Source organism: Methyloversatilis sp. RAC08 (assembly GCF_001713355.1).
GTDB lineage: Bacteria > Pseudomonadota > Gammaproteobacteria > Burkholderiales > Rhodocyclaceae > Methyloversatilis.
This window is the reverse complement of record NZ_CP016448.1, coordinates 2,033,930-2,149,272: the sequence shown is the minus strand read 5'-3', so window position 1 is coordinate 2,149,272 and position 115,343 is coordinate 2,033,930. Positions and strand designations below refer to the sequence as shown.

Genomic DNA, 115,343 nt, shown 5'->3' with positions numbered 1-115,343 from the left:
TGCCGGCCTGCGCCAGCCAGGCCAGACCGTCCATCACGCGCAGCACGTGTTCGGTCGCGTGGCTGCGCCGGTTGCCCACGATGAGCCCCGCTATATATATGGCGAGAAAACCGCTGCCGTTGAGCAGGTTGGTGGCGGCGAAGATCAGCAGACCGCCGGACAGGATGAGCAGGGCATACAGGCCTTCGGCCAGCTTGAGCCGGCGCAGCAGGCGCGCCAGCACCCAGCCGCCGGCGAGACCGGCCAGCGCACCCAGCCCCATCTGGCTGACGAGCATCAGCGCGAAGCGCAGCGGGCTCGACTGTTCCGGGTGCAGCAGCATTTCGACCAGCATGGTCACCATCAGGATGGCCATCGGATCATTGGCGCCGGATTCGATCTCCAGCGTGGCCTTCACCCGCTGATTCAGGCGCACCCCGCTGTTGCGCAGCAGCGCGAACACGGCTGCGGCGTCGGTCGAGCCGACGATGGCGGCCAGCAACATGCCGAGCCGCCAGTCCACATCGAGCAGCCAGGTGGCGAACAGCCCGAGCGGCAGCGCAGTGGCCACCACGCCCCAGCTGGCCAGCACGGCCGCCGGGCGCAGCGCCACGCGGAAGGTTTCGGTGCGGGTGCGCAGACCGCCGTCGAGCAGGATGACGGCGAGCGCGAGCTGGCCGACCAGCGTCGCGGTCGTGAAGTCGCTGAACAGGATGCCGCCGGGCCCGTCCTCGCCGGCCAGCATGCCGACAACGAGAAACAGCAGCAGCAGCGGTAGCCCGAGCCGGGTGGACACGGTGCTGCCGAGCACACTGGCAAACAGCAGCAGGCCGGCCAGCAGAAGATATCCGTTGATTGCGACCATGCGCCGAAACTACCATGGGATGACGGGTTTGCCGCACCGGACCTTGATCCGACCGGCGTTGGCACCCGCGCGCCCAGGTCTCGCTGCGGCTGGCGCCGCATAAGCTTGCCGTAAGGTAAGCACCCTAGTATCCGGCACGCAGCAGTAAAGGGCGCCCGGAACTGCGGTCAGAAAAGCCCCGGCACAACAGCCGCGGAGCCGGGTAGTTCAAAAACATTGGAGGAGAAACACCCATGGAAAAAGGTAACAGTGGCTACTGGCAAGCCACATTGGGCCTGCTCACCAAGATCCTGATCGTCTGGTTCGTGGTGTCGTTCGGCGCCGGCATCCTGTTCGCGGACGCACTCAACGGCATCAAGCTGGGCGGCTACCCGCTCGGATTCTGGTTTGCACAGCAAGGCTCGATCTACGTCTTCATCGCGCTGATCTTCTATTACGCCAAGAAGATGGGCGACATTGACCGTCAGTTCGACGTACACGAGGATTGATGCCATGGATCTGCAAACAACCATCTACATCGGTGTCGGCCTGAGCTTCGCGCTCTACATCGGCATCGCCATCTGGGCTCGTGCAGGATCGACGAGCGAGTTCTACGCTGCCGGCGGCAGCGTGCACCCGGTCACCAACGGCATGGCGACTGCGGCTGACTGGATGTCGGCCGCATCCTTCATTTCGATGGCCGGCCTGATTTCCAACATGGGTTACGGCGGCGGCCTGTTCCTGATGGGTTGGACCGGCGGTTACGTGTTGCTGGCCATGCTGCTGGCACCGTACCTGCGCAAGTTCGGCAAGTTCACGGTGCCGCAGTTCATCGGCGACCGCTTCTACTCGAAGTCGGCCTCTATGGTTGCGGTGATCTGCCTGCTGACCGCATCGATCACCTACATCATCGGCCAGATGACCGGCGTGGGCGTGGCATTCTCGCGCTTCCTCGGCGTGTCGTCCGAGGTGGGCATCTATGTCGGCATGGGCATCGTGTTCCTGTACGCCGTGTTCGGCGGCATGAAGGGCATCACCTACACGCAGGTCGCGCAGTACATCGTGCTGATCCTGGCCTACACGGTGCCGGCCATCTTCATTTCGCTGCAGCTTACCGGCATGCCGATTCCGCAGCTGGGCCTGGGTTCGAACATGGTGGGTACCGACGTGTCGCTGCTGAGCAAGCTCGACATGGTCGTGACCGATCTGGGCTTCGGCCAATACACCACGACCACGGCGGGCTCGACGCTCAACATGTTCGTGTACACGCTGTCGCTGATGATCGGTACCGCCGGTCTGCCGCACGTGATCATGCGATTCTTCACCGTTCCGACGGTCAAGGACGCACGCAGCTCGGCCGGCTGGGCACTGGTGTTCATCGCCATTCTCTACACGACCGCTCCGGCTGTCGCGGCGATGGCCAAGCTCAACCTGCACGGCACGGTCAATACGGCCGTCGTGAAGGGCGGTGACCTGTACGCCGAAGAGTCGAGCATCAAGGCCGATGATCGTCCGGACTGGATGAAGCGCTGGGAGAAGACCGGCCTGCTGAAGTTCGAGGACAAGAACGGCGACGGTCGCATCCAGTACTACAACGACAAGCCGAAGAGCGAAGAAGCTGCGGCGAAGGCCGAAGCGGCCGGCTGGAAGGGCAACGAGCTGACGGTGAATGCCGACATCATCGTGCTGGCCAACCCGGAAATCGCGCTGCTACCCAACTGGGTCATCGCGCTGGTGGCTGCGGGTGGTCTGGCTGCGGCACTGTCGACCGCTGCCGGTCTGCTGATGGCCATTTCGTCTGCCGTGTCGCACGACCTGATCAAGAACGTCTTCGTTCCTGACATCAGCGAGAAGAACGAGCTGCTGGCCGGCAAGATCGCCATGGCGGTGGCCATCGTGATTTCGGGCTGGCTCGGTCTGAACCCACCTGGCTTCGCAGCCGGTACGGTGGCACTGGCCTTCGGTATCGCGGCATCGTCGCTGTTCCCGGCCATCATGATGGGCATCTTCTCGAAGAAGATGAACAAGGAAGGCGCCATCGCCGGCATGCTTTCCGGCCTCGCCATCACGCTGTTCTACGTGTTCGCGCACAAGGGCATCTTCTTCGTGAAGGGCACCGAGTACGTCGACATGATCGGCGGCGCGAACAGCTTCTTCGGCATCACGCCGGAAGCCTTCGGTGCCATCGGCGCGCTGGTCAACTTCATCGTTGCGTTCGCGGTGGACAAGGTGACCAAGGAGCCGCCGGAGCACATCCAGCACATGGTCGAAGCCGTGCGCATCCCGCGCGGTTCCAAGGCGGTGGATGGCGCGCACTGAGCACGCGGTTCATGCTGACCGGACCATCGGCCCGCCAGGCGGACTGATGGTTTAATGTGAGGCCCCGCCGGTCCTGCCGGCGGGGCCTTTTTTCTCCCGCATCCGCCGCGCAGACCTGTCGGCGGAGCAGGTCAGGAGCCCGACATGGTTTTCGACATCAGCGTCGCAATGACGTGGATATTGTTTCTCGCGCTGTTCCCGATGGCCTTCTTCTGGCTGCGTCGCGCCTGGCGCATCATGGTGAAGCGCGACTTCTCGGAAGTGGCGATCAAGCGCGGCGAGCCGCCGGCCGACGCCGCGCGCTGGGCACCCTATGAAATGACGATCAATCTGGTGGCCGGCATCGTGGTGGTGTTCGTCATCCTCGGCGTGGTCAGCGGTTCGCTGTCGTATGAAGTGTGGTCGGCCATCGCCGGTTCGACCATCTGGTGCAAGTTCTTCGCCAGCTTTGCGCTGAGCCGGCACGCCCACCTGCAGACCGGCAAGAAGACGGCCTGAGGCGGGAGACGTCCGTGACGGTCGCGCTTCGCACCCAGCGTCTTCTGGCCCTGTTCGCCGCAGCGCTGCTGCTGTTCAACTTCCCGCTGCTCGCGCTGTGGGACCGTGACGCGACGCTGCTCGGCCTGCCGTTGTTCCCGGCCGCGCTGTTCGTCGTGTGGGGCACGCTGATTGCGCTGCTCGGCTGGATCATCGAACGTCCGGAGCGCTGACCGTGCTGTCCGCCCCGCTGCTCGTCGGTACCTCATTCGCCTATCTGCTGCTGCTGTTCGCCATCGCCTGGTACGGCGACCATCGGGCTCAGCAGGGGCGCTCGGTGATCGGCAACGCCTGGATGTACGCCCTGTCGATGGCCGTGTATTGCACTGCCTGGACCTACTTCGGCAGCGTCGGGCGCGCCTCGACATCGGGTGTGTGGTTCCTGCCCATCTACCTCGGGCCGACGCTGGCGATGGTGCTGGCGTGGATGGTGGTGCGCAAGATGATCCGCATCGCCCGCACCTACCGCATCACCTCGATCGCCGACTTCGTTGCCAGCCGCTACGGCAAGAGCCCGTTGCTGGCCGGGCTGGTGACGCTGATCACCGTGGTCGGCATCGTTCCCTACATAGCGCTGCAACTCAAGGCGGTCTCCAGCGGCTACGCGGTGCTCACCGCAGTGCCGGGCGAAGCGGCGGCCGCGGCGGCGCAATGGTGGCGCGACAGCACGCTGTACGTCGCCCTCGCGCTGGCCGGCTTCACCATGGTGTTCGGCACGCGTCACCTCGACACCACCGAGCGGCACGAAGGCATGGTGGCGGCGATCGCCTTCGAGTCGGTGGTGAAGCTGCTCGCCTTCGTCGCCGTCGGCCTGTTCGTCAGCTACTGGGTGTTCGATGGGCTCGGCGACCTGTTCGGCCGCGCCCTCGCCCACCCCGACCTGCGCCCGCTGCTCGGTCTCGAACAGGGCCGCCCGTTCGCCTACGAACAATGGTTCGCGATGACCGTGCTGTCGATGCTTTCGGTCATCTTCCTGCCACGCCAGTTCCAGGTGATGGTGGTCGAGAACGTGGACGAGCGCCATCTGCGGCGGGCCGTCTGGGTTTTTCCGCTTTACCTGCTGTTGATCAATCTGTTCGTGCTCCCTATCGCGCTCGGCGGCCTGCTTTACTTCGGCCCCGGCGTGCGCGATGCGGAAACCTTCGTGCTGTCCATCCCGCTCGCCCACGGCCAGCACACGCTGGCGCTGGTCGCCTTCATTGGGGGGCTGTCGGCGGCGACCGGCATGGTGATCGTCGAAACCATCGCGGTATCGACCATGGTGTGCAACGACCTGGTGATGCCGCTGCTGCTGCGTACCCGTCGCTTCGGCGCACGCGCCGCCGGCGATCTGACTGGCTTGCTGCTGCGCATCCGTCGGGCCGCCATCCTCAGCGTGATGCTGCTGGGTTACGTCTATTTCCATGTCGCCGGCGAGGCCTATGCGCTGGTGAGCATCGGCCTCATCAGCTTCGCCGCCGTCGCGCAGTTCGCGCCGGCCGTGCTCGGCGGCATGTACTGGAAAGGTGGCACGCAGGGCGGCGCGATGGCCGGGCTGAGCGCCGGCTTCGCTGCCTGGGCGTGGACGCTGATGCTGCCGTCCATCGCCAAATCGGGCTGGATGGACGCCAGCTTCCTCGAGCACGGACCGTGGGGCATCGAGCTGCTCAAGCCCGAACAGCTGCTCGGCCTGGCCGGGCTCGACAACCTGACGCACTCGCTGTTCTGGAGCCTGCTGTTCAATATCGGCGCCTACGTGGGGGTTTCGCTGTGGCGCATCCCGTCGGCCAGCGAAACCAGCCAGGCGCTGCTGTTCGTCGACGTATTCGAGCGCACCGCCAGCAGTGGGCCGGTGTTCTGGCGCGGCCGCGCCGAAGTGGCCGAACTGCAGCCGCTGATCGCCCGCTTTCTCGGCGCCGCCCGCGCGCAGCAACTGTTCGAGGACTATGCGGCGCGCGTCGGCGTGACCCGGGTCGACCAGATCAAGCCGGACGCCCGACTGGTGCAGTTCGTCGAAACCCAGCTCGCCGGCGCCATCGGCAGCGCCTCGGCGCGGGTGATGGTCGCCTCGGTGGTCGAGGAAGAAGCGCTCGGGCTCGACGACGTGATGCGCATCCTCGACGAAGCTTCGCAGCTGCGTGCCTATTCGCACGCGCTGGAAGACAAGTCGCGCTCGCTCGAACGCGCCACCGCCGAACTGCGCGCCGCCAACGACCAGCTGAAGAGCCTGGACCGGCTGAAGGATGACTTCATGTCCTCGGTCACGCACGAACTGCGCACACCGCTGACCTCGATCCGCGCACTGTCGGAACTGATGGTCGACGACCCGGAGATGGGCGTCGAGCAGCGTCAGCATTTCCTCGGCATCATCGTCGCCGAGACCGAGCGCCTGACCCGTCTCGTCAACCAGGTGCTCGACATGGCAAAGATCGAGTCGGGCCATGCCGAATGGCACAACACCGACGTCGACCTGCGCGCACTGGTCGAACAGGCCATCGAAACGACGCACGAGGTGTTCCGCGAGCGCGGTTCGACCGTCGTGCTGCATGCCCCGGCGCATGTGCGCACGCTGCGCGCCGACCCGGACCGACTGACCCAGGTCGTGCTCAATCTGCTGTCGAACGCCGCCAAGTTCGTGCCGCGCGGCAGCGGCCGGGTCGACGTGCGCATTCGCACCGACGGCCGCGGCATCACGGTCGACGTGCATGACAACGGGCCGGGCGTGCCGCCCGACCAGCAGAAGCTGGTATTCGAGAAGTTTCATCAGGGTGGCGACGGCATCACGCGGCCTCAGGGCACCGGCCTGGGGCTGCCGATCAGCCGGCAGATCGTCGAACATTTCGGCGGACACATGTGGCTGGAAGCTGATCCAGGGCAAGGCACCTGTGTCAGCTTCCATCTACCTTGGAATACACAGGAAAGTCCGCCGGCATGATGGACCGACGCGGAACAGGAGGAGGAGGAAGACTGCCGTGACACACAAGATACTGATCGCTGACGACGAGCCGAACATACTGATTTCGCTCGAGTTCCTGATGAAGCGCGAAGGCTACGAGGTGAGCGTCGCGCGCGACGGCATCGAAGCGCTGGCCGCCATTGCCGCCACCCGCCCCGACCTGGTGCTGCTCGACGTGATGATGCCCGGCAAGACCGGCTTCGAGGTCTGTCAGGAGGTGCGCGCGCAGGACGCGCTCAAGGACATCCGTATCCTGATGCTCACCGCAAAGGGGCGCGATACCGACGTCGCGAAGGGGCTGGCGCTGGGTGCAGACGCCTACGTGACCAAACCGTTCTCGACGCGCGAGCTGGTGCAGAAGGTGCGCTCGATGCTGGAGCCGGCGACGTGAACCCGCGGCTGCGCCCGGACCGGCGCGTGCTGCTGGCGCTCGCGGCACTGGCGCTGGTGATGCTCGGCTGGGCAGTGGTCAGCGGCGTGCTGCTGATGTCCACGCTGGAACCGGCCGAGCGCGATACGGTGGTCGCGCTGATCGGCAGCCGGCTGCCGCTGGCTGGCGTCACGCTGGTGTTCGCGCTGCTGATCGCCGCCATCGGGCTCAATGCGCTGTACCGGCATTACATCGTCGCGCCGGCGCGACTGCTCGACGAGGCGCGCATCCTGCTCGGCACCGACGTCCAGCGCACGCTGACGCCGCAGGGCGCAGCGGAGAACCGGGCGCTGGCCGACGTCATTTCCGGCTTCGCCGAACAGCGGGCCGGGCTGCGCGCTGACGTCGAGCAGCAGGTGCGCGAAGCCAGCCGCAGCGTCGAACAGGAGCGCAGCCGGCTGGCGGCGCTGATGTCCGAGCTGACGCAGAGCGTCGTCGTGTGCAATCTCGACGGCCGCATCCTGCTCTACAACAACCGGGCCCGCCTGCAGTTCCGCGCACTGTCCGACGCGCCGGCGGTCGCTTCGGGCGCCGAACTGATCGGCCTCGGCCGCTCGATCTACACGGTGTTCGACCGCAAGCTGGTGGCGCACGCGCTGGAGAACATCCAGCAGCGCATGCAGCGCGGCGTGGCCAGCCCTTCGGCGCAGTTCGTCACCACCACGCGCGCCGGCCAGCTGCTGCGGGCGCAGATGACGCCGGTGCGTGCCGGCGGCGAGGGCGACGACAAGGCCATCGGCGGCTTCGTGCTGATGCTCGACAACATCACCCGCGACTTCGAGGAGGAGTCGGCGCGCGACCGGCTGCTGCTCGGTCTGACCGAAGGCAGCCGCGCCTCGCTCGCCAACATGCAGGCGGCCATCGACATGCTCGACTTCCCCGATCTCGACACGGCGATGCGCGAGCGCTTCCACGGCGTCATCCGCGACGAGGTCGGCGCCATGAGCGCACGCGTGAGCAAACTGGCCGACGAATCCACGCGCGGCATCAAGGCGCGCTGGCCGCTGGAAGACATGCTGGGCGCCGACCTCGTGTCGGCCGCGCTGCGGCGCATCGAATCGCTGGACGCGCCGCGCGCCGCGGCCGACGAGGTCGACGGCGCGCTGTGGCTAAAGGTGGACAGCTTTTCGCTGCTGCAGGCGCTCGCCTGCCTGGCGTACCGGCTGGCGGACGAATACGACGTCCGCAGCGTGCAGTTGCGCCTCGGCGCGGCACCGCAGGGCGCGCGCGCGCACCTCGACCTGATCTGGCAGGGCCAGACCATGAGCACCGAAACGGTGATGAACTGGCAGATGGACGGCATGACCACGGGCAGCGAGCGATCGCCGCTGTCGGTGCGTGACGTGGTCGAGCGCCACGGCGGCGAGTTCTGGCTCGAGCGCGAACGCGTTCGCCACCGCGCCTTCTTCCGCTTCCTGCTGCCGCTGGCGAGCGAACGCGAACAGCTCGATACCGCCACCTTCGTGCCGCAGGGCAGCCGCCCCGAGTATTACGACTTCGACCTGTTCCGCTCGACCGAATCGAGCCGTACGCTCGCCGACCGTCCGTTGACCGAGCTGACCTACACGGTTTTCGACACCGAAACGACCGGGCTGAATCCGAGCGAAGGCGACGAAATCATCCAGATTGGCGCCGCGCGCATCGTCAATGGCAAGCTGCTGAGGCAGGAAAGTTTCGAACAGCTGGTCGATCCACAGCGGAAGATTCCTGCCGCATCGATCCCGATCCATGGCATCACGCAGGCCCAGGTGGACGGTCAGCCGACCATCGCCACCGTGCTGCCGGCCTTCCATGCGTTCGCGCAGGACACCGTACTGGTCGCCCACAACGCGGCCTTCGACATGCGCTTCCTGCAGTTGAAGGAGGCGGCCACCGGCCTGCGCTTCGAACAGCCGGTGCTGGACACGCTGCTGCTGTCTGCGCTGGTGCACCCGAATCAGGAATCGCACAGGCTCGAAGCCATCGCCGAGCGCTTCAACATCACCGTCATCGGCCGCCACACGGCGCTCGGAGACGCCATCGTCACCGCCGAAGTGTTCCTGCGGCTGATTCCGCTGCTCGCCGAGAAAGGCATCCATACGCTGGGCGACGCGCGCGAAGCAGCCCAGCAGACGTATTACGCGCGGTTGAAGTACTAGGGTCTGTTGGCATTGGATCGCGAACCGCGTGCAGTCAGCACGCGCGATCAATGTCAGACCCTAGAAACGCCCCGCCTGGTAACGCTGCCCCAGGACGCTCTGCAAGGTCTGAACCACGCCGAAGGCATCCTTGAGCTGGCTGCGTTCGAAGTTCGACAGTTCGTCCGGTTTGACGAAGTTGTCCGCTTTCTGCCCGGCCGCAATCTGACAGGCCTGATGCCGGATGCGTATCCGGGCAATGAATTCCAGCGTTTCACGCAGGTCGCGCGCACTTTGCCCGCTGATTTCGCCACCCGTAGCCGCCACATCCAGCCGGTCAAACGTATTGATGGCTTCGTGCCCGCCCGCCAGCGCATAGACGCGGGCGAGATCGACCACCGGAACGATGCCGCTGTGCTTGAAGTCGATGGTGCCGCGGTGCTCGCCGGAGCGTATCGTCGAAATCGCGCGGAACAGCCCCAGAGGTGGCGTATGAGTCAGCGCATTGCCGACCATATGGGCCAGGAACATGCGCTTGCCCTGCGTCATCGACAGCATTTCGCGCCGCAGTTCATCGAGCAGCGACGCCTTGCCGTAAATCGCCCTGAGGTCGAAGAACACGCAGGTGAGCATCAGCGCCCTGGGCTCGGGTTGGTCCGTCCACTTGCGGAAGTAATGCAGCCAGCGCGATTTCGGCTGCCGCCACAGATCCGTCATCGCCATCATTTCGCCCGGGCAGTGGAGGTATCCGCAGGCCGCCAGGCCGTCGCACACGAAACCGGACAGCGCATTGAAGTACTCGCCGTGACGCGCGCGATCGAAGGCATCGTCGATGACCATGCAGTTGTCCTGGTCGGACCGGGCCGTCTGCTCGCTGCGCGCCTGCGATCCGGCTGCCACCCAGACGTAATCAATCGGGGGCGGCCCGAGTTTCGCCTCGGCCAGCTGCAGCAGCCGGCACGTGATGGCGTCGGTAATGGCCGTGATCATGCGCCCGCTGCTGTATGCCGACGCGCCCGACGCGGCGAGATTCTGCTGCAGCAGTCCCACCCTTGCAGCGGCAGCGGCGAGGCCTTCGAGCGTTTGCTGCTTGTAGATTTCGCCCGCCAGAAAGACCGGAGACGTGCTGTGATGCACGTTCAGGTCAGTCGCCGTGATCACGCCAACCAGTGCATCGCCGTCCGTGATGGGCACGTGATGAATGTTGTGGCGCGTCATCAGCAACAGGGCCTCGAAGGCCGGGTCCCTCACGTCCATCGTCAGCGGCTGCGGCGTGGCAATGTCGCTGAGCGGGCGCGACGTATCGGTGCCCTGTGCAATCACGCGATTGCGCAGGTCGCGATCCGTCACCACGCCCGACAGGCGGCCTTGCGACACGATCAGTACGGACGACACGCGTTGCTCGGACATCAGCTTCGCGGCATCGCGGATCGAGGTATCGGGCGGCAGCGTGATGGGGCTGCGCTTGATCAGCGCGCGCACCGACGTGGGCAGCAGATTCAGGCCCGGCTGGGCCTGATGCGCGTCCGCGACCACGGTCGGCTCAGGTGCGATGAAGCATTGCAGCGACGGCTGCGCCGCGCACAGCGCATCGACATCGGTGCTTGCAACGCGCGCCAGCAACGCGTCTTCCGACACCCTGGCCGACCAGGCACCCGCAGCGCTCGCCGGCGTGCCGTAACCGAACAACTCCCCCGGGCGCAACGCAACCTCGGTTCGACGGTCGGCATTGATCAGCTGCACTTCCCCGCGGATGATCAGATAGAGCCCGTCGATATCATCCTGCAAGTCATCGGCGGAGAACGCCTTCACGTGCATCACCGACGCGATGCCGGCAAGCGTCTCGGGATCCAGCGCCCCGAACGCTCGCTGCCCGCGCAGCGCTGCGAGCAACGCCTGACCGGTAGTGCCTTGCCTGCTCATGCCACCTCCAGCGCTAGGTAAGCGTCAAACGGCAGGTGAAAGACCAGTGCTGCCGCCAACTCACCAATGCCGACAGTCTCCGCCAGCGCGACGGTTCCTGACAACGTCTGTGCAGATCGCGCGCAGTGCCGCCGAGACTGCGACCCGTGACGCATCGGCCGGATTCAACGGCATCGCATGCCGCGGCTCGAAGCCGGCGGCGCACAACCGACTGGTGCCGTGCCTGCGGTCGTCCCTCACGGCGTGCTGCGTGCAAAGCCTGCTGGCGCGTCAGCCACCTGATAACCCCGACTCAGCGCATCGACCAGCCCGCGTACCGCCGGCAGCAGCCCACGGCGTGACGGAAACACCACGTGCGCGATGCCGCTGCGCGGCGCCCAGCGCGGCAGCACGTCGATCAGGCGGCCCGCTTCGATATCGTCGCGCACCATCATGGTCGGCAGCTGCGCGACGCCGACACCATGCAGCGCTGCGCTGCGCAGTGCCGACAGGTCGTCAGTGATCAGCCGCGGCGTGTGCGCTACCTGGGCGCTGGCACCGTCCGGTCCCTGCAGATTCCAGCGGTGTTCGCGCTGCGCCGGCCCCCAGGCGACGCTGGGCAGCGCCGACAGATCGGCCGGTACGCACTGGCCGGCCAGCGGCTCGACCAGCCGCGGATGCGCAACCAGCCGCTGGTGGCTGTCGCCGAGCACCTTCATGACGAGGTCGGTGTCTTCCAGCGGCGGAAAGCGCACCCGGATCGCCAGGTCGAAGCCTTCGCGGATCACGTCCACGCGGCGGTTCGTGCTTTCGACGTGGATCTGCACACGCGGGCACTCGGCCATGTAGCGCGACAGGATGTCCGCCACCTGGTATTCGAGCAGCGCGGTTGGGCAGGCCAGGCGCACGATGCCCTGCGGCTCGGCGCGCGTGCGCTCGACCGCCTCCTGCGCCGCCTCGGCTTCGATACGCATCGCCACGCAGTGCCCGTAATAGGCCTGACCGATCTCGGTCACCGCGAAGCGCCGTGTGGAGCGCTGGATCAGGCGCACGCCAAGGCGCTCTTCGAGCAGCGCGATGCGCCGGCTCAGCTTCGACTTGTGCATGTCGAGTGCGCGCGCGGCCGGCGCGAAGCCGCCGTGTTCGACCACCCGGGTGAAGAAGTACAGATCGTTCAGGTCCTGCACTGCAGTGGCCATCTCAGTCTCCATCGTTCCATCAATGGAACGCTGAATTGCCATTTTGCCGTCTAGTGCATCGATTGTCCTGAATCTAGTATTCATTTCATCGCAGTACGGTTCCGACGGAACGCTGCAAACGAACGGGAGAACCACCTTGAAGAAGATTTCAGGTCTGTACAGCGCACCGAAAGGTCACTGGGTCGGCGACGGCTTTCCGGTGCGTTCGCTGTTTTCGTATGACTCGATGGGCCGCCACGTCAGCCCCTTCCTGCTGCTCGACTACGCCGGCCCGGCCGAATTCGAACCGTCGGACACGCCGCGCGGCGTCGGCCGCCATCCGCACCGCGGCTTCGAGACGGTCACCATCGTGTATGCCGGCGAGGTGGCACATCAGGACTCGACCGGCGCCGGCGGCGTCATCGGCCCGGGCGACGTGCAGTGGATGACCGCCGGCGCCGGCATCATCCACGCGGAATTCCATTCGCCCGAGTTCACCCGCCGCGGCGGCGCGCTGGAGATGGTGCAGCTGTGGGTGAACCTGCCGGCGCGAGACAAGCGGGCCGCACCGGGTTATCAACAGCTGTCGAAAACCGACATTCCGGTGGTCGAACTGCCCGGGGGCGCGGGACATCTGCGCGTCATCGCCGGCGAGTACCTTGGCCATCGCGGCCCGGCGCGCACTTTCACGCCGATCGACGTTTGGGACCTGAAGCTTGCGGCCGGCAGCCGGACCGCGCTTGACGTGCGCGCAGGCCACACGCTGGCACTGGTCGTGCTGCGCGGCTCGGTGCGCATCAATGGCAGCCAGGCGGCTCGCGAAGCGCAGATGGTGCTGTTCCACCGCGAAGGGCGTGACTTCACGCTGGAAGCAGACAGTGACGCCGTCGTGCTGCTGCTGGCGGGCGAACCGATAGACGAACCGATCGCCGGCTACGGCCCCTTCGTGATGAACACGCAGGAAGAAATCCGCGAAGCCATCGACGACTTCAACAGCGGTCGTTTCGAAGCGGCGATCGCCTGACGTTTCCCCCTGCGCGCACCGGGCGCGCAGGGCTCACACCGCCCGACGCCTTGCAGGCTGACGGCCCTCAACCGCAAGGAGAACGATATGAACAAGCCCTACAGAAAGCTGGACAAGGACAACGCCGTGATGCTGCTGGTGGACCATCAGGCAGGTCTGCTGTCGCTGGTACGCGACATCGACCCCGACAAATTCCGCAACAACGTGCTGGCCACCGCCGACCTGGCGAAGTACTTCCAGCTGCCGACCATCCTGACGACCAGCTTCGAACAGGGCCCGAACGGCCCGTTGATGCCGGAGCTGAAGGGCCTGTTCCCCGACGCGCCCTACATCGCCCGCCCGGGCCAGATCAATGCCTGGGATAACGAGGACTTCGTCAAGGCGATCAAGGCCACCGGCCGCAAGCAGCTCATCATCGCCGGCGTGGTCACCGAAGTGTGCGTCGCCTTCCCGGCGCTGTCGGCGATCGAAGAAGGGTTCGAAGTATTCGTCGTCACCGACGCCTCGGGCACCTTCAACGACATCGCCCGCCATTCCGCCTGGGACCGCATGTCGCAGGCCGGCGCGCAACTGATCAACTGGTTCGGCGTGGCGTGCGAACTGCACCGCGACTGGCGCAACGACGTCGAAGGTCTGGCCACGCTGCTGTCCAACCACATCCCCGACTACCGCAACCTGATGACCAGCTATGCGACGCTGAAGGGCTGAAGACAGTCCCGCGCGAGGACGTGCTCTCGTGAGCCGTGCGGGCTGTGTGGGGCGGCCCTTGCGGGCGTTATCCCTGTGGGAGCTGCCCCTGTGGGGACTGCCCCTGTGGGGACTGCCCCTGTGGGAGCGGCGGCCTCGCCGCGATTGATGCCGCGATGATCGTTGATCAACGCGCCGATCGCGGCGAGGCCGCCGCTCCCACAAGGCCGCCGCAACAACAGGCCGCTGCTCCCGCAGCTGTCGCTCCCGCCGGATCACCACGGATGGCATCCGGCCGTGCTGTCGCAATCCGCCGGACTGAGCGATCATCCACTCGCCCCATCCCCGGCGCACCCGAAACGATCGCGATGAGAAAAACCGCCCCTTCGAAAGCGGAAACCGACCTGTTGCCAACTTTTCCCGGCGTGCCGCCGGACTGCATCCATGTACCGGCGACCCCGGCGGCATTCACCGCGGCGGCGGCCGACATCCGCGCGGCACGGCAGGTGGGTTTCGATACCGAATCGAAGCCGACCTTCAAGCCGGGCGAGGTGAGCAGCGGCCCGCATGTGGTGCAGTTCGCGCTGACCGATCGTGCGTACGTGTTCCAGCTGCATCATCGCGACTGCTGGCCGGTGCTGGCCGAACTGCTGCATGACGAAGACGTGCTGAAGATCGGCTTCGGCCTGTCGTCAGACCGCTCGCAGGTGCTGGCCAAGCTCGGCGTGGTGCCGCGCGGGCTGGTCGATCTGGATCGCGTGTTCCGCAAGCAGGGCTACAACAATTCGATCGGCGTGCGCGCAGCGGTCGGCGTGGTGCTGGGGCAGAATTTCCGCAAATCGAAGTCGGTGACCACGTCGAACTGGTCGCTGCCGGTGCTCACGCCGGCGCAGGTGCTGTATGCCGCGAACGATGCCTGGGCGGCGCTGAAGGTGTTCGAGGCGCTGGGGATGCCGGCGGATGATCCGCTGTTCGGCAGCTGACGCCCTGCATTCAGGGCAGCGCGGCGACGTCCGTCTTGCGGCAGCGTGCATCACCGCCATCCAGCGCCTTCATGTTGAAGACACCTTGCTCCAGCTGGAAAGCAATCGTCTGCAACATGACGAAAGCAGCGGGTTCGCCATCGATCGATCCCTTCGAAAAGGTCCATCCGCCGATGGCGTCGAGCGCGGCCTTCACGTACGGCGGTTCCGCCACGATGCGCGGGTGCGGAACGTGGCGAACCTTGCGGATCCGGCCATCGGCATCCACGATCAGGGCGACCATCAACACGGCCTCCTGAAGATCGACTCGTCTGGCTGACGGATAAGCCGGAAACTCACCATCGATCCGGCGTGGGCAGACGATCCAGCTGTCCGGCCGGACCCGACGGTCCGCCGCCTGAATCATCGCGGCGAAGTCGGCATCCGCCGACAGCTGTCGCCAGGCATCCAGCGTCCAGTCGCCCGCCACCACGGTGCTCCTGACAAGTTCGCGATAGGCGAGCAGACGATCAAGCCGCGGATCACGCTCGGGCAGACTCCCGCACGCGGCGAGCAGCAGCGCGCAGGCGGCAAGACTCAGCCGACGCTTCATCGAAACAACCGGCGCCGCCTACAGCACCGGCGCCAGCCAGCGCTTCATCACCGGCTCGGGCAGGCCCTTGCGCGCTGCCAGATCGGCGACCTGGTCCGGGCCGACCTTGGTGATGGCGAAATACTGCGCGTCCGGGTGCGCCAGGTAGAAACCGCTGACCGCAGCCGTCGGAAACATGGCGTAGCTTTCGGTCAGCGACACGCCGATCGCCGCTTCGACATCGAGCAGTTTGAACAGGTCACCCTTTTCGGTGTGGTCCGGACAGGCCGGGTAGCCCGGCGCCGGGCGGATGCCGCGATACTTCTCGGCGATCAGCGCGGCGTTGTCGAGCGACTCGTCGGCGGCGTAGCCCCAATCCTCGCGCCGCACCCGCGCGTGCAGGTACTCGGCGAAGGCTTCGGCCAGACGGTCGGCCAGCGACTTCAGCATGATGCTGCTGTAGTCGTCATGGGTCTTGTGGAACTCGGCCAGCTTCGCTTCGATGCCGATGCCGGCGGTCACCACGAAGGCGCCCGCCCAGTCGGCCACACCACTGGCGCGCGGCGCGACGAAATCGGCCAGGCAGAAGTGCGGCTTGCCGGCCGGGCGTTCGTGCTGCTGGCGCAGGTTGTGCCACACCATCGCGGTGTTCAGGCGCGTGTCGTCGGTATAGAACTCGATGTCGTCGCCGTTGCTGTTGGCCGGCCAGACGCCGAACACGGCGCGCGCGGTCAGCCACTTGCCGTCGATGATCTGCTGCAGCATGGCCTTGGCGTCGACCAGCAGCTTGCGCGCCTCGTCGCCGACCACCGCATCGTCGAGGATGGCCGGGTACGGGCCCGACAGCTCCCAGGTCTGGAAGAACGGGCTCCAGTCGATGTAGTCGACCAGCGCCGCGAGGTCCTGGTCGACGATGACCTGGCGGCCGGTCTTCGCCGGGCGCACGGGAATCACTTCGCTGCCCCAGCCGCAGCAGTAGGCGTTGTCGCGCGCCTCGTTCAGCGACACCAGTTTCTGGCCCTTCTTGGCGGCGTGCTGTTCGCGGATTTTCACGTAGTCGGCTGCGACTTCCGCGGCGAAGCCGGCGCGCTGGTCGATCGACAGCAGGCTGGTCGCCACGCCGACGGCACGCGAGGCGTCCGGCACATACACCACAGGATGGTCGTAGAAGGGCGCGATCTTGATCGCAGTGTGCGCGCGCGACGTGGTTGCGCCGCCGATCAGCAGCGGAATGTCGAAGCCTTCGCGCTTCATTTCCGACGCGACATGGCTCATTTCCTCGAGCGACGGCGTGATCAGGCCGGACAGGCCGATCACGTTCGCCTTGTGTTCGCGCGCGGCGGCCAGAATCTTGTCGCACGACACCATGACGCCGAGGTCGATCACGTCGTAGCCGTTGCAGCCGAGCACCACGCCGACGATGTTCTTGCCGATGTCGTGCACATCGCCCTTCACGGTCGCCATGACGACGCGGCCCTTGGTTTCGCCGACCTTCTTCGATGCTTCGATGTAGGGCTGCAGGTGCGCCACCGCCTGCTTCATGACGCGTGCCGACTTCACCACCTGCGGCAGGAACATCTTGCCGGCGCCGAACAGGTCGCCGACGTGGTTCATGCCGGCCATCAGCGGGCCTTCGATCACCGCCAGCGGCGGCTTGCCTTCGGCTTCGAGGCGCGCGCGCACCTCTTCGGTGTCTTCCACCACGAATTCGGTGATGCCCTTGACCAGCGCATGTTCCAGCCGCTTGTCCACGACCCACTCGCGCCACGCCAGATCCTTCTCGTTCTCGCGTGCCGAACCCTTCACCGTGATGGCGAATTCGACCAGCGCCTCGCCGGCCCCCGGGTTGCGATTAAGCACCACGTCCTCGACCTTGTCGCGCAGCGGCTGCGGAATGTCTTCGTACACGCCGAGCTGGCCGGCATTGACGATGCCCATCGACAGGCCGTTGCGGATCGCGTGGAACAGGAACACCGTGTGGATGGCTTCGCGCACCGGGTCATTGCCGCGGAACGAAAAGCTCACGTTCGACACACCGCCCGAGGTTTTCGCGTACGGCAGGTTCTGCTTGATCCAGCCGACCGCCTCGATGTAATCGACCGCGTAGTTGTCGTGCTCGGCGATGCCGGTCGCGATGGCGAAGATGTTCGGGTCGAAGATGATGTCTTCCGGCGGGAAACCCACCGTTTCGGTCAGCAGCGTGTAGGCGCGCTGACAGATTTCGGTCTTGCGCGCATAGGTGTCGGCCTGGCCCTTCTCGTCGAAGGCCATGACGATGACCGCTGCGCCGTAGCGGCGCGCCAGCTTCGCCTGACGCAGGAATTCGGCTTCGCCTTCCTTCATCGAGATCGAATTGATGACGCCCTTGCCCTGTATGCACTTCAGGCCGGCTTCGATGACCGTCCACTTCGACGAATCGAGCATGATGGGCACGCGCGAAATGTCCGGCTCGGACGCGATCAGCTTCAGGAAACGGTCCATCGCGGCGACCGAATCGAGCATCGCCTCGTCCATGTTGATGTCGATCACCTGCGCGCCGTTCTCCACCTGCTGGCGGGCGACCGCCAGCGCGTCATCGAAGCGGCCTTCGAGAATCATGCGTGCGAAGGCCTTCGAGCCGGTGACGTTGGTGCGCTCGCCGACGTTCACGAACAGTGCGTCGGCGCCCACGTTGAACGCCTCCAGCCCGGACAGGCGGAGCTTGCGTTCGATCTCCGGCACGCGGCGCGGCGCGATGCCGTCCATGGCTTCGGCGAACGCGCGGATGTGCTCCGGCGTGGTGCCGCAGCAGCCGCCGACGATGTTCAGGAAGCCGGATTTCGCCCACTCGGCGATGTGCTTAACCATGTCGGCCGGCGATTCGTCGTACTCGCCGAAGGCATTCGGCAGGCCGGCGTTCGGGTGCGCCGACACGTGCGTGTCGGCAAGGCGCGACAGTTCTTCGACGTGCGGGCGCAGCTCTTTCGGGCCGAGCGCGCAGTTGAAGCCGAACGAAATCGGGTTGGCATGGCGCAGCGAGTTCCAGAACGCCTCGCCGGTCTGGCCGGACAATGTGCGGCCGGAGGCGTCGGTGATGGTGCCGGAAATCATGACCGGCCAGCGGCGGCCTTCTTCTTCGAAGAACTTCTCGACCGCGAAGATGGCGGCCTTGGCGTTCAGCGTGTCGAAGATGGTTTCGATCAGCAGCAGGTCGGCGCCGCCTTCGGTCAGACCGCGCGCGGAGGCGACGTAGTCGTCCACCAGCTGGTCGAAACTCACGTTGCGGTAGCCCGGGTCATTCACGTCGGGCGACAGCGAACAGGTGCGCGAAGTCGGGCCGAGTACGCCGGCGACGAAGCGCGGCTTGTCCGGGTTTTTCGCGGTGTATTCGTCGCACACCTCGCGCGCCAGGCGGGCGCCGGTGAAGTTGATTTCATGCACCACCGACTCCAGGCCATATTCGGCCTGTGAAATCACCGTTGCGTTGAAGGTATTGGTTTCGATGATGTCCGCGCCGGCTTCCAGATAGGCGGCGTGGATGCCGCGGATCACGTCGGGCCGGGTCAGCAGCAGCAGGTCGTTGTTGCCCTTGAGGTCCTTCGGATGCGTGGCGAAGCGCTCGCCCCGGTAATCGTCCTCGACCAGTTTGTGCCGCTGCACCATGGTGCCCATCGCGCCATCCAGGATCAGGATGCGGCGGGTCATCAGGCTCTTGAGCAGGTCGGTGCAGTCGGGGCGAATCATCTGGGTCTCCGTGGTGCGGGGCGGTCGGCACTGCAGAGGGTCACGGCAATGACGTCACGCCATCATGGCGGCACCAATGCAAAAACCCGTCGAACGCAGGAAGCGTACCGACGGGTCGGGACTCTCTGTAGGGTCTGTTCTCATTTGATTCGTGCGTCACCTTGCCCCTGGGCTGGTCGCGAACAAGGCGCACGACGCAGTCGAGACTGGCTGTCTCGACAAGGAGTGCAACGCGGTGCGCGGCCAGCCCAGGGGCAACCCGCAGGGCGTACAACCAGTGCGTCACATGGCTGCGTTGCACCTCCTTGCCTGACGGCCAGTCAGGCTGCGTCGGCGCGCCTTGCCGTGCGGCGCACTGGCTGCACGCGTGAGGCACGAATCAAATGAGAACAGACCCTGGCTGCATTTGTAACGCGCCCGCAAGCTGTGGCTCAAATCGGCGCGAGTGCGCACATTAAAAGCGTGTGCGCATCAAGTCAAGCGGGCCTATCTCACATCGAGCGACAGGATCCAGCCAACCAGCTTGGTCGCATCGGCTTCACTGATGGCCACTTCGTTGGGCGGCATCGCCAGCCCGCCGACCTTGCCTTTCCAGTGGCTCGAGTACGGGCTGGAGCCGTGCATGACGATCTGCGTCAGCGTGGTCTGCGCGTCCTTCACGCCGTAATAGCGCGCGGCGACATCGCGCCAGGGCGGACCGACCGGCACGCTGCCATCGGTCTTGGCTGCGGGTTCCACGCTGTGACAGACGGTGCAGCCGCTGCTGGCGGCCAGCTTGAGCATGGCAGTGTCTTTCGCCGGATCGGCCAGCGCAGGCGTACTGATCAGGCTGAGCGACACGAGGCTGGCAGCCAGTGCGGTGTGGACGATGTGCATGATGAAACTCCCTGATGAATGATGGCTTCGGACCTGAGGTCACGATGGGTACACGCTACGACCCGTGCCCGTCCTGGGGATTGACGCACATCAAGGGGATGTTGCGCCGCAACAGCGGCGTACGGCGAAACCGCGACTCAGGCCTTCGACAAGGCCTTCAATGCCTGCCGGATGCCGTCCGACACGCTCACGCCTTCGGGCAGCGTGCGCAGCGCAGACTGCGCTTCGCGCTCGCTGTAGCCGAGCGCCATCAGCGCATTCAGGATGTCGGCGCCGGCGTCGGGTGCGACGGCGCTGGTCAGCGAGGCGGTCGGCAGCAGCTTGTCGCGCAGCTCCAGCAGCAGCCGTTCGGCGGTCTTCTTGCCGATGCCGGGGATCTTGGTCAGGCGCCCGGCTTCCTGCATGGCCACCACGCGGGCCAGTTCATCCACCGACATGCCGGACAGCACGGCCAGCGCCATGCGCGGCCCGATGCCGGTGATCTTCACCAGCTGGCGAAAGGCCGCCTGCTCGGCCGGCGAGGCGAAGCCGAACAGAAAATGGCCGTCTTCGCGCACGACGAAGTGGGTATGCAGCGTCACCCGCTCACCGGCCGACGGCAGGTTGTAGAAGGTGCTCATCGGCACATCGACTTCATACCCCACGCCCTGCACGTCAAGCAGGATGCGCGGCGGGTTCTTCTCAAGCAGCGTGCCAGTGAGGCGACCGATCATGGGGACTCCGGAATCAGGGTTGGCAGGGGGCGCGGCGCATGGATGTACGGCCGCGCTCCCCGTTAATGCCGAGATTGTAGGCGAGCGGCCACCCCGGCATGCGGCCTGAGAGGAATGGCTGTGGGAGCTTGCTGTGGGAGCTTGCTGTGGGAGCGGCGGCCTCGCCGCGATGCGCACTCTGCACGATGATGGTCACTGCACTATCGCGGCGGGGCCGCCGCTCCCACAGGGGCCGCTCCCACAGGGGTCAACCCCACAGGCCGTCGCTCCCCCAGCAGCACCAATAACTGCGTCAGGCCAGACGACGGGCGATGATGCGCCCGCCGCGGCGGCGGCTGCCGGGTCCGGCCAGTGCGCCGATGCCGCGGGCGGCGTGCGCGTGGCAGATGGCGCAGGCCAGCGCGTCGGCGGCGTCGGTGCCCGGCGTTGCGGCCAGCGCCAGCAGGCGCGTCACCATGAACTGCACCTGTTCCTTGTTCGCCTTGCCGTGGCCGACCACCGCCTGCTTCACCTGCAATGCGGTGTATTCGGCCACCGGCAGACCGCCTGCGGTCAGCGCCGACAGCGCCGCACCGCGCGCCTGACCGAGCAGCAGCGTCGATTGCGGATTGACGTTCACGAACACGATTTCGACTGCCGCATGCGTCGGCTGCCAGGTGTCGACCACCTCGCGGATGCCTTCGAACAGCGTGGCGATGCGCGACGGCAGCGGATCGCGTTCATTCGACGTGATGCGGCCGCTGGCAACGTACTGCAACTTCGCGCCCACCGCTTCCAGCACGCCGAAACCGGTGATGCGCAGGCCGGGGTCGATGCCGAGTATGCGCATCACTGCACCGGCGTCATGCCGGTGTTGATGCGTTCCAGCTGTTCGCGGATACGCAGCGGGTCGTCGGAGCGCAGCAGCTTGAGCACGCGGGGCGCCACATCGCCGCAGTCGCAGCGCAGCACTTCGCGCTTCACTTCGAGCAGCTGCGATGGATGCATCGAGAACTGGCGCAGTCCCATGCCGAGCAGCAGGCGGGCGAACTGCGGCTCGCCGGCCATTTCGCCGCACACAGCCACCGGCATGCCGGCGCGCTTGGCCTGCGCAATCACCTGCTGGATCAGCCGCAGCACGGCCGGATGCAAAGGGTCATAAAGATGCGCCACCGCCTCGTCGGCACGGTCGATGGCCAGCGTGTACTGGATCAGGTCATTGGTGCCGATGGACAGGAAACTGAAGTGGTTCATCAGCGTGCCCAGTGCCAGCGCGGCGGCCGGTATTTCGACCATGGCGCCGACCGGCACGCGCTCGTCGAACTTGCGGCCGGCTTCGCGCAACTGCTGGCGCGCCAGCGCGACCAGGGCGAGCGCCGATTCGATCTCGTGCTGGAACGCCACCATGGGCAGCATGATGCGCACACTGCCGTAATGCGACGCACGCAGGATCGCGCGCAGCTGCGTGACGAACATGCGCGGTTCGGCCAGACAGTAGCGGATGGCGCGCAGACCCAGCGCCGGATTGGCTTCGCTGCGCTGCGCTCCGCGCAGCGCCTTGTCGGCGCCGATGTCCAGCGTGCGCAGCGTGACCGGCTTGCCCTTCATCGCCTGCACGACGCTGCGATAGGCCTCGAACTGTTCGTCCTCGTCCGGCAGCGTGTCGCGGTTCAGGAACATGAACTCGGTGCGGAACAGGCCGATGCCGTCGGCGTCCACCTCGCGCACCTGCTCGACGTCCTGCGGCAGTTCGATGTTGGCGTACAGCTGCACCACCTCGCCGTCCAGCGTGCTGGCGACACCGCCAACCAGCCGCTTCAGCTTCGAGCGCTCGATCTCGATCTCGCGCGCGCGCAGCCGGTACTCGTCGAGGATGTTGTCGTCCGGATTGATGATCAGCACGCCGCGCAGGCCATCGACGATGAGCATGTCGTCGTCCTGAATCAGCGTGCGCGCCTGATGCATGCCGACCAGCGCCGGAATGGCCAGGCTGCGCGCGACGATGGCGGTGTGCGAGGTGGCGCCGCCCAGGTCGGTCACGAAGGCGGCGATGCGCTGCGCCTTGAACTGGATGGTGTCCGCCGGCGACAGGTCATGCGCGACGACGATGCTGTCGGTGTCGCGCCGGCGCGTACTCATGCGGTTGCGCTTGCCGGCCAGCACCTTGAGCACGCGCTCGACCACCTGCACCACGTCGGCGCTGCGACTGCGCAGGTAGGCGTCTTCGATCTGGTCGAACTGTTCGACCAGCCGGTCCATCTGCCGCTTGATCGCCCACTCGGCGTTGCAGCGGCGGGTGCGCATGAATTCGCGCGCCTCGTCGAGCAGCATCGGGTCGTCGAGAATCATGCTGTGCAGGTCGACGAAGGCAAGCAGTTCGCCCAGCGCTTCGGAACTGTCGGTGACCAGCCCGCTGCGCAGCTCGGCCAGCTCGGCGCGCACCGTGTCGAAGGCACGCGACAGGCGGAGGATTTCGTCCTCGATCTTGCGCGGGGCCACGGCGTAGTGCGCCACCTCGAGCGTGGCGTGCGACACGAGATAGGCATGGCCGATCGCGATGCCGCCCGACACCGCCAGACCGTGCAACGTGAAGGTCACGTTACTCGCCTTCGCCAAAACGGTCTTCGATCAGCGCGACCAGCCCGGCCATCGCCGCGTCGGCATCACTGCCTTCGGTGTCGATGGTGATTGTGCTGCCCTTGCCGGCGGCCAGCATCATCACGCCCATGATGCTCTTGGCGTTGATGCGACGGCCGTTGCGCTCCAGCCAGACTTCGCACTGATGACGGCTGGCCAGCTGGGTCAGCTTGGCCGAGGCGCGCGCATGCAGGCCCAGCTTGTTGATGATGGTGATGTCACGTCTTGGCATCGCGCGTCGTCCTCATGGCCATCACTCCGTCACGACCGCCGCTGACCGCCCGGTTCACCAGACCTTGCAGCGTTTCGCGTTCGCGGTAAGTCAGCGTACGCAGCAGCATCGGCAGATTTACACCGGCCACCGCCTCGATCCGCCCCGGCTCGCACAGTTTCTGCGCGAGATTGGACGGCGTGGCGCCGAACACATCGGTCAGCAGCAGCACTCCGTCTCCGGTATCGACGACCGACAGCCACTTGCGGGCCAGCGGCAGCAGGTCGAGCGGGTCGTCCTGACCCGACACGCCCAGCTGCGCCATCTGCACCGGCCGGGTATTGAGTACATGGCAGGCGCACTGGATCAGCGATTCGCCGTAACTGCTGTGGGTGATCAGAAACAACCCGATCATGGAAGTCCTCCGTAGGCGAGCCCGCATTCTAGAGTCTGTTGACAGCAAAACGCGGATCGCACGACATCTTCCACGCGCCATCCGCGCCGGACCCTGCACGCGGGCACTGCGTCCAGATCCAAAGCAACAGCCGCGGGCGGCCCTGTTGGAGCTGTCCTGTGGGAGCTGTCCTGTGGGAGCTGTCCTGTGGGAGCTGTCCTGTGGGAGCTGTCCTGTGGGAGCGGCGGCCTCGCCGCGATACGCACTTCGCACAGCGACCATCTAGGCACGATCGCGGCGAGGCCGCCGCTCCCACAGGCCGCCGCTCCCGCAGGCCGCCATTCCCGCAGGCCGCCATTCCCACAGGCGGCCGTTCCCGCAGGCGCGCCCGATGGCTCAGAACGTCGCGCAGCGCTCGCACGGCACCTGGAAGACCGCGCGGTCTTCCAGCCGCAGCGCGGTCAGCGCGCCACCCCACAGACAGCCGGAATCGAGTGCGATGACGTGGTCAGCGCTGCGATATCCGAGGGCCGACCAGTGACCGCACACCACCGTGTGGCTGCGCCAGCGCGCGGCAGCGTTGTCGAACCACGGCAGATAGCCATCCGGCGGCTCTTCGGGCGCGCCCTTGCTGTGGAATTCCATGCGCCCCTCCGGTGTGCAGAAGCGCATGCGGGTGAGCGCATTGACGACGATGCGCAGGCGGTCCCAGCCGTGCAGTTCATCCTGCCACTGTGCCGGTTCGCTGCCCCACATGCGCTGCATGAATTCGACCGACTGCGGCCCGCGCAGCGCCGCCTCGACCTCGTGCGCCAGCACCTGCGCCTGCGCGATGTCCCACTGCGGCAACAGGCCGGCGTGGACCATGGCGTAGTCGCCCTCGACGTGCATCATCGGGCGCTGGCGCAGCCAGTCGATCAATTCGTCGCCATCGGGTGCATCGAGCACATGGTGAAAGGTGTCTAGCCGGTGCCGCTTGCCCTGACCGGCCGCGATCATCAGCAGCGAAAGGTCGTGGTTGCCGAGCACGGTGACGGCGGCGTCGCCCAGATCGCGCACGAAGCGCAGCGTTTCGAGCGATTTCGGGCCTCGATTGACCAGATCGCCGACGAACCAAAGGCGATCGTGTCTGCGATCGAAGCCGCAATGGTCAAGCAGCGCTTCGAGTGGATCGAAACAGCCTTGCAGATCGCCGATCGCGTAGGTGCTCACGTGCGGCCGGTTCCATGGTCCGCACCCGGGCCGGCAGTCGCGGCGTCCGCTGCAGGCAGCGCCGCCTGCGGCATGTCGTGCTGCGGCTTGTATTCCGGCACCCACTGCGCCAGTTCGTTGCGCAGGGCCGCCGGTTCGACCGGCAGCGGGCCGGACAGCCAGCGTTCGAGCCTGCCCAGCCACAGCGTGTCATCCATCGCGCGGGCACGCGCGATGCGCACCTTGGGGTGATGGGTGGGCCGCGTCGTTTCATCGCTTGCCAGCAGTTCTTCGTACAGCTTCTCACCGGCGCGCAGACCCGTGAACTGGATCTTCACCTCGGATTCGGACGCGCCGGACAGCCGGATCATGTCGCGCGCCAGATCGGCGATGCGCACCGGTTCGCCCATGTCGAGCACGAAAATCTCGCCGCCCTCACCCATCAGCGCCGCCTGCAGCACCAGCTGCGCAGCTTCGGGAATCGACATGAAGTAGCGGATGATGTCCGGATGGGTGACCGTGACCGGTCCACCCCGGGCGATCTGTTCCTGGAACTTCGGAATCACGCTGCCGGCGCTGCCCAGCACGTTGCCGAAGCGCACCGTGCTGAAGGCCGTCGCACCGCCACGCGCCGCCAGTGCCTGGCAGGCCATCTCGGCAAACCGCTTGGTGGCCCCCATCACATTGACCGGATTGACCGCCTTGTCTGTGGACACCAGCACGAAGCGCGGCACGCCGCAGAGCTGCGCGGCGCGCGCCGCGGCCAGCGTGCCACCCACGTTATTGCGTATGGCCTCGACTGCATTCACGCCTTCCATCAGCGGCACGTGCTTGTACGCCGCGGCATGGAACACCACCACCGGACGGAACTGCTGCATCGCCAGCGTGAGTCGGGCCTCTTCGCGCACATCGCCGATCACCGGTTCGATGCGAATCTGCGGGAAGACTTCGGAGAACTCTTCGACCAGGTTGTAGAGAAAGAACTCGCCGCGTTCGAACGCCACGATGGCCGATGGCGCAAAGCGCGCGATCTGCCGGCACAGCTCGGAACCGATCGAGCCGCCAGCGCCGGTCACCATGACCACCTGACCTTCGATCAGCTGACGCAGACGCGGCGCGTCGATCTTCACCGGATCGCGTCCGAGCAGATCCTCGACTTCCACCTCGCGCACCGCAGCCACCGCCACCTTGCCGCTGATCAGGTCATCGAAGGACGGCACCGTCATCGGCTTGACGCCGGCGCGGACGCAGGCGTTGGCCGCTTTGCGCCGCGCCTCGTGCGACGCGGAGGGCATGGCTATGATGGCGTGCGACACCTTCAGATCGAGCGCCTGCCGGGCGAGCGAATCGAGGCCTCCCAGCACCTTGTGCCCATAAACCGTACGGTCGTGCTTCTTCGGATTGTCGTCGAGCAGTCCGACCACGCGCCACTGGCCCGAGCGGCCGATCTCGCGCAGCAGGCTGAGAGCCGACTCGCCGGCGCCCAGAATGAGCACGGGTTTCCCCTGCGTCGCGGCGGCGCCGAATTCGCGATGATCACGCCATGCGCGATACGCGAATCGCGCGCCACCCATGAGCAGGATCAGCAGGATGGGATCGAGCACATAGATGGTGCGCGGTACGATGCCTTCCGGCTTGATCAGCCATACCAGCAAGGGCGCAAGCAGTGCCGCCGCTCCGATCGTGACGACGAGGCGCTGCAGATCCGGCAGGCTGGCAAACCGCCAGATGCTCCGATACAGGCCGAACAGCCGGAACACCACCGCTTGCGCACAGACGACCCAGGGCAGGATAGCCAGCATGGACGGCACGTATTCCGGCGGAATCGAAAGATTGAAGCGAAGCAGGAACGACAGATACCAGGCGGCGGCAGCCAGCGCTGCATCGCCAAGAAACACAACACTGGAACGCGACAGAATCGTCATGGGCGGGCCCCTTCATCGCACAAGCGCGCGGAAGCACCGGGGAGCAGCATCCGTGATCGGCTGATTGCGGGCGTGGTAATCATCGGATGGTCAACGATGGACGAGCGCATCGCGAATGACGCTGGACACTCGATCGATCTGCGAATCTTCCAGACTGGAGCCCGACGGCAGGCACACCCCCGTTTGAAATGCCTGATCGCTGAAGCTGCAGCCCTCTTCGTGCGGGAAATAGGCGCAGCCTGCGAAAAGTGGTTGCCGGTGCATCGGATTCCAGACGTGTCGTGCCTCGATGTTCTGTCGTGCCAGTGCGGCGATGAAATCGGCCGGAGTCACATCCGTGGCGTCCGGATCGAGCACGCACACGCTGAGCCAGCGGGTCGAGCGGCCGAAGTCCGCCTCGGGCATCCATCCCAGCCCCTTGATGTCCGCCAGCGCTTCACGATAGCGGTCAAGCACGCGGCGGCGGGCTGCAACCCGTTCTTCCAGCACCTGCAGCTGTCCGCGTCCTACGCCGGCAAGAATGTTGCTCATGCGGTAGTTGTACGCAACACGCTTGTGAAGATACCAGGGAGCGGGTTCTCTGCCCTGGGTGGACAGAAACCGGGCCCGTTCGACCAGTTCGCCATCATCGGACACGAGCATGCCGCCACCCGATGTCGTGATGATCTTGTTGCCGTTGAAGGAATAGATGCCGATCTTTCCGAGCGTGCCGCTGGCCTTTCCGCGATACGTCGCCCCGAGTGACTCCGCCGCGTCCTCGACCACCGGAACACCATGGCGCCCGCACACTTCGAGAATCGGGTCCATGTCGGCACTCTGGCCATAGAGATTGACGACGATGACGGCGGCTGGAAGACGTCCGCGTCGATCTGCGTCAGCCAGCGCCCGCTGCAGCGCAGGCACCGACATGTTCCATGTACCGGGCTCCGAATCGATGAAGATCGGCGTGGCACGCTGGTACAGGATCGGGTTGGCGGTGGCGACGAAAGTCAGCGTCGAGCAGAACACCTCGTCGCCCGGTCCCACGCCCAGCAGATCAAGCGCCAGATGGATGGCCGCGGTACCCGAGGACAATGCCGCAGCGTGACCGATACCCACATGAGCGGCCAGCTCGGTTTCGAAGGCATCGACGTTCGGGCCGAGCGGGGCGATCCAGTTCGTGCGGAACGCATCGTCCACAAAACCCCGCTCGCCGCTGCCGAGGTGCGGCGTGGACAGCAGGATGGGACTGCACAGATCGCGCCGGAGCAGCAGCCCCGAAGGACGCCCTGCCTCATCGATCTGTGGGATATGGTCCACCCGGTGGCGGTTCATCAATTCAAGTGCGGCCTCCGGACTGGCATCGTCGCTGATGGTTTTCGGCTCGCAGGCGGGCAGATCCGACAGACGATCGTCAAGGTTCGCACCGCTGAGCAGCAGCCGACGCAAGTCACCATCGGTCACTGTCCGCTTGAGCCGGCCGTCGCCATCGACGAGCAGCAGCAGACCGCGTGCCGTCCGCTCCAGCTGGGCCAGGGCCGTACGTATGTCAGCCTGCTCGTCTATCAGAAGTTTCTTTACGCTATCCATGTCTGTTTCGCGCCGGAATGCCGACTTTCAATTGTCCCTCAGCAACGTCTTGCGTGACCACTGCACCGGCGCCGATGATCGCGTCATCCCCGATGTGCAGGCCGGGCAGGATGATGGCACCGCTGCCTACCAGTACGCGCCGCCCTACGGTGACGCCACCGCCCAGCACCGATCCCGGCGCAATATGGCTCCACGCCCCTACCTCGCAGTCGTGATCCACGACCGCGCCGTGATTCACGATCACACCGTCTCCGACGCGCGCGCGCGGCGCGACGACGGCCCGTGCGGCGATGAACGCGCCGTCGCCCAGCGTCGCATGCGGCGATACCGTGGCCATGGGATGCACGACCCGCAGCAATCGACCGCCCCGCTCGCACATCAGCCTGGCCAGACGACACCGGACTTCATTGGAACCGATGGCGACATGCACCGACCCTTCGAATGCCCCGGGTGGCAATGCGGGGCTGACGACCGTCCGGCCCAGAAGAGGCAAGGATGTCGGGGCGTCGTCGCGCACACACACGTCGATTTCCGGGCTGGCCTGCAGGAGCGCATCGAGGACCACGCAGCCATGGCCGCCCGCGCCGATCAGCAGACAGATGTCAGTAGGCATTCTGTTTATTCATCAAGTCAGCATCAAGCGGCAACGTGGCGAGCCATTCGACGATACGCCGACTCGTCTGCCCGTCGCCATAGACGTTTTCGCAGACCTGCCGGCCACGCTTCAGCGCGGCGTCGAGGGCTTCGTCGAGCGCCGGACGGCCTGGCTCGCTGTCGATGACGTTGCTGCTGCGTTCGCGGCCGTGCTGACGGGTGCCTACATTGACGACCGGCAACCCGAAACTCGCCGCCTCGATGATGCCGCTGCTCGAATTGCCGACAAGCACGTCAGCGCACGCCAGACACGTCAGATACTCATCGCGCGGCAGATGCGCCAGCACTGCGCAGTCCGGCGCCGACGAACGCGCCTCGATCTCGGCCCGCACCGCTGCACCGCCTGCATCACTGTTCGGCAGCAGGCAGATCGTCTGGCAACCCCGGTCATGCAGTGCATCGAGCAGCATGCGTGCCTGGTGGCGCGCGGTATCGGCTTCCTGCAGCACGGGGTGAAACACCATCAGCGCCAGCGGCCGTGCCGGATCGAATCCGAAGCGAAGGCTCAGCGCAGAGCGATCGGTAGCGACCGCATCGGTCAGCCCGTCCAGGCCCGGTGCGCCCGAAACAAAAACGTGCTCAGGTCGCTCGCCCATGCGTATCAGCCGCTGTCGCGCCCCTTCGGTGCTGGTGAAATGATAGTGCGAAATCTTCGAAATCGCGTGTCGGACCGGCTCATCCACGGTACCCGACAACTCGCCTCCGTGGATGTGTGCCGTCGGAATATTCAGGTGAAGGGCGGCCAGCGCGGCGGCCAGCATTTCCCCCCGATCACCCAGCACCAGCACGAGGTCCGGGCGATAGTCCTCGAACAGGCGCGTCATTCCATCCAGCTGGACGGCCAGCGCCCGAGCCATCGTCGCGCCCGAAGTGCCGTCGAGAACAACCGGTATGCGACCGATGATCTTCAGCCCGAAGCCCTCAATCTCGTGAACCGTTTCACCGTAGGCCGGCAGCAGATGCATGCCGGTGACGCACAGTCCGAGGTCGAGCCGGGAATCGCGGTGGATCGCGCTCAGCGTACGTTGCATCAGCCCGAAATCCGCGCGCGTACCCGTGACGTAGACAATGCGTCTCACGGCGCAAGATCTTCCCGGTGCAGGGTATCGCCCGCCTGCATCGAACGGATGACAGTGCGTCCGATAACGCTGTCCAGCTCTGCCGGCGGGATGCCGTTGCCGGGCCGCATCAGCGTGAGGTCTTCAGCACGCAGCTGTTGTCCGGTTCGTACGTCACCCGCGAGCGTCACGCTGCGTCGAGCCGCCACCCTGACCTCGAGTTCCGGCCCGGTCGGCGCCTTGAAGCCGTCACCGAGTATCAGTTCGGTATCGCGGATGGCGCTGACCATCCGGGCCAGTTCGGCCGGTTCGAGCGACGCGGCATGGTCAGGGCCCGGCATGGTGCGGTCGAGGGTAAAGTGCTTTTCGAACACGCTGGCACCGAGTGCGCGCGCCAGCGGCGCGACGAAGATGCCCGCCGTGTGATCGGAGTAGCCGACCGGCAAGCCGAAGCGGTCCTGCAGCGTGCGCATCGCAAGCAGATTCACGTCGCTCAGTGGCGTCGGATAGTTCGACGTGCAATGCAGCAGCGTCAGGACTTCGGCCAACGGAGCATCGTGGCCAGCCGCCAGCCGTGCGTCACGCACCCAGTCGACCGCCTGCGCAACCTCATCGAGGGTGGCCATGCCGGTCGATACGATGAGCGGCAAGCCTCTGGACGCAAGAAAACGGACGAAAGGCGCGTTCGTCAGTTCGCCGGAAGGCAGCTTGAGCCGGCGTATGCCCAGTGACACCAGGAAATCGGTCGATGCCTCGTCAAACCCGGTCGACAGAAATTCGATGCCCTGCTCCGCACAGTGACGGGCGATGCGCGCGTGTGCGTCCTCGTCCAGCTCGAGCGCCTTGAGCATGGAATACTGGTCGCCTTCCCCGGTCTGGGTTTCCTGGTACGCAGCCTTCTTCGCGGCCCGTGTCACCAGGCGATCCGCCTTGAAGGTCTGGAACTTGACGATGTCGGCGCCGGCCGCCACCGCGGCGTCCACCAGTCTCAGCGCGTTGTCTTCCGAACCGTTGTGATTGACACCGGCCTCGGCGATGATCAGGCAGCGCTGCGGCACCGTCGATGCCCGGCTGCTCACCATATCGACAATCCCCCGTCGACCAGCAGATTCTGGCCGGTCATGTAGGCCGATGCCGGTGAGGCAAGAAACAGCGCCGCGTCGGCGATCTCCTGCGCCTCGGCCATGCGACCCATCGGCACCCGCGCCCGATACCTGTCATGGAAAACACCATTCTGCCCGCTCGATACGCCACCCGGCGAAATGGCATTCACGCGGATGCCATCGGCCGCCCACAGTGCGGCCAGATAGCGCGTCAGCGAGATGACGGCGCCCTTTGATGCCGCATAGACCGGTGGCGTGTTGATCTGCTGACCGAGATAGAACGAGCCCTCGTAGATGCGCATGTCGGGCGCCATGGCACCGTAGATGGACGCCGTCTGCACAATGGCACCTCCCCCAACTTCGCGCATGCGCGCCGCGCATTCCCGCGCCATGACGAACAGGCCGTCCACATTGACCGCCATGACTTCGTGCCAGGTGTCCAGCGAGTACGTGTCGACCGGGTCGAAGAAGCGTGCGAGGTCGCCGGTCTTGCTTGCCGCGTTGTTGAACAGCACGTCGATGCGCGAACTCCAGGCAACGATGTCGCCGACCGTGCGGGTGATGGCGCCGGCATCCGCCAGGTCGCAGGCAAAGGCACGAATGCAGGCGCTATCGTCCTGTTCTCTGCCGATCTCTTCGGCCAGCCTTTCGAGGCCGGCTGCGTCGATGTCCACGAGCGCGACCCTGGCACCGAATCCGACGAGACGTCGGGCGATCACGCTGCCGATGATGCCGGCGGCACCGGTCACGATGGCGACCTTGTCCTCGAGCCGCAAGTAGGATGTTCGAGTGTTCATTCAGCGGGTCCGGTAGGTTCGTTCAGGCAATGTGTGGGTCTGCATCGATCCGGCAACCGTCTGCCAGGGACTGATGAATTGCATCCACCCAGCGCACGGTCGACAGTGCGGTCGCAGCATCGCAGGACCGCGGGTCGTCGCCCGACATCGCGGCCAGATGCTGCTGCCGCATCATCGCGTCCCGCTCGACCGCGAACTGTTGCTCATCGCCATTGAGCGCCAGTGTGCCTTTGACAAGATCGGCCCTGAGGGTGCCGAACGGGCCATTGACCAGAATCCATCGCGACGCGGATCGATCGAGGTAATTCATGTGCACGGTCACCAGTTCGCAGCGCTCGCAGCGTGCAAGCACCGTCACGGCGTCTTCACTGTCAATGTCCAGCGTGCTCAGCTTGCCGCCTGCGGCGATGGTGCTGCGCCAGCGCCCCGCTAGCAGCTGAGCGTAATCGAGTTCGTGGCTCAGGTCCCGGACCACACCGCCGTCCTCGCGCCTTGCCGAATAGCTCTGCCGGTAATCACGGTCGGGACGCCAGTCCGGAAGATACTGACCGACATAGGCCGTGAAGGTCCATAGCGCCTGTCCATCGAGTTGTTCCATCAAGCGGGTGATCAACGGGTGGAATCGCAGGGTGTAGCCGACGAATACCGGCCCGGACGGCAGCACCGGCGCTTCGCCGGCTCCGGCGAGCATGGGCTTTTCAACCAGCGTGGGCCCGGAAAAGCCATGTTTGGCCAGCGCAGCGAGCGTCGGGCCATGCAGGCGGGTGTCGTTGGCGATCACCACATAACCCGGTGCAAACACATCGAGTGCGCTCCGGAGATCGCGAAAAGCGGGCAGGGACGTGTCCGTTGCGGACGTGACCACTGCAAGCTCGCATCCGATCTCGCCCAGCACCCGGGCATGACGCCGGCCAATCGATCCGAAGCCGATCACCAGACACTTCATGACGCAGCGGCCCGACGTTCCAGCAACAGACTGACGATCTCGAAATCGAGTTCGCTGTCGATGTCGATGGAACGCTCCTCAGGCATGACATACAGCTGGGTATCCGGGTGGAACAGTCCGTCACGCTCGAACAGGGCATTGCGTGCCCATGCGTATATCGATGCATTCATGTCGAAGCAGGCCGGCGCATCCTGTCGGCGCAGGATGGGCACTTCCGGCCGCTTGGCGAGATCGATCCGTCCATCCGGCATGCGTTCGAGCAGATTGAAATAGGGCGAGCGTCGCGCCGGCGCAGCCGTCACCACGTTTCCGGCGCCGCTCGTGCGGAGCAGCGCTGCACATGCGCGGATGTCCGACGGCAGGCGAAGCGGCGATGTGCAATCGAGATCGATGACCACGTCCGCACGGAAACCGAGCTGCACTTCGGCCTCCGACACGCAATGCCGGATCACCGGCAGCTTGCCGGCGACATCGGTGGCCAGCTCTGCCGGCCGGTGGATCAGCACCGTTGCACCGGCTCTTGCCGCCAGGTCAAGATAGGTTTCACTGTCGCTGCTGAAGGCGATGGCATCGAACAAGCCGCTCTCGATGGCCTGTTCGACCGTGTGGGCAAGCAGCGGCTTGCCCGCCACGAGGCGCGCATTCTTGTTGGGCACACCCTTGGAACCGCCGCGGGCGCAGATCGTGCAGAGCATTCGTTCAGCCATCGTGTTCGTACGGGAATCGGTCCGGTGAGCCAGTGCGCTGCGCGGCTTGAAGCGGCACCGACAGCCCGCTTTCCTCTGCCGTGGAGGGCGATCGGTCGCAGCGCGGTCGGCAGCAGGTTCCGGGCGGTTTCAGAAGGGTCTCAACTCTGTCAGACGGCCTGAAAGCCAGCTTACCACGCGCAGCTTTTCGCCCTGAAACCGCAGCCCGACCGGATCCAGCAGTTCGCCCGGGCCTCGCCCGAAATGCAATGCGCGACCGATGAAACGGAAGTCGCGGTCGAACTTGAAGACGCTGCCCTGCTGCTTGTCGATCATGTAAATCTGGCCACCGGCCAGCGTGACGTCATTGCACACCTGAACCGGATCTGTCGCGTGGCGCGCGATCGCGCCCGATGCGATGTCGCAGCACGTCAGATGCCCGAAGTCGGCATTGTCCAGACAATAAATGACGCCATCGATCAGGCGCGCAAAGTGCACCTGGCTGCAGGGTGTCCGCCACAGGACTGCGCGGGGACAGTCGCGCCAGATCACGCCGGAGTGGTCGAGGAAACACAGTCCGCCGTCGTGCTCGAAAACAAGCGGAACCGGCTGATCGTGCGCAATCTCGGACCACTTCAGGCCATCGACAAGATGCGCGCCCGGCGTGTAGATCGACCCGACCGACAGGCGTCCGTCGGGCAGCGGATCGAGCTGGGTCGGCAAGCCGCGGCGCCAGCCGACCGCACCCGATGCATCCTCGCGATGAACATTGACTTCGTCGGACGTCAGCCACCAGCGCGCACCCTGATGCATGACGCAGTCCCAGGGCTTGCTCCCCTTCAGCGTGATCTCGATCAGGTCGGACGGCGTGAAGGCTTCCGGACGCCCGCGATCGAGCAGGCTCTGGATGCAGTAGTTGAGACGCTGTGCCTGCATCCTCAGCGGACGCGAGCCCCCTGCGGCCAGCTGCGAACACATGAGGCGCGAAAGTCGCGTTGCAAGCTCGCGCCAGTGCGGGTACTTCGAGAGGTCGTCCGTATCGTTCAACAGGCGGGCAGTCAGCAGGTCGAGCAAAGCCGGATCGTCAGGCAGATCGGCGGCAAGTAGCGCGTCGGCCAGTTCGCCACCCGGGCGATTGTCCGGCATGCCGGATATCCTCACCGGATCGCCCGGCAGCAGGTCGTACCAGGTGAGCGGATCCGTCTGGCTGCCGACGAAATCGCTGTAGATCATTTCCATGCCGCGGCGCCTGCCAGTATCAGCTTCGCAGCAACGGCGTCTTGCCGCCACGCCATTCACCGTCTGCCACGGCGACGACACGCATGTGACTCGACAGCAGGTTCTGCTGGAGAAATGTCTGGAAAGCCGCGCTCGCCTGCTCGTCACTCAGGATCAGATTCAGGCACGGATCGTCGCCGAACAGGTCCGGATGCTCTGCCCGGTATCCCTGCAGCCGTGCGACGTCGAGCTTGCCCGGCGTGCACAGCTCGACGACGCGGAATCCATTGCGTTCGAGCAGCGTGGATATCGACGCTGGATTGTAGAGCCGCACATGATCGAACAGGATGTTCGATGAGTCGGTGCCGAGCCTGCGTGTCTCGACACTGCGTTCATTCGGCGTCGACAGGATGAACGGGGCTCCGGGCTTCAACACCTGGCGCACCACACGCAGGAACTGATCGGGTTCGATCAGGTGCTCGATCAGCTCCCAGGCGAAGACCGCATCGAAACTGCGGTTGGCCGCCTCGAGCGCCTCGAAACCTTCGGTCATGATCTCGATCCCGGGCTGCTCCAGATTCAATGCCTGGGGTTCAAGCAGCACGATGCGCTCCACGACGCCCGTCGCCGCAAGTTCTTCGGCGAATTCGCCGTTGCCCGCTCCGAATTCCAGGGTTGTTTGTGGTCTGACACCCATGCGCGCCCAGACATCGCGTGCATAGGCCACCCGCTCCTGATACATCGGACGGCGTGTTCGCTTCATGTCCGCCGGCAGGTGCTCGCGCCAGAACTCCATGGCACGGCTGCTGCGGACGAAATCGAGATGCAGGCTTTCCGTCGGACCAGGCGAGACGAACAGCGTTTCGCAGTGTCCGCAGCGACGATAGGAGAGCGACTGATGCACGAAGGCATGCGGCACATCGTCGCCATGACAGGCCGGGCAAGCCGTGTCGACAAAGGCGTCCTCGTGGGCACGCAGATCATCGATGTCGAGCTGCATCAGACGATCGAATTCTTCCGCTACACCTGCTGCGTGAATGTCACGCACTGCAATCTTTTCGTTCATTGTGTCTTCAATCGGTAAAGCCGCGGTCGGGTGAAAAATACAGCTCCATTTCCGCAAGCCCTGCGTATGCGCCGGGTGCATCCCCGGCCGGGGCGAAGCGGATGCGGTAAAACGGAAAAGCGGGTGCAGCGGGGATCAAGTAAGTCGAAGGCAGCGAAGCATCGTGGCTCACACGCTCACCATTTCGGCTGTCGATCTGCGTCCAGGCACGACCGTCCGCGGAACCTTCGATAGCCCAGGCGTAGCGTTCTGCCGCCCGCATGCTGCGGTTATGCAGCGCGGTCATCCGGTATGCCCGCAGCGGTTGCTGCGCCATTTCCGGCACATGAAAGCGGATTTCGGCATTGTGCGCGGCATTCCACGACACCGAGGATCCGTGGTTGAAGTCGGCAACATGGTCGGCCTGCCCGCCGATGGTCGGCCCGAGGCGGATAGTGGCGAAAGGTGCATGGTTGGGCAATACGGGCACCTGAATCGACGCGCCATCAACGGACCGGTGAAGGCCGCCAGCCGGGAGTTCACGCCGAGCTCCGGCGAACAGGAAGCTTGCCGTCGGCTGCGCGGAGGGCATCAGCCACCAGTGCGCCGGCATCGAAATGGCGAGGGCCTGGTTGCGGTGCGGATGGCGCGGCTTTCCAAGCAGACTTGCCAGCGCCGGGTAGGCTGGAAGGCGACCGGGGTTCCAGACAATCCACGCCTGCCGGGCTTCGAGCGCCTGCGCGCCGTCGGCAAGCAGCGAAACCTGAGCGGTGTCGCCACCGCGCAGTCGCAGCAGAAACGCCAGCACGGGGCGCATCGCGGGCTCATTCACATAGACGTGCTGGCGTTCGAGAACGATTTCGGCGCCGTGTCGGCCCACCAGCTCCAGAGCCGGGAAGATGTAGGCCGGACTTGTCAGGATGGTCCAGCCGGCTGCCCCCAGCGCAATCAGCACATAGCCGGGAATCCACGCCCCGACCTGCTGCAGCGCAGGGCTGGCCGCCTCGGGACGTGACCGGCCGGCTGCGGCCAGCGCGAGTGCGGCGACGGCGAACCCGATTCCGATGACTTCGTTGCGCTCCTGCGGCAGGAACAGCGATATGACGGCAAACATCGTCAGCATTGCAAGCAACGCCGCGGCGCTCCCGGTGCGCACCGGCGACGAATTTCTGCCGAAGATGGCCTGCAGGGCTCCGACTGCGCCCGAAGCGAAAACGACAAGTGCCGCAAGCAGGGCTGGAATGCCCGCCATCAGCGCCATGTCCAGGTAGAGGGTGTGCGTGGAGTAGGTGCTGGTCAGGCCGCCGAATGAATTGCCTTCGAGGGGCAGATCAAGCGTGCCGATACCATGACCGATCAGCCAGGCGTCGGGCAGGATTTCAAGGCCGCTTTCAGCCAGCGCCGACCGCGGCGCGTTCGCCCTTGCCACTTCGGCCACCGCCGCCCTTCGCGTAGGCGTACCCCCAGGCGATTCCGCGGCCGTCGGATCAGAGGAGGGTCCGAAGTCCGTCCAGCCATCCCGTTCCGAAGTCGCTGCTGATACCTGCGCAGGCGCACCCGTCAGCGAGGGCTTGAGATAGAGCAGATGCGGTGCGACGAGTGCGACAGCGAGCAACGACATCGCGGTCGTCCGCCACTGGCGTCGCCACAACGAAGCCATCAGCAGAACGGTCAGGCCGCTCATGAGCGCCAGACTGACGGCCCGCGTGTTGTTCAGGATGGCCAGTCCGACCAGGGCCGCAGCGCCCAGCGATGCAGCAAAGCGTCGTCGCTCGTCGGTCAGACCAAAAAGGGCAAGGGCTGTCAGCGCGACGATGCCGGCGGCAGGCGCGTGGTAGTAGTCGGTCCCGCGTACCCGATGAAAGCCTTCCGATACGCCCGGAACCGATGCGATGACGTAGGAAAAGTCGGCTCCCATCCACTGCAGGGCGATGACTGCGCCGACGATCAACCCACCGATGCCCAGCGCCTTCAGCGTGTGCTGCACCTGTGACTCGTCGCGGACGAGCAGCAAGGTCAGCGCAGCCCAATAGACCCATGTTGCCCACCCCGACAGACCGGTGGCCATCTGTGAGAGGTCAGCTCCGGACGCCGGGCCAGCGCCCCGCACGGCAACCGTCAGCACGCCCCACCACCAGAAGGCCCCGAGTGCGGACAGGAAGGCCAGATGCGGCAATCCGGCGCGGCGATCACGGCGCAGCAGGACGCCGATCAGGCCCGTGACGCAAAGCGCGTCATACAGCAGGAGACTGAAGTCAGGCAACAGGCCGAGCGGCTGTCCGAATACATCCGTCAGGGCGTGTATCACATGGCTGACCGGCGCAGCCGCCAGACCGGCTACCCACGCCGCACCCGCAGTCAGCGCGCAAACGGCCAGAACGGCTGCGATCGCCCGGCGCGTGCCCGGGCTGTCCGCCAGAACGCTGACCAGTGCAATGCCCGCGAGCAGACGAATGGCGCCCTGCCAGACTGGCAACATCGGCAGCGCTATCGCGCCGCACAGCAGAAACAACAACGCCGGAAACAGCCAACCGGGAACGCTTCGCACCATTGCAGCCGTCATGAATGCTGCGGTTCGCCAGCCACGATCCTTGCGACGCCGTAGCCGCCGCATCGTCCGGCACCGCCCACACCCACACACTCGACGTCGGACAACGGCAGCGTCTGCTCGTCCAGCACGTAAGTCCAGTGGCGACCCGGTTCAACGACATCGAAGTTGTCGTGGTGGTAGTGACCGGATCTGGTTTTCATCGCCAGAAACGGCTGAGGGCCGAACAGACTGCCGTGCGCGAGCCGCACATGGACTCGATTGCCGTCGAGTTCGATCGAAAAATCGGGCGGCGCAGCGGGCGTTTCGTTCGCCAGCGCCGTGGTGTGTCGGCGGGCTGCCTCTTCCGCACCGGAAAAGCGCAACCGCACGGACGGGAATTCCCGGCCGACCTTTTCCAGCAGCATCCTGACATGTCTGACATCCGGGCGGATGTCGCGATAGTCGTGATCGGCGAAGGCAAGAATCGCACTGCCCCGCGTCAGCGCGTCGCGGAACGCATCATGCACGTCGGCTTCGGTCAGTTGCCGCAGACGGGTGCCCACGTTCAGACAGCGGAAGATCCAACGGCGACACTGGCCAGGCACCTGGTAGTCGTCGTGGTGCGGGTGATAGCCGATCCAGTCGAGGGGTGCGCGCCGCCAGTCGCCGAAGCGCCCCAGATGCGTGTCCTTCTGTTCGCTCTCCGACAGCACGCAGGACTGATTGGCGTAGTCGAACGGTATCCACTGTTCGAGAAAGGCGTGCGAATCAGGCCTTTCGGAGTGAAAGCCCGGGCGGTTGGTGGTCGGAAACCAACCGTCCTCGATGATGCGCCGTGCCAGCACCGACAGCAGGATGTCCATGCTGTTCGAATAGGATGTCGCGGCAGCGAGCGGCTCCCGGGTCAGCGACAGCGGATGGAAGTGCCAGTTTACTTCGTCGTCGCGACTTCCTGTTTCCGCCAGCACGCTGCGGTAAAAGTGAAACACCTTCCCGTAGCCAAGATCCTTCCGGCGGGGATTCGCCGTGTAACCCAGGTGATCGAGGCAATGCCAGCTGTAGACCCAGCCGCGCCCGGTGTCGTCCGTCATTTCGCGCCTGAACTGCGGACTGAGCGCCTCGTCCAGCATGCTGCGTATGTCGGCCCAGTTGCGATTGTAGGACAACAGGTTGGGGGTGATTACCGCAGCAATTTCATGTTCCAGACCATCGAGGGGGATATCCCGGCGCTGCAGCGCAGTCAGCGTCTCGGCAGAAACGGGCAAGCGGACGCCGAAAAGGCCCTCGATGCGTTTGAAGGTCGCATCGATGTCTTCATCAAGAGGTCCTTCCGTGTCGATGCAGTGAACGACGTGCAGGATCGGTGTGTTCAATTGATCAGTTTGCATGTGTGCGGGCGCGCCTCATGTCTTCGAGACTGTAGTTGCGCGCGAAAACGGTCTTTTCAATCAGGTCGCAGATCCGGTGCGACGCGCCGCCGGGGCTGGGCAGCCGTGACCTGAACTGCTGCAGCCGTGCTGATTCGGTGGTGTCGTGCAACAGATCGGACAAACCGCCGGCAGCCTGTTCAAGCGTGTCAACGACGAGGGCTCCATCATCGCTGCCGTAGGTTACGGCATTGCTGAACTCGGATATGCGGATGACGAGTAACGGCTTGTTGCAGAGAAGAAGCTCCCACCCGACCGTAGATGTCAGCGTGACGCCCGCATCGCAGGCATGCATGACATGTGAAAGCGGCTCATGCGCGTGACTCTGCAGGCAGTCCGAAGGTATCTTCTCTGCACGATGATCGGTACTGCTGGGATGCAGGCGTACGACGAGTCGCCACCCCTTGCGGCGGCACAGATCCGCCAGATGCAGGCGTACCCTGCGCGGGAGTTCCGGATCACCGGGTTCCGGCTGTTCAGCCCAGAAGACGAGTTTTTCACTGTCCGCAACCCCGTGTTCATGGCGCCATCTGCGACCCGCAGCGGGCAGATCCGGATCGGCCAGCTGATCGAACATCGGACTGCCTGTAAGGTGAATATCGCAGGCCTGGCGACCGGCGGCCACAAGGCGCCTCCGGACGTCTTCACGAGACACGGCCAGCACATGACCGTTGTCGGGCCGACTGAGCCATGGTTCCTCGAGCAGTCCGAACAACTCGACCATGCACAGGCTGGGTACATCGAGTTGAAAGGCTGCGCGCAAGGCCGCCTTTTCCATGCGTGGCGATGTGGTCGCGACAACGACGTCAGGTTCGAACTGCGCAATGACCCTGCGCATGAAACGAACGGGTGCGAAAGCATTCAGACCCGATTTCTCGTAGCGTCGCCAGGCCTCCGCCTCGCCGATATCCGCGGCAAGGTCGCAGAACGACACGCCCAGATAGGCAATCGACTCATCGCGGGAAAGCCCTTTGCCTTCGGTATGGTGGCGTTGGGCCAGGCGCTCTCCCCATTCGAGAATGTCTGCGTCGGCGATGTCGACGAAGTCGATCGGGCGATAGAAGGGCAGATTGCAGCGCCGCGCCGTTTCCGCCGCGGTCGTGAGTGCCAGGAGGTCGCAGGTGTGCCCGCGCCTCACCAGAGCCTGATACAACGGGATGATTGCCGACACATGAGCGCCCCCGTAACAGGTCAGAAACACTCTCATTCTCCATGCCCCTCAGACGCGTGCATACATGTGCTCATCATGGCATGCCCCGCGCCGGTGCTGCCCCGTGACGCCCGAAAAGACGTTCGCCGAATCTGCGGTAGTTCCGTTCGAAAACGTACCAGAATACGATCGCAGCAGCATTGCAGGCAACGAGATAGATGAATAGATCCAGCACGTCGCTGCCGGATTTCAGGCCAAAGGCGTGAAGCATGAAAATCACGCTGTAATGAATCAGGTACAGCGAATAAGAGTAATCGGCTATGAAACGAGCGGTGCGATTGCGCTCGCCATGCATCCTTGTGCCCTTCAAAAGGAACAGCACGACGCACAGCGCCATGATCAGTCCGTACAGATTGAAGTCGTAGAAAAGCAAGCGCTCGAAGGGCTCTCGAGTTTCCAGAAGACCGGTCCACAGCAGGCGAGCAGCGATCAACAGCAGCAGCAGGAATGGCGCGGCACGAAAGAGCCCGCGGGCGGGTCCGGTGCCGTTCATGATGTCGGCAATACGGATGTCGATCCTCTTCTGCGCCTTCCAGTATACCCATGCCAGTCCGCACATGGCGAACCAGACCAGGCTCAGTCCGGCGCCGGAACCGGCGATGGCATTGAACAGGGGCACACTCGAGAATGCGATGAAAAGCAGTTGCCAGCGGCGTGATGAAACGATCTGCCTGGCGCGGAAAACGAGCAGGCCGAAGCTGACGTAGAGCCACCACTCGACGGCTACCGTCCATAGCGGCCGGGCGCTCGAGAAGGTCGATAGCTTGAGGCTCGATGCTCCGAGAATCTCGTCGAGAAACAAGCCGGCCGGGTGTTGCTGCAACATCAGCAGGGACGCGGCAAAATCCTTGAACGTGTAATGCTCGATGTAAGTGCGGGTGTCGGTCCACGCGAACACCGCACTGTCGATGAGCAGGATCAGAACGAGCGCCGGCAGGTAGGGCACGAAAATCCTGCAGAAACGATCAACCAGATAGCGCCGGAGACCGTAGTCGTCGCGGCTGCACCTGTTCAAGGTCGTATAGCCGATCAGAAAACCGGACAGCACGAAGAAAACGACGACGCCGAGGTCACCGATGCCCAGCGTGCGCTCAGGCCGCAGCACGATGGAATATATGTGCCCGATCAGCACGATCTGCGCGGCAGCAGCGCGCAGGCTGTCGAGCAGCGAAGCCTGGGCCGGGGTCATGATCCGTGTCCCCGCGAGGTCAATTCACACCGTCCACACCACCGAGTTCGCACACCAGACGGCATACGCGGTCGGTCGCGCGCTCCTGCAGCGGGTAGGCAAGCCGAACGAGATCAGGCGAGGTCATCCGGCGCAGCGCAGATCCCGCTTCGGCAAGAACCGGGACATCGACAGCCAGTCCATAAGCGGCGTAAGGCGGATAGTCCCCGGCGCCGACGGTGACGACAGGCTTGCCTAGCAGCGCGGCCTGTAGCCCTACCGTGGACGTTTCGAGAATGACCTGATCGCACGCATGCAGGCAGGTCTCGATCGTGATGCCGGGTGGGCAGACCGAACCGCGTCGAAGCGGGGTTTCCGGCGCCACCACCGGTTTGCTGGGATGCTGGCGGATCAGATACCGGGTATCCGGCCACGTTTCGCAATACGCCTCGAGGAAGGCGATCATCGACGCCGTTTCGATGAACGGCTTTCCGATCAGCGACACGGGTGCGGACGGACACGCCCACAACAGCAGCTTCTGCTGATCGTCCATGTCCAGCCGTCGGCGCAGCGCGGCGGCCGCCCCTGCATGCGAGCCGTCGAAGAGGCTGTCGAACGCAGGGCTGCCGGTGACATGAATGTGTTCAGCCGGAAAACCCCTGCGCGCCATGTCGTCACCCACTGCCGCAGCCATGACCGTCAGGTGGTTCGCATAGCCCGGCGCACAGATGTAGGAAGACTCATGCTGAAGAAACAGGTCGGACACGGCCAGCGATTCAATGCCTTCGAGCCGGGCCGCACGCAGCAGCGCCAGTTCTGAACGCGGACTTGTGGTGGCAACCACCAGATCGGGCGTCGACCGCCGAAGGTGGCGGCGCATTGCATGCACCGGCATGAAGGCCTTGCGGCCGTCGCGGGCAAAGATTTCGCGCGCCTTGTCCGCTCCATGGTCGATGTGCAGATCGCGCAGTCCGAGTGCGTAGTAGGCAACCGACTCCTGCTCCGACACCTCGGGATGGAGCGGTCTTTCAATACAGGTCTGCGCCAGGGACAGCCATGCCGCGTCGTCGGCATCGAGCAGCGAACTGTAACCGGCCGCCTGGATACCGGCGTTCCGGAATGTTGCCAGCGCAGTGGTGAAGCCGATCACCGTGACGGAAACATCCGGTTGGCCCGACAGTTGGCGTACCACGGGCAGCAAGCTCTGTACGTGCCCTCCGCCGTAGCAGGCGATCAGTACCTTGAGCGGGTGCCGCCGCACGGGTCAGCGATCCTCGTTCTCGTAACGCAGTACGACCGTATTACCCATCATGTCGTTGGCTGCGACACTGATCGTATCGACGTCGGACCACGGCAGCGTGTCACCGTGAAATGCGTAGAACCAGACACGGCCGGACACGTCGAAGTCGAAATTGTCGTGGATGTACCGGCGTGACCGGGTCTTGATCGCAAGAAAGGGCTGAGGGCCGAAGACCGTACCCTGTTCCGTTCGGACTTCGATGTATGGCACATCGCGGCCGGGTTGCTCCGGCTGGAAGCGAAGCGACATGGCCAGCGGCGCTTCAGCGGCCCGATCCGGCGGCAGTTGCGCGCGAAATGCATCGCGACAGCTGCTGTACAGGAAGGGAACCTCCGGATACCTCGATTTCGCTGCTTCCAGAAAGCGGAAGGCGTTTTCCACCTCAGGCACGAGATCACGCCAGTCGTGGCTGCATAGTCCGATGAGCACGTCTTCGCCGTTGCGCGCGCGCGCAAATCCCTGATCCATTTCTTCCTGCGTCATCCGTGCGATCCGGCTGTTGAGGTTCAGTGCGCGTCCGATCAGTCGGCGACAGCGCCCCGGCACCTGATAGTCGTCGTGGTCGGGGTGATAGACCGTCCAGTCATGCGGTGCCTTGCGCCAGTTGCCGGAGCGTCCATTCCTGAAATCGATCGAAGCGTCGATGTCGGAGGTATCCGCCGTCGCCATGTTGGAAATGTCATACGGGATGAACTGTTCCAGGAACCAGTGGCTGTCGGGCCGTTCCGCCTGAAAACCCGCTCGGTAGGACGACGGGAAAAAGCCGCGGTCGATGATGCGGCGACACAGAATCTGGTAAAGATCTTCGGTACGCAGGTAGTGCGTCGCGCAGCGGTGAGCATCGCGATAGGTCGACATGGGATGGAAATGGAACTCGACCGAATCACGCGCCCAAGCCTGCCTTTTCACGAGTGCGGCGTAGTGATCGTGCACGTTGTGGTGGCCGATGTCGCGTTTGCGCGGATTCTCGAGATAGCCGACGTGATCCATGCAGAACCACGTGTAGGCCCAACCGCGCCCCTGACTGTCCGGATATCGATGGCGGAACTCGCGCGAACAGGCAACTTCCAGCATCTGGTCGATTTCCGTCCAGGTACCCAGCGTGTTGGCACGGTGGCTGCGAAGCATGTCGCGCACTGCGTCGGTGCGATCGCCGAGATCGATCTCGCCCTCCTGCAGTCTGCGCAGATTGCCGGGCGTAGGTTCGATGCCCACGACGCCGAAGAGGTCGTCGAGCCGCTCGAACTTGGCTTCCAGCGACTCGTAAAGCGGCCCTTCGGTGTCGATCGCGTGGACGATATGTACTGTGCCGGTCATCGCGCTCCCCTTCTTCGGTTCATCCGGCGAAGCGTTCCGGGAAAACAAGACGCATCTCGTATTCGTAGGGATCCGTACGATAACCCTGCGAGCCTCGTCCTGTGGTCAGCCAGGTGCGGAACCGTTCGTCCAGAAAAGGCTCGCTGACGAAATCGAACATCCGGTCCCATTCCGCCTTGTCCGGGATGAAGCCTGAAGTCTGGTAGCCGAGACGGGAAAAATGGGGCTGCGAGACGAGTTCGATGAAAATGGTTTCCGCCCGGCTCAGGTGTTCGGGCCAGCGTGGGCGCGCATCCGGCAAAGTCTTGTAGGTGGTGCCGAACGACGTGTTCGACGCCCAGTCCTCGCCATCGGCCTGCAGCTTGCCGGCATCGATCATCGAGGGCGAATACGTCAGGTCGAGAAACTCGCACATCAGACGCGCGTGGTGCTCGGGCGCCTGCGCGATGTCTTCGGCGCGGATAGCCAGAACGCGGTCCGGAAACTGTCGTGTCAGTTGCTCCAGGCACTCCGCCGAGCCTCGGAAGTTGAATGCAGCGTCGAGAAAGGTATTGCCCTGCTCGAAGGTCATCAACTTGTAGGACACCGCGACATCGCGCGGATCGCGGAAGATGTGAATGGCCTTGCCGCGCGGGAACATCTGCAGAAAGATCGGGATGTCTTCCCACTGCGCCGCCAGTTTTTCGGCCCATCGAACGCGCGTCCCCGCTCCCTGGCCGAGCATGTCCTGCATGATGAGGTCGTACATCAGCGCATAGCTCGGCGACGCCGAAAGGTCAGCCTGACGCAGGATGCCTTGTTCATCGAGGGACAGCTCCCAGCGCTTGCGAATGCGAGCATGCGTGTCGGCGATCAATGCCGAACGGTTTTCCCGAATGGCCATGTCGCCATATCGGTTCAGGCAGAAGCGAAGGAACTTGACTGTCGACGAGGACGCCCGGATCTCCGGATGCGCACCGAGCATGGCGGTGAGGAAGGTGGTCCCGGAACGGTACACGCCCGAAATCATGATGGGTTCAGTGTCATCCACCGTGCCGGCGTCGATCGCACCGCTCATCATGCGTGCTCACCTGCGAGGAAGGTTTTCGAATGTTCGCTGGCAAACGGCGGAAAGTCGCCCACCACCGGCCCCCGCGTGAGGACGATCATGTACTCGTAGAAATGATCCGGAGGCGGCGTCACGTAAGCCGCCTTGGCGAAGTCACCGCGGCGCGGAAAGCACAGCAAGGCATCCACCTTGTGCCCCTGCGCCTGCAGCAGTTCGACCATGCGGTGCGTATCCGTGAAGAAATTCGGGTGCTGCTTGCGCCGCGCACCGATCTCCGCGTCGAGCGCAGCCTGATCATCGCTGTGATACAGGTCATGCTTGCCGGTGAAGAACAGGCGCGCACCGGCCTTGGTCACGCGCAGGAATTCGCGCAAGGCCTGATCCTGGAAAGTGGCATCGAAGGTCGCGATGCAGGCCAGATTGTCGAAGCTACCGTCCTCGAAAGGCAGGCTTTCGGCAGGGGACTCCTGAATGCTCTCGATATCGGGATGTCCCGCCCACCGCTCCCTGGCAGCCCCGACCATCGCTGCCGAAATGTCGACGGCACTGAGTGTCAGGCCGTGTGCCAGATACAACGGAAACATGCGGCCCCACGCGCAGCCGACCTCAAGCACACGCCCGCGATTGAATCCATAGGTCGAGAACAACGCCCGATAGACGTCGTCGTCCTCGGTATTGGCATCCCCCTTGATGACCTGACTGCTGCCGACGCCGGCTTCGTCAACACGGGACTTCCAGTACTTGTAGTACGCCTCGTTCCAGTAGCTCTTGCGCGGATCATCGGTGACCATCGTGCGTGTCCATGTATTGTGAATTGCTGGGAAGCTCGTGCTTGCCCGCCGAACCGCCGATCACCCTTTTTCCCAGATCGGCTGGCGCAGGCGCCATTGTTCGCCGTCCTTCACCCACAGGTGCGGCGTGCGAGCGTCCTCGATCACCGCATGAAACTGATCGGCGGTGATGTCCATGTACTCGAGGCAGTCGGCTAGGTACTGATGGGGATATTCACCGTCGTAGCGCTTGATCAGGGCAATGCCCTCGTCGCGCGTGATGTCGCCGTTGCGGATTTCCTGCGCTGAATCGTATGTCGCACGGCCGATGCCGAACTTGACGTGAGCGGTGTAGTAATGGAGCCAGTCGATTTCATCGTCCAGCGAGCTGTACTTGCTGTAGCTGCCTTCGGTCCGATGGACGTTCGGCACGAAGCCGGAATGCTCGACGGCGAAGTAATACGTTTCCTGCGGGTGCCAGCGCAGGTAGAAACCCAGGTAATGGACTTCCGTGCCGGTTTCGAGAAGACGGTTCGGATCGACCGGGAGATAGGCTTCGAGATCGGCTTTGGTGAACTGGTACCGATCCATCAACTCGCGCGCACTCACGCCACCGAGGTACAGATCATCCAGCCGGCCCTCGGCGCTGTAATACTTCGGATCGCGCGTCGGCTTTTCGTTGTCGACGATAGGATTTCCGTACTCCGCCTCGTTCTCGCCGAAGATGACCAGTGGAATGTCGAGCAGCGCCGACATCTTGGGCGCCAGATTCTTCTGCCCGAGAATGAAGGGCTGGAACGGATGACACAGGTTGAGAAAAGCCTGTTGCGTGAGAATCCGGTGCACCTTGCGATTCTGGTGATAGGTGTAATTGGCGAACCCGATGTCGAGCCACTTGTTGAAATTGAGCTGTCCGATGCCGGTGTAGATGGCAGGGGGCCAGGTCACGAGGATGGGGTTCATGCCGTACTTGTACTTGAGCACGTGAGCAGCCATGACACTATCCTTGCCGCCACTGCCCGGGACAACGACGTCGTAGCGGCCATCACTGCGGCGGAAGCGGTTGCACAGTTCCACCAGCTGCTGTTCGCGCGCCGTCCAGTCGATCTGTTTCTTGAGTTCGGCGAAATTGCAGGCGTCGCATACGCCATGCTCGTCGAAAACAAGCGACTGCTTCAGTTGTCCCCTGACGTTCCTGAACTCGACCGTCGATGCCGGACGCTGATTGCTCATCGTGCATTTCCGGCAGAACTTCACTTCGAGAGGAAGTCCGTACTTTCCCTGTGTGGCAGTCATGATCTTTTCAGAGCTCAACGAAGTTCTTCAGCAGTCGAATACCGGCGTCCCGGCTTTTTTCGGGATGAAATTGAACGCCGAACAAATGGCTTTTCGCAACGGCAGAAACGAACTGGTGCTCGCCGTGGGTGGTCAGGCCTGCCACATCGGTGTAATTCACGAACTCGTACGAGTGCATGAAATAAAACTCGGCGTCGCTGGCCAGGCCGTGAAAAAGCGGTGAATCGCCGATCTTCCGGATCTGCTTGAATCCGATATGCGGGATGGCCGCCTTGCAGACCACCGGCCTCACTTCCCCGTCTATCAGGCCGAAACCGGACGTTTCGCCGAACTCGTAGCCGACTCTGGCCAGCATCTGCATGCCGAGGCAGATACCCAGTATCGGTGTCGATGCCGCCGCACTGATCAGCGGATCGAACATGCCGCGCTCGCGAACCTGCCGCATGGCCTCCGCAAAGCTGCCGACGCCCGGCAGCACGAGCTTGTCTGCACCTGAAAGGTTGCGCGCGTCGTCGATGATCCTGACCTGTGCGCCCGCCGCAACGAGCGCCTTGCGGATGCTCTCGATGTTTCCCGTCGAGCCGTAATCCACGACACCGATCGTTCTGGACATGTGACCTTTACTCCCCGTCTTTCAGTGCGTTCTTGATGTCCTGGATGCTGCACAGACCATAGTGAAGCACGCTCGCCACTGCAACGGCATCCGGGCGAGCCTTGCGCGCCATGGCAACGATGTCCGCCAGGCTTCCGGCGCCGCTGGCCGCCACGACCGGTACCGAAACACTGTTCTTGACCTGCGAAATCAGTTCGATGTCGAAGCCGGCGCGACGGCCGTCACAGTCGACCGATTGCACCAGAATCTCGCCTGCTCCGCGCTGTTCCGCCTCGCGCACCCATGCCAGCACGTCCTTGCCGCTGCGCTCGCGGCCGCAATCGGTGTAGCACTCCCACCAGCCATCCCAGCGCTTTGCCTCGACATTGATGACGATCGCCTGCGAACCGAATGTTCGCGCCGCACGGTCGATCAGATCGGGCTCCTGCTGGACGGCGTGGGTATTCAGGGTGACCTTGTCGGCGCCGCTGTGGAACATGCGCGAGATATCGTCCAGAGAACGTATCCCTCCTCCGACGGCAAACGGTACGAAGATATCGGCCGAGGCTCTGCGGATTTCATCGAACAGAACTTCCCGGCGGTACAGCGAAGCGACGATATCGACATAGAATATTTCGTCTGCACCCTGCTCGTAATACTGCCGCGCAAGTTCCGCCGGCGCGCCAATCTTGCGCAGGCCCTCGAAATGAACCGGCTTCACGACGTAAGGCGGTTTGACGTCAAGTTTTGCGATGACTCTCATGGGGTTCTTTCTTGTCGATCCGTCTTGAATTCCGGTGTGCGTCCGGTTGCCGCGCCCGGCACGCCGGTGTGATCGCGCGCTGCATGGTCGAAGACGAATCGCTCCTTGCCCCAGCGCAGCACGCGCGTTTCGACAAGACGATGAAAGGCGATCGACAGCGCGAACGAACACACCACAATCATCACGCAGAGCACTGCTGCGTTCGCGCCCGGGGAGAACGCCGGAAGGAAACCGCCGCTTCCACCGAGTGCGGCGAAACCGTGAAAGAGGACCGGGTGCAGAAGATAGATTCCGTAGCTGGCATCGCCCAGGCTGCCCGAAAACTTCCGCATGATACCGCCTACCGGTAGCCGGCTCCACGCAAGGACCACAAGTACTGTCAGCACGGCACGGCCCCCCCCTCCAGACCGGTCAGCATGCTTGCCTGCGGGCTCGTGTGATCGGCAAAGAGCAGGACCAGCAACGCGATGGCAGGTATCCATGCCCACGCACTCCAGCGACGCCCGGGCGCCGAACGCAGCACCATTCCGATGGCGCAACCACCGGAAAAGTAGGCGATGAATGCGGCGAACTGGGTATAGGCGAAAACCTGATCGCTGAACCGGACCATCCCGGACTGAAGCACGCTGTCGACGAATCCCTGCTGGATCAACAGCGTCAGCGCGAGCATCGCTGCAGCAAGCCAGGGTTTGCCGCGGGCCAGCGATGCACAGACGAGGAACGCCGGAAACAGCAGATAGAAAAGAAATTCGATGCCGAGCGACCAGCCACCAATGACCAGGGATGACGCCCCGGGATTGCCGATTCCGAACAGCATCGTGATGTTCGGCAGCAATTGCATCGCCTTGTGCAGCAGCGCGTCGTTGTCCCGGGCCACGACCCGATACGCCATCGCCAGCGCCAGCACCGCCATGTAAAGCGGCGCCAGCCGCAGATAGCGAATTGCCATGAAGGAGCGGAAGTCCGCCAGCGTGCGCAGTTTGTCCGCGTAGGCCAGCGTGATGCTCGCGCCGGACAGCACGAAGAACACATAGACCGCATACAGACCGATCGCGTCCAGGGTCACCACGTGTTGCCAGTTGAGCAGGTGGTAGCACGCGACTGCGATGGCACAGCAGCCTCGCAGCAGATCGAATGCGTGCATCCGCGGCGTCGCGACGATGTTCACGGTGCATCACTCCGCCAGGGCGACATCCGCGTACGGCGGGACCGTCGAGCACCCATCAGTAGCTGCCTTTGCCAAGCACCTGGCGCACGGTCATCACCAGTATCTTCAGATCGAGCCAGAGCGATTGCCGGCGTACATATTCGAGGTCAAGCGCGAGCCGCTGCGCGGCTCTGGCTTCGGACCGCAGCGTTGCCTGGGCCAGCCCGGTGATGCCGGGACGCACCGAGGTGCGCAATGCCCAGTCCTGTTCCGAATACAGCTCTCGCTGCGCAGGTACGTCGGGGCGAGGCCCGACGAAACTCATGTCGCCGAGCAGTACGTTGAACAACTGCGGCAACTCGTCCAGGCTGGTCTTCCGCAGCCATCTGCCCGAGCGCGTGATGCGCGGATCGCCCTGATGTGTCTGATAGCCACCGATCCGGTCGGCGTTGACCACCATGCTGCGGAATTTGAACATCCCGAACGAGCGTCCGTGAAGCCCGACCCTGATTTGCCTGTAGACAAAGGGGCCGGGCGAATCGGTACGCACGATCAGCGCAATCACGAGCAGCAGTGGCCAGATCAGCGCCAGCAGGAGCAGCGCGAAAACGATGTCTGTCAGACGTTTCATGTGTTGATGTACAGGGTCCGTTCAGGGACGGGCAACGGGTGCGGCTCGAAGATCGAGACCGAGCGACTGGAAGTCGGGGTCGGCCACATCGACGAAGTCGGTCGGATCGATGAATGTCCGCGCCCACAGCTCGACGGCGATCAGCGCGCGCAGTTCGCGCGTCCGGTCGGTCTTGCCGCTGCGGTGCTCGTCGATCAATGTCCGCACCCGCATCGGATCGAACAATCCCCGCCCGATGGTCCGTTCGCCGAGCAGAACCTCTTCGACAAAGCCTGACAGGCTGTCGCGGAACCACTCGCCGACCGGCACGGTGAACATCTGCTTCCGGCGATAGGCCAGATCATGGCCGATCAGCGGGCTCACGGCCTTCTTGTAGAGGTACTTCGTCTCGCCGTCCTTCAGTTTGAGCGAGCCCGGCATGCGGAAGGCGAGTTCCATCATCCGGTAGTCGAGAAAGGGCGTACGCGCCTCGAGCGATACCGCCATGCCCATCCGGTCCGGCTTGACCAGATTGTTGCCGGACAGCAGCAGCTGCATGTCGATGTACAGCGCCTGGTTGATGCGGTCCATGTGCCGCGCTTCGTCGAACAGCGGACCGGTGACGCTGCGGGAATCGATGTCACTGATCTGCCTGGACAGCGTTGCCGTGTAGAGCGTGCGCTTTGCGGCTTCGTCGAACAGACTGAGATTGGCGTGATAGGCCCGCCGGAACTCGGCATCGGACGCCTCAGCGGCCGCCGGGCGGGAGAAGAAATTGCGGTGCTTGTCGTAGCCGGCGAAAAGTTCGTCGCCGCCGTCGCCGGTCAGCACCACCTTCACTTCGCGTGCGGCAAGCTGGGCGACCCGGTACGTCGGCAGGAAAGACACATCGCCGTGCGGCTGATCGCAGTGCCAGACGGCGAGTGGCCAGAGATCAAGCATGTCTGCATCCACCTTCTGCAGCGTGTGCCGGGTACCGAACAGTTCGGCCGCCCGGGCTGCATACGGACTTTCGTCGAATCGCTCCTCGTGAAATCCGATGGCATACGTATTGACGGGCTCGGTCATGTGGCGGCTCATCATGCCCACCACGGTGCTTGAATCCACCCCACCGGAAAGGAAGGCGCCGAATGGCACATCCGAACGCAGACGGAGCCGCACGGCGTCGTCCAGCGTTTCATTGAAGGCACTGATCCAGTCACCTTCCGTACGCGTTTCGGCCTCCTGGTCGGCCAGTGACCACCAGCGCGATTCGGTGCAGCCCTTGCGGTCGATGCGTGCCAGATGTCCGGGCATCAGGTGGCGAATGCCTTCGAAAAGCGTATGCGGTGGCGGGACGTAGTTGAACGTGAGGTAGTGGTGCAGTGCGACCGGGTCCATCTTCCGGGGCACGCCGGCGCTCAGCAGTGACTTGATCTCCGACGCGAAGCACAGCCGGGTGCCGTCGTCGTGGATATAGAGCGGCTTCACGCCTATGCGGTCGCGCACCAGGAACAGCGTATCGATTCGCGCATCGTGAATCGCAATGGCAAACATGCCGTTGAGCCGGTGCAGGAAATCGATGCCGTCACGCTCGTAGAGGCGCAGCAGCACTTCGGTGTCGGAATGGGTCCGGCATTCGAACGGCGTGCCGGACAGCTCCGCCGCCAGCTCTACATGGTTGAATATTTCACCGTTCTGGACGATGGCAATCGTTCCGTCGTCCGAGACGAAAGGCTGGTGGCCTCCCGCGATATCGATGATGGACAGGCGGCGGTTGCCGATGGCGACGCCATCCGTCTCGCGGACGCCGGTGTCGTCAGGCCCACGGTGACGAAGCAGGCGCCCCATGGCCTGCAGTCTTGCATCGTCCATCCGGACGTGTTGCCGGTCGTAATAGCCGAAAATTCCGCACATCGATCTGCTCCGTAGGGGGCTGAGGGCCTGCCGGCACGCGCGAGGCCCCGTCAGTGAAGTCTATCTGCCTGCAATTTCGCGCACGATGCGGACGACTTCCGCATGATTCGCCGCGAGGGTGGCTTCGTCCGCCTTGCTGTATTCGTCGAATGCCGCGCGCAGGCGCGCAAGCTCCCCCGGAAAGTCCATCTCGGACTGCATCGCCTGCACATCCGCCGCCTGTCGGTGAAAGGTGCGCGACAGGATGGCGGCGCTGGAACCCAGGCGGACGTGTTCCCCGATGATGCGCTCAGCGGGCAGCAGCCCTTCACCGACGCGCGCCAGCCCACCGAATCCGAACGGAACACCGAGCGGGCGCAGCTGTGCGGCCGCGCGATCGAGCAGCCCGTCAGCCAGCGGTTCGAACATGAATTTCAGCCCCAGCGAAAGATGCAGGTCGTTCAGCCCGATGAAGACTTCCGCAACACCGGGCACGCGTGCGACCTCGGGCAATGCGTCGAGCGCCGCGGCTGTCTCCACCAGCGGGATGACAGGCAGGCGACCGCCGACCACGGCACAGAAAGCCTCGACCTCGGTCACCTGATGAAACATGGGCAGCATCAGGATGTCTGCCCCGCGGGCAATCGCATCCTCGATCTCCTCGCTCGAACCCGCATGCCAGGGATTGAGCCGCACCAGCAGCGTGGTGTCGCCGATCGCATCCCTTACCCGGCTTATATCCGCCGGCACATGGCGCGACAACCAGGTATCCAGATGCCCCTGACGCTCCTGCTTGCCCAGGTACTCCAGATCCACAAAAATGCGGTCGACACCACATTGCGCAACGAACCGTGCAATGTCGGGCCGATTGACGATCATCATCAGTTTCATCATGAGGCACTCTCTTTCGGGGGCCTTGCAAGCGATGCACGCAGTCTGCCATCGAGGAGCAGGACGCTGGCCAGAAATGCCGCGAAGGACGCACCGGCCCAGGCAGCGCGGGCAACCAGACCATCGCTGCCGTGGTCGCCAAGAAGTGCGATACCCGCGGCAATCAACGCGGGCAGTAAAAGTGCCTTTGGCGCATCCCTGAAGGCGAGCGAGACGGTACCCGGACCGAATCGCCGGCCCGCCTGCCACGACAACAGGACGGCACCCAGCGCATAGACGCCGGCATACGCGGCCATCACCCCGGGTAGCCCCAGCAGGCTGCGGGCAATCGGGGCTGTGGCGGCGACGGCGACGAGCATGATGGCCGCCGTCGCGACGAGCGGGCGAGTGTGGCCGCTGGCCGCGAACGCCGAACCATAGATGGTCAGCAGGCCCTGAAAAGGCAGCGAAACAAACCCGATCGCCGCGAGCACCGACAAGGCTTCGACCTGCCCGGGCTCGAACGATGCCTTGAAAAAGGCAAGCTGCACGAGCGTGTCCGAAAAGATCGCCGCGGGAATCGCGATGCCGATTGAAATGCAGATCACTGCACGCATGCCGATCGCCAGATTTGCCTGCACGAGGTCACGCGTACCGTGGGCGACGTCAGCAGCAAGCCGCGGCAGCAGCACCGTACTGATCGAACCGATCACCACCCCCATGGGCAACTCGACCAGCTTGTAGGCGTAGTTGAACAGGGAAAGCGCGCCCGCCTCCTCGAGTGACGAGATGGCGCGGGCCAGCGGGGGCAGCGCCACCAGAATGGTGATGAAGCTGAAACTGCCCAGAAAATGCCTGATCAGCGCGCGGTCGATGAGGTGCCTGCGCCCGGCCGGCGCGATCCAGTCGTGCCTGAGCTCGGATGCCTGCATCAGCAGTCGCAGCAGACACCCCCCTGTGACACCAACGGCGATGGCCAGCACGGTATCGTCAGCGTCCGCAATCAGCAGGCAGCAGATGACTGCAAGATTGAACACCAAGGTTCCCGCGGCACCGATTGCGAAGCGCCCGTTCGCATTCAACAGCGCCACCACGACACCCGACAGCGCGGCCAGAGGCAGCGCCACGGTCATGAGTCGGAAAGCGTCGCCGTGAGGCGCGAGCGTCCGGGCAGGCAAACCCGGGGCGAGAACGCCGAGCATCTGCGGAGCGAGTGCGAACAGCGCCAGGGCAAGCAGCAGGAACAGCCCGCCGACAAGTCGGGATGCCTGCAGGAACAACGCCGTGTCGGCTCCGCGCTCAAGTCGCTTGAAGGCCGGAACCAGTGCAGCTGCGAGTCCGCCGCTGAGCAGCAGGTTGACCATCAGATCGGGAAATGTCAGGAGGACGATCGCTACGTCGGTGGTATCCGTTGCGCCGGCGCGCAGTGCAATCAACCACTCCCGGCCGAATCCCGTCACCCGGCCGAGCAGGACGAGGCCGGCTATGACCAGCGTACTGCGCAGCATCGCATCGCCGCGACCACTCGTGCCGGCGGAGACGGGCGCGTTGCCCTTCATCGAAAAAGAACCATCAATTAGTAAGGTCTGAAGAAGCGGAAACCGCTGCGTACGCGAGCGGCAAGGCGAACCCAGCCTATGACGGGGCGGGCTGTCCGGCCCGCGGTGCAGCTTCTGGACCAAGGCACGGACGAGCCCGCAGGAACACTGTGCGAGCACGTGCGAATCTTAGCAGGCTGGCGACAAACCCAACGCGCCGCGGCCTGAAGCGGAGCAGCCAGGGCCGCCGAGGCGGCTTCAGAGGATCGGGCGGCCGAAGGTGGCCAGACACCACGGCCGAGGGAACGGACAGACGCCGCTGCCGCATGACGGCCTTGTCAGGTCGCTGCATCGCTGTACGATTCGGAGCCCCCGGACATCATGGCGCCTTGCTTCCCCGAACTGCGACCGACCCACGCATGCGCTTGCTTTATTCAACCCTCTGGATCCTGGCGGTGCCACTGGCTCTGCTGCGACTGTTCTGGCGCTCGCGCAGCGAAGCGGGGTATGCCGGGAATGTCCTGCAACGGCTGGGATTCTTTCGTGCAGTCAGCCTGCGGCCCACCATCTGGCTGCATGCCGTGTCGGTCGGCGAAACCCGCGCCGCGCAAACGCTGATCGAAGCCCTGCGCGCCCGCTGGCCGCACGCCCGCATTTTGCTGACCCAGACCACGGCGACCGGTCGGGCAACCGCGCAGTCGCTCTACGGCGACGCCGTGACGCTGGCCTGGTTGCCCTGGGACCTGCCGTGGTCGCAGCGCGCCTTCCTGCGCGTCTGGCGCCCGGCCATCGGCATCCTGATGGAAACGGAGCTGTGGCCCAACCTGATCGCCGAGTGCCGTCGCGCCGGTGTGCCGGTGGTGCTGGTGAATGCCCGCCTGTCCGAACGCTCGGCACGCCGCTATGCACGCCTGCCTTCGCTGGCAGGCGCGATGCTGCAAGACCTGTCCGGCATCGCAGCCCAGACGGATGCCGACGCCGGGCGACTGCGCACCCTGGGCGCGCGGAACGTCACCGTCGCCGGCAACCTCAAGTTCGACCTGTCGCCACCGCCGGATCAACTCGCCCTCGGCGAGCGCTGGCGCGCGGCGCTGGGCAGACGCCGCGTCGCATTGCTGGCCAGCACACGGGAGGGTGAAGAGGCGATGCTGCTGCCCGCGCTCCACGCCAGCCTGCCCGATGACGTGCTGATCGCGCTGGTGCCGCGGCACCCGCAGCGTTTCGACGAGGTTGCGCGCCTGGTGGCCGGTCACCGCCTGACGCTGGCAAGGCGCAGTACCGGCACGCTGCCGGGCGCCAGCGACCGGGTGTGGCTCGGCGATTCGATGGGAGAAATGTTCGCCTGGTATGCACTCGCGGATCTGGCGGTCATCGGCGGCAGCTGGTTGCCGCTGGGCGGTCAGAACCTGATCGAGGCCTGCGCGGCAGGTTGTCCGGTAGTCATCGGCCCGCACACGTTCAATTTCGCCCAGGCCACCGAAGACGCGCTGGCTGCCGGCGCCGCGCTGCGCGCAGCCGATGCCGACGAGATGGCGGCGACGGCCTGCCGGCTGCTCGCCGACCCGGCATCGCTGAAAGCCATGTCCGACGCAGGTCGCGCCTTTGCGGCCTCGCATCGTGGCGCAACCGAAAGCTGCATGACCCTGATCCGACCACTGCTGCAACCCCGGCTCGACCGGTTGGCCGACAGTGATCACCCGCCATGCGCTCCGATCATCTGACCCTGACCGCACCGGCCGACAGCACCGGAAGCTTCTGCCGCGCGTAACCGGCAGGCAAGGTTACGAAACCCACCGTGCGGTAGCGCCCGACCACGCTCGGCGCCACTTCGATCGCCGCGCGCCGGCCGGTCGCCGAATGCGACTCCACCCACCAGCCAGCCTCGTCCCGCACGGTGCGGGTGCCGAAAGGGCGCGCCAGCGGCTCGCCGATGAACACACCCTCGCCCGGCCAGGCGACGCTCTTCCAGTAGGCCTCGATCAGCGTGTCGCCCTCCGCGTACATGCTCATCAGGATGCCCGGATGGGGAAACTTCTGCAGGTGATTGCACGGCTCGATCACGGTGCCATAGCTGCCGGTGGCGCCCGCCGTCAGCCATTCGAGTGCACTCATCTGCGCGGTGTTGTCGAGCAGCGTGCCGCCGACCGACGTCAGGTGGTCGGCCGGTGCCCCCGGCAGAAAGCCCAGCGTCGGCAGTGCCGGCACGCGCACCGCGCCGGTGAAATAGCCGATCACGTCCTGCTGGCCGAACGCTTCGGCCGCCCTAGGGCTGGCGAACTGCAGGCCACGCAGCTGGGCCATCGTTTCGTCGAACAGCAAGGAGCGAACATTGCGCGCCGTATCTTCGGTGCGCACCAGATACACCGTACCTTTCGGATAGCTGTAGTCGGCCGCCACGCCGCGGTCGATCAGGCGCTTCACCTGGTCGACCGATTCGCCCGCCAGAAGCATGGCGGGCCGGGGCATGGCGGCGTTGTCGGGCGCGTTGCGGCCGTTGTTGAAATAGCCGCTCGGCCGCGTCGGGCCGCAGGTCGATGAACAGAAGCTTTCGTCGTAGCCGAATGCGAAGGCGGAGGTGATGCTCATGCAGCCGGCGCGCCACGGGCGCGTCCAGGCCAGCGCGAAGGCCTTGATGCCGGGCGCCAGCTTCGCGCCGACTTCGGCATGGACACGCTCGAATTCTTCGCGCGACAACGCGCCGCGCTCGTGCGGAAAGCTCACCTCGATGACGTTGGCGACCGGGATGTCGCGCTGCTGACGATAGTAGGCGGCGGCTTCGACGCTCGCCGGATCGGACACATTGACGATGACCGCCAGTTCGCCCGGGCCGAGGGCGCGTGCAGCGTGCACGCAGAACAACAGCAGGGCCGGCAGCAGGTGGCGCGGGCAGGACGGAAATTTCGGCATGTCACGTTCGGAAGGCAAAACGGCAAGGCTGTCAGTCTATATAGGCAGCCGCATGCGAGACACCTGACCGCACCCGGGCATGGCAACATCGCGAGGCAGTCCGAGCCCTGCGCCCACGACAATATCAAACGGAGGTTCACACGAATGCGTTACCAAGCCTATCTTGAGCAGTGCAATGCCGACAGCCTGACGATGATCGACGCGGCTGTACCGCGCCCCGGTCCCGGTCAGGTGCTGGTGAAGATGCGCGCAGCGTCACTCAACTATCGCGATCTGTTCATCCTGCAGGGTCTGTATCCCGGCGTCGACTCCAAGGATCTGGTGCCGCTGTCCGACGGCGCAGGCGAGGTGGTCGAGACCGGCGCCGGCGTTGACCGCTTTGCCGCCGGCGACCACGTGATCGGCACCTTCTTCGAAACCTGGATAGCCGGCCGGCTGCAGCCGGCGTACTTCGGCAAGACCCTGGGCGGCACCGCGCCTGGCGTGCTGACCGAGTACCGCCTGTTCCCGCAGGATTCGCTGGTGGCCAAGCCGGCCCACCTGAGCTTCGAGGAAGCTGCGACGCTGCCATGCGCCGCGCTGACCGCGTGGAACGCCCTGTTCGAAGGGCCGGCCCCGCTGCGCGCCGGTGATCGCGTGCTGGTGCTGGGCACCGGCGGCGTGTCGATGTTCGCACTGCAGCTGGCGAAGGCGGCGGGCGCCGAGGTGATCGCCACGTCGTCGAGTGACGCCAAGCTGGAAAAGGCAAAGGCGCTCGGTGCGACCACGCTGATCAACTACCGCAGCCATCCGGACTGGGATCAGGAAGTGCGCAACGCCACCGGTGGCGTGGGCGTCGACCACGTGGTCGAAGTCGGCGGCCCGGGCACGCTGCAGCGCTCGATCGCTTCGCTCGGCCAGAACGGTCAGGCGCACCTGATCGGCGTGCTGACCGGCGGCGAGATCAATCCGCTGCCGCTGCTGTTCACCACCTCGACGGTGCGCGGCGTGTTCGTCGGCTCGCGCGAAATGTTCGAATCGATGAACCGGGTGATTTCGCTGCACAAGATCCGCCCGGTGATCGATCGCGTGTTCGGCTTCGCCGAGGCACGCGCGGCGCTGGCACACCAGCAGAGCCAGGCCCATGTCGGCAAGGTCGTCGTCAGCATCGGCTGAAGCCATGGCAGTGGGGACGGTTCCCTGTGGGAGCGGCGATCCACTGCCGGCCCTGCCGGCGGCGAGCAGTGCTCGCCGAATCCCCCGCTCCGCCCTCGCAGCGATTGGCACCGGCCCTGTGGGAGCGGCGGCCTCGCCGCGATACGCACTCCGCACAACGACGGTCGCGGCACGATCGCGGCGAGGCCGCCGCTCCCACAGGCCGCCGCTCCCACACGGGCTGCTCAGCTAGAGCGTCCGCGCGCCGAAGCTGTCGCAGGCCTTCATTTCGCCGCTGTCCAGGCCGCGCTTGAACCAGCGCATGCGCTGCTCGGCGCTGCCGTGGGTGAAGCTTTCCGGCACCACATAGCCCTGCGCCTGCTTCTGCAGCGTGTCGTCGCCGATGGCGGACGCGGCGCGCAGCGCCTCTTCGACGTCACCCTGTTCGAGAATGCCGCGCGAGCGATTGGCGTGATGCGCCCAGATGCCGGCGAAACAGTCGGCCTGCAGCTCCATGCGTACCTGCAATTGATTGGCTTCGCGCTCGCTGACACGCTGCTTCGAAGCCTGCACCTTCTCCGCGATGCCCAGCTGATGCTGCACGTGATGCCCGATCTCGTGCGCGATGACGTAGGCTTGCGCGAAATCGCCCGGCGCGGCGAAGCGCGCCTGCAGGTCGCGGTAGAAGTCGAGGTCAAGGTAGACGCGCTCGTCGCCCGGGCAGTAGAACGGCCCCATCGCCGCCTGCCCGGTGCCGCAGGCAGTCTGCGTGCCACCGGTGTAGAGTACCAGTTTCGGCTCACGGTACTGCTTGCCGCCGGCGCGGAACAGTGCGTTCCACGTGTCTTCGGTGTCCGCCAGCACCTGTGCCGTAAAGCGCGCCAGTGCATCATCCTCGGCCCGACCGGTGGACTGAACGCCGGGCGCCACCGGCGCCTGCTGCGAAGTCTGCGGCAGGCCGGCGCCCATATTGAGCACCACCGACGGATCGACGCCGAAATACATCGCCACCAGTGCCAGCACGATGGTGCCGACGCCGATCTTGCGGCCGCCGCCGCCCATCATGCCGCCGCCGCGCGCGCCCCGGCGGTCCTCGATATTGTCGCTTTCCCGCCCGTCGCCCAGTCGCATGTCGATCTCCGGTGAATGCGCGGATCATGGCAGAACTTCGGCGATCAGGTGGTCGCCGTGTCCATCACCGGCAGCCACAGTGTCACCGTCGTACCGACGCCCGGCGCGCTGTCGATTTCGATCTCGCCGCCATGCAGGTCCATGATTTCCCTCACCAGCGACATGCCCAGACCGGTGCCCGGAATATTGCCCGACGGGTCGGCGCGGTAGAAGCGCTCGAAAATGCGCGCAAGCTGTTCCGGCGTCATGCCGATGCCGTGGTCGATCACGCGCATGCCGGCCATCAGCCGCGAATGGCGGAGGGCTTCGCATACGGTCACCACCACCTCGCCGCCACCCGGCGAATATTTGAAGGCGTTGGTGATCACGTTGCCGAGCGCACGCACCATCTTCGCGTGATCGACCCTTATGCGCGGCACCGCCGGCGGCATGTCGAGCCGCACGGTATGGCTGTCGTCCGGCATGGTCAGCGTTTCCAGCGTGGCGCTGATGATGCCCTTCGCCGACAGGTCTTCGAACCGGAAATCCTGCCCGGTCCGGGCTTCGATGCGCGCCAGGTCGAGCAGATCGTTGATCAGATTGACCAGCACGCGCGACTGGCGATGAATGATGGTGTGCATGCGCCGGCGCGCCGGCTCGTCGTACTCGCGGTTGATCAGCAGTTCGGCAAAGCCGAGGATCGACGCCAGCGGCGTGCGCAGTTCGTGCGCCGCGGTACTGAGGAACTCGCTCTTCATGCGATCGACCTCGAACTGCTGCGTGATGTCGCGGAAGTACAGCACCGTCTCCGAGCGACCCTCCGGCGCCACGCGCGCACTGCGTTCGAGCACCCGCGGCTCGGGCAGCCTGAGCCACAGGCGCTGCGGTTCGGCGGTCGAATGATCGAGCTCCAGTCCCGGCCACGGCTTATCCGGGTCGGCAAGCCGGGCGATAAGGCCGTCAAACGCGGCGGCGCTGAGGCCGACCAGTTCGCTCTGCGTCAGTTCGGTGATGCGCAGGAACGCCGGATTCACATTGGTCAGCGTGCCGCCCTCGTCGAAGGTGACGAAGCCGTCCGGCGACAGCGAGAACACGGTGTGCAGCCGATTCGTGCGGCGGATCAGCTTGCGTTCGAACTCGATGCGCTCGGTCACGTCGCCGAACACGTCGACGTAATGCGTCACCCGGCCTTCGTTGTCGCGCACCGGAGACGACGACAGCGCCACCCAGATCGACCGGCCATCTGCACGCCTCACGTCGAGCGTGGTGCTGTAGGGCTTCTGGTGTGCGATCGCCCAGCGCATTTCATCCAGCACGTGTTCCGGATTCTGCTCTCCCGACGCCAGCGTGAAGGTGCGGCCAATCACTTCATCGGCCGCACGGCCGGTCAGCCGTTCGAATGCCGCATTCACATACACCACCGGATAGCCGCCGCGCTGAACGTCGCGGATGATCACCGCCTCGCTCGACGATTCGAGCGCGCGGTCATGCAGACGCATGCGCGTCTGCGCCTCCACCTGTTCCGTGATGTCGCGCATCAGCAGCGAATACACCGGTCGCCCGTGCAGGTTGAAACGGCTGGCTGACACGGTGACCGGAAAACGACGCGATCGCCGCACGCCCTGCACATCCTGCCGGAAGCGCCAGCGCGGCCCGATCGGATGCATTTCCGCCTGGCCGGCAAACCATGCGGCATCGAACATCGGCAGCAGGCGTGACAGCGGCAGGCCGACCGCTGCATCAATGCCGATCTCGAACATTTCGGCGGCGGAACGATTGACGGTCAGCACCATGCCGGACTCGTCGGTGGTGACGATGCCGTCGGCCGCGGTCTCGAGCACCGTGACCAGACGCGATTCGCTGATGGTCAGCGCCTGCGTCATCGCGTGCGCGCTGCGATTGGCACGCGCGGTCGCCGCCAGAACGCGCAGCAGGTAAAACAGCAGCGCGCTCAGGCCGGCACCCATCAGCGGCACCAGCCAGAGCACGAGGTGGTCGGCGCTGAAGGCGGCCGGCGCGCTCAGGCGCACCGTCCATGCATGCCCCGCCAGCTCGATCTCGCGCACCGCTTCGAGCGACGACACCGGCTTGCGGTCCGCATTGCTGTACAGCAGCGTGGCGGGCGATACGCCACGACCGTCATGGATCGTCACGACCACCTTGTCGGCGAAGCCAAGCAGGATGTCGCCGAACAGATCGTGCGCACGGAACGGGCTGTAGGTGTAGCCAAGCAGTGCGCGGCCGCGTTCGTCCGGCGTGTCGGCCGGCTCGTTGCGCACGTACAGCGGGTAGTACAGCAGGAAGCCCGGCTGCACCGGTCCCTTGCCTTCCTGCACCAGCGTCACCCGCCCGGACAGCGCCACATTGCCGGTGTCGCGCGCGCGCCGCATCGCTGCGGCCCGCACCGGTTCGGAATACATGTCGTAGCCGATGGCCCTGAAGTTGCGTTCGTTCAGCGGTTCGAGAAACACGATGCTGTGGTATTCGTCGCGCACGTGCTTCGGCCAGACCGCATAGGTCGGCATGTCATTGAGCCGGATAGTCTCTTCATGCGCGGCGAGCTGTGCCGCCGGAATGCGCAGCGACAGGCCCACCCCGAGCACGCCCGGAAAGTTGCGCTCCAGCCCCAGTTCGTTCACATAGCTGTACCAGTCGGCACGCGTCACCTCATCGCTGGCCTGCATCAGGCCGGCTGCGGCGCGCAGGATGTTTTCATGCGCCTCCATGCGGCGGCTGATCTGAACGACGACCTTTTCGACCTCGCTGTCGAAGCGCTGCGCCGTGGCCTGGGCCAGCCTGTCCCACAGCAGAAAGGTGATCACCAGCGTGACCAGCATGCCCAGTGCCAGCGCCGGCCAGGCGAGCGCGGACGGATCGCGCAACGCGCGCACGAAGGACGGCGCGGCGGCGTCGGATGCACCGGACCGCTCGGCCCACACCCGGTCGCGCAGGTTCATCCCGGTTCAGGCGGATTCAGAAGTCCGGCGATGCGGTCCAGCAGTTCCATCGGACTGAAGGGCTTGGTCAGATAGGCGTTGGCACCGGCTTCGAAGCCGATCTCGATGTCGCGCTGCTGGCTGCGTGCGGTCAGCAGGATGACCGGAATCGCCTGCAGCGCCGCGTGCTGACGCAGTCGGCGGCACAACTCGAGACCGTCCATCGAGCCCGGCATCATCACGTCGAGCAGGATCAGGTCGGGCGGACGTTGCTGCATCAGCGTCCAGCCGGCATCGGCATCCGGCGCCTCGGCCAGTTCGAAGTCACCGAACTCGAGGGTCATGCGTATCAACTGGCGAATCTCGGGCTGGTCTTCCACCAGCATGATCCGGGCGCGCATGGTCAGCACGCCCCGCCGCAGCGCGAACGGTCAGTTGCCACCTGCGGCAGGGCGGGGCTGAATTGTCGGATGTTCATGGGTCCGGAGGTGTCGATACGCCAGAAGTGGAAAACAGCAAAGCTTAACGACACCCGGAGCGGCGGACTTGAGCCATGGCTGCGGCGCTGCCGCAGCCATGGCTCAGCCGGCGGCGAATTCCAGAATGATCTGGTCCACAGCCAGGCTTTCGCCCTGCTGTGCCGACACCTTGCCGATCACGCCGTCGCGCTCGGCGCGCAGGATGTTTTCCATCTTCATCGCCTCGATCACCGCCAGCCGCTCACCGGCCTTCACTGCCTGGCCAGGCTTCACCGCGACTTCGCGCAGCAGGCCCGGCATCGGCGACAGCAGGAAGCGCGACAGGTCGGGGGCCGACTTGACCGGCATGCGCTTGAGCAGCTCGGCCGCGCGCGGGCTCATCACCTCGGCATCGACACGCGCACCGCGGTGCTGCAGCCGGTAGCGCAGGCCGATGCGTTCGACCTGCAGCGTGAACGGGCGGCCGTCGATCTCGCCGCGATACACCGGGTCGGACACGCGCCAGTCGCTCACCATGCGATGGCGCACGCCGTCGATCAGCACCGCGTGGTGGTCGCCGTCGTTCTCGATGTGCACCCGGTGCTCGACATCGCGCAGGCGCACGACAGCATCGGGGCTGATACGGAACTCGTGTCCCGGCAGCTGACCGACGATGCGCGAGGCGCGCTCGATGTAGCGCTGGTGCACCGTGGCCGCCACGGCCACCAGCAGCGCTTCGTCCTCATAGGCCGCGGTCGTCGGGTCGTACCCCTGCGGATACTCTTCGGCGATGAAGGCGGTCGTGAAGTTGCCGGAGGCGAAGCGCGGATGCCCGAGCACCGCCGACACGAAGGCGATGTTGTGGTTCGGGCCGCGGATGCAGAAGGCGTCGAGCGCATCGCGCAGCTGCGCGATCGCCTCGGCGCGGGTGGCGCCGTAGCAGATCTGCTTGGCGATCATCGAGTCGTAATGCATGGACACTTCGCCGCCTTCGAACACGCCGGTGTCGACGCGCACGCGGTCGCTGGCGATCGGCGGGCGGTAGCGGATCAGCCGGCCGACCGACGGCAGGAAGCCGCGCGCCGGATCTTCGGCGCAGATGCGCGCTTCCATCGCCCAGCCTTCGAGCTTCACGTCGGCCTGCGTGAAGGCGAGCTTTTCGCCGGCCGCGACGCGGATCATCTGTTCGACCAGATCCAGCCCGGTGATCAGTTCGGTCACCGGATGCTCGACCTGCAGCCGGGTGTTCATTTCGAGAAAGTAGAAGGACTTGTCGCGCCCGACGACGAATTCGACCGTGCCGGCCGATTCATACTGCACCGCCTTGGCCAGCCGCACCGCCTGTTCGCCCATCGCGCGCCGGGTGTCCGGATCGATGAAGGGCGACGGCGCCTCTTCGATCACCTTCTGGTGCCGCCGCTGGATCGAGCACTCGCGCTCGTTCAGATACACCACATTGCCGTGACTGTCGCCCAGCACCTGGATTTCGATGTGACGCGGCTCCTCGACGAATTTCTCGATGAACACTCGATCGTCGTTGAAGGCGTTCTTCGCCTCATTGACGCAGGAGGCGAAACCTTCATGCGCCTCGGCATCGTTGAACGCCACGCGCAAACCCTTGCCGCCACCGCCCGCACTGGCCTTGATCATGACCGGATAGCCGATGCCGCGCGCGATCTCGACCGCACGCTCCGGGCTCTCGATCGGATCGTTCCAGCCCGGAATCGTCGTCACGCCGGCTTCCTTTGCCAGCTTCTTCGACGCGATCTTGTCGCCCATGGCGCCGATGGCGTGCGCCTTCGGCCCGATGAACACGATGCCTTCGCGTTCCAGCGCGGCACAGAAGGCTTCGTTCTCCGACAGGAAGCCATAGCCCGGATGCACCGCCTGGGCGCCGGTCGCCTTGCAGGCGGCGATGATCTTGTCGATCACCAGATAGGACTCGCGCGCCGCCGCCGGGCCGATGCACACGGCTTCGTCGGCCAGCTCGACATGCAGCGCGCTGCGGTCGGCTTCGGAATACACCGCCACCGTGGCGATGCCCATGCGGCGCGCGGTGCGGATGACGCGGCATGCGATCTCGCCGCGGTTTGCGATCAGTATCTTCTTAAACACGGCTTGTCTCCGCGGCGAGATCGCGCTCATGCGCTGCGCGCATGACACGGGTGGAAAGGATCGCTGCGCGGCCGCGCATCGCGTCGCCGCAGTTTGCGATCAGGATCTTGTTGAACATATCAGTGCTCCACAAATGGAAGTCGGCACAAAGTCGGGCAACGGGGAGTCCGGCGTGGCGTCCCGGGGCGCGGCCCTGTGGGAGCGGCGGCCTCGCCGCGATACGCACTCTGCACAACGATCGTCGCGGTACTGATCGCGGCGGGGCCGCCGCTCCCACAGGGCGTCGATCACAGCGGAATGTTGCCGTGCTTGCGCCACGGGTTTTCCAGCTGCTTGTCGCGCAGCATGGCGAGCGAACGGCAGATGCGCTTGCGCGTTTCGCTCGGCATGATCACGTCGTCGATGAAGCCGCGCTTGCCGGCGATGAAGGGGTTGGCGAACTTCTCGCGATACTCCGCCTCGCGCGCCGTGATGCGCTCGGGGTCGTTCTTCTCTTCGCGGAAGATGATTTCCACCGCGCCCTTGGGCCCCATCACCGCGATTTCCGCGCTCGGCCAGGCGAAATTCACGTCGCCGCGCAGGTGCTTCGAACTCATCACGTCGTAGGCGCCGCCGTAGGCCTTGCGGGTGATCAGCGTCACCTTGGGCACGGTCGCCTCGGCGTAGGCGTACAGCAGCTTGGCGCCGTGCTTGATGATGCCGCCGTACTCCTGCGAGGTGCCGGGCATGAAGCCGGGCACGTCCACCAGCGTGATGACCGGAATGCTGAAGGCGTCGCAGAAGCGCACGAAGCGCGCCGCCTTGATCGAGCTCTTGATGTCGAGGCAGCCGGCCAGCACCAGCGGCTGATTGGCGACGATGCCCACCGTGCTGCCTTCCATGCGGGCGAAGCCGACGATGATGTTCTTCGCGTTGTCGGGCTGGATTTCGAAGAAGTCGCCGTCGTCGACCATCTTCAGGATCAGCTCCTTCATGTCGTACGGCTGGTTCGCATTCGCCGGCACCAGCGTGTTCAGGCTCGGATCGGGCCGGTCGGCCGGATCGCTGCTCGGACGCACCGGCGCCTTTTCGCGGTTCGACAGCGGCAGATAGTTGAACAGCCGGCGCGTGTACATCAGCGCATCGACGTCATTCTCGAACGCCAGATCGGCCACGCCGGACTTGGTCGTGTGGGTCGTCGCGCCGCCCAGATCTTCAGCCGTCACTTCTTCGTGCGTCACCGTCTTCACGACTTCCGGACCGGTGACGAACATGTAGGACGAATCGCGCACCATGAAGATGAAGTCGGTCATCGCCGGCGAATACACCGCACCGCCGGCGCACGGGCCCATGATCAGCGAAATCTGCGGAATCACGCCCGAGGCCATCACGTTGCGCTGGAACACTTCGGCATAGCCGCCGAGCGATGCCACACCTTCCTGGATGCGCGCGCCGCCGGAGTCGTTCAGCCCGATTACCGGCGCGCCGACCTTCATCGCCTGGTCCATCACCTTGCAGATCTTCTCGGCGTGCGACTCCGAAAGCGAGCCGCCGAACACCGTGAAGTCCTGCGAGAACACGAACACGAGGCGGCCATTGATGGTGCCGTAGCCGGTCACCACGCCATCGCCCGGCACCGATTCGTCGGCCATGCCGAAGTCGGTGCAGCGGTGTTCCTTGAACATGTCCCACTCTTCGAAACTGCCTTCGTCGAGCAGCAGTTCCAGCCGCTCGCGTGCGGTCAGCTTGCCGCGCTTGTGCTGTGCGTCGATCCGGCGCTGTCCGCCGCCCAGTCTGGCCTGCTCGCGCTTTTCGTCGAGCTTGAGGATGATGTCCTGCATCGTCGTTCTCTCCCTGAAATCAGTCCATGGCCTGCAGCAGGCGCAGTGCAGCCGCCGATGCAGGCAGGGTACCCGCCGCCACTGCGGCGCGGATGTCCGGCAACGCGGCGCGTACCGCCGCGTGGTGTTCGAAACGGCTGCGCAGACCCTGATCGACCAGGGTCCACATCCAGTCCAGCGCCTGCCGGCTGCGCCGGGCCGTCCACGCGCCGCTGGCCTGCATGGTGTCGCGATAGCGCAGGATGTCGGCCCAGAAGGCCTCCAGCCCGGCATGCTGCAGCGCCGACACCTTCAGCACCGGCACCGTCCAGCCCGCTGATGCCGCACGCAACAGGTGCAGCGCGCCGCGCATCTGCTGCATGGCGCGTTCGGCCGCGGTTTCGTCGATGTCGCACTTGTTGTAGACGACGATGTCCGCCAGTTCGACGATGCCCTTCTTGATCGCCTGCAGATCGTCTCCGGCATTCGGCAGCTGCAGCAGCACGAACACGTCGGTCATGCCGGCGACCGCGGTTTCCGACTGGCCGACGCCCACCGTTTCCACGATGACGATGTCGAAGCCGGCCGCCTCGCACACCAGCATCGCCTCGCGCGTGCGCGCGGCCACCCCGCCCAGGCTGCCGGATGACGGCGACGGGCGGATATAGGCTTCGCTGCGCAGCGACAGATGTTCCATGCGCGTCTTGTCGCCGAGGATGGAACCGCCGGTCAGCGACGACGACGGATCGATCGCCAGCACCGCGACCTTGTGGCCCTTGCCGATCAGCGCCAGACCGAGGGCTTCGATGAAGGTCGACTTGCCGACGCCCGGCACCCCCGAAATGCCGACGCGGATGGACTGCCCGGTATGCGGCAGCAGTGCGCGCAGCACTTCGCCGGCGCGCTGCTGATGGTCCTCGCGCGTCGATTCGATCAAAGTGATGGTCTTGGCCAGCGCCCGGCGATTGCCGGCACGCACGCCATCGATCAGGGACGCGTCGGTGGGCGGGGTCATGGAGCGACCATCATCATGGCTGCGCGCGCCTGGCTGTGGCTGTGGCTGTGGCTGTGGCTGTGGCTGTGGCTGTGGCTGTGGCTGTGGCTGTGGCTGTGGGAGCGGCGGCCTCGCCGCGATACGCACTCCGCACAACGATGGTCACGGCACGATCGCGGCGAGGCCGCCGCTCCCACAGGCCGATGCTCCCACAGCCGATCCCAAAGGCCGCCGCTCCAACAGCCGCTGCCACAGGCCGATCCATCACGCCAGCTTCGCCCGGATCGCGTCCAGCGTGTCCTTCGCCGCCTTCGGGATCGGCGTGCCCGGGCCGAACACGCAGGCCACGCCGTGGCCGAACAGTTCGTCGTAGTCCTGCGCCGGAATGACGCCGCCGACCACCACCACGATGTCGTCCGCCCCTTCGGCGCGCAGCGCCTTGATGAGCTGCGGCACCAGCGTCTTGTGACCGGCCGCCAGCGTCGACACGCCGACCGCATGCACGTCGTTCTCGATCGCCTGGCGCGCCGCTTCTTCCGGCGTCTGGAACAGCGGCGCGATGTCCACATCGAAACCGAGGTCGGCGAAGGCGGTGGCGATCACCTTCGCTCCGCGGTCATGGCCGTCCTGGCCGAGCTTGGCGATCAGGATGCGCGGCCGGCGGCCCTGCTCTTCGGCGAACTGGCTCACGTCGTCCTTCATCACGCTCCACCCCTCGTCGTCTTCCACGATGGACTGATACACGCCGCTGACCGCCTGCGTGCTGGCGCGGTGACGACCCCAGATCTTTTCCAGCGCGTCCGACACCTCGCCCACGGTGGCGCGCACGCGCATCGCATTGACCGACAGTTCCAGCAAATTGCCTTCGCCGGACTCGGCCGCGGCGGTGAGCGCCGTCAGCGCCGCATCGACTGCTGCGCTGTCGCGACGGGCGCGGATCTGCTTCAGCTGCGCCACCTGCGATTCGCGCACGGCGACGTTGTCGATCACGCGCACATCGAGCTTGTCTTCGTCCTTCAGCCGGTACTTGTTGACGCCGACGATCACGTCGCGTCCGGAGTCGATGCGCGCCTGCTTTTCGGTGGCGCACTTCTCGACCTGCAGCTTGGCCCAGCCGGACTCGACCGCCTTGGTCATGCCGCCCATGCGCTCGACTTCCTCGATGATGGCCCAGGCGTGGTCGGCCATGTCCTGCGTCAGCTTTTCCATCATGTAGCTGCCGGCCCAGGGGTCGATCACGTTCGTGATGTGGCTCTCTTCCTGGATGATGAGCTGGGTGTTGCGCGCGATGCGCGCCGAGAACTCGGTCGGCAGCGCGATGGCTTCGTCGAAGCTGTTGGTGTGCAGCGACTGCGTGCCGCCGAACACCGCCGCCATCGCTTCGATGGTGGTGCGCACGACATTGTTGTACGGGTCCTGCTCGGTCAGCGACCAGCCCGAGGTCTGGCAGTGCGTGCGCAGCATCTTCGATTTGGCTGTCTTTGCACCGAAGCCATCCATGATGCGGCTCCACAGCAATCGTGCCGCGCGCAGCTTGGCCACTTCCAGATAGAAGTTCATGCCAATGGCGAAGAAGAAGCTCAGCCGCCCGGCGAAATCATCGACATCCATGCCGCGCGCCATCGCGGTGCGCACGTATTCCATGCCGTCGGCCAGCGTCAGCGCCAGTTCCAGGCCCTGGGTCGCGCCGGCTTCCTGCATGTGATAGCCGGAAATCGAGATCGAATTGAAGCGCGGCATGTTGCGCGCCGTGTATTCGATGATGTCGGCGACGATGCGCATGGAGGGCTGGGGCGGGTAGATGTAGGTGTTGCGCACCATGAACTCTTTCAGGATGTCGTTCTGGATCGTTCCTGAAAGCTGGGCCTGCGGCACGCCCTGTTCTTCGCCGGCGACGATGAAGCCGGCGAGCACCGGCAGCACGGCGCCATTCATCGTCATCGACACGCTCACCTTGTCGAGCGGAATGCCGTCGAACAGGCGCTTCATGTCTTCCACGCTGTCGATCGCCACGCCGGCCTTGCCGACGTCACCTTCGACGCGCGGATTGTCCGAGTCGTAGCCGCGGTGGGTCGCCAGATCGAACGCGACCGACACGCCCTGCGCGCCGGCGGCCAGCGCCTTGCGATAGAAATCGTTCGATTCTTCGGCGGTCGAGAAACCGGCGTACTGGCGGATGGTCCAGGGCCGGGCGGCGTACATCGTGGCCTGCGGGCCGCGCACATAGGGCGCGGAGCCGGGCAGCGTGTCGGTGTGCGGCAGGCCTTCGATGTCGGCGCGGGTGTACAGCGGCTTGACCGTCAGGCCTTCCGGCGTGTGCCATTCAAGCTTCGCCGGATCGCCACCGGGGGCCGATTTCGCGGCAGCCTTGAGCCATGCGGCGTATTCGGGGTGAGCGCTGCCTGTCGTATCGGCCATGCTGGATTCCTTCGGTATTTCGGAGAGGCGCGCACGGGGCAAGCCGGATCCGGCTTGACAGTCACGCGCAAGGCGGAGAATACTTTATCCATAATTATGAATGCAAGTAAGTGCTGCAGTGCGTTAACTGCAGCCACGACAGCCCGGCCATGAACAGCGAAACCCTGAACCGCAGCGCCGACAGCATCGCCCCGCGCGCCCTCTATATAGAAGTGGCCGACCGCCTGCGTCGCCTGATCCAGAGTCATGCCATGGCGCCTGGCGAATGGATAGACGAGCAGGCACTGGCGACGCAGTACGGCATTTCACGCACGCCGCTGCGCGAGGCGCTGAAAGTGCTGGCGACCGAGGGGATGGTGGTGCTCAAGCCACGCCGCGGCTGCTATGTCGCGCAGATCAGCGGCGGTGATCTGGAGGAAATCTATCCGATCATGGCGCTGCTGGAAGGCGAATGTGCCGCCGGCGCGGCCCGCCGGGCGTCGGATGCCGACCTCGCGGAGCTGGCCACGCTGCATCAGGCGCTGGAAGACAGTGCCGCGGCGCGCGACATCGACCGCTTCTTCGACGCCAACCAGCGTTTTCACCTGCTGATCCACCACATCGCCGGCAACCGGCGCATGGCGCAGATGATCGACGAGCTGCGTGCCGTGCTGAAGCTGCAGCGCCACGACTCGCTCTATCTCGAAGGCCGTCTGGTGGCCTCGCTCGAAGAGCACCGCATGCTGATGGCCGCACTGCGCGCGCACGATGCCGAAGCGGCGCGCGCGACCATGCAGCTGCACATCGAAAGCAGCCGCCGGGCACTCGGCGGCTGAGCCTTCAGCGCCCGCTCACTTCTTTGCAGTGGTCGGCGCGCAGCGCGTCGAACGGTTGCGATAGGCGGTCACCCCGTCATCGACCGAACGCAGCACCATTCGCTCTGCCTCCATCGACACGACCTGGTCGCTGAGCGCCTTGCCGCCGTCGTACTCGGTGATGATGACGCCGTTCCACACGTGCCAGCGCGACTTCAGCAAGGCCGACACGATGCGGCACTCGTTGTCGTCGTACTCCCGGTACTCATAGCTCCCGTCGGCGTTGTAGGTTTCGCTGCTGGCGAAGTTCTCGTAGTCGGGACTGTCCGGCGGATTGATCCAGGTACCGATGAGCCTCGCCGACAGGGCCTCGTCGTCCAGCTTGGGCGCGCCCTGTGCGGCGACGGGCTGTGCTGCAAGCGCCCATGCGGTCATCAGCGCGAACAGCGATTTCTTCAACACAGCGGATTTTTGCAGCACGGCACTTCCTCCGGAACATGTCTTGTGCGCCCGACCGGGTGGTTCCGGCACGAACGATTGGCAATCTTCAGCGTGGGCGCCTGCAGAACCCCACCGTACCCCACCGCCTGACTACGCGAAAACCCTCTGCGCGGATGCAGACACCGGCACGCGCGCGGAGTTGCCTGCGTGCCGGTGCGCACGCTGGCCGGGCATTCTCGTGCTGCCTCGCTGGTTTGCCAAGCCCGCAAGATCGAACGGACCCCATGCGTCAATTCATTGCCGCGCACATCAGTAGTGCAGTAAGCACCATTTCGGTTTTCATAAATAGTTCTTATTTAAGCATCAGTTCTTCTTATATTAAAATTTTGCTGGCTGGCGCTGTCCACATGGCGCCGCACACGGGGCCAAAAAACTACAGGAGACTATAAATGTGCAAGGTATGTGATGAGAAGAATGGAGCCAGGCGCGGGTTTTTGAAGTTCGCAGCCGCCGGCATGGCGGCCGGCATCGGGTTGTCGGTACCGCAGGCATTCGCCGCGTCCGGTCCGACCACGTCGCTGACGGCTGACGAAGCCCTGGCCAAGCTCAAGGCCGGCAACCAGAAGTATCTAGACGAACCGCAGGTGTGTGCCGCTGAACTGAAAACCCAGCGTTCCCAGGTCGCCAAGGGCCAGGCACCATGGGCCACCATCGTGTCGTGCGCCGACAGCCGCGTGCCGCCCGAACTGCTGTTCGGCGGCGTCGGCGTCGGCGAACTGTTCGTGGCGCGCAACGCCGGCAACATGGCCGACACCGCGACCATGGGCACCATCGAGTACGGCTCCGGCGTGCTTGGCGTGCCACTGATCGTCGTGCTCGGCCATCAGCGCTGCGGCGCCGTCGTGGCCGCCTGCGAAGTGGTCGAGAAGCAAACGAAGTTCCCCGCTTCGATCGGTCCGATGGTGCAAGCCATCGTGCCGGCCGCCGAGGCAGTCGCCGGCAAGCCGGGTGATTTCGTCGACAACGCGATCCACGAAAGCGCAGTGCGCACCGCGCACAAGATCGCAACCGAAAGCCCGATCATTGCCGAGCTGGTGAAGAGCGGCAAAGTGAAGGTGGTCGCAGGTCGCTACAACCTCGATGACGGTCGGGTCGAGTTCTTCTCCTGATTGCACGCATACGGCCGGGCAACTGCCCGGCCGTTTTCCTTTCAGCCCGCCTGCAACCGGTTCAATGCGCGTAGTCGTACAAGGGCCGACCCTTGTCGACGACATGCACCGTGAACAGCTTGAGCGACACGTCGCCGACCACGGTGAAGCCGGCATGCTTCACCTCGCGCAGATTCATCGCCGCCGCACCGGTCTGCAGCGTCATCGCCGGCTTGCCGGGTGCCTGTACGGTCGCCCCCTGCACCACGTAGACCGCCTCGACGCCGTGGTGCAGATGCAGATCGATGCGATCGCCCGGCCGGTATTCGGCCGTCGAAGCAATCACTTCCATGCCGGGCGCGCCGCTCAGGTCGGTCCGCCGATGTTCGACGCGCTGCGGTGAGTCGTTCTGCGTAGGGTTCAACGCCTCGGTCAGCGCCTGCGCGACCAGCGTGGTGCCGGCACCGAACACGATCAGCGCGGCACCGGTCAGCCGCGTCTTCAGGGTGGGTCGCTTCATGGGATGTCCTGCCGTTGCGGATGTCAGCCCGCATGGTCGCCGTCACGGCGACTGGCAGCAAGCCTGGCGCGCCTGCGCCGCGCTGGGGCGCGTGGCTTCGCCCGCGCGCGGCGCGCACGTGGCGCCTGTCCGAGCGATTGCATCGCCTCGTCCTGCAGGCGCATCCGTCGCCAGGCGAAGAACGCGGCCAGATAACCACAGACGCCGATGCCCAGTGCGAGCCCGGCGCCCCAGCGCGTCGCGCCGGCATTCACGAAGGCGATATCGGCCTCCAGCGTACGCGTCTGCACGCCTCCGGCGAGCAGTCCGTAGACCGTCTGCGGATCGTCCCGGCTGTCTGATCCCGCAGGCATGCGCGGCACGAAGAACGACACGGCAGTCTGCCGCTCGACCCATGTCAGCGCGCTTTCAAGGATGCGGGGCGCGCGGCTTTCGTAGATCGTCGGATCATTCGCGATGCGGAACCGGACCCACGCGCTCTTGTGGCCGGCATGCCGCTGGGTGACCGCCTCCAGCGCACCGGCGCGTTGTTCGTAGGCCGCCGGATCCGCCGGCAGCGGTACCGGCGGGAATACCAGAAACAGCACCCCCATGGCCGTGACCAGCGTGCACAGCACCAGGTAGTAGATCAGGTCACCGCGCGTCTGGATCTGGAACATCGCGATGCATCAGCCGCGCCGACGCCAAAGCCGGTGGCCGATCAGCATGAGTGCGACCAGCAGGCATCCGACGGCGGGCAGGCCCCATACAAAAGCCGAATCCGTCGTGACGACCTGCGCCTCTGCGTCGTAATGGCGGCCCAGATCGTTGAAGTCGACATCGAGATAGCGCGCGTACCAGACCCGGAAGAACAGCGCGGACGCGGCCAGCGCGAGCACGACCCCGCGCGAGAAAAGTCGCGTCGGCCGCGCCTGCTTCGGGTCCGTCATGGCTAGCCGAGACGGCGGATGGAGGCCGACCCCCGCATGGTCAGGGCTCCTGGCTGGCGAACCACTGCGCGAGCATGTCGATGAGTCGTTGCACTTCGGCCCGGTCGTCCGCGCTGCGGCTTTTCAGCATGTGCACCCAAGCGCCTTCGCCGTCGGCATCGACGAAACCGGTGGTATCCATGAAGCACTCGAGCTGGTGGATGCCGGTGCGGATGTCATCCGGCAGCTTGGCGCGGTTCATCCGGTGCAGGCCGAGCCGGCATTCGAGGAAGGCACGCCCCAGTGCTTCGTGCTCACCGTCCGGATGCGGCACCATCAGTGCCTGAAGCGCGGAGGAAAACTTTTCGGCTGGGTAACTGTAGCTCATCGACCACTCCCGTTCTTGAACGCCCGATTATCGCTCGCGCGTCCCGCATTCATGGATCGGCACCGGGCGAGCGGCGCCATCGGCCGCGCATGATACGGGACGCCGTGGCTTGACGTCAGGGGCCCGTCGGGCGAAGCGCGCCTGCGTCCCGGATTGCCCGCTCATCGGCCAGCGCGGCCTCGCTGTGTTCGATGAATTCATGTGCCCAGCGTTCAGCCCGCGGCTGACAGCTGACCAGCGCCGCCTGGAGCTCCGGAACACTGAAGTAGTCCGGCTCGTGCAGATAGGGGTGATGCATGCGGCCGACATCCAGCGCGTCATGGCTCAGATCGACCAGCCGCCCGTCGATGAAGTTGTACTGGTGTTCGAAGTGGCCGCGGATCGCGCCACCGAAGATCGACTGCATGTACAGCGAGGCGTACTTGCAGGAGCCGGACAGGTCCGGCGGCGCAACGAGCCCGCGATCCGACGCCCAGTCCGACCACCTCGCGAAGAACCATGACTTGGCCGCCGCGAACTGCGCGTACGTGTAGGCCACCCTGCCACAACGTGGCGAAGTCCAGTCGACGTCGTTCATGCAAAGTACCGGGTTCATGAATGCAGCACGCGGCGGATCGCGCCGCCCGGCGACCGTGCAGCCGGAAAAGCCGGCAGGTGGTCGGGAGCCGGCTACTGGAATGTACCGCATGACGCCCGCCCGGAGCCGATGCGGACGGTGATCGTCAAGCGCTTCGGTATCCGGGGCGGCAGCGCTGCGACAAGGTCCATGCAGCGCTTATCCGGAAAGACAAACCGGTTTCCGCTACCAGGTCAGCGTCTTCGTGTTGTCCCTGAACAGGGCGGCGCCGGTCAGGTCCGGATTTCCGACCCTGACCCCGGGCACCAGATCGCCCTCCGTGACACCGTAGTGCTTCATGCACATCGGGCAGATCAGCACGCTTGCGCCCCGGGCGATCAGATCGGTCAGGGTCTTCTGGTGGTCGGCATACTTCGCTGCGTTCGCCTTCGCGCCGATCAGTACCCCCTTGTCGTTCAGGAAGATGGTCAGCGGATGGCCGCGCTCGAGCTGGTTCTTGCCGAACGAAATGCCCATGTTCGCGCGGTGCTGATCATCTGTCGTGAGATTGATGAAGAGCGGGTCGGTGTCGCCCGCGATGGCCGGTGGTGCGATGGCGCCCAGTGCCAGCGCGATGAGCAGGAACAGTCTTGCAAGGATTTTCATCAAGGTAGCCTCAGGTTTGAACACCTGTTCAAGCTAAGCCCGATCGGGTACGGCCAGGTTGACCCCTGTCAAAAGCGGCTTCGCATGGGCGGCCTCTCAATTTTGCGAAGGGTTCCGGCCCTCTTCCGTTCCGCCGCCGCCGCGCGTCACCGCACAGCCTCGCCCGGCTGCAACGCGGCGACCAGTGCGGCCTGCATGTCGGCAGGCAGGCTTGCAACACCCCTGAGTACGCCCGGGCCGCCGTTTCGCCAGTGAACCGTGAATGCGCGAGGTGGCGCGCCGCCCGGCACCGACAAGATGCTGACGTGCAGCTGCACCTCTGTGCCGCCTTCGACCAGAGCAGCGGACGACAGCAGCTTGACCACCGGGCCGAGCTCACGCACCGCGATGACGACAACCCGGTCGAAGCGCCCGGCTTCCGCGGCACGCTGCGCGGACACGGCCGTCGCGCCGAGACTTTGCATGCGCCGCAACGCTGCCTGTGCGAAGCAGCCGGAGCTGCCGAAGAAATCCTGCAGGCCCTTTGCAGCGGCGGCTTCCCGCTGGGCGACGTCTTTCTGCTCCGGTCGCCATTCGGGCGCCCACAGCACGAGCGCCGTCGCCGATCGCTCGCAAACCGGCGCCTGCGGTGACGGTGTCAGGGATACGACTGTGCTGGCGCACCCGGCCAGCAGCACCGCGCAGAGTGGCGCCGACAGCGCTCGGACATGTCGGATCCTGCATGCCATGGATGCGTGCCGAGGTTCGGTGCCGAAGCCTTCAACTCAATGACCGTGCGCGTCGGTGGTGAGGCTCTTGTCGGTGAACAGGTAGTCCTTCAGTTCGTGCGAGAAGCGCTCGTCCTTGCGACGGATCCACTCGAGCACCATCGCGGCGTGTTCCTTTTCCTCGTCGCGGTTGTGTTCAAGAATCTTCTTCAGCACCGGGTCCTTGCAGGCGGATGCCCGCTGGTTGTACCAATCCACGGCTTCGAGCTCTTCCATCAACGACACGATCGCGCGATGCATGTCGCGCACTTCGTCCGAAAGCTCTTCAACAGGTTCGTGATAACCGACGCTCGACATTGTGACCTCCTGGGTTGCGCTGTCTGGGGAATGTTCATACTGCCTTGGAAATGCGGAACAAGGAAAGGCGGCGCGACGCGTGCGAGCGGCCGGACTGACGTGCTCACCGCATCCTGGAGCGCAGCTTGATGCTTTCGCCGGCGACCATGAACTTGCCGTAACCGCGGTGATGCAGCGTGCGCGGGTCCTTGACCTTCGGGTCAACCCAGGCCGCCACGACTTCGAGCACGAACTGTTCATACCGCCGCAGACCTGTGTCGACGACCCGGCACTCCAGGCTTGCGAAACAGTCATCGAGCAAGGGCGCAGCCACCTGTTCCGCGGCACTGCACGACAGCGCGAACTTCGCGAACTTGTCGACTTCGGCGCCGCTGCAGTTGCCGCACCCGACGACCTGCTTCGCCAGTTCTACCGTCGGAATGTTCAGCACGCACGCTTTCGACGCCCGAAGCAGCGCCTGCGAATGATTGCCGGCACTGACCACGCAGGCCACCTGCGGCGGCTCGAACGCCAGCAGGGAGTACCAGGTCATCGGCATGACGTCGCTGGCGTTGCGGTGGGCGGTGGTCAGCAGCAGCAGCGGCCCGGGTTCGAGCAGGCTGTAGACCTTGGACAGAGGGAAGCGCTTCTTCATTGGCGGCTCAGGTGGCGTGGTGGTCGCCTGCGGACACCCGTCATGCCGCAGCCTCCGACCAGACCGCAAACTCGTTGCCGCTGGGCTCGGTGAAGTGGAACCTGCGACCACCCGGAAACGCGAACACCGGACGCACGACCTTGCCGCCCGCAGCGACCACCTTGGCGAGCGTACGCTCGAGGTCCGCGCTGTAGAAGACGATGAGCGCACTCCCCTGACGGGTATCTGCCACCAGATCGGACCTGAAGAAGCCCCCGTCGAGGCCCTGGCCGGAGAACGCCGCATAGTCGGCGCCGTAGTCCTCGAACACCCACCCGAATGCGTCCTGAAAGAAGCGCTTGGTCGCACCCACATCACGCGCAGGGTACTCGACGTAGTTGATCTTTTCGTGTGCCGGCATGATCCTCTCCTGAGCCCGGGCGTGTGACATGAAGGGCGGTTGTCAGGCCCGCCCCATGATGGACGTATCCGCCGACGACGCGCCTCGCACCGCCTGATAGTGCGACACCACGGGAAACGGCTCGTAGAAGTGGTGCAGCAGCGCCTTCCATTCCTGGTACTCGGCAGACTGCCGGAAGCCCACTTCGTGATCTTCCAGCGTTTGCCACACGACGAGCAGCATGTACTCGCCGGGCCGCTCGATGCAACGCTGCAAGTCGTGCGACACATAGCCCGGCATCGACGAAATGATGCGCTGCGCGTGCCGGAACGCCGCCTCGAACGCGTCCTCCTGCCCGGCCTTGATGTGCAGCGGTGCGATTTCAAGAATCATGTGTGGGCTCTCCCGTTCGGCGGCGGACAAGCGCTCCACCGCCGGCCGTTCCGTTCGATGTCTTCACGACGCGCGTCGCACCCCTCTGATCACCGCTTCTTATTGTCACTCGGGCGTTCGCCTGAGCGCCAGAAACAGCAAGCCGCCGCCAACTCCCGAGCAGATCCGGACGTATGTCCGGGAAGAGCCGGACTCACGCGCTCTGGAGATCATCTTGCTGCTGCTCTTAGACATCGTGCGGATTTGTCCGGTCATGAGTACGGCCTGCATCACGACACGCGCGCAAGCATCATCAGGCGCTGCCCGCTCAGCCATGAGGTGATCGTCTGCGCGGCGGAAAACGCCACCACGTCGCAAGGACGAGCAGGCCGAAGACCGAGTACGCCACCGTGAACACCCAGAACGGCGCCTCGTAGAAAAGAACGCGCTGCACCCAGTGTTCAATGAAGCTTCGGCTGTAGGCCGCACCGCCGGCTTGTTCGCGCAGCCATGATTCCAGCACCGTCAGCGGGCACAGCCTGCCCAGCATTGACTGAACAACGACGACGCCGATGGCACCCAGATGAGCGACACGAAACCACAGCGCGTTCACCCAGCGCCATCCTCGCAGATTCCCTGCGACGATCGCAGCGAGCCCGGCGACGACAAACACCACCACGCCGAAATGCAGCAGCAGGACCGCATCCGCGAGCAGTCGGTAGGGCAGCGGCTCGTGCATCGGCTACGCCTGGCGCCCGGGTTCGTCGCCACCGAGCCGACAGGGCTCAAGGCGGCGTCTCAATGCTGCCGACAAGCCAGGAAGCGAGTACAGGCCGGCGGTATTCCAGGACTCGGTGTTTGTGATGTTCATGTTCTGCTGCGCCCACGCCAACAGCTCGTCATGTGGAACCAGATACCAAGCGCTGTCTTCGTGAAAGCACGATGTACAGGTCCTTGCCCATGTACTTCTTTGCCAGTGTGCATCGGCCTTTGAGCTGGGCCTTCACGAACTGCTGACCATCGATGTGCTGTGCAATGAAATCTGCGCCCTGCCAGTCATCCGACAGCCGAATCGTTGTGAATCCGTAATCAGCCAGAACTCCGGACACCTTCTGGAAGTTGTACGACTTCTTCTGCCGCGCATTCAGGCTCGCATACTGGACGAGTGGACGGTTCATGACGATGCTCTTCTCGATTCAGCGGACGCGCGGCCTTTCGCGCAGGCCGCTGGAATGATGGGTTCGGCCTCCGGCAATTCCGTCATGGATCGTCATCGGCCGCAACAAGCATTTGAGCTTCGTGGAGGGACACAGGGCTGTCATTGCAGCGAACGAAACCGACCTTGGAAGTTATGACGTGAGGCGGCAATTCGACGGGGACCGGAATCTTGGGGTTGGGGACTATCGTTACGCCGCCATTCGATGAGCGGTACGCATTCAAAGAACTCCGTACTTCGTTGTATCCGGCAGGACACAACTGCTCCGCTCGATAGCGGAATGTTTCTGCGGCGGAGTCCGGGGTGGCGAAGAGCGATAGGTTGCTGAAGCCCTTGATGCGGTAGACCCCCGGCGCCATCTCGTCGTCAATGAATCCGCCACCGCCGATGTAATTCGGACCGTCTCGCTTCAAGTCATGCGTCGAGCTACATGCACTGTTCAGCAGTAGCAGCAGAAAAAATGCGCGCTTAGGCATGAAAGGCCCAACGTTTGAGAAAAGAGGTGGCGGCGCCCGGCTTGCCGAATGACGTCTTCTGGATCGAAGGGTCAGGCCGCTGCTTGCCGCCGATTGAACAGGATTGCATAGCCCATTGCTGCGAGCCCAAGATTTCGAGCTGCACTGCCGATAGTTTGAAGGATGTCGGGCGCGGGGATGAGAGCTAGAAGCAGATTCAGTGCCAAGCCGGATGCGAAAAGCAGGAGTGGCCACTTGGGCAGCCAACCCGCGCGCAGTGCAGACCACGCAAACATGAGGCCTCCGAGCACCATGAATGCCCCGTGAACCGTATAGAGGTTGCCCAACCGGGTCCATAGAGCTTCATATGTAGGAACGTGCTCGGCGATTGCGTACAGAGTTGTATGAGCAAAGTATGTGAAGGCCACCCCATACAGAAGCGCACCGATAAGCCCCAGCACGTTCGGTCTTGGTTCGCATACGACGTACAGCCCGAGAAGCAGCCAGGGCATTGGGAGGAAGGCGACGTAGTTGAGCCAGAGTTGGCCTGCTGAGAATCCGCCGTAGTACCACTCCAGTGCGTCCGTGATCGAGTGCAGTGCGGGTGCCACAAGAGCGGCGATGCCCACCACAATGCTTAACTGGGACGGAGAAGCATTGCGTCGTTTCATGACTGCTCCTGACTTTTCGTACCGATTGAAACTTGAGAGGATCGCGTCCGACAGCAGTGAGGAAGTCATGCGAAAGAGTCGTTTTTCGGAAGAGCAGATGGTCAAGATCCTTCGCGAAGCCGACACGGCGCCAGTGGTGGAGGTGCCCCAGTCAGCATCCGCTGCGCGAAATCGACCGGGATGAGCTTCAGGCTGCAGTCGGGCATCTTGAAACGCGGCATCGCGGGGCCCCGTGGCGATGACCCGTCATACCCAAGGCATGTAAGCGGACGATGAAGGGGGTTTGTCTACAACCTCAACGTTTGAACTCAGGCAGCGGCCCGTCACGGCCGTCGCGCCTGCAGCTTAGTGTCAGATATTCTCTTCACCAGTGCTCTGGCCGGTTGAGCGACTCGGCACAAGCCAGTTGACCCTTAACCTCCTGTGGAACAACCTTACCCAAGGACAGGCACATCCAAGCCTCTGGATAGGGAAGATCATAGGGTGCGCTCACCTTATGCCCCGTGCTGAATCCGAACCTAGCGTAATAGCGGGGGTCGCCCAGAACGAAGACCAGCTCCGCGCCACGCGCCCGAAGTATCGTCAGGCCTGACTCGACAAGCTGCCTTCCGACACCCATGCGTTGCATCTCGGGCGCTACCGCTAACGGCGCGAGTATGTACGAAGGCCCAGACGCCGAGCCCGGTATGTGTACCGAGCTGAAGATTATGCTTCCAACTACGCCCTTCTCCGACTCGGCCAAAAGCACGAGAATGGGCTTGGCAGATTCATCGGCGCTCAGCGCCAAAGCCAAATCGGCGACCGCAGGGCCTTCATCTCCGAACGCGGCGAGATGAACACTTCTGATCCCTTGTGCATCTGATGCGTGTGCTTCTCGAATTCGCACCGTATCTCCGAAAACATCCAACGTTTGAATTCAGCGGCCGCCGAAGTCAGTCCGATGGAATGACGGGTTGGGCTTCATTCTCCCGACGACCGCGAATGACTTTCCACATAGTGGCGAAGCACACCGTCCATTCGCGACTGCCACCCCTCGCCCGCAGAATTGAAGTACGCCACCACCTCCGGGCTGCACCTCACGGACAAGAGCAACTTCCTGTTTTCCGACTTCGGCCGCCCGTGTAAGGCAGGCATGGGAACCATGGGCTTCAGGTGCTTCGGCGTCGGTAGCTGAGCATCGGAACCGCTCCTGGCGGCAGCGGTAAGTGCCTTGTCTTCCTCGATCGTAGGGATGACAACGGCAGGATGCTTAGCGGCTTTCGACATGGTGCTTCACCTCTCGACGATTGGCACGGCGAAGACTGATCTTCAACGGATTGTCCGCGTCCTTGTTTGGATCGAACTCGATTCGCATCTTTTAATGTGGCTATATTAAATGGGTGCGTCAAGCCAAGTGGAAGGCGTGCTTCGCTGACGTTCAACGTTTGACATGCGCGGACCGCAGCGGCGTGACGCGCTTGGCCCGGATTGACATGAGGGCCAAGCGTGGCATGTCGTTGCGGGGCCGCTCGACGACATGGTCGGGCGTCACCGCTCAGCGCGCGACCGTTGCCTCCGCGAGGCTGCTCAGCACCTTGCGCAGGTTCTCGACGACGGGGCACTGCGCGACACCATGCCGCTGTGCAAGGTAGACCGGATCGTTGTAGCCAAGCCAGACTTGCGCAGAGGCATCTTCCCAGACGAGGGCCTTGAGTGGCAGATCGATGCCCACCGACTGGGCGCACTCCATGAATGGCGTGCCACCTTGGGGATTGCCGAAAATGAGTACCTCGGTGGCGCGCAATGACTTGTTGAGCTTGGCTGCACCGGCCGCGTGGTCGATGCGTGCGAATACGCTCAGCCCGTTTTGCTTGACCACCTCTTCGAGCTTGTCCATGGTGGCCTTCGCGCTGTGCGGACTCTTGACTGCGACCAGGCCGTCGGCGGCGCTGGCGAGTGAGCAGAGGGTGGCAAAGGCCACCGCGAGGAACACTTGCACTGTTTTCATGAGAGTACTTCCTTGAGCGGGCTGCGGGGGTTCAGTATGACGTTCAACGTCTTAGCTCAGCGGCCGCCGGAGGCGGTCCGCTGGAGGCGGTCCGCTGGAGCGCAAGGTTGGGCGGCATGGCGATAGGTGAGCCATGGGCGAACGAGCAAATACCAAGCGCACAAGGGCCAAAGGATGACGGCCGAACCGAAGAACAGCAGTTCCATGCCAAGCAAGTGCTCTGAGCCAGGCGTGTAGCAGTCGCCCGACGCTGGGCAGGCGATTGCCCGGCGGTAGCTTTCGTAGAACCGGAATTGCGCGACCGGTATGCACACTGCAGACAGCCACCAGAGCAGGCGCAAAGCATGGCGAAGGAATTTCATGCAGCCCAACGCCGTAGGTGAGAGGCCGCCGGAGCGGCGCAGCCGCGCAGGGTACCCAAAGCGCAGCTTTGGGCGGTCCTCTCGACCGAGATGTTGGACATCGCCGGAAACTGAAACGAACGCGCGTTGTGCATAGCGAAGCCGCTACCTTTCGACCTTGAACTGAACTTAAACGGCAGCACGGCCCTTGCTACTGGCTTCCGCCCTTAATGCCTCGAAACACTAGCACAAAGGCATGGCGCAACAAGGGGCGCTGTTCTGCCTGCCAGATGGATGCACTTCGATCCGCGACTCGGCCGACTCGCTGACCTCGTGATTCGCTTCAACCTTGACCCGCTGCCTGCGACGACAGTACCGGTGATGTACAACTTTGTTTTCGGGCGCAGTTTTGCGCTCTAAATCCGGAAGCTGCTGGATAAAAAGGGTGAGGTGATTCGGCCGAAACGGCCTTGTCACCTGAGTCTTGTCGACCTATGCTGTATATACATACAGCATTAAATGCCGATGAAAAACCTCACTTCGCCGCTTCCGCCGTTGAAATCGGTTCGCCTGCTCGATCAGCTGCGCGAACGGATTCGTTACCTGCATTACAGCATACGAACTGAGCAGACCTATGTCCATTGGGTGAAGGCTTTCATCCGGTTTCACCGGCTGCGCCATCCGGCTGAAATGGGGCGGGGCGAGATTGAGGCTTTTTTGTCGTGGCTGGCGAATGAGCGCAGCGTAGCGGTGTCGACGCACAAGCAGGCGCTGTCGGCGCTGCTCTTTCTGTACAGGCAGGTGCTCGGCATTGACCTGCCGTGGATGAGTGACATCGGTCGGCCGCGCGCGACGCGCCGGCTGCCGGTGGTGCTGTCGCCGGACGAGGTGCAGCGCGTGTTCACCTTGATGGACGGCGAGCACCGGCTTTTCGCGCAGTTGCTTTACGGCGCCGGCATGCGGCTGACCGAGGGCCTGCGGCTGCGGGTGAAGGATCTGGATTTCGAGCGGCGCACCGTCATCGTGCGCGAGGGAAAGGGGCGCAAGGACCGCGCCCTGATGTTGCCGCAAGTGCTGGTCATTCCGCTGCGCGAGCAGCTGGCGCGGGCCCGGGTGCTGTGGGACGACGACCGTCGATGCGGTCGCGCGGGGGTCGAGATGCCCGATGCGCTCTCCCGCAAGTATCCGCGCGCCGACGCGTCTTGGGCCTGGTTCTGGGTGTTTCCGCAGGTCGAGCATGCGGTCGATCCGCGCAGCGGCGTGGTGCGCCGCCACCATATGTATGACCAGACTTTTCAGCGCGCCTTCAAGCGGGCCGTGGTTCGCGCAGGGCTGACCAAGCTGGCGACGCCGCACACGCTGCGCCACTCGTTCGCCACTGCACTGCTGCAGTCAGGCTATGACATCCGGACGGTGCAGGATCTACTCGGCCACGCCGACGTGGCGACGACGATGATCTATACGCATGTGCTGAAGGTGGGCGGCGGCGGGGTGCGCAGCCCGATGGATGCGCTGCCTGCGCTGGGGCTGTCGCCCTGAAGCGCGCAGGCGGCGGGCGGGCGATCACTCCGGCGTGCGCGGCACCTCTTCATGCACGCCGCGGATCACTTTCACCAGACAGAACAGGAAACCGGCCACGCCGAGTATGGCCAACGGCAGGGACTGCCACAGCGGCCAGCCGCCGTTGTGACTGTCGTCGATGACATTGACCAGGCTGAGCGTGATGCCGGACATGCCGACGATGGCGAAGGCGAGGGCGGCGAAGAAGAAGAGGACGCGCATGGTGTGGGGTATCCGGTAGAGAAGGGCGGGGCGCAGTCAGGGGTGCTGTCGGGGTGCGGTGTCGATGTGCGCTGTCAGTATGTTTTCGAAGTGAGGTTCGGGCCGTTTACATGGGGCTGGACTTGGTGAAGCAGTGACTGCGGATGCTGGCCGTGCGGGGCGGCGATCTGCGCAACTTCTGTGGGAGCGGCGGCCTCGCCGCGATAGTGCCGCGATGGTCGCTGATCAAAGTGAAGATCGCGGCGAGGCCGCCGCTCCCACAGGCCGTCGCTCCTAAAGGCCCTCCTATAGGCCGCTGCCAACACAGTCACGCTCTCACAAGTACCCCTCCGAAAGCCGCTCGGGACGCTGCGCCCGTACTTTCGGTACTGCGCGTTCAGCCGGCGAGCTTCTTCTTCAGCAGTTCATTCACCTGCGCCGGGCTGGCCTTGCCTTTGCTGGCTTTCATGACCTGGCCGACCAGCGCGTTGAAGGCCTTGTCCTTGCCGGCGCGGTATTCCTCGACCGATTTCGGGTTGGCGGCGAGCACCTCGTCGATGATGGGTTCGATGGCCGACACATCGGTGACCTGTTTCAGGCCCTGGGCTTCGATGACGGCGTCGGCCGTCTGAGCTTCGCCGCTCCACAGCGCTTCGAACACCTTCTTGCCGATATTGTTCGAAATCGTGCCGTCGGCGATGCGCGTGACCAGGCCGGCGAGCTGTGCCGGGCTGACCGGGCTGTGCGCGATGTCGCGCTCTTCGCGGTTGAGCCGCGCGGCCAGTTCGCCCATGACCCAGTTTGCCAGAGGCTTGGCCTGCGCCGCGCCGACGACGGCCAGCGCGTCGAGGTAGTACTGCGACATTTCGCGGCTGGCGGTCAGGCCGGCGGCGTCGTAGGGCGACAGGCCGTAGTCGGCCTGCAGCCGGGCCGACAGTGCGACCGGCAATTCGGGCATCTCGCTGCGCACGCGTTCGATCCAGTCGGCGGCGATGAACAGCGGCGGCAGGTCGGGGTCGGGGAAGTAGCGGTAGTCATGCGCGTCTTCCTTGCTGCGCATGGCGCGGGTTTCGCCGGTGTCCGGGTCGAACAGCACGGTCGCCTGCTGGATCTTGTGGCCGTCTTCGATCTGTTCGATCTGCCACTGGATTTCAAAGTCGATCGCCTGCTGCATGAAGCGGAAGCTGTTCAGGTTCTTGATTTCGCGTCGCGTGCCGAGCGGCTCGCCCGGGCGGCGCACGCTCACGTTGGCGTCGCAGCGGAAGCTGCCTTCCTGCATGTTGCCGTCGCAGATGTCGACCCAGCGCACCAGCGCGTGCAGCGCGCGCGCATAGGCGACGGCTTCGGCGCTCGACGTCATGTCCGGCTCGCTGACGATTTCCAGCAGCGGCGTGCCGGCGCGGTTCAGGTCGATGCCCGACATGCCGTGGAAATCTTCGTGCAGGCTTTTGCCGGCATCTTCTTCCAGGTGCGCACGGGTCAGGCGCACGACCTTCTCGTAGGCCTTGTCACCTTCGCCGACGCGTATCGTCAGTGCCCCGCCCTGCACCACCGGCAGTTCGTACTGGCTGATCTGGTAGCCCTTCGGAAGGTCGGGGTAGAAGTAGTTCTTGCGTGCGAACACCGAGCGCTGCGCCACCTCGCCGCCCACTGCGAGGCCGAAGCGGATGGCGCGCTCGACGGCGGCGCGGTTCATCACCGGCAGCACGCCGGGCAGCGCCAGATCGACTGCGCTGGCCTGCACGTTCGGCGCGGCGCCGAACGCGGTCGGGCTGCCGGAGAAGATTTTTGAGGTCGTGTTGAGCTGGCTGTGCGTCTCCAGCCCGATCACGACTTCCCAGTTGGCTCTGCTCATCGCGTTCTCTTTCCGTGTCTTTCCGTCTTGCGGTTACCGGCAGGTGCCGGTCTTGCGGCTCACCAGGGTGGGCCACAGATACTCATGCGCGCCGGGCGTGCACTGGCTGGCGCAGTTCTGGTACGACACCGTGACCTGGTCACCCTGTTCCCACATGCGCACCGTGCACGCGCCGGCGACCAGCGTCGGTGACGACGTGAAGGTGGTCTGCTTGAAGCTTGCCAGATCGAAACTGCAGCGGCCCTTGCTGCCCATGTCGACCTGCGACCAGAATTGCTGCACGCGCGACGCCTGCACGTCGAGCACCAGCCGGCCTTCGGTGCCCACGTCGTCGCGGTAGCTGCATTCGGTCTTCACCGCCAGCGGCCGCTCCGGAATCGGCAGCGGCTTGGTGCTCTTGATCGGCGGCGGCGGCCGTCGGGCTTCCGGCGCGGTCGTCGGCGCCGGCTGCGGTCGCGTCGCGGTCGGTGGTTGCGGCGCGATCTGCGCGCAGCCGGCGATCAGTGCCCCCGTAAGTGCCCCCGCGAGCGGCAGTCCGCGCAGCCACCGGTGGCTCACAGCAGACTGTCCCGCAGCGCACGCAGGCCATCCGGCATGGTGAGCGACTGCTCGTCCCAGCCTTCGATGCGCAGCACGTCGTCGAGCGCGGCTTCGAGCACCGCATGGGCGCGCTCGGCCGCGTCGGCGATGCGCCGGTGCGTTTCGGCCAGCTGCGGCATTTCATCCATGCAGTTCAGCTGGTACTGATGCAGCTTGCGCAGTTCAAGCATCTGGGTGGCGACCTGGGCCGGGCAGGCGCACATGTAGATGCCCGCCTGATCCAGGATGTGCTTGAGCTGTTCGCTGTTGTAGCGGTAACGCTGTGACGTGCTCATGTCGGCTTACCGGGGTGGCGTGCGCAGGTGCCAGTCGGTCGCCTGCTGGAAGCGGTGTGCGGCACCCAGCATGCGCGCCTCGTCGAAATAGTTGCCGACGATCTGCAGACCGACCGGCAGGCCGCCGGCGCCGAAGCCGCACGGAATGCTCATGCCGGGCAGGCCGGCCAGATTGACCGAGGTGGTGTAGATGTCGCCGAGGTACATCGACAGCGGGTCGTCCGCCTTGTCGCCGATGCCGTAGGCGACGGTCGGCGTGGTCGGGCCGAGGATGAGGTCGCAGTCGCGGAAGGCGGCCTGATAGTCATCGGCGATCAGCCGGCGCACGCGCTGCGCCTGCAGGTAGTAGGCGTCGTAGTAGCCGTGCGACAGCACATAGGTGCCGATCAATATGCGCCGCTTCACTTCCTCGCCGAAACCCTGGGCGCGCGTCTTGGCGTACATGTCGTTCAGGTCGCGGTACTCGGGCGCGCGATAGCCGTAGCGCACGCCGTCGAAGCGGTTCAGGTTCGAACTGGCTTCGGCCGGCGCGATCACGTAATAGGCCGGCACGGCGTAACCGGAGCGCGGCAGGCTGACCTCGACCGTGGTGGCGCCCAGCGTGCGGAAGGTGGCCAGCGCGGCGTCGACCGCGGCACGCACGTCGTCCGACATGCCTTCACCGAAGAATTCCTTCGGTACGCCGATGCGCAGGCCGGCCAGCGGGGCGTCGAGTGCGCGCGTGTAGTCCTCCGGCGCGCGTTCCAGGCTGGTGGCGTCGCGCGTGTCGAAGCCGGCGAAGACATTGAGCAGCAGCGCGCAGTCTTCCGCGGTGTGCGCCATCGGCCCGCCCTGGTCCAGGCTGGAGGCGTAGGCGATCATGCCCCAGCGCGACACGATGCCGTAGGTCGGCTTGATGCCGGTGATGCCGCAGAACGCGGCCGGCTGGCGGATCGAACCGCCGGTGTCGGTGCCGCTGGCCGCCGGTGCGATGCCCGCCGCAACGGCCGCCGCCGAACCGCCGGACGAGCCGCCGGGCACGGCGTCGAGCTGCCAGGGGTTGTGCACCACGCCGTAGTGGCTGGACTCGTTGGTCGAGCCCATCGCGAATTCGTCCATATTGGTGCGGCCCAGCGTGACCAGACCGGCGGCGCGCGCGCGCTCGATCAGGCCGGCGTCGTAGGGCGCGGCGAAGTTTTCCAGCATTTTCGAGCCGCAGCGGGCATGCCAGCCGGTCTGGCAGAAAATGTCCTTGTGCGCGATCGGCACGCCGGTCAGCGGGCCGGCCTGGCCGGCAGCGCGCAGCGCGTCGGCGGCACGCGCCTCGTTCAGCGTCTGCGCCTCGTTCAGTTCGACAAAGGCGTTCAGCGCCGGGTTGGCCGCGCGGATCTTCGCCAGATAGTCCTGCGCCAGTTCGACCGCCGACACGTCGCCGGCCGCGAGCCGGGCAGACAGCTGCTTGACGGTGTCCATCTTTCGATCGCTCATTCGATCACTCATTCAATCACCCTCGGCACCAGATACAGGCCGTTCTCGACGGCCGGCGCGACCGCCTGGTAGGCGCTGCGGTGGTCGGTTTCGCTGATGGCGTCGTCGCGCAGGCGCAGCACGAGATCGGTGGCGTGCGCCATCGGCTCGACGCCGGTGGTGTCGATCGCCTGCAGTTGCTCGATCAGGCCGAGCATGGAGCCGAGTGCGTCGCGGGTGCGTTCGAGCTGGCCGTCGGCGAGCTCGATGCGCGCCAGCTTCGCGATGTGGCGGACTTGTTGGTCGGTCAGGGACATGGCGGGGCTGTGTGGGTTGCCGGATGCCGGGGCACCCGCGGACAAAGATGTTTCAGTTCAAGGGGTCGGGGTGTGTTGGGTTATCATTATGAACTATTCAGGCTGCCCGCCCGGCCGCTGCAAACACCTCCGGCCGCGCCCGGCGCATCGAGGCAGCTCGATGTCACCCCCGGGTGAAGACTGATCCGGCCCAAACCCGTACAGACCGCCTGCGGTCGCTTCCACATAAGACACTTCATGTTCGGTTTCCTGCGTTCCTATTTCTCCAACGATCTGGCCATCGACCTCGGCACCGCCAACACGCTGATCTACGTGCGCGGTCAGGGCATCGTGCTGGACGAACCGTCGGTCGTCGCCATCCGTACCGAAGGCGGCCCCAACGCCAAGAAGACCATCCAGGCCGTCGGCCTGCAGGCCAAGCTCATGCTCGGCAAGACGCCCGGCAACATCACCGCCATCCGGCCCATGAAGGACGGCGTGATCGCCGACTTCACAGTGACCGAGCAGATGCTCAAGCAGTTCATCAAGCGGGTGCACGATTCGCGGCTTTTTTCGCCCAGCCCGCGCATCATCATCTGCGTGCCGTGCGGCTCGACCCAGGTCGAGCGGCGTGCCATCCGCGAATCGGCGCTCGGCGCCGGCGCGAGTCAGGTCTACCTGATCGAGGAGCCGATGGCCGCAGCGATCGGCGCCGGCCTGCCGGTGTCCGACGCCACCGGCTCGATGGTGGTCGACATCGGTGGCGGCACGACCGAAGTCGGCGTGATTTCGCTCGGCGGCATGGTGTACGCCGGTTCGGTGCGGGTCGGCGGCGACAAGTTCGACGAAGCCATCATCAATTACATCCGCCGCAACTACGGCATGCTGATCGGTGAAACCACGGCCGAGGCCATCAAGAAGGAAATCGGCTCCGCCTTCCCCGGCTCCGAAGTGAAGGAAATGGAAGTGAAGGGCCGCAATCTGGCAGAAGGCATCCCGCGCAGCTTCACCATTTCGTCGAATGAAATCCTCGAAGCACTGACCGAACCGCTGAACCAGATAGTGTCGGCGGTGAAGAGCGCGCTCGAACAGACGCCGCCCGAACTGGGCGCCGACATCGCCGAGCGCGGCATGGTGCTGACCGGCGGCGGCGCGCTGCTGCGCGACCTGAACCGGCTGCTGATGGAAGAAACCGGTCTGCCGGTGGTGGTGGCCGACGACCCGCTCACCTGCGTGGTGCGCGGCTCGGGCACCGCGCTGGAAAAGATGGACCAGCTGGGCAGCATTTTCGCCAACGAGTGACACGCCGCATGATGGCTCACCGGTCCCTGCCCGCCGCCTCGACGGTGCCGCGGGACCGGCACCGCCCGCGTCGCGGGCACGCTTCGACCCCCTCGGTTTCCTGATTCATGGCTTCTCCGGTCGCCGGACATTCCCCGCCCCCGTTCTTCCGGCGCGGCCCGGCGCCGCTGGTGCGCCTGGTGGTGCTGGTGAGCGCCGCACTCACGCTGATCGTCGTCGATCACCGCCTGAACTACCTCGAATTGCTGCGTCAGGGCCTGTCGGTGGTCACCACGCCGCTGCAAGTCGCCGCCGGCATGCCGGTGACCGGTGTGCGCTCGGCCGGTGAATACTTCGCCGACCTCGCCCGGCTGCAGGCCGAAAACGAAGACCTGCGCCGCGAACAGGTGGCGCTGGGCACGATACGGCTGCGCCAGGAACAGCTCGATCTGGAAAACACCCGCCTGCGCGCGCTGCTCGACATGCGCGAACGGGTGCAGGTGAATGCGCAGGTGGCCGAGGTGATCTACGCGGTACGCGACCCGTTCTCGCGCCGCGTCGTGGTCGACAAGGGCCTGACCCAGGGCATCGAACCGGGCAGCCCGGTGGTGGACGACATCGGCGTGATCGGCCAGGTCACGCGGGTCTATCCGCTGAACGCCGAAGTCACGCTGATCTCCGACAAGGACCAAGCGCTGCCGGTGCAGATCGCCCGCACCGGCGTGCGCGCGGTGATGTTCGGCGCCGGCAGCGGCACGCTGGAGCTGCGTTATCTCGCGACCGACGTCGACCTGCGCGAAGGCGACCGCATCGTCACCTCGGGGCTGGACGGCGTGTTCGCACCCGGCCTGCCGGTGGCACGCGTCAAATCGGTCGACCGCGACGGCTCGGGCGGCTTCGTGCGCATCCTGTGCGTGCCGCTGGCCGGCGTCGAATCGCACTCCACGGTGCTCATCATGACGCCCGGCAAACCGGTGCTGCCGACCACCGGCAACGATGCCACGGCCGCGGCCGCCGGCAGCGACCGTACGGAAAAGGCGGTCAAGCCATGAACCAGCCCAGCTTCAGTTCGCGCCGCATCCTGCGCCCGGTCAGGCCCTGGTTCATCTGGCTGTCACTGGTGTTCGCGCTGCTGCTCAACCTGATGCCGCTCGGCCGCACGCCGATGCTGCCGGACTGGGTGGCGCTGGTGCTGTGCTTCTGGTGCGTGCGCGAGCCGCTGCGCGCCGGCATGGGCGCGGCTTTCGTGTTCGGCCTGCTGATGGACATCGGCTACGGCAGCCTGATGGGCCAGCACGCGCTGGCCTATGTGCTGCTCGCCTACACCGCCGGCACGTTTTCGCGCCGCATCCTGTGGTTCGGCCCTCTGCAGCAGTCGCTGCACGTGCTGCCCATGCTGGTCGGCACGCAGCTGGTCATGCTGTGCGTGCGCCTGTCGACCGACGCGGAATTTCCCGGTCTGGGCTATTTTGCCGGCAGCCTCATCGCCACGCTGCTGTGGCATCCGATCAGCTTCGTGCTGCTGCTGCCGCAGTACCGGCCGGAGGACAAGGATGAGAACCGTCCTATCTGAGCGCGCCGCGAAACCGCTGTCTCACGTTAAATGAACGATCTGCACAGCCCCGAAATCAATCTGGTCCGCTTTCGCCGCCGCGTGCTGTTTGCCGGCGCGCTGGTGCTGGTGTGCTTTTCGCTGCTGCTGGCGCGCTTCGTGTGGCTGCAGGTGGTCATGCACGACTACTACCGCACGCGCGCCGAAGACAACCGCATCGCGCTGCTGCCGGTGACGCCGAACCGCGGCCTCATCGTCGACCGCAAGGGCGAGGTGCTGGCGCGCAATTACTCGGCGTATACGCTTGAGATACAGCCTTCGCGCGTCGACAACCTCGACCGCACGATCGACGAGCTGGCGGCCATCGTCAATATCGAGGCGCGTGACCGCAAGCGCTTCCGCAAGCTGATGGATGAATCGCGCAACTTCGATTCGCTGCCCATCCGGACCCGGCTCAACGACCAGGAAGTGGCGCGCTTCATTGCGCAGCGCTATCGCTTCCCGGGCGTCGAGGTGCGCGCCCGGCTGTTCCGCCAGTACCCGAACGCCGAACTGGCGTCGCACGTGCTCGGCTACATGGGCCGCATCAACCGGCGCGACGCCGAGCGCATCCAGGAATCGGATGACGCGGCGAACTACCGCGGCACCGACCACATCGGCAAGAGCGGGCTGGAACAGCACTACGAACGCGAGCTGCACGGACTGACCGGCGTCGAACAGGTCGAAGTGACCGCAGCGGGCCGCGCGGTGCGCGTGCTGTCGCGCACGCCGCCGCAGCAGGGCAACAACCTGCGGCTGACGCTGGACGCCGGCCTGCAGCGCGTCGTCGAAACCGCGTTCGGCGACCGACGCGGTGCGCTGGTGGCGATAGAACCGTCGACCGGCGGCGTGCTGGCGCTGGTCAGCAAGCCGACCTTCGACCCCAATCTGTTCGTCGATGGCATCGACACCACCAGCTGGGACGCGCTGAACAACTCACCCGATCACCCGCTGCTCAACCGCGCCATCTATTCCGCCTACCCGCCGGGGTCCACCTTCAAGCCCTTCATGGCGCTCGGCGCGCTGACCGCCGGCAAGCGCACGCCGCAATTCGCCATCGCCGATCCGGGCCACTTCGACTTCGGAGGTCACCGCTTCCGCGACGACAAGGTGGGCGGCCACGGCTCGGTCGACATGCACAAGTCCATCGTGGTGTCGTGCAACACCTATTACTACCGGCTCGCGGCCGACTGGGGCATCGACGGCATTTCGAACTTCATGGGTCAGCTCGGGCTGGGCAGCCGCACCGGCATCGACATCGACGGCGAATCGACCGGCGTGCTGCCGTCGCAGGCGTGGAAGAAGAAGCGCTTCAAGCGGCCCGACCAGCAGAAGTGGTATGCCGGCGAAACCATTTCGGTCGGCATCGGCCAGGGTTACAACGCCTACACGATGATCCAGCTGGCGCACGCCACCGCCATCCTGGCCGCCGACGGGGTCGTGTACCGGCCGCATGTGGTGCGCCAGATCGAAAATTCGCGCACCGGCGCCATCCAGCTGATCGAACCGGAACCGGTGCGCCGGGTCGACCTCCGGCAGGCCGACATCGACGTGATCAAGCGCGCCATGGAAGACGTGAACCGCGTCGGCACGGGTAGCCGCGCCTTTGCCGGTGCGCCCTACGTCGCGGCCGGCAAGACCGGCACGGCGCAGGCCTTCTCGCTGCGCGGTGGCGACCTGAAAACCAGCAAGCTGGCCGAAAAGCTGCGCGACCACGCACTGTTCATCGCCTACGCACCGGCCGACGATCCGAAGATCGCGCTGGCCGTGCTGGTCGAAAATGCAGGTTTCGGTTCGCAATCGGCGGCGCCGATCGCGCGCCAGGTGTTTGATTACTATCTGCTGGGCAACCTGCCGGCCGGCCCGGCGCCCGAGGACACGGATGCAACTGACAGCGAATAGGTGGCTGTGGCTGCGCGGCACGCTGAGCAGCGTGCTGGGCAAGCTCGATCTGCCTCTGGTGATCATCGCGGGCACGCTGCTGGCGCTGGCGACCCTGGTCATGGCGAGCGCCACGGCCGATTTCGGATTCCGTTTCGACGCCCACCTGGTCAATCTTGCGGTCGGTCTGTCGGTCATGCTGCTGGTGGCGCAGATTCCGCCGCTGCGCCTGATGCAGCTGGCGCTGCCCTTCTACCTGGTGGGTGTCGTGCTGCTGGTCGGCGTCGAACTGTTCGGCGAAACCTCGAAGGGCGCGCAGCGCTGGCTAGACATCGGCTTCACGCGCATCCAGCCATCGGAAATGCTGAAGATTTCGGTGCCGCTGATGCTCGCCTGGTATTTCCACCGCCATGAGGCGCAGTTGCGGGTACGCGACTTCCTGGTCGCGCTGGTCATCCTGATCATTCCGGTCGGCCTGATCTTCCATCAGCCGGATCTGGGCACCGCCATCCTGGTGCTGGCGGCCGGCGTGTTCGTCATCTTCTTCGCCGGACTGTCGTGGAAGCTCATCATTCCGGTGCTGGTGATCGGCGTGGTGGCGGTCACCACGGTGGCGGTCGAAGGCGACGCGCTGTGCGCCGAAGGCGTCAAGTGGCCGGGCTTCAAGGACTATCAGCGCCAGCGCGTGTGCACACTGCTCGACCCGACCGCCGACCCGCGCGGCAGCGGTTTCCACATCATCCAGTCCAGCATCGCGATCGGCTCCGGCGGCGTGTTCGGCAAGGGCTGGAAGGAAGGCACGCAGACCCACCTCGAATTCGTGCCCGAGCGCCACACCGACTTCATCTTCGCGGTGATGGCCGAAGAGTTCGGTCTGCTCGGCTGCATCGTGCTGCTCGGCATATACATATTGCTGATCGGTCGCGGCCTGATGATCGCGGCCAGCGCACCGCTGCTGTTTTCGCGCCTGCTGGCGGGTGCGATTTCACTGTCGTGCTTCACCTATGCCTTTGTGAACATGGGTATGGTGACCGGCGTGCTGCCGGTGGTCGGCGTGCCGCTGCCCTTTGTGAGCTACGGCGGCACCGCGCTGGTCACGCTGTGCATCGGGCTGGGCCTGCTGATGTCGATCGAGGCGCACCGGCGGTCCCGCCGGCGCGACCGCTGAGCCGATGAGCGCCACCCGCCCGCTGTGGCCCGTGGCGCTGTGTGCGCTGCTGGCCGGCTGCGCCGGCGTGCCGGTCAGCGAGCCACCTGCGGCGCCTGCCGCCAGCCCGGCGCCTGCACCGGTCGCCGCGCCCTCCCCGGTGCCTGCCGCCAAGCCGCGCCCGGGCGGTTTCTACCTCGACGACGGCCCGGGCGACGGCGCGCCCGATGCGCAGACCCTGGCCACGATTCCCGATGCCGTGCCGCGCGACGAGCCGCTGCACCGCTTCGCCAATCGGCCGTACAGCGCGCTCGGCCTGAATTTCGTGCCGCTGACCGAGCACCGGCCGTTCCGCCAGCGCGGGCGCGGCAGCTGGTATGGCCGCAAATTCCATGGCCAGAAGACCTCGAGCGGCGAGCCGTACGACATGTACGGCATGACCGCCGCCCATGCCACGCTGCCCATCCCGAGCTATGCGCGGGTGACCCATCTGGCCAGCGGCCGCTCGGTCGTGGTGCGGGTGAATGACCGCGGCCCGTTCAAGCCCGGCCGCGTGATCGACCTGTCGTGGACCGCCGCCGCCAAGCTGGGCTATGTGAATGACGGCAGCGCCGAGGTCGAGGTCGAGGCGGTGTTCGCACCGGGCAGCGCCGGTGACCTGCTGGCCCGGCGCGCCGCCGGGCAGCCGGAAATCGCGCGCCCGGCGCCGGGGCCTGCGGCGCCCGCAGTGCCGGCCGACGACGTGATCGCCGCGCTGTCCGCCGATGGCGCAGACGACGCCTCGACCGCCGGCCACTGGCTGCAGCTGGGCGCCTTCAGCACGCTCGACAACGCGCAGGCGCTGTCGCGCCGGATCGCCGCAGCGCTGGGCGAGCTCGCCGACCGGATCAGCGTGACGAGCGACGGCGACCGCCACCGCGTGCGCGCCGGCCCCTTCGCCAGCCGCGACGCGGCGCAGGGCGTCGCCCGCGCGCTGCGCGACCAGCTCGGCCTGGAAGCACTGCTGCTGACGCGCTGATTTTCGCGCTGCGCTCAAGCTGACCGCGCGAGGACCGGCGAAACGCCGTAACACCTGCATACGAGCCATTACAGAGTTTGCTACATCCGCCTGCAACACTGCATGCGTCGCGGTCCCGCTCCGGTGACCGCATTTCGCAGGCAGCGTCCGCCATGTCCTCCCCTCGCAGTTGCCTTCAACCCGTCTGGCGATCCGGCCTGACCGCTGCCCTGTGCGCCGGCCTGCTCGCCGCGTGCGCCTCGCCGCCCCGGCCGGCGCCCTACACCGGGTCGCCGCGGCCACCGCCGGTGAAGGCGGTGACCGATCTGTCGGTCTATCCGTCGCGCGGCCAGAACGCCACCACGCAGCGGCGCGACCGCTACGAATGCAACGCCTGGGCGGTCGGTGAATCGGGCTTCGATCCGGCGACCAGCCGCAACGTGCCGACACCGGTTCCGCGCGTCGAAGCCGATCCGCCGTCCGGCTACGGGCTGGCGGCCGGCACGGTGACCGGTGCGGTCATCGGCGCCGCGGTCGGCAGTCCGTACCACACGGGGCAGGGCGCGGCGATCGGTGCCGTGGTCGGCGCCGCGGCCGGTGCGGCGTCAGACGCCTCGCGCGAAGCGCGTGCCGCCCGGGTCGAGGACGCCTACGCGCAGCGCGCCGCACAGCGCGATGCCGCCGGCAGCGAACAGGCGAACCGCTACCGGCGCGCGCTGGTCGCCTGTCTCGAAGGCCGCGGCTACGCCGTGCGCTGATCATGTCGCATTCATCGGAAGGACTTCGCATCATGCAATCCGCTGACACTCGGCAGCGCCCACACACCCGCATCCGCCGCACCGGCGCGGCGCTCGTTGCGCTGCTGCTGCTGGGCAGCAGTGCCGCGTTTTCGCAGGAGGGCCGCGGTGGCGGTGACCGGGGCGACCGCGGCGATCGCGGTGGCGCTCGGCAAGGTCAGGAATCGCGCGGCGAGCGGCAGGGCCCGCGCGAAGACCGCGGCGCCCGGGCACCGCGTGAAGGTCAGCGCGATGGACAACGCAACGCGCAGCGCAGCCAGGAACGGACCCCGGAGCGTGCCGAACGACGCGATCCCGGTCGCGGCGACATGCGCAGCGATGCACGCGGCGACGGGCGAGGCGGCGAACGTCGTTTCGACGCCGGGCCGCGCGGCGACCGGCGCGGCGATCAAGCGGTACCGCGTGCTGCCTACCAGAACCGCATCGAGCGGCCGGTGCCGCAGGCCTCGCACCAGGGCGGCCGGTACGGCCACCACGCCTACCGCCCGTCGCGCGGCACGGTCGTGCAGCGCTTGCCGCGCGACGTGCATGTTCATCATTACCACGGCCGGCCGTACTACCGTTCGAGCGGCGCGTGGTACCGGCCGAGCGGCGCCTATTTTTCGGTGGTCGGCCCGCCGATCGGCGCCTTCATCACGGTGCTGCCCTGGGGCTACACGGTGATCGACTACGGCGGACGCCCGTACTACCGCTACGACGACGTGTATTACGCGCGGCGCGACGATGGCTATGTGGTGGTCGAGCCGCCGGAAGGCCAGTACGCCGACAGCGAACCTGCCGGATCGGACGAGCTGTTCGTCTATCCGGCGGCTGGCCAGAGTGCGGAACAGCAGGCGACCGACCGCTTCGAATGCCACGACTGGGCGTCGTCCCAGACCGGCTACGACCCGACCCGGGTGTCCGGCGGCGTGCCGCCCGAAGACGCCGCCCCTGCGCGCGCCGCCTATCTGCGCGCGATGACCGCCTGTCTGGAGGCGCGCAACTACACGGTGCGCTGACGGCCGGACAAGTCGGGCGTTCTAGCCTGCCTCGGGCGGCGCGTCCGACGGTTCGGCACGAATCTGCTGCACCAGCACCTTGTCGATGCGGTTTCGATCCATGTCCATCACCTCGATCCGCAGACCCGGCATCTCGAAATAGTCGGCCGGCACGGGAATGCGGCCCAGCACGTGCAGCACGAAACCGCCCACGGTATGGAAGCCGCCGCTTTCCTCGCCCGGCAGTTCCTCTTCCAGGCCGACGACCGACTTGAGCTTGCTGACCGACGTGCTGCCATCGACCAGCCACGAACCGTCTTCACGCTGCACGATTTCCTGCGCCTCGTTGATGTCCTCGACCGAAATATCGCCGACGATGGCGGCCAGCACGTCATTCACCGTCACCAGGCCCTGCAGGTCGCCGTACTCGTCGACCAGCAGCGCAAGATGCTTGCGCGTGCGGCGGAAGTTTTCCAGCAACTGCGCGGTGCTGACCGTGTCGGGCACATACAGCGGCGGCGTCAGCAGGGCCTCGATGCTGGCGCGGTCTATCGTGATGCCGGCGAGCGAGCGCTTCAGCAGGCTGCCGGTCTGCAGCACGCCGAGCACGTGCTCGATGCCGTCGCGGCACACCAGCACACGGCTGTAAGGACTGTCGGCGATGCGCGCGCGAATCTCCTCTTCCGGGTCATCGAGATCGACCGCGAAAATGTCCTTGCGCGGCGTCATGATGGCGCCGACGCGCTGCTCGTCCAGCCGCAGCACGTTGGACACGATCTGCTGCTCGCTCTGGTGGAACACGCCGGCTTCGGCGCCCTGACCCATCAGTACATTGATCTCCTCGTCGGTGATCGGCGGCTCTTCGGTGCGCCGCGCTCCGACCAGGCGCAGGAGGGTGTTGCTCGACACCGACAGCACGACCACGAGCGGTCGGGCGATCAGCGCCAGCAGCACCATCGGCCGGGAGATGAGCGAGGCGATGCTTTCCGGTGCAAGCAGCGCCAACCGCTTGGGCACCAGTTCGCCGACCACCACCGAACAATAGGTAATGCCGACCACGACGATGGACAGCGCGATGGTGCGCGCATAGGGCTCGATCAACGGGAAGCCGGCCAGCCACGCGGCCAGCGGATCGGCCAGTGCCGTTTCGCCCATGGCCCCGCTCAGAATGCCGATCGAGGTGATGCCGACCTGGATGGTGGAAAAGAAATTCGACGGATCTTCATGCAGGCGGACTGCCGCCTGGGCGCCGCGGTTGCCGTCGTCGGCGAGGCCGATCAGTCGTGCCTTGCGCGACGAGACGATGGCGATTTCCGACATGGCGAAAACGCCGTTCAACAGGATCAGGGCGAAGAGAAGTGCGATGTCCATGGATCAGGCTACCCGCGCAAGCCGCCCGGACCGGACATGTATCGGGTGTCCAGCACAGGCCGGCGAACTTTCGATGTGGATGGATCCCGCTGCTTCAGGGACGCGGGTCGCGCGCTCCGTTCCGTTTCGTTCCCGCACCCGTGCGGACCGTGATTCATACCCGTCGGGAGGTCGGCCGCGCGCCGGCCGCTCTTCGCGACGGAAGCCTGCTCTCATTCAGCCTTGCGGTGAGCCCACCGTCGTCTTGTTGATGAACACCGCGCGATCGACCGACACCACCCAAACCAGCCCGTCACCGGTCTGGCCGGTGCAGGCGACGCTGACGATGCGGCGCACGATTTCATCGACCAGCTCTTCCTGCGCGATGATTTCGATGCGCACCTTGGCCGAGTAGTCGGTCAGTTCGTCCTTGATGCTGTGCGGAATGTGGTCGCTGGGCGAACCACAGCCTTCGACCTTGCTGATCGTCATGCCCTGGAAGCCGGGCATTTCGCGCAGCACCGTTCGAAGCCGGGCCAGCTTGTTCGGGCGGATGACAGCTCTGATTTCCTTCATCTGAATGCTCCTTGAATCAAGCCTCGTAGGGCTTGTCGTCAAACCAGGTATAGAGGGCGGGCACCACGACGAGGGTCAGCAGCGTGCAGGTGATCAGACCGCCGATCACCACGATGGCGAGCGGCCGCTGCACTTCCGAACCCGGTCCGGTAGCGAACAGGAAGGGCACCAGGCCCAGCATCGCCACGGTTGCGGTCATCATCACCGGCCGGAAGCGCATCTTTGCGCCATGCACGACCGCCTGCATCAACTCCATGCCTTCGTTGCGCAGGTTGCGGATGTAGGACACCAGTACCACGCCATTGAGCACCGCGATACCCCACAGCGCGATGAAGCCGACCGACGCGGGCACCGACAGGTATTCGCCGCTGATGAACAGCCCGATCACGCCACCGATCGACGCGAACGGCAGCACCGTGATGATCAGCGTGGCGAACCTGACCGACCCGAACAGCAGGAACAGCAGGAAGAAGATCGCTGCCACGGTGATCGGCACGATGATCGACAGGTGACCCAGCGCGCGTTCCATGTTCTGGAACTGGCCTCCCCACTCGAAGTAGTAACCCTCGGGCAGTTCGACCTCGGCGCCGACCTTCTGTTGCAGCTCGGCCACGAAACCGCCGAGGTCGCGATCGGCCACATTGATGCCGATCACGATGCGCCGCTTGCCGGTTTCGCGCGAAATCTGCGCCGGGCCGTCACGCACGTCGATGCTCGCCAGGCTGGACAGCGGCAGCTGGGCGCCGTCAGGCGTGGTGATCAGCATGTTGCTGATGGCTTCGATGTTGTCGCGGAAGCGCTCAGGCAGACGCACCACTGCGGCAAAGCGCCGCTCGCCCTCGAACACGTCGGTCACGTGACGACCGCCGATGGCCGCTTCGATCAGGTCGTTGATGTCCGCCACATTGAGGCCATGGCGGGCGATCGTGCGGCGGTCGATCTCGATCGTGAGGTACTGCTGGCCGGTCACCCGCTCGATCTTGATTTCCGACGCGCCCGGAACGGTGCGCGCCACGCGCGCGATTTCGGCGCCCTTGTCACGCAGCGTGTCGAGGTCGTAACCGAAAATCTTCACCGCCACGTCGGCCCGCACGCCGGTCACCATTTCATCGACGCGGTCGGAAATCGGCTGCGCCATGATGATGTTGACGCCGGGCAGCGCAGTCAGCTTTTCGCGCATCGCGTCCTGGATGGTTTCCTGCGTCCAGCCGTCCGGCCATTCGTCGCGCGCCTTCAGTGACACGATGGGCGTCGACTCGTTCTGCGACTGCGGGTCGGCCGGCGACTCGCCGCGACCAACGCCGGACACCGCCGACTTCACGCCCGGCACTTCCATGACCAGCCGCATCGCCTCGCGCTCCATCTTCAGCGACTCTTCGAGCGAAATATTGGGCACGCGGTCCATCGCCGGCACGACCGATCCTTCCTTCATTTCCGGAATGAAGGCGGTACCGAGGAAGGGCAGCATCGCGATGGCGCCGACGAAGGCCAGCACCGCGAGCGACACCGTCTTCCTGCTGTTGGCCACCGCCCACGTGAGCATCGGGATGTAGGGCTTCTTCAGCATCCTGATCAGCCAGGTGTCGTGATCGGCACCGCCCTTGAGCAGGTAGCTCGACAGCACCGGCGTCAGCGTCAGCGACAGCACCAGCGACACGAACAGCGCGATGGCAATCGTGTAGGCGAGTGGCGCGAACATCTTGCCTTCCATGCCCTGCAGCGTCATCAGCGGCAGGAACACCAGAATGATGATGCCGATGCCGAAGATGACCGGTGTGGCCACCTCCATCACCGCGGACAGGATGACGCGGATGCGGCTTTCGCCCTCTTCCTTGGCATGGCCGAGCCGCTCGAAGGCGTTTTCGACCACCACGACCGAGCCATCCACCATCAGTCCGATCGCGATCGCGAGACCCCCGAGCGACATCAGGTTGGCCGACAGCCCGACCTGATTCATCACGATGAAGGTGACCAGCGGCGTGATCACCAAGGTGGCGATCACGATGATCGACGACCGCAGGTCGCCCAGGAACAGGTAGAGCACGATGACGACGAAGATGACGCCTTCGATCAGCACCTTGATGACGGTGGCGAGCGCGGCGTCGACCAGCTCGGATCGATCGTAATAGGGCTCGATCTTCAGACCGCCGGGCAGCATGTTCTTGTCGTTGATCTCGGCCACCTTCTTCTTGATGTCCGACACCACGGCCTTGGCGTTGCCGCCGGCCATCATCATGACGATGCCGCCGACCGCCTCGGTCGTGCCGTTCTTGACCAGCGCACCCACGCGCACCGCATGGCCGAAGGCGACCTCGGCCACGTCGCGGATGTAGACCGGCGTGCCGCCGACCTCCTTCACGACGATGAGGCGGATGTCTTCCAGGTTCTGCACCAGGCCGACGCCGCGGATCAGGTACTGCTCGGCGTTCTGCGGCAGGATGCCGCCGCCGGCGTTGGCGTTGTTGCGGCCCAGCGCCTCATACACATCCTTCACCGTCAGGCCGTAATGGCGCAGCCGGTCAGGATTGACCAGCACCTTGTACTGCTTCTGGTAGCCGCCCTGCGAATTGATTTCCGCGACACCGGTGGTCGAGCGCAGCAGCGGCCGCACCACCCAGTCCTGAATGGTGCGCCGCTCGGTCAGTTCGGCCTGCGTCAGTTCGCGGTCACCGTCATCGGGCCTGACCAGCGTGTACTGATACACCTCGCCCAGACCGGTGGACACCGGGCCGAGCACCGGCACGACGCCCGCCGGCATGCGGTCGCGGACTTCGAGCAGGCGTTCCATCACCAGCTGGCGCGCGAAGTACAGATCGGTCTTGTCGGTGAACACCAGCGTGATCAGCGACAGGCCGGGCTTGTTCAGCGAGCGCATTTCGACCAGACCGGGCAGGCCGGTCATGCCGATTTCGACCGGCACGGTGATGAAGCGCTCGACCTCCTCCGGCGAGCGCCCGGGCGCGTCGGTGGCGATCTGCACCTGAACGTTGGTGACGTCGGGGAAGGCATCCACCGACAGCTTGCGCGCGGCGTCCAGACCGAAGGCCAGCAGACACAGCGCAACCACGACGATCACGAGGCGCTGTTTGAGCGCCCCGCGTACAAGTCCTTCAATCATGTTTCATCCAATCCGGTAGCGAGTGGGGACAAGGCGAAGAAGACGGCATCAATCCGTTTCCTTGCGCTTGCGCTCGTTGTTCAGATGGAAGGCGCCATCGACCACGATGCGCTGCCCTTCGGTCAGTCCGGACATCACCGGCCGCACCTCGCCGATCGCCTGGCCCAGCTTGACCGGCGTCATGCGGTACTGGCCGGGCGCCACTTCGACGAACACCTGGTCGCTGTCGCTTTCGCGGACGACCGCCTTGCCCGGCACGGCGAGCCGTTTGGTCGGACGGGTTTCGATCAGCACGGTGGCCAGCATGGCGGGCTTGAGCGAACGGTCGGCATTGTCGAGCTCGCTGCGCACGGTGACGGTGCGGGTGACCGGATCGACGATGTCGGCGATGTAGATCAGTTTGGCGGTGAGCTGCTGGCCGAGCGACGGAATTTCGACCTGGATGTTCTGGCCCGCCTGCACCTGGCCGGCCTGCTGCTCCGGCACTTCGGCTTCGACCCACACGCGCGACAGGTCTGCGATGGAAAACAGCACTTCGCTGGGCTGCACCACCTGACCCTGGGTGACCTTGCGCTCGACCACGGTGCCCGCCATGGTCGCGACCACCGGCGATACCGAATTGATGGCACCGGTTTCGGTCAGCTTGTCGAGCGCCCGCTGGCTGACGCCGAGCACGCGCAGCTGGTCGGCCGCGGCGCGCTGTTCGGACAGCGAAATGGCCAGTTCGCTCTCGCGCCGCTGCAGCTCGGCGCTGCCGATCACGTCGGCGTCGAGCAACTGGCGGGCGCGCTCGACGCTGCGCTGGTTCAACTGCGCCTGCGCGCGTGCCTTCATGTAGGAAAGCTGGGCAGCGCCCAGTTCGGTGCTGTTGAGCACCGCCAGCGTCTGACCGACCTTCACCTGCTGGCCCAGCATGGCCTGCAGTTCGCTGATGCGGCCGGTGACGGTGGCGCCGATGCGGGTGATGCGCTGTTCGTCGAAATCGACCTGGCCGGCCACACGCAGCATGTCGGACAGTTCAACGCTGGTCACTTCACCCAGCTGGATGATGCGGGTCAGGTTTTCACCGGCCGACACCAGATTGGGGTCGGCCGGTGCAGCCGCCTTGGTCGGTTCGGCCTTGTCGGCTTCGCCGCAGCCGGCGAATATCAGGGAGGCGCCAAGCAGGCTGGCGTAGAGCAGCGGACGGGTGATTGAAGTCATGTTCGGTCCAGGATCTTGATGATTGGAATGGGTAGCGGAGCGGGCAGGCGGCGCGTCAGCGCACGGCGCTGAGCCGCTCGATCTCGACCACGGCGGCGCTCAGGTCATAGCGCGCGCTGATCAGTTCGTTGCGTACCGCGCGGAACACGCGCTGTGCGTCGAGAAAATCAAGGATGCCGCGCTCGCCGAACCGGTACGCGGCTTCGGCCACCTTCAGCGCCGCTTCGGCTTCGCGCACGATGCCGGTTTCGAGTGCGCTGACCTGGTTGCGCGACAGTTCGAACTGGCGGTAGGCGGCATCGAGCTGCTGCTGCAGCTGGAACAGCCTGTTTTCAAGCTGCAGGCGGGTGCGCTCGACCTGCGCACCGGCCTGCGCGATCTGGCCCTGACGGCGGTCGAAGATCGGGATGGTCACGGCGACACCGATGCGGTTGGCCTCATATTCCGGATCGCGGTCGCGCGCCAGCTTGAGCGACACGTCAGGCATGCGGCGCAGCCTTTCCAGTTCGCGCTGTTCGGTGAAGCGATCGATTTCTGCCTTCAGACGGAAGATTTCCGGGTTGCGCGCCAGCATGTCGTCGCGCAGCTGACCCAGTGGCGGCAGCTCGAAATCGCGCTCGAGGTCGCCCTGCAGTTCGAACTCTTCCGGCAACTGACCGGCGACCAGCGCGCGCAGCCGGGTCTTGGCCTGCACGATGCGCAGCACGGCAGCGTCGGCGTTCTTCTGCGCGGTCAGCAGTTCGGTGTCGGCGCGGATCAGTTCATAACGCGGCGCCTCGCCGGTATTGACGCGCACTTCGACCCGGTTGCGGATCGAGCGCGCCAGTTCCAGATCTTCCTGCGCGGCGCGCAGCTCGTCCTGGTAACGGATGACCAGGTAGTAGTTCTGCTTCAACTGCGCCAGCAGGTCGATTTCGAACGACTGCACGCCGGACTGCGCCGACACCACGCCGGCCTCGGCCACGCGCAGCCGGGCATCGCGTTGCGACGGGTAATCGAAGCGCTGAGACAGGCCTATCGTGCCGAGCGATCCGGGCGCGAGATTGGGACCGCGCGAGTTCCGGTCGCCGCCCATCACCTCCAGCTCCGGGTTGGGGTAGGCGCGCGCGGTGAGGGTGTCGGCGCGACTGACGTCGACATCGGCCCGCGCGGCGCCCAGCGAAGGATTCGATTCCAGCGCCAGGGCCTTCAGTTGTTCCAGCGTGTAAGGCTCGGCGGCGTGAGCCACCTGCACGCAAAGGCCAAGGACGGCCAGCAAGGCAATTGCTTTTGTTTTCATGTATCTGCGTAGTGATTTCGATGGACAGGACCGGCTGCGTGCACGTCCGGCCACGCAGCCATGAAACGGTCAGGAGCACCGGGCTGAACCCGGCGCGTGGCATCCCCGGAGGACGCCCGATCAGGCGAGCCGGGGTGGCCGCAACAGAACCTGCGCGGGTTCGGGCTGCTGCAGAGCGAACACTTCGCTATCCAGCGCAGGACGCGCAGAGAAGGACCGGCCGGGGATGATGTGGGCCGCGACCGGATCGGTCGGGTCACCCGCGATGCTGAGAAAATGGCTCAGTGCGCTGTGCGCATCGAGCGGCACAGCCAGCGACGCTTCGACGCCGGTGCATGTTTCGCACCCGAACGGTGCATCGAAACTGTCGTCAACGGCGGTGTCCGCACTCGTCCAGAGGGACGACAGCGCGATCAACATCAAACCGATGAACAGCAGTGTACGTGCGAGAACCATAGAGGCCTCCGAGTCGTGGCGTCGGTCAAAAGTTCCTTACCTTGGTGCGCCGCGGATTTTGCAGTGCACCACGATACAGCATCAAGCACCATCCATGCCGGCCACCTGGCCAGCTTTGCTAAACTATGCCAGCTGTTCTTCCACACCGGTAAACCTACATGCTGAAGTTGTTGCGCTGCACCGCATTTGTCCTTCCCGTCCTGAGCCTGCTGATGCCGTCTCCCGTCCTTGCAGACCTGATTCCGCCGCCGCAGCCGAATGCAAAATCCTGGCTGCTGGTCGACCATGAATCGGGCACCGTCATGGCCGAATCGCGACCGGATGAACAGGTCGATCCGGCTTCGCTGACCAAGCTGATGACGGCCTATCTGACTTTCAAGGCCCTCAAGACCGGCCAGCTCAAACCCGATCAGACCGTGCCGGTCAGCGTGAAGGCCTGGAAGACCGGCGGCTCGAAAATGTTCATCGCGCCGGATCGCCCGGTCACCGTGGAAGAACTGCTCAAGGGCATGATCATCCAGTCCGGCAATGACGCCTGTGTTGCACTGGCCGAAGTCATCGCCGGTTCGGAGGAAGCGTTCGCGCAGATGATGACGCGCGAGGCGCAGCGCCTCGGCATGACCGGCACACAGTATCGCAACGCCAACGGCCTGACGGAAGCCGGACATTTCACGACCGCGCGCGACCTGTCGCTGCTGGCGCGCGCGCTGATCCGTGACTTTCCGGAGTACTACGGGCTGTATTCGACGCTCGACTACACCTACAACAACATCAAGCAGGGCAACCGCAACCGGCTGCTGACGATAGACCCCAGTGTGGATGGGCTGAAGACCGGTTTCACCGATGCCGCCGGCTGGTGCCTGGTGTCGTCGGCCAGGCGCGACGGCCGTCGCGTGGTGTCAGTGCTGCTGGGCGCGCCGAACGAGAACGGCCGCATCGAATCGTCGCGCGCACTGCTGAACTACGGCTTCAACGCCTACGAAAACGCGAAGCTCGCGTCCGCAGGCGAGGCGCTCGGCCAACCCGCGGTATACAAAGGTGCAGCGGCGCAGGTGACGGTCGGCCCGGCCAGCGACGTGGTGCTGACGCTGCCGCGCGGTCAGGCCGCCAAGGCCACGCGCGACATCGTGCTGACCACGCCGGTGATCGCGCCAATCGCCGTCGGCCAGCAACTGGGCACGATGAAGCTGCTGCTCGACGGCCAGCCGGTCGGCGAAGTGGCGCTGGTGGCGCAGACGGCGGTCGAGGAAGGCGGTTTCTTCCGCCGCATCTGGGACACGATACGACTGTGGTTCGGCTGGTGACACGCTGACATGACTGACAGCCTGCTCGAATTTCCGACCGACTTTCCGCTGAAGATCATGGGCGAGCGCCATGACGACTTCGCGCAGGAAATGGTCAATGTGGTACTGCGCCATGCGCCCGACTTCGTGCCCGCCAGCCTGGAAATGCGGCCGTCGTCGGGCGGGCGCTACATCAGCCTGACCGCGACCATCAACGCCACCTCGCGCGAACAGCTCGATGCGCTGTATCGCGAACTGAGCAGCCACCCGATGGTGAAAGTCGTGCTGTGACCGCACAGGTCGTGCCGCTCGGATTGGCCGGCTACAGCGAGGTATTCGACGCGATGAAGGCGTACAACGCGCGCGCCGCAGCGGAACATCTGCCTGACCAGTTCTGGCAGGTCGAGCACCCGCCGGTGTTCACGCTCGGGCTGGCCGGCAAGCGCGAACACCTGCTGCGCGACATCGGCGTGCCGGTGGTCGAATCCGACCGCGGCGGCCAGATCACCTATCACGGCCCCGGCCAGGTGGTGATCTACACGCTGCTCGACCTGAAGCGTGCCGGCCTCGGCGTGCGCGAACTGGTGAACCGCATCGAGCAGGCGGTCATCGACCTGCTGGCCGGCCACGGCGTCGACGCCCGGCGGCGCGCCGGTGCGCCCGGCGTCTATGTCGGCCCGGCCGGTGACGACGCCAAGATCGCCGCGCTCGGCCTGCGCGTGAAGCACGGCCACACCTATCACGGCGTGTCGCTCAACGTCGTTATGGATCTTTCACCGTTTGCCGCGATCAACCCGTGCGGCTACAGTGGATTGCGCGTGACACAGACGCGCGACCTCGGCATCGATCTCCCACCGGAGGCGATCTGCCGGCAACTGACCGACGCGCTACAGCGCGCCCTCTATCCGACAGGCACGACACCGCCATGACCGACACCACCTACGACCCGACCCACAAGCAGAAGGGCTCGCTGAAGACCGCCCGCATCCCGATCAAGGTGGTGCCGGCGGAAACGCTGCGCAAGCCGGACTGGATCCGCGTGCGCGCCGCGCGCCCGGACAGCCGCTTCGGCGAAATCAAGCAGATCCTGCGCGAACACGACCTGCACACGGTGTGCGAAGAGGCGAGCTGTCCGAACATCGGCGAGTGCTTCGGCAAGGGCACGGCCACCTTCATGATCATGGGCGACAAGTGCACGCGCCGCTGCCCATTCTGCGACGTCGGCCACGGCCGGCCCGATCCGCTGGATGTCGACGAGCCGGAAAAGCTGGCGAAAACCATTGCCGCACTGAAGCTCAACTACGTGGTGATCACCAGCGTGGACCGCGACGACCTGCGCGACGGCGGCGCGCAGCACTTCGTGGACTGCATCCGCGCGGTGCGCACCCAATCGCCGCGCACGACGATCGAGGTGCTGGTGCCCGACTTCCGCGGCCGGCTCGATGTCGCGCTGGGCATCCTGAACGCCGCGCCGCCGGACGTGATGAACCACAACCTGGAATCGGTGCCGCGGCTGTACGCCCAGGTGCGGCCGGGCTCGGACTATGCGCATTCGCTGCGCCTGCTGAAGGAATTCCGCGCGCTGCACCCGGAGGTGCCGACCAAGAGCGGCCTGATGCTCGGGCTGGGCGAAACCGACGACGAAATCCTGCAGGTGATGCGCGACCTGCGTGCGCACGACGTGCAGATGCTCACCCTGGGCCAGTACCTGCAACCGTCCGGCGGCCACCTGCCGGTGCTGCGCTACGTGCATCCGGACGGCTTCGCAATGTTCGAGCGCGAAGCGAACGCCATGGGCTTCACCCACGCCGCCTGCGGCCCGATGGTGCGTTCCAGCTACCACGCCGACCAGCAGGCGCACGCCGCAGGTGTGGATATCGGCCGCTGACGCCTCCGCCGGCGCTTGTGCTGTGGGAGCCTGCTGTGGGAGCCTGCTGTGGGAGCCTGCTGTGGGAGCCTGCTGTGGGAGCCTGCTGTGGGAGCGGCGGCCTCGCCGCGATAGTGCAGCGACCATCGTTGTGCAGAGCGCGTATCGCGGCGAGGCCGCCGCTCCCACAAAACCGCCGCCGCTCCCACAAAACCGCCGCCGCTCCCACAGGGGCCGCTCCCACAACGCATCGCCGCTCCCGCAGAAGTTGCTGATCAGACGAGCCAGTCGGGGCGCAGCAGCATCACCACACCGAGTGCCAGCATCACCAGACCGCTGACCAGCTTGAGCAGGCGGCCGCCGCGCTCGGTGAGCTTGCCGCTGCCCAATGCGGCAACAGCGGTACCGACCATGAGCGCGTCGTCGGCGATGTAGCCGGCGATGTACAGCGCCAGATAGCCGTAGTGCGCCGATGGGCTCAGCGCATGCTGGGCCAGCACCGAGGTGTAGAGCGCCGGCAGGCCTGCCGTGCACAGCAGCTCGATCAGGTTCACCAGCACGGCGAGCGCGGCCACCGACATCAACGACACCGGCAATGACGGTGCCTGCACGACGCGACGCATGCGCGCGTACAGGCCGGGCTTGGCCGACTCGGGGATGGACAGCGAGAAGCCGCGGCCGAAGGCGAAGAAATCCTTCACATTGATCGCACCGATGAGCAGCGCCAGCAAGGCCAGTACGCCGCGCACCAGCGGCGTCAATCCAACCGCCAGAAACAGGTTGAGCCAGGCCGCCATGAAGGCGAAGTACACCGCACCGCTGACCAGCACGAAGACGCCTGCGATCAGCGCCATCCGCCGACGATCCTGCAGGCGCACCAGCAGCGACAGCAGGAACAGCAGCACCCACATCGCGCAAGGGTTGAAGCCGTCCAGAAGGCCGAGCGCGAGCGTGAATGCCGGCAGGCCCAGCCGCGCCACATCAAGTTCGCCGATCAGCGGCAGGTGCGGTGAGGCGGACGCCGGGGGCCGGCCGGTGTCGGCGATGAAGGCGAGCAGCGCCGGCCCGCCCTCGAAGCCGCTGATCACCCGCCCGCCCAGCACGAAGGTGGGCACGCCGGGCGGCCAGATGCCGGCCTGCTGCGACAGCGCGATCAGTTCATCGCGCGCCGCCTGATCGGCGATCACGTCGTGATAGACGATGTGCAGTCCGGGCCGCCCGGACTGTTCGCCATCGAGAAAGCGCTTTGCCTCGGCGCAGTGCGGACAACCGCGCTGCACATAGACATGCAGGGTACTGTCGGCGTCGCTGGCGCGGACGGCCGTCGTGGACACGGCCAGCAGCACGTACAGCAGCAGATGCAGCAGGGATGTTCCGGCGCGGGCGAAGCTCATCGGACGAGAGGCCGTCTGAAGGGTCGCCCGATTATCGCGCTGTTGTTAGGGCCGGTCGCTGCGGTACATCTTGTCCGGATTCATCTTCATGCTCCACGGCAGGCCGGAGTTCTGCCAGCCGTTCTGCAGGCGGAAGCCCTTCTGCGGACCGTCCTTGATCTGCGCGCCCTGGAAGCCGTGTTCGACGAAACGCGCATTCGGAAAGCCATTGGCGCGCAGAAAGGCTGCGCTCGGTTCGCCGCGTTCGCTGCCGGATCGGCACAGGGTGATGACTTCGGCATCGATGCCCAGCCCGCGCTTGTCCAGTTCGGCCTTGATCTGCGCCGCGAAGTCGGGATTCTGGAAGGTTTTGAACACGCCCTTTTCGGCATTCCACTTCGTGCGGTCGACGATCAGGTAGGGAATGTTCACGTGCACCGCGTCGGTGAAGCCGACGAACATGATTTCGACCGGATCGCGCACATCGACCAGCAGCACCTTGCTGTCGGCCTTCTGCACGGCGGCGTGCGCGTCGGCCGCGGAAATCGCGATGTCGACGGCGGATGCGGTGAGACTTGCCAGCGACAGCGCGGCAGCGAGGAACAGTCTTTTCATGATGTGTCTTCTCCAGGGGTCAGTGCGGGTTCATGGTTTCATCGTGCGCCATTCGCGCGTGCCTGCCAGTGACTGCGATCACCGACGGAACTCGCGGGGGTGTTCTGCGCAGGGCCCGGAGACGCTTGCATACCGAGCCGCGCGGACCTGCAGCCGCCTTCATGCGTGTGCGTCTGGCGTGTGTGTGTCATGGCGCGGGCCGGACACCGCGGTCAGCAGCGGCCAGACGAATGCGAACACCAGAACGCCGACTGCCACCGACAGGCCGATCAGATTGACCCAGTCGACCCAGTAGCCCATTTCGCCGATCGAGGATCGGGTCAGCAACGGCACCAGCCAGAGCCCCAGCGCAGCAAAGGTCGCACCGATCACCAGCGATGCCGGGAGCGCTTCGCGCCAGTGGGCGTGTCGGCGGAGCAGCGCCGCCGACATGAGCGCGATCCAGACCGCCGCCGCGCCCCCTATCCAGGGCAGGGCGGTCAGCGCCAGTTCGAACACGATATTCAGGCCCAGCCATATCTCGTACATGTCGTTCTCCTCACACCCTGCCCTTGGCCACCGCCATGTAGGCGGGCTTGAGCAGGCGGTATTTCATCAACCAGGCAAAGTAGCTGTCCTGCAGCGGTTCGATCATGGGCAGTGAAGGTACCAGCCGGCCTTCGTAGTCGAATTCGACCAGCAGCGCCGAGCCTTCGCGCAGCAGCAACGGGCAGGAGGTGTAGCCGTCGAAGCGCTGCGACGGCTCACCGCCGGCGATCACGTCGATCAGGTTGCGCGCGACGATGGGTGCGCTCTTCTTGATCGTCGCCGCCGTCTTGCCGCGCGGCGTGCCATTAATGTCGCCCAGCCCGAACACATTCGGATAGCGGCGGTGGCGCAGCGTTTCCTTGTCCACTTCCAGCCAGCCGCCCGCTGCGAACGGACCGTCCTGCCAGGCGAGCGGACTGTTCTTCACCGCGTCCGGTGCGCGCATCGGCGGCACCACGTGGATGAAGTCGTAGCCCAGTTCGTTGCGCTCGCCCTCCGGCGTCAGGAAGGTGGCGCGGCGGGTGCCGATGTCGATCGCCACCAGCTTGCTGTTGAAGGTGACCGGCACGTCCAGGTCCGCCCAGCGGCGCAGCACGTCGTCATTCACCGGCTTGACGCTGAATATGTTGTCCAGCGCGGAGTGGAAGCTCACTTTCGACGACGCGCGCGTGCCCGCTTCGCGCAGGCGGTCCGCCAGCATGAAGGTCATCTTCAGTGGCGCGCCGGCGCACTTGAGCGGCGTCGCCGGAAGCGTCATCAGCGCCTCGCCACCCTGTCGGCGGAAGGCATCCATCGCCAGCCAGGTCGCCTGCGCCGCCTGCGGACCCGGATAGACGCTGGTCAGGCCGTTGGCCCCGATCGCCGACACATCCATGCCGTCGATCTGCGCGTAATCCAGATGCAGGCCGGTCGCCACCACAAGATAGTCATAGCGGATGCGCTGGCCGCCTTCGGTGATCAGGGTGCTGGCGTCGGGGTCGAACCCGGCCGCCATGTCCTTCACCCATTCGACGCGGCCGGGCAGCAGGTCGGCGTTGCGGTCGCTCACCTTGTCCACCGGCCAGATGCCGGTCGCCACCAGCGTGTAGCCCGGCTGGTAGTTGTGGATTTCCTTGCGGTCGACAATCGTGATCTTCGCGCCGTCGAGTTCGCGCGAAAGGCGATTGGCGATCGCCACGCCGCCCAGCCCGCTGCCGGCGATGACGATGTGCGCCGAGGTTTTCACCCCCGCCCGCGCCGTGCGCGGTGTTGCAGCGCCAAGTGCCGCAGCGCCCAGCGGCAGTGCCGAGGCGCGCAGCATGAAGCGGCGCCGGCCGATGTCCGGCAGCGCAGTTGGTACAGCGACCTCCGGTTTACCGTATTTCATGAATGTCTCCTCCCGGCTTTTCGCCTTGTCGGAATGGCTCACGCAAAGGCCTGCAGACGCGGCCATGAGAGCGCGTCGCCGATCAAGCAGGCCAGAGCCGAAAAACCTGCTCGCCGCAGCATTCCGTGCGAGCGGACGCCGACGCCCGGAGAGACATCCGGGTTTCGGGTCCGCCAGACTCAAGGCGCACGGCTTGGCCGTATCCATGACATATCAAGTCTCGTGCCAGCACGATGACAAAGATCAAAAATCCATATGGATGAGTGATTTGTCGAACTACCCTATCGGTAGACCTTGACCCTGGAACTGACAGCGACACAGACTGACAGCCCGATCACGTCAGAACTGTCAGTGCCATGTCAGACGAACTGCGTCCGCTGCCCGAACTGGTGTCCTTCATCGAACTGGCGCCCGAGCCGCACATCCTGTTCGACCGCGACTACCGCGTGATCGCCGCCAACAAGGCTTACCGCGCGCAGTACGGCGGCGGTCGCAGCGTGGTCGGGCGCACCTGCTACGACGTGTCGCACCACTACAGCGTGCCGTGCGACCGCGCCGGCGAGGCCTGCCCGCTGGCGCGCAGCCTGGAATCGGAACAGCGCGAGCGCGTGCTGCATCTGCACCAGACGCCGCGCGGCGAGGAGTACGTGAACATCGAACTCACACCGGTGCGCAACGGCAGCGGCGACATCGCGTGGTTCATCGAAAAGATGGAGCCGCTGAAGGTGGCGCGCGGCGTGTCCGAACGCAGTGGCCTGATCGGCCGCGCGCCCGCCTTCCAGCGCATGCTCGAACTGGTCGCGCGGGTGGCGCCTTCGGACGCCAGCGTGCTGCTGCAGGGCGAATCCGGCAGCGGCAAGGAACTGGTGGCGCAGGCGGTGCACGACGCCAGCCGGCGCGCCGACCGCCCCTTCGTTGCGGTGGACTGTTCCGGCCTGCAGGACACCCTGTTCGAAAGCGAGCTGTTCGGCCACGAAAAAGGCGCCTTCACCGGCGCCATCGCACGCAAGGCAGGTCTGATCGAGGCGGCCAGCGGCGGCACGCTGTTCCTCGACGAGCTGGGCGACATTCCGCTGACCATGCAGGTGAAGCTGCTGCGCCTGCTGGAAACCGGCACCTATCGCCGCGTCGGCTCCACCGAACTGATGCGCGCCGACGTCCGCCTGGTGTCGGCCACGCACCGGCCGCTGAAGCAGATGATTGCCGAAGGCCGCTTCCGGCAGGACCTCTACTACCGGTTGAACGCCTTCCCGATCGTCGTGCCGCCGCTGCGCGAACGGCGCGAAGACCTGCCGCTGCTGGTCGAGTCGCTGCTGGCACGC

111 protein-coding genes (2 of these 111 running past the window's edge) are annotated in these 115,343 nt (G+C 65.2%); 28 read left to right on the top strand and 83 right to left on the bottom strand.

The window, feature by feature from the left end; all coding sequences use genetic code 11:
* A protein-coding gene (locus BSY238_RS10080; protein ID WP_069039024.1) for a potassium/proton antiporter crosses the window boundary here: on the bottom strand, positions 1-844 show its 5' end (the start). The gene continues 899 nt to the left of window position 1, outside the view; 844 of the gene's 1,743 nt are visible here — the first part of the coding sequence; its start codon is at positions 842-844; the stop codon falls past the left edge of the window.
* A 233-nt stretch (positions 845-1,077) separates the two neighbouring features.
* On the opposite strand from BSY238_RS10080, the gene BSY238_RS10075 reads away from it, so the two are divergent.
* From BSY238_RS10075 to BSY238_RS10045, 7 genes are all read left to right on the top strand, one after another.
* On the top strand, positions 1,078-1,332 hold the full coding sequence (locus BSY238_RS10075; RefSeq protein WP_069039023.1) for a DUF4212 domain-containing protein: 255 nt from the start codon (positions 1,078-1,080) through the stop codon (positions 1,330-1,332).
* A gap of 4 nt (positions 1,333-1,336) precedes the next feature.
* A complete protein-coding gene (locus BSY238_RS10070) occupies positions 1,337-3,142 on the top strand; it encodes a sodium:solute symporter family protein (protein WP_069039022.1) in 1,806 nt (601 codons plus the stop codon).
* A gap of 144 nt (positions 3,143-3,286) precedes the next feature.
* Positions 3,287-3,640, top strand: coding sequence for a hypothetical protein (locus tag BSY238_RS10065; protein WP_069039021.1), 354 nt, complete (start codon positions 3,287-3,289; stop codon positions 3,638-3,640).
* Positions 3,641-3,654: 14 nt separating this feature from the next.
* Positions 3,655-3,852, top strand: a complete 198-nt coding sequence (locus tag BSY238_RS10060) for a hypothetical protein (RefSeq protein ID WP_069039020.1) — start codon at positions 3,655-3,657, stop codon at positions 3,850-3,852.
* Between the two features lie 2 nt (positions 3,853-3,854).
* The gene (locus BSY238_RS10055; protein ID WP_069039019.1) at positions 3,855-6,593 is read left to right on the top strand and encodes a sensor histidine kinase; all 2,739 of its coding nucleotides are present in this window, start codon (positions 3,855-3,857) and stop codon (positions 6,591-6,593) included.
* A 37-nt stretch (positions 6,594-6,630) separates the two neighbouring features.
* Positions 6,631-7,005 carry a response regulator transcription factor gene (locus tag BSY238_RS10050; RefSeq protein WP_069039018.1) on the top strand — a complete coding sequence of 125 codons (375 nt, stop codon included), beginning with the start codon at positions 6,631-6,633 and terminating at the stop codon, positions 7,003-7,005.
* Positions 7,002-9,182 carry a 3'-5' exonuclease gene (locus BSY238_RS10045; protein WP_083224008.1) on the top strand — a complete coding sequence of 727 codons (2,181 nt, stop codon included), beginning with the start codon at positions 7,002-7,004 and terminating at the stop codon, positions 9,180-9,182. The genes BSY238_RS10050 and BSY238_RS10045 overlap by 4 nt, the downstream gene beginning before the upstream one ends.
* Before the next feature lie 60 nt (positions 9,183-9,242).
* Here BSY238_RS10045 and BSY238_RS10040 read toward each other — a convergent pair whose 3' ends face one another.
* Together BSY238_RS10040 and BSY238_RS10035 are read right to left on the bottom strand one after the other, a co-directional pair.
* Positions 9,243-11,084, bottom strand: a complete 1,842-nt coding sequence (locus tag BSY238_RS10040) for a putative nucleotidyltransferase substrate binding domain-containing protein (protein WP_223300086.1) — start codon at positions 11,082-11,084, stop codon at positions 9,243-9,245.
* Between the two features lie 236 nt (positions 11,085-11,320).
* On the bottom strand, positions 11,321-12,250 hold the full coding sequence (locus BSY238_RS10035) for a LysR family transcriptional regulator (protein ID WP_069040600.1): 930 nt from the start codon (positions 12,248-12,250) through the stop codon (positions 11,321-11,323).
* Positions 12,251-12,398: 148 nt separating this feature from the next.
* On the opposite strand from BSY238_RS10035, the gene BSY238_RS10030 reads away from it, so the two are divergent.
* The 3 genes from BSY238_RS10030 (at position 12,399) to BSY238_RS10020 (ending at position 14,935) form a co-directional block, all read left to right on the top strand.
* Complete coding sequence (locus BSY238_RS10030) at positions 12,399-13,265, top strand: pirin family protein (RefSeq protein WP_069039017.1); 867 nt, start codon at positions 12,399-12,401, stop codon at positions 13,263-13,265.
* Positions 13,266-13,352: 87 nt separating this feature from the next.
* Positions 13,353-13,973: an isochorismate family cysteine hydrolase YcaC gene (ycaC, locus tag BSY238_RS10025; RefSeq protein WP_069039016.1), complete on the top strand. Its 621-nt coding sequence runs from the start codon at positions 13,353-13,355 to the stop codon at positions 13,971-13,973.
* A 386-nt stretch (positions 13,974-14,359) separates the two neighbouring features.
* Complete coding sequence (locus BSY238_RS10020) at positions 14,360-14,935, top strand: 3'-5' exonuclease (protein ID WP_335625436.1); 576 nt, start codon at positions 14,360-14,362, stop codon at positions 14,933-14,935.
* A 10-nt stretch (positions 14,936-14,945) separates the two neighbouring features.
* Here BSY238_RS10020 and BSY238_RS10015 read toward each other — a convergent pair whose 3' ends face one another.
* From BSY238_RS10015 to murJ, 36 genes are all read right to left on the bottom strand, one after another.
* Entirely contained in the window at positions 14,946-15,527 is a 582-nt protein-coding gene (locus BSY238_RS10015; protein WP_069039014.1) for a hypothetical protein, read from the bottom strand.
* Positions 15,528-15,545: 18 nt separating this feature from the next.
* Positions 15,546-19,229 (bottom strand): methionine synthase, encoded by a 3,684-nt coding sequence (metH, locus tag BSY238_RS10010; RefSeq protein WP_069039013.1) that lies wholly within the window; start codon positions 19,227-19,229, stop codon positions 15,546-15,548.
* A gap of 486 nt (positions 19,230-19,715) precedes the next feature.
* Complete coding sequence (locus BSY238_RS10005) at positions 19,716-20,105, bottom strand: c-type cytochrome (RefSeq protein WP_069039012.1); 390 nt, start codon at positions 20,103-20,105, stop codon at positions 19,716-19,718.
* Between the two features lie 137 nt (positions 20,106-20,242).
* Positions 20,243-20,818, bottom strand: a complete 576-nt coding sequence (gene ruvA, locus BSY238_RS10000; RefSeq protein ID WP_069039011.1) for a Holliday junction branch migration protein RuvA — start codon at positions 20,816-20,818, stop codon at positions 20,243-20,245.
* Between the two features lie 292 nt (positions 20,819-21,110).
* Positions 21,111-21,647 (bottom strand): crossover junction endodeoxyribonuclease RuvC, encoded by a 537-nt coding sequence (gene ruvC / locus BSY238_RS09995; RefSeq protein WP_069039010.1) that lies wholly within the window; start codon positions 21,645-21,647, stop codon positions 21,111-21,113.
* The gene (ptsP, locus tag BSY238_RS09990; RefSeq protein WP_069039009.1) at positions 21,647-23,395 is read right to left on the bottom strand and encodes a phosphoenolpyruvate--protein phosphotransferase; all 1,749 of its coding nucleotides are present in this window, start codon (positions 23,393-23,395) and stop codon (positions 21,647-21,649) included. Before ptsP ends, ruvC begins: the two co-directional genes overlap by 1 nt.
* 1 nt (position 23,396) lies before the next feature.
* A complete protein-coding gene (locus BSY238_RS09985; protein WP_069039008.1) occupies positions 23,397-23,666 on the bottom strand; it encodes an HPr family phosphocarrier protein in 270 nt (89 codons plus the stop codon).
* Positions 23,653-24,060, bottom strand: coding sequence for a PTS sugar transporter subunit IIA (locus BSY238_RS09980; RefSeq protein WP_069039007.1), 408 nt, complete (start codon positions 24,058-24,060; stop codon positions 23,653-23,655). The genes BSY238_RS09985 and BSY238_RS09980 overlap by 14 nt, the downstream gene beginning before the upstream one ends.
* Positions 24,061-24,435: 375 nt before the next feature.
* The gene (locus BSY238_RS09975) at positions 24,436-25,251 is read right to left on the bottom strand and encodes a symmetrical bis(5'-nucleosyl)-tetraphosphatase (RefSeq protein ID WP_069039006.1); all 816 of its coding nucleotides are present in this window, start codon (positions 25,249-25,251) and stop codon (positions 24,436-24,438) included.
* Positions 25,248-27,155: a polysaccharide biosynthesis protein gene (locus BSY238_RS09970; RefSeq protein WP_069039005.1), complete on the bottom strand. Its 1,908-nt coding sequence runs from the start codon at positions 27,153-27,155 to the stop codon at positions 25,248-25,250. Before BSY238_RS09970 ends, BSY238_RS09975 begins: the two co-directional genes overlap by 4 nt.
* Positions 27,156-27,245: 90 nt before the next feature.
* Positions 27,246-28,724 carry an aminotransferase class I/II-fold pyridoxal phosphate-dependent enzyme gene (locus BSY238_RS09965; protein ID WP_069039004.1) on the bottom strand — a complete coding sequence of 493 codons (1,479 nt, stop codon included), beginning with the start codon at positions 28,722-28,724 and terminating at the stop codon, positions 27,246-27,248.
* On the bottom strand, positions 28,717-29,289 hold the full coding sequence (locus BSY238_RS09960; protein ID WP_190295005.1) for a NeuD/PglB/VioB family sugar acetyltransferase: 573 nt from the start codon (positions 29,287-29,289) through the stop codon (positions 28,717-28,719). The genes BSY238_RS09965 and BSY238_RS09960 overlap by 8 nt, the downstream gene beginning before the upstream one ends.
* A gap of 37 nt (positions 29,290-29,326) precedes the next feature.
* Entirely contained in the window at positions 29,327-30,409 is a 1,083-nt protein-coding gene (neuC, locus tag BSY238_RS09955) for a UDP-N-acetylglucosamine 2-epimerase (protein ID WP_069040599.1), read from the bottom strand.
* A gap of 44 nt (positions 30,410-30,453) precedes the next feature.
* Positions 30,454-31,518, bottom strand: a complete 1,065-nt coding sequence (gene neuB, locus BSY238_RS09950) for an N-acetylneuraminate synthase (protein WP_069039002.1) — start codon at positions 31,516-31,518, stop codon at positions 30,454-30,456.
* Positions 31,512-32,336 carry an SDR family oxidoreductase gene (locus BSY238_RS09945; RefSeq protein ID WP_069039001.1) on the bottom strand — a complete coding sequence of 275 codons (825 nt, stop codon included), beginning with the start codon at positions 32,334-32,336 and terminating at the stop codon, positions 31,512-31,514. Before BSY238_RS09945 ends, neuB begins: the two co-directional genes overlap by 7 nt.
* Before the next feature lie 22 nt (positions 32,337-32,358).
* Complete coding sequence (locus tag BSY238_RS09940) at positions 32,359-33,282, bottom strand: Gfo/Idh/MocA family protein (RefSeq protein ID WP_069039000.1); 924 nt, start codon at positions 33,280-33,282, stop codon at positions 32,359-32,361.
* The gene (locus BSY238_RS09935; RefSeq protein WP_069038999.1) at positions 33,279-33,989 is read right to left on the bottom strand and encodes an acylneuraminate cytidylyltransferase family protein; all 711 of its coding nucleotides are present in this window, start codon (positions 33,987-33,989) and stop codon (positions 33,279-33,281) included. Before BSY238_RS09935 ends, BSY238_RS09940 begins: the two co-directional genes overlap by 4 nt.
* A gap of 129 nt (positions 33,990-34,118) precedes the next feature.
* Positions 34,119-35,207 (bottom strand): hypothetical protein, encoded by a 1,089-nt coding sequence (locus BSY238_RS09930; RefSeq protein WP_069038998.1) that lies wholly within the window; start codon positions 35,205-35,207, stop codon positions 34,119-34,121.
* 19 nt (positions 35,208-35,226) lie between these two features.
* Positions 35,227-36,186 (bottom strand): class I SAM-dependent methyltransferase, encoded by a 960-nt coding sequence (locus BSY238_RS09925; protein WP_190295004.1) that lies wholly within the window; start codon positions 36,184-36,186, stop codon positions 35,227-35,229.
* A gap of 73 nt (positions 36,187-36,259) precedes the next feature.
* Positions 36,260-38,710, bottom strand: a complete 2,451-nt coding sequence (locus tag BSY238_RS09920) for an O-antigen ligase family protein (RefSeq protein ID WP_190295003.1) — start codon at positions 38,708-38,710, stop codon at positions 36,260-36,262.
* 80 nt (positions 38,711-38,790) lie between these two features.
* Positions 38,791-40,134 (bottom strand): hypothetical protein, encoded by a 1,344-nt coding sequence (locus BSY238_RS09915; RefSeq protein WP_069038995.1) that lies wholly within the window; start codon positions 40,132-40,134, stop codon positions 38,791-38,793.
* Positions 40,135-40,138: 4 nt separating this feature from the next.
* Positions 40,139-41,389: a hypothetical protein gene (locus tag BSY238_RS09910; protein WP_150123920.1), complete on the bottom strand. Its 1,251-nt coding sequence runs from the start codon at positions 41,387-41,389 to the stop codon at positions 40,139-40,141.
* A 43-nt stretch (positions 41,390-41,432) separates the two neighbouring features.
* Positions 41,433-42,587: an acyltransferase family protein gene (locus BSY238_RS09905; protein ID WP_069038993.1), complete on the bottom strand. Its 1,155-nt coding sequence runs from the start codon at positions 42,585-42,587 to the stop codon at positions 41,433-41,435.
* A 19-nt stretch (positions 42,588-42,606) separates the two neighbouring features.
* Positions 42,607-43,827 (bottom strand): capsular polysaccharide export protein, LipB/KpsS family, encoded by a 1,221-nt coding sequence (locus BSY238_RS09900; RefSeq protein ID WP_069038992.1) that lies wholly within the window; start codon positions 43,825-43,827, stop codon positions 42,607-42,609.
* A 3-nt stretch (positions 43,828-43,830) separates the two neighbouring features.
* Positions 43,831-45,183, bottom strand: a complete 1,353-nt coding sequence (locus BSY238_RS09895) for a hypothetical protein (protein WP_069038991.1) — start codon at positions 45,181-45,183, stop codon at positions 43,831-43,833.
* A gap of 19 nt (positions 45,184-45,202) precedes the next feature.
* Complete coding sequence (locus BSY238_RS09890) at positions 45,203-46,243, bottom strand: sulfotransferase family protein (RefSeq protein WP_069038990.1); 1,041 nt, start codon at positions 46,241-46,243, stop codon at positions 45,203-45,205.
* A complete protein-coding gene (locus tag BSY238_RS09885) occupies positions 46,240-47,022 on the bottom strand; it encodes a class I SAM-dependent methyltransferase (protein ID WP_069038989.1) in 783 nt (260 codons plus the stop codon). The genes BSY238_RS09890 and BSY238_RS09885 overlap by 4 nt, the downstream gene beginning before the upstream one ends.
* A 60-nt stretch (positions 47,023-47,082) precedes the next feature.
* Positions 47,083-48,234: an N-acetyl sugar amidotransferase gene (locus BSY238_RS09880; RefSeq protein WP_236952595.1), complete on the bottom strand. Its 1,152-nt coding sequence runs from the start codon at positions 48,232-48,234 to the stop codon at positions 47,083-47,085.
* Between the two features lie 70 nt (positions 48,235-48,304).
* Positions 48,305-48,910 (bottom strand): imidazole glycerol phosphate synthase subunit HisH, encoded by a 606-nt coding sequence (gene hisH, locus BSY238_RS09875; protein ID WP_069038987.1) that lies wholly within the window; start codon positions 48,908-48,910, stop codon positions 48,305-48,307.
* 7 nt (positions 48,911-48,917) lie between these two features.
* A complete protein-coding gene (gene hisF, locus BSY238_RS09870; protein WP_069038986.1) occupies positions 48,918-49,652 on the bottom strand; it encodes an imidazole glycerol phosphate synthase subunit HisF in 735 nt (244 codons plus the stop codon).
* Entirely contained in the window at positions 49,649-49,984 is a 336-nt protein-coding gene (locus tag BSY238_RS09865) for an acyltransferase family protein (RefSeq protein ID WP_069038985.1), read from the bottom strand. The genes hisF and BSY238_RS09865 overlap by 4 nt, the downstream gene beginning before the upstream one ends.
* A gap of 47 nt (positions 49,985-50,031) precedes the next feature.
* Positions 50,032-50,820 carry an acyltransferase family protein gene (locus tag BSY238_RS09860; protein WP_150123919.1) on the bottom strand — a complete coding sequence of 263 codons (789 nt, stop codon included), beginning with the start codon at positions 50,818-50,820 and terminating at the stop codon, positions 50,032-50,034.
* Positions 50,821-50,875: 55 nt separating this feature from the next.
* A complete protein-coding gene (locus BSY238_RS09855; RefSeq protein WP_069038983.1) occupies positions 50,876-51,430 on the bottom strand; it encodes a sugar transferase in 555 nt (184 codons plus the stop codon).
* Between the two features lie 21 nt (positions 51,431-51,451).
* Positions 51,452-53,305, bottom strand: coding sequence for an asparagine synthase (glutamine-hydrolyzing) (gene asnB / locus BSY238_RS09850; protein ID WP_083224004.1), 1,854 nt, complete (start codon positions 53,303-53,305; stop codon positions 51,452-51,454).
* A gap of 60 nt (positions 53,306-53,365) precedes the next feature.
* On the bottom strand, positions 53,366-54,178 hold the full coding sequence (locus BSY238_RS09845) for an aldolase/citrate lyase family protein (protein ID WP_069038982.1): 813 nt from the start codon (positions 54,176-54,178) through the stop codon (positions 53,366-53,368).
* The gene (gene murJ / locus BSY238_RS09840; RefSeq protein WP_069038981.1) at positions 54,175-55,713 is read right to left on the bottom strand and encodes a murein biosynthesis integral membrane protein MurJ; all 1,539 of its coding nucleotides are present in this window, start codon (positions 55,711-55,713) and stop codon (positions 54,175-54,177) included. Before murJ ends, BSY238_RS09845 begins: the two co-directional genes overlap by 4 nt.
* Positions 55,714-56,111: 398 nt before the next feature.
* Between murJ and waaA the strand changes: the two genes are divergently transcribed.
* Positions 56,112-57,413 (top strand): lipid IV(A) 3-deoxy-D-manno-octulosonic acid transferase, encoded by a 1,302-nt coding sequence (waaA, locus tag BSY238_RS09835; protein ID WP_069038980.1) that lies wholly within the window; start codon positions 56,112-56,114, stop codon positions 57,411-57,413.
* Here waaA and BSY238_RS09830 read toward each other — a convergent pair.
* On the bottom strand, positions 57,406-58,599 hold the full coding sequence (locus tag BSY238_RS09830; RefSeq protein ID WP_069038979.1) for a TIGR03790 family protein: 1,194 nt from the start codon (positions 58,597-58,599) through the stop codon (positions 57,406-57,408). The genes waaA and BSY238_RS09830 overlap by 8 nt on opposite strands.
* A gap of 144 nt (positions 58,600-58,743) precedes the next feature.
* On the opposite strand from BSY238_RS09830, the gene BSY238_RS09825 reads away from it, so the two are divergent.
* Positions 58,744-59,754 (top strand): zinc-dependent alcohol dehydrogenase family protein, encoded by a 1,011-nt coding sequence (locus BSY238_RS09825; RefSeq protein ID WP_069038978.1) that lies wholly within the window; start codon positions 58,744-58,746, stop codon positions 59,752-59,754.
* Positions 59,755-59,982: 228 nt separating this feature from the next.
* On the opposite strand, the gene ypfJ is transcribed toward BSY238_RS09825, so the two are convergent.
* From ypfJ to scpA, 8 genes are all read right to left on the bottom strand, one after another.
* Entirely contained in the window at positions 59,983-60,864 is an 882-nt protein-coding gene (gene ypfJ / locus BSY238_RS09820) for a KPN_02809 family neutral zinc metallopeptidase (protein WP_069038977.1), read from the bottom strand.
* Between the two features lie 44 nt (positions 60,865-60,908).
* Positions 60,909-63,800: a CHASE domain-containing protein gene (locus BSY238_RS09815; RefSeq protein WP_083224003.1), complete on the bottom strand. Its 2,892-nt coding sequence runs from the start codon at positions 63,798-63,800 to the stop codon at positions 60,909-60,911.
* A complete protein-coding gene (locus tag BSY238_RS09810) occupies positions 63,797-64,180 on the bottom strand; it encodes a response regulator transcription factor (RefSeq protein WP_069040596.1) in 384 nt (127 codons plus the stop codon). Before BSY238_RS09810 ends, BSY238_RS09815 begins: the two co-directional genes overlap by 4 nt.
* A 180-nt stretch (positions 64,181-64,360) precedes the next feature.
* Positions 64,361-66,352, bottom strand: a complete 1,992-nt coding sequence (locus tag BSY238_RS09805) for an acetyl-CoA carboxylase biotin carboxylase subunit (RefSeq protein ID WP_069038976.1) — start codon at positions 66,350-66,352, stop codon at positions 64,361-64,363.
* Positions 66,345-66,470 (bottom strand): hypothetical protein, encoded by a 126-nt coding sequence (locus BSY238_RS18930; protein WP_257784842.1) that lies wholly within the window; start codon positions 66,468-66,470, stop codon positions 66,345-66,347. Before BSY238_RS18930 ends, BSY238_RS09805 begins: the two co-directional genes overlap by 8 nt.
* Before the next feature lie 169 nt (positions 66,471-66,639).
* On the bottom strand, positions 66,640-68,172 hold the full coding sequence (locus BSY238_RS09800) for an acyl-CoA carboxylase subunit beta (RefSeq protein WP_069038975.1): 1,533 nt from the start codon (positions 68,170-68,172) through the stop codon (positions 66,640-66,642).
* 19 nt (positions 68,173-68,191) lie between these two features.
* Positions 68,192-69,166: a methylmalonyl Co-A mutase-associated GTPase MeaB gene (gene meaB, locus BSY238_RS09795; protein ID WP_069038974.1), complete on the bottom strand. Its 975-nt coding sequence runs from the start codon at positions 69,164-69,166 to the stop codon at positions 68,192-68,194.
* A 243-nt stretch (positions 69,167-69,409) separates the two neighbouring features.
* Positions 69,410-71,563: a methylmalonyl-CoA mutase gene (gene scpA, locus BSY238_RS09790; RefSeq protein WP_069038973.1), complete on the bottom strand. Its 2,154-nt coding sequence runs from the start codon at positions 71,561-71,563 to the stop codon at positions 69,410-69,412.
* A 149-nt stretch (positions 71,564-71,712) separates the two neighbouring features.
* Here scpA and BSY238_RS09785 point away from each other — a divergent pair, with 149 nt between their 5' ends.
* On the top strand, positions 71,713-72,378 hold the full coding sequence (locus tag BSY238_RS09785) for a GntR family transcriptional regulator (RefSeq protein ID WP_069038972.1): 666 nt from the start codon (positions 71,713-71,715) through the stop codon (positions 72,376-72,378).
* 15 nt (positions 72,379-72,393) lie between these two features.
* Here the strand turns inward: BSY238_RS09785 and BSY238_RS09780 are convergent, their stop codons facing one another.
* Positions 72,394-72,837: a hypothetical protein gene (locus tag BSY238_RS09780; protein WP_150123918.1), complete on the bottom strand. Its 444-nt coding sequence runs from the start codon at positions 72,835-72,837 to the stop codon at positions 72,394-72,396.
* Between the two features lie 455 nt (positions 72,838-73,292).
* Here BSY238_RS09780 and BSY238_RS09775 point away from each other — a divergent pair, with 455 nt between their 5' ends.
* Positions 73,293-73,967 carry a carbonic anhydrase gene (locus tag BSY238_RS09775; protein WP_223300084.1) on the top strand — a complete coding sequence of 225 codons (675 nt, stop codon included), beginning with the start codon at positions 73,293-73,295 and terminating at the stop codon, positions 73,965-73,967.
* Positions 73,968-74,028: 61 nt separating this feature from the next.
* On the opposite strand, the gene BSY238_RS09770 is transcribed toward BSY238_RS09775, so the two are convergent.
* From BSY238_RS09770 to BSY238_RS09685, 18 genes are all read right to left on the bottom strand, one after another.
* Entirely contained in the window at positions 74,029-74,466 is a 438-nt protein-coding gene (locus BSY238_RS09770) for a hypothetical protein (RefSeq protein ID WP_223300083.1), read from the bottom strand.
* 23 nt (positions 74,467-74,489) lie between these two features.
* Positions 74,490-75,125: a hypothetical protein gene (locus BSY238_RS09765; RefSeq protein ID WP_069038969.1), complete on the bottom strand. Its 636-nt coding sequence runs from the start codon at positions 75,123-75,125 to the stop codon at positions 74,490-74,492.
* A gap of 9 nt (positions 75,126-75,134) precedes the next feature.
* Positions 75,135-75,395, bottom strand: coding sequence for a hypothetical protein (locus BSY238_RS09760; RefSeq protein WP_069038968.1), 261 nt, complete (start codon positions 75,393-75,395; stop codon positions 75,135-75,137).
* Positions 75,396-75,435: 40 nt separating this feature from the next.
* Positions 75,436-75,762 carry a hypothetical protein gene (locus tag BSY238_RS09755; RefSeq protein ID WP_069038967.1) on the bottom strand — a complete coding sequence of 109 codons (327 nt, stop codon included), beginning with the start codon at positions 75,760-75,762 and terminating at the stop codon, positions 75,436-75,438.
* Between the two features lie 115 nt (positions 75,763-75,877).
* Positions 75,878-76,339, bottom strand: a complete 462-nt coding sequence (locus BSY238_RS09750; protein WP_069038966.1) for a transcriptional regulator — start codon at positions 76,337-76,339, stop codon at positions 75,878-75,880.
* A 225-nt stretch (positions 76,340-76,564) separates the two neighbouring features.
* Positions 76,565-76,984: a DsrE family protein gene (locus BSY238_RS09745; protein WP_069038965.1), complete on the bottom strand. Its 420-nt coding sequence runs from the start codon at positions 76,982-76,984 to the stop codon at positions 76,565-76,567.
* A 146-nt stretch (positions 76,985-77,130) separates the two neighbouring features.
* Positions 77,131-77,574 carry a hypothetical protein gene (locus BSY238_RS09740; protein ID WP_150123917.1) on the bottom strand — a complete coding sequence of 148 codons (444 nt, stop codon included), beginning with the start codon at positions 77,572-77,574 and terminating at the stop codon, positions 77,131-77,133.
* Between the two features lie 174 nt (positions 77,575-77,748).
* Positions 77,749-78,048 carry an encapsulin-associated ferritin-like protein gene (locus tag BSY238_RS09735; protein ID WP_069038963.1) on the bottom strand — a complete coding sequence of 100 codons (300 nt, stop codon included), beginning with the start codon at positions 78,046-78,048 and terminating at the stop codon, positions 77,749-77,751.
* A gap of 103 nt (positions 78,049-78,151) precedes the next feature.
* Positions 78,152-78,682 carry a flavin reductase family protein gene (locus BSY238_RS09730; protein WP_069038962.1) on the bottom strand — a complete coding sequence of 177 codons (531 nt, stop codon included), beginning with the start codon at positions 78,680-78,682 and terminating at the stop codon, positions 78,152-78,154.
* A gap of 40 nt (positions 78,683-78,722) precedes the next feature.
* Positions 78,723-79,082, bottom strand: a complete 360-nt coding sequence (locus BSY238_RS09725) for a VOC family protein (RefSeq protein WP_069038961.1) — start codon at positions 79,080-79,082, stop codon at positions 78,723-78,725.
* Between the two features lie 42 nt (positions 79,083-79,124).
* Positions 79,125-79,454: an antibiotic biosynthesis monooxygenase family protein gene (locus BSY238_RS09720; RefSeq protein WP_069038960.1), complete on the bottom strand. Its 330-nt coding sequence runs from the start codon at positions 79,452-79,454 to the stop codon at positions 79,125-79,127.
* A gap of 307 nt (positions 79,455-79,761) precedes the next feature.
* Positions 79,762-80,172: a DUF2784 domain-containing protein gene (locus BSY238_RS09710; RefSeq protein ID WP_069038958.1), complete on the bottom strand. Its 411-nt coding sequence runs from the start codon at positions 80,170-80,172 to the stop codon at positions 79,762-79,764.
* A 160-nt stretch (positions 80,173-80,332) separates the two neighbouring features.
* Positions 80,333-80,611, bottom strand: coding sequence for a hypothetical protein (locus tag BSY238_RS18750; protein ID WP_069038957.1), 279 nt, complete (start codon positions 80,609-80,611; stop codon positions 80,333-80,335).
* Between the two features lie 82 nt (positions 80,612-80,693).
* Complete coding sequence (locus BSY238_RS18335) at positions 80,694-81,062, bottom strand: hypothetical protein (protein ID WP_150123916.1); 369 nt, start codon at positions 81,060-81,062, stop codon at positions 80,694-80,696.
* Positions 81,063-81,196: 134 nt separating this feature from the next.
* Positions 81,197-81,775 carry a hypothetical protein gene (locus BSY238_RS09700; RefSeq protein WP_083224001.1) on the bottom strand — a complete coding sequence of 193 codons (579 nt, stop codon included), beginning with the start codon at positions 81,773-81,775 and terminating at the stop codon, positions 81,197-81,199.
* A gap of 364 nt (positions 81,776-82,139) precedes the next feature.
* Positions 82,140-82,661: a GNAT family N-acetyltransferase gene (locus tag BSY238_RS19050; RefSeq protein WP_223300348.1), complete on the bottom strand. Its 522-nt coding sequence runs from the start codon at positions 82,659-82,661 to the stop codon at positions 82,140-82,142.
* Between the two features lie 74 nt (positions 82,662-82,735).
* A complete protein-coding gene (locus BSY238_RS18880; protein ID WP_236952625.1) occupies positions 82,736-82,909 on the bottom strand; it encodes a BrnA antitoxin family protein in 174 nt (57 codons plus the stop codon).
* Positions 82,910-83,309: 400 nt separating this feature from the next.
* Positions 83,310-83,762, bottom strand: a complete 453-nt coding sequence (locus BSY238_RS09685; RefSeq protein WP_069038954.1) for a DUF302 domain-containing protein — start codon at positions 83,760-83,762, stop codon at positions 83,310-83,312.
* A gap of 866 nt (positions 83,763-84,628) precedes the next feature.
* Between BSY238_RS09685 and BSY238_RS09680 the strand changes: the two genes are divergently transcribed.
* Complete coding sequence (locus BSY238_RS09680) at positions 84,629-85,642, top strand: integron integrase (RefSeq protein ID WP_069040593.1); 1,014 nt, start codon at positions 84,629-84,631, stop codon at positions 85,640-85,642.
* A gap of 24 nt (positions 85,643-85,666) precedes the next feature.
* Here the strand turns inward: BSY238_RS09680 and BSY238_RS09675 are convergent, their stop codons facing one another.
* The 6 genes from BSY238_RS09675 to gatC all read right to left on the bottom strand — a co-directional run bounded on the left by BSY238_RS09675 (position 85,667) and on the right by gatC (position 90,357).
* Complete coding sequence (locus BSY238_RS09675; RefSeq protein ID WP_069038953.1) at positions 85,667-85,885, bottom strand: hypothetical protein; 219 nt, start codon at positions 85,883-85,885, stop codon at positions 85,667-85,669.
* A 376-nt stretch (positions 85,886-86,261) separates the two neighbouring features.
* Positions 86,262-87,719, bottom strand: coding sequence for an Asp-tRNA(Asn)/Glu-tRNA(Gln) amidotransferase subunit GatB (gatB, locus tag BSY238_RS09670; protein ID WP_069038952.1), 1,458 nt, complete (start codon positions 87,717-87,719; stop codon positions 86,262-86,264).
* Between the two features lie 33 nt (positions 87,720-87,752).
* Entirely contained in the window at positions 87,753-88,277 is a 525-nt protein-coding gene (locus BSY238_RS09665; protein ID WP_069038951.1) for a hypothetical protein, read from the bottom strand.
* Positions 88,274-88,594 carry a hypothetical protein gene (locus tag BSY238_RS09660; protein WP_069038950.1) on the bottom strand — a complete coding sequence of 107 codons (321 nt, stop codon included), beginning with the start codon at positions 88,592-88,594 and terminating at the stop codon, positions 88,274-88,276. The genes BSY238_RS09665 and BSY238_RS09660 overlap by 4 nt, the downstream gene beginning before the upstream one ends.
* A 6-nt stretch (positions 88,595-88,600) precedes the next feature.
* The gene (gene gatA, locus BSY238_RS09655) at positions 88,601-90,061 is read right to left on the bottom strand and encodes an Asp-tRNA(Asn)/Glu-tRNA(Gln) amidotransferase subunit GatA (RefSeq protein ID WP_083223999.1); all 1,461 of its coding nucleotides are present in this window, start codon (positions 90,059-90,061) and stop codon (positions 88,601-88,603) included.
* Between the two features lie 8 nt (positions 90,062-90,069).
* Positions 90,070-90,357, bottom strand: coding sequence for an Asp-tRNA(Asn)/Glu-tRNA(Gln) amidotransferase subunit GatC (gatC, locus tag BSY238_RS09650; protein WP_069038949.1), 288 nt, complete (start codon positions 90,355-90,357; stop codon positions 90,070-90,072).
* Between the two features lie 237 nt (positions 90,358-90,594).
* On the opposite strand from gatC, the gene BSY238_RS09645 reads away from it, so the two are divergent.
* The 8 genes from BSY238_RS09645 (at position 90,595) to BSY238_RS09610 (ending at position 99,028) form a co-directional block, all read left to right on the top strand.
* Positions 90,595-91,638, top strand: a complete 1,044-nt coding sequence (locus tag BSY238_RS09645) for a rod shape-determining protein (RefSeq protein ID WP_069038948.1) — start codon at positions 90,595-90,597, stop codon at positions 91,636-91,638.
* 107 nt (positions 91,639-91,745) lie between these two features.
* Positions 91,746-92,669, top strand: coding sequence for a rod shape-determining protein MreC (gene mreC / locus BSY238_RS09640; RefSeq protein ID WP_069038947.1), 924 nt, complete (start codon positions 91,746-91,748; stop codon positions 92,667-92,669).
* Positions 92,666-93,190 (top strand): rod shape-determining protein MreD, encoded by a 525-nt coding sequence (mreD, locus tag BSY238_RS09635; RefSeq protein ID WP_069038946.1) that lies wholly within the window; start codon positions 92,666-92,668, stop codon positions 93,188-93,190. The genes mreC and mreD overlap by 4 nt, the downstream gene beginning before the upstream one ends.
* A gap of 30 nt (positions 93,191-93,220) precedes the next feature.
* Positions 93,221-95,110: a penicillin-binding protein 2 gene (gene mrdA, locus BSY238_RS09630; RefSeq protein WP_069038945.1), complete on the top strand. Its 1,890-nt coding sequence runs from the start codon at positions 93,221-93,223 to the stop codon at positions 95,108-95,110.
* Positions 95,091-96,257, top strand: a complete 1,167-nt coding sequence (gene rodA, locus BSY238_RS09625; RefSeq protein ID WP_069038944.1) for a rod shape-determining protein RodA — start codon at positions 95,091-95,093, stop codon at positions 96,255-96,257. The genes mrdA and rodA overlap by 20 nt, the downstream gene beginning before the upstream one ends.
* Positions 96,258-96,261: 4 nt before the next feature.
* Positions 96,262-97,254: a septal ring lytic transglycosylase RlpA family protein gene (locus tag BSY238_RS09620; protein ID WP_069038943.1), complete on the top strand. Its 993-nt coding sequence runs from the start codon at positions 96,262-96,264 to the stop codon at positions 97,252-97,254.
* 152 nt (positions 97,255-97,406) lie between these two features.
* On the top strand, positions 97,407-97,991 hold the full coding sequence (locus BSY238_RS09615; protein ID WP_150123914.1) for a YMGG-like glycine zipper-containing protein: 585 nt from the start codon (positions 97,407-97,409) through the stop codon (positions 97,989-97,991).
* Positions 97,992-98,023: 32 nt separating this feature from the next.
* Positions 98,024-99,028, top strand: coding sequence for a DUF6515 family protein (locus tag BSY238_RS09610; protein WP_069038941.1), 1,005 nt, complete (start codon positions 98,024-98,026; stop codon positions 99,026-99,028).
* Between the two features lie 21 nt (positions 99,029-99,049).
* Here BSY238_RS09610 and BSY238_RS09605 read toward each other — a convergent pair whose 3' ends face one another.
* The 6 genes from BSY238_RS09605 to BSY238_RS09580 form a co-directional block, all read right to left on the bottom strand.
* Positions 99,050-100,378, bottom strand: a complete 1,329-nt coding sequence (locus BSY238_RS09605; protein WP_069038940.1) for a hemolysin family protein — start codon at positions 100,376-100,378, stop codon at positions 99,050-99,052.
* A gap of 216 nt (positions 100,379-100,594) precedes the next feature.
* Complete coding sequence (locus tag BSY238_RS09600) at positions 100,595-100,933, bottom strand: P-II family nitrogen regulator (protein ID WP_069038939.1); 339 nt, start codon at positions 100,931-100,933, stop codon at positions 100,595-100,597.
* 16 nt (positions 100,934-100,949) lie between these two features.
* A complete protein-coding gene (locus BSY238_RS09595) occupies positions 100,950-104,051 on the bottom strand; it encodes an efflux RND transporter permease subunit (protein ID WP_069038938.1) in 3,102 nt (1,033 codons plus the stop codon).
* Positions 104,052-104,099: 48 nt separating this feature from the next.
* Positions 104,100-105,254 carry an efflux RND transporter periplasmic adaptor subunit gene (locus tag BSY238_RS09590; protein ID WP_069038937.1) on the bottom strand — a complete coding sequence of 385 codons (1,155 nt, stop codon included), beginning with the start codon at positions 105,252-105,254 and terminating at the stop codon, positions 104,100-104,102.
* 55 nt (positions 105,255-105,309) lie between these two features.
* Entirely contained in the window at positions 105,310-106,533 is a 1,224-nt protein-coding gene (locus BSY238_RS09585; protein WP_069038936.1) for a TolC family protein, read from the bottom strand.
* 120 nt (positions 106,534-106,653) lie between these two features.
* The gene (locus tag BSY238_RS09580; protein ID WP_069038935.1) at positions 106,654-106,989 is read right to left on the bottom strand and encodes a hypothetical protein; all 336 of its coding nucleotides are present in this window, start codon (positions 106,987-106,989) and stop codon (positions 106,654-106,656) included.
* Positions 106,990-107,147: 158 nt separating this feature from the next.
* Between BSY238_RS09580 and BSY238_RS09575 the strand changes: the two genes are divergently transcribed.
* From BSY238_RS09575 to lipA, 4 genes are read left to right on the top strand one after another with little or no spacing between them, the layout of a single operon-like run.
* Positions 107,148-108,293: a D-alanyl-D-alanine carboxypeptidase family protein gene (locus BSY238_RS09575; RefSeq protein WP_069038934.1), complete on the top strand. Its 1,146-nt coding sequence runs from the start codon at positions 107,148-107,150 to the stop codon at positions 108,291-108,293.
* Between the two features lie 9 nt (positions 108,294-108,302).
* On the top strand, positions 108,303-108,563 hold the full coding sequence (locus BSY238_RS09570; protein ID WP_069038933.1) for a YbeD family protein: 261 nt from the start codon (positions 108,303-108,305) through the stop codon (positions 108,561-108,563).
* On the top strand, positions 108,560-109,201 hold the full coding sequence (lipB, locus tag BSY238_RS09565) for a lipoyl(octanoyl) transferase LipB (RefSeq protein WP_069038932.1): 642 nt from the start codon (positions 108,560-108,562) through the stop codon (positions 109,199-109,201). Before BSY238_RS09570 ends, lipB begins: the two co-directional genes overlap by 4 nt.
* Positions 109,198-110,160, top strand: coding sequence for a lipoyl synthase (gene lipA / locus BSY238_RS09560; RefSeq protein WP_069038931.1), 963 nt, complete (start codon positions 109,198-109,200; stop codon positions 110,158-110,160). The genes lipB and lipA overlap by 4 nt, the downstream gene beginning before the upstream one ends.
* 254 nt (positions 110,161-110,414) lie before the next feature.
* Here lipA and BSY238_RS09555 read toward each other — a convergent pair whose 3' ends face one another.
* The 4 genes from BSY238_RS09555 to BSY238_RS09540 all read right to left on the bottom strand — a co-directional run bounded on the left by BSY238_RS09555 (position 110,415) and on the right by BSY238_RS09540 (position 114,021).
* On the bottom strand, positions 110,415-111,533 hold the full coding sequence (locus BSY238_RS09555; RefSeq protein ID WP_069038930.1) for a glutaredoxin family protein: 1,119 nt from the start codon (positions 111,531-111,533) through the stop codon (positions 110,415-110,417).
* Positions 111,534-111,578: 45 nt separating this feature from the next.
* Positions 111,579-112,127: a rhodanese-like domain-containing protein gene (locus BSY238_RS09550; protein ID WP_069038929.1), complete on the bottom strand. Its 549-nt coding sequence runs from the start codon at positions 112,125-112,127 to the stop codon at positions 111,579-111,581.
* 159 nt (positions 112,128-112,286) lie between these two features.
* Positions 112,287-112,655 carry a hypothetical protein gene (locus BSY238_RS09545; protein WP_069038928.1) on the bottom strand — a complete coding sequence of 123 codons (369 nt, stop codon included), beginning with the start codon at positions 112,653-112,655 and terminating at the stop codon, positions 112,287-112,289.
* A gap of 10 nt (positions 112,656-112,665) precedes the next feature.
* Positions 112,666-114,021 (bottom strand): NAD(P)/FAD-dependent oxidoreductase, encoded by a 1,356-nt coding sequence (locus tag BSY238_RS09540; protein ID WP_069038927.1) that lies wholly within the window; start codon positions 114,019-114,021, stop codon positions 112,666-112,668.
* A gap of 356 nt (positions 114,022-114,377) precedes the next feature.
* On the opposite strand from BSY238_RS09540, the gene BSY238_RS09535 reads away from it, so the two are divergent.
* Positions 114,378-115,343, top strand: partial view of a sigma-54 interaction domain-containing protein gene (locus tag BSY238_RS09535; RefSeq protein ID WP_069038926.1) — the 5' portion only. 378 nt of this gene lie beyond the right edge of the window; only the first 966 of its 1,344 coding nucleotides appear in the window; the start codon lies at positions 114,378-114,380; its stop codon lies beyond the right edge, outside the window.

Coding starts and splice junctions, on each gene's coding strand:
- BSY238_RS09855 (WP_069038983.1), bottom strand. CDS start 51,430: ATGAAACGTCTGACAGACATCGTTTTCGCGCTGCTCCTGCTGGCGCTG.
- murJ (WP_069038981.1), bottom strand. CDS start 55,713: ATGAAGGGCAACGCGCCCGTCTCCGCCGGCACGAGTGGTCGCGGCGAT.
- waaA (WP_069038980.1), top strand. CDS start 56,112: ATGCGCTTGCTTTATTCAACCCTCTGGATCCTGGCGGTGCCACTGGCT.
- BSY238_RS09590 (WP_069038937.1), bottom strand. CDS start 105,254: ATGACTTCAATCACCCGTCCGCTGCTCTACGCCAGCCTGCTTGGCGCC.
- BSY238_RS09570 (WP_069038933.1), top strand. CDS start 108,303: ATGACTGACAGCCTGCTCGAATTTCCGACCGACTTTCCGCTGAAGATC.
- BSY238_RS09720 (WP_069038960.1), bottom strand. CDS start 79,454: ATGATTCTTGAAATCGCACCGCTGCACATCAAGGCCGGGCAGGAGGAC.
- BSY238_RS10065 (WP_069039021.1), top strand. CDS start 3,287: ATGGTTTTCGACATCAGCGTCGCAATGACGTGGATATTGTTTCTCGCG.
- BSY238_RS09730 (WP_069038962.1), bottom strand. CDS start 78,682: ATGAAGAAGCGCTTCCCTCTGTCCAAGGTCTACAGCCTGCTCGAACCC.
- mreC (WP_069038947.1), top strand. CDS start 91,746: ATGGCTTCTCCGGTCGCCGGACATTCCCCGCCCCCGTTCTTCCGGCGC.
- BSY238_RS09545 (WP_069038928.1), bottom strand. CDS start 112,655: ATGTACGAGATATGGCTGGGCCTGAATATCGTGTTCGAACTGGCGCTG.
- BSY238_RS09620 (WP_069038943.1), top strand. CDS start 96,262: ATGAGCGCCACCCGCCCGCTGTGGCCCGTGGCGCTGTGTGCGCTGCTG.
- BSY238_RS09685 (WP_069038954.1), bottom strand. CDS start 83,762: ATGAAAACAGTGCAAGTGTTCCTCGCGGTGGCCTTTGCCACCCTCTGC.
- BSY238_RS09830 (WP_069038979.1), bottom strand. CDS start 58,599: ATGCCGAAATTTCCGTCCTGCCCGCGCCACCTGCTGCCGGCCCTGCTG.
- BSY238_RS18930 (WP_257784842.1), bottom strand. CDS start 66,470: ATGTTCAACAAGATCCTGATCGCAAACTGCGGCGACGCGATGCGCGGC.
- BSY238_RS10005 (WP_069039012.1), bottom strand. CDS start 20,105: ATGCACATCGTCCACACCGCACTGGCTGCCAGCCTCGTGTCGCTCAGC.
- BSY238_RS09540 (WP_069038927.1), bottom strand. CDS start 114,021: ATGAAATACGGTAAACCGGAGGTCGCTGTACCAACTGCGCTGCCGGAC.
- rodA (WP_069038944.1), top strand. CDS start 95,091: ATGCAACTGACAGCGAATAGGTGGCTGTGGCTGCGCGGCACGCTGAGC.
- BSY238_RS09770 (WP_223300083.1), bottom strand. CDS start 74,466: ATGAAGCGACCCACCCTGAAGACGCGGCTGACCGGTGCCGCGCTGATC.
- BSY238_RS09680 (WP_069040593.1), top strand. CDS start 84,629: ATGAAAAACCTCACTTCGCCGCTTCCGCCGTTGAAATCGGTTCGCCTG.
- BSY238_RS09945 (WP_069039001.1), bottom strand. CDS start 32,336: ATGAACACTCGAACATCCTACTTGCGGCTCGAGGACAAGGTCGCCATC.
- BSY238_RS10075 (WP_069039023.1), top strand. CDS start 1,078: ATGGAAAAAGGTAACAGTGGCTACTGGCAAGCCACATTGGGCCTGCTC.
- BSY238_RS09845 (WP_069038982.1), bottom strand. CDS start 54,178: ATGATGAAACTGATGATGATCGTCAATCGGCCCGACATTGCACGGTTC.
- BSY238_RS18880 (WP_236952625.1), bottom strand. CDS start 82,909: ATGCCTGCCTTACACGGGCGGCCGAAGTCGGAAAACAGGAAGTTGCTC.
- mrdA (WP_069038945.1), top strand. CDS start 93,221: ATGAACGATCTGCACAGCCCCGAAATCAATCTGGTCCGCTTTCGCCGC.
- BSY238_RS09755 (WP_069038967.1), bottom strand. CDS start 75,762: ATGAGCTACAGTTACCCAGCCGAAAAGTTTTCCTCCGCGCTTCAGGCA.
- hisF (WP_069038986.1), bottom strand. CDS start 49,652: ATGAGAGTCATCGCAAAACTTGACGTCAAACCGCCTTACGTCGTGAAG.
- BSY238_RS18750 (WP_069038957.1), bottom strand. CDS start 80,611: ATGAACCGTCCACTCGTCCAGTATGCGAGCCTGAATGCGCGGCAGAAG.
- BSY238_RS09965 (WP_069039004.1), bottom strand. CDS start 28,724: ATGGATAGCGTAAAGAAACTTCTGATAGACGAGCAGGCTGACATACGT.
- BSY238_RS09760 (WP_069038968.1), bottom strand. CDS start 75,395: ATGACGGACCCGAAGCAGGCGCGGCCGACGCGACTTTTCTCGCGCGGG.
- BSY238_RS09865 (WP_069038985.1), bottom strand. CDS start 49,984: ATGCGGAAGTTTTCGGGCAGCCTGGGCGATGCCAGCTACGGAATCTAT.
- BSY238_RS09550 (WP_069038929.1), bottom strand. CDS start 112,127: ATGAAAAGACTGTTCCTCGCTGCCGCGCTGTCGCTGGCAAGTCTCACC.
- ycaC (WP_069039016.1), top strand. CDS start 13,353: ATGAACAAGCCCTACAGAAAGCTGGACAAGGACAACGCCGTGATGCTG.
- BSY238_RS09905 (WP_069038993.1), bottom strand. CDS start 42,587: ATGACCCCGGCCCAGGCTTCGCTGCTCGACAGCCTGCGCGCTGCTGCC.
- BSY238_RS09940 (WP_069039000.1), bottom strand. CDS start 33,282: ATGAAGTGTCTGGTGATCGGCTTCGGATCGATTGGCCGGCGTCATGCC.
- BSY238_RS09725 (WP_069038961.1), bottom strand. CDS start 79,082: ATGCCGGCACACGAAAAGATCAACTACGTCGAGTACCCTGCGCGTGAT.
- BSY238_RS09605 (WP_069038940.1), bottom strand. CDS start 100,378: ATGGACATCGCACTTCTCTTCGCCCTGATCCTGTTGAACGGCGTTTTC.
- BSY238_RS09985 (WP_069039008.1), bottom strand. CDS start 23,666: ATGCCAAGACGTGACATCACCATCATCAACAAGCTGGGCCTGCATGCG.
- asnB (WP_083224004.1), bottom strand. CDS start 53,305: ATGTGCGGAATTTTCGGCTATTACGACCGGCAACACGTCCGGATGGAC.
- ruvC (WP_069039010.1), bottom strand. CDS start 21,647: ATGCGCATACTCGGCATCGACCCCGGCCTGCGCATCACCGGTTTCGGC.
- BSY238_RS09600 (WP_069038939.1), bottom strand. CDS start 100,933: ATGAAGGAAATCAGAGCTGTCATCCGCCCGAACAAGCTGGCCCGGCTT.
- BSY238_RS09610 (WP_069038941.1), top strand. CDS start 98,024: ATGCAATCCGCTGACACTCGGCAGCGCCCACACACCCGCATCCGCCGC.
- lipA (WP_069038931.1), top strand. CDS start 109,198: ATGACCGACACCACCTACGACCCGACCCACAAGCAGAAGGGCTCGCTG.
- ruvA (WP_069039011.1), bottom strand. CDS start 20,818: ATGATCGGTCGCCTCACTGGCACGCTGCTTGAGAAGAACCCGCCGCGC.
- BSY238_RS09930 (WP_069038998.1), bottom strand. CDS start 35,207: ATGGAAATGATCTACAGCGATTTCGTCGGCAGCCAGACGGATCCGCTC.
- gatA (WP_083223999.1), bottom strand. CDS start 90,061: ATGAGCGATCGAAAGATGGACACCGTCAAGCAGCTGTCTGCCCGGCTC.
- BSY238_RS09880 (WP_236952595.1), bottom strand. CDS start 48,234: ATGAGCAATCAGCGTCCGGCATCGACGGTCGAGTTCAGGAACGTCAGG.
- BSY238_RS09785 (WP_069038972.1), top strand. CDS start 71,713: ATGAACAGCGAAACCCTGAACCGCAGCGCCGACAGCATCGCCCCGCGC.
- mreD (WP_069038946.1), top strand. CDS start 92,666: ATGAACCAGCCCAGCTTCAGTTCGCGCCGCATCCTGCGCCCGGTCAGG.
- BSY238_RS09825 (WP_069038978.1), top strand. CDS start 58,744: ATGCGTTACCAAGCCTATCTTGAGCAGTGCAATGCCGACAGCCTGACG.
- BSY238_RS09935 (WP_069038999.1), bottom strand. CDS start 33,989: ATGGCTGAACGAATGCTCTGCACGATCTGCGCCCGCGGCGGTTCCAAG.
- hisH (WP_069038987.1), bottom strand. CDS start 48,910: ATGTCCAGAACGATCGGTGTCGTGGATTACGGCTCGACGGGAAACATC.
- ypfJ (WP_069038977.1), bottom strand. CDS start 60,864: ATGCGACTGGGCGACGGGCGGGAAAGCGACAATATCGAGGACCGCCGG.
- neuB (WP_069039002.1), bottom strand. CDS start 31,518: ATGGTGAGCAGCCGGGCATCGACGGTGCCGCAGCGCTGCCTGATCATC.
- BSY238_RS10040 (WP_223300086.1), bottom strand. CDS start 11,084: ATGAGCAGGCAAGGCACTACCGGTCAGGCGTTGCTCGCAGCGCTGCGC.
- BSY238_RS09675 (WP_069038953.1), bottom strand. CDS start 85,885: ATGCGCGTCCTCTTCTTCTTCGCCGCCCTCGCCTTCGCCATCGTCGGC.
- BSY238_RS10015 (WP_069039014.1), bottom strand. CDS start 15,527: ATGAAGCGTCGGCTGAGTCTTGCCGCCTGCGCGCTGCTGCTCGCCGCG.
- BSY238_RS09970 (WP_069039005.1), bottom strand. CDS start 27,155: ATGACGATTCTGTCGCGTTCCAGTGTTGTGTTTCTTGGCGATGCAGCG.
- BSY238_RS09585 (WP_069038936.1), bottom strand. CDS start 106,533: ATGAAAACAAAAGCAATTGCCTTGCTGGCCGTCCTTGGCCTTTGCGTG.
- BSY238_RS09595 (WP_069038938.1), bottom strand. CDS start 104,051: ATGATTGAAGGACTTGTACGCGGGGCGCTCAAACAGCGCCTCGTGATC.
- BSY238_RS09980 (WP_069039007.1), bottom strand. CDS start 24,060: ATGATCGGGTTGTTTCTGATCACCCACAGCAGTTACGGCGAATCGCTG.
- BSY238_RS09575 (WP_069038934.1), top strand. CDS start 107,148: ATGCTGAAGTTGTTGCGCTGCACCGCATTTGTCCTTCCCGTCCTGAGC.
- BSY238_RS09895 (WP_069038991.1), bottom strand. CDS start 45,183: ATGACCGGCACAGTACATATCGTCCACGCGATCGACACCGAAGGGCCG.
- metH (WP_069039013.1), bottom strand. CDS start 19,229: ATGATTCGCCCCGACTGCACCGACCTGCTCAAGAGCCTGATGACCCGC.
- BSY238_RS09710 (WP_069038958.1), bottom strand. CDS start 80,172: ATGCACGAGCCGCTGCCCTACCGACTGCTCGCGGATGCGGTCCTGCTG.
- BSY238_RS09810 (WP_069040596.1), bottom strand. CDS start 64,180: ATGCGCGCCCGGATCATGCTGGTGGAAGACCAGCCCGAGATTCGCCAG.
- BSY238_RS09890 (WP_069038990.1), bottom strand. CDS start 46,243: ATGATGAGCGGTGCGATCGACGCCGGCACGGTGGATGACACTGAACCC.
- meaB (WP_069038974.1), bottom strand. CDS start 69,166: ATGACCCCGCCCACCGACGCGTCCCTGATCGATGGCGTGCGTGCCGGC.
- BSY238_RS09700 (WP_083224001.1), bottom strand. CDS start 81,775: ATGAAACGACGCAATGCTTCTCCGTCCCAGTTAAGCATTGTGGTGGGC.
- BSY238_RS09750 (WP_069038966.1), bottom strand. CDS start 76,339: ATGAACGACGTCGACTGGACTTCGCCACGTTGTGGCAGGGTGGCCTAC.
- BSY238_RS09555 (WP_069038930.1), bottom strand. CDS start 111,533: ATGAGCTTCGCCCGCGCCGGAACATCCCTGCTGCATCTGCTGCTGTAC.
- BSY238_RS09745 (WP_069038965.1), bottom strand. CDS start 76,984: ATGAAAATCCTTGCAAGACTGTTCCTGCTCATCGCGCTGGCACTGGGC.
- BSY238_RS09735 (WP_069038963.1), bottom strand. CDS start 78,048: ATGTCGAGCGTCGGTTATCACGAACCTGTTGAAGAGCTTTCGGACGAA.
- scpA (WP_069038973.1), bottom strand. CDS start 71,563: ATGGCCGATACGACAGGCAGCGCTCACCCCGAATACGCCGCATGGCTC.
- BSY238_RS09660 (WP_069038950.1), bottom strand. CDS start 88,594: ATGAGCACGTCACAGCGTTACCGCTACAACAGCGAACAGCTCAAGCAC.
- gatC (WP_069038949.1), bottom strand. CDS start 90,357: ATGTCCCTGACCGACCAACAAGTCCGCCACATCGCGAAGCTGGCGCGC.
- BSY238_RS09815 (WP_083224003.1), bottom strand. CDS start 63,800: ATGAACCTGCGCGACCGGGTGTGGGCCGAGCGGTCCGGTGCATCCGAC.
- BSY238_RS09645 (WP_069038948.1), top strand. CDS start 90,595: ATGTTCGGTTTCCTGCGTTCCTATTTCTCCAACGATCTGGCCATCGAC.
- BSY238_RS09580 (WP_069038935.1), bottom strand. CDS start 106,989: ATGGTTCTCGCACGTACACTGCTGTTCATCGGTTTGATGTTGATCGCG.
- BSY238_RS09885 (WP_069038989.1), bottom strand. CDS start 47,022: ATGGTCACCGATGATCCGCGCAAGAGCTACTGGAACGAGGCGTACTAC.
- neuC (WP_069040599.1), bottom strand. CDS start 30,409: ATGCAACGTACGCTGAGCGCGATCCACCGCGATTCCCGGCTCGACCTC.
- BSY238_RS10070 (WP_069039022.1), top strand. CDS start 1,337: ATGGATCTGCAAACAACCATCTACATCGGTGTCGGCCTGAGCTTCGCG.
- BSY238_RS09615 (WP_150123914.1), top strand. CDS start 97,407: ATGTCCTCCCCTCGCAGTTGCCTTCAACCCGTCTGGCGATCCGGCCTG.
- BSY238_RS09800 (WP_069038975.1), bottom strand. CDS start 68,172: ATGCAGGACATCATCCTCAAGCTCGACGAAAAGCGCGAGCAGGCCAGA.
- BSY238_RS09920 (WP_190295003.1), bottom strand. CDS start 38,710: ATGTTGCCAGTCTGGCAGGGCGCCATTCGTCTGCTCGCGGGCATTGCA.
- gatB (WP_069038952.1), bottom strand. CDS start 87,719: ATGAGCAGAGCCAACTGGGAAGTCGTGATCGGGCTGGAGACGCACAGC.
- BSY238_RS09765 (WP_069038969.1), bottom strand. CDS start 75,125: ATGTTCCAGATCCAGACGCGCGGTGACCTGATCTACTACCTGGTGCTG.
- BSY238_RS09925 (WP_190295004.1), bottom strand. CDS start 36,186: ATGCAGCTCGACATCGATGATCTGCGTGCCCACGAGGACGCCTTTGTC.